Below are 113,947 nucleotides of genomic sequence, written 5' to 3' on the forward strand. Positions count from 1 at the left end.
AGATCGCCGGTGCCGGTGGCGGACTCGTTGAACGAATCCTGGGCGCAGCGGTAGGGCCGGCCGCAGATCGGTCCGGTGCCGTTCTGGATCACCCCCGTCTGGGTGCGGGAGAACCGCGCCACCGAGCTGACGCCGCCATCGCCGTCCGGATCGAGGGTCATCGCGGACGCCGTGCCCTGCATGTGGGCATGGTTGATGGCCAGGGCGAGGCTGACGTCGATGCTGTCGGTGAGGCCGTAGGCGGCGCTGAGATAGAACATGTCGAAGGTGAAGCGCATGTCGAGCTGGGTGCGGATGACGTCGTCGCTGAAGATCGCCTGGTCGCCGGCCGGCAGCGTCGCCAGGGTCGCCTTGCTGACCGCGGGCTGCACGGTGACGAGGTTGTCGAGCGAGTCGCCGGCGAGGGTGCTGAACTCGACGTGCTGGTACGACAGCCCGACGTTGAAGCGGCCCCGACCGAGCGTCTGGGCGCGCTCGCCGAAGCCGGCGCCGAGGCTCTGCTCGAAGCGGACGAAGGTGTCGAGGTCGGAATCCCAGGCGAAGCTGAAGGCGCCGCTGGAGGAGGGCAACGGCACCTGCGAGCGCGCCGCCGCCATCTGCGCCGACAGGTTGGTGAAGCCCTGGACGATGCTCGGCTTGCCGAGGTCGCTCGAGGTCTGGTTGATGGTGGTGCTGAGCGAGCCGCCGAAGAGGTTCGGGATCACCTTCTCCAGCGGCGTCGCCTGGGCGGCGAGCGGCACGGCCAGCGACAGCGACGCCAGCACGCGGGCGCACCTCCGCCAGGCGCGGAGACGCGCCGGCGACGGCTGGGCTGGTGAGCCCGCCGCACCGCCGGCGGCGCGGGCTCGGGCAGGATCCCGTGCGACTATTGTCCGCTCCCGATCTTCCAGGAGGACTGCTCCCGAACCAAAACCTTAGTCAAACGCACTTCCAGACGCACGGGCCGCCCGCTGCTCGCGTCGGTGAAGCGATCGCGGCGCACGAACGAGACCAGGTAGCCGCCCTCCTGCGGCGTGATGCTGATGTCGTCGATCTCCACCGCGAGGTCGGTGGCGGTGTCGAGGTAGGTGCGCAGCGCCGTCCGTTGGCGCTCGGAGAAGCTGGCATAGGCGCCGGCGACCTCGTCGAGGTTCTTGCTCTCGACGGCGCGGCGATAGCGCTCGAGCAGGGCGCGCACGCTCTCGTCGACCGCGGCCGGCACGTCCGCGCCATAGGCGGGCGTCCACAGCAGGCTGGCCACCGCGTCGCGCGTGCGCTCCAGCGCCGAGCGGCGCTGGCGCTTCGGCTGCGTGCGCTCGACGCGCGGCGAGGGCTCGACGATGCCCTCGGCCTCGAGCAGCAGGCGGTAGGCATCGACGTCGGTGTTGGTCTGCTTCTCGATCGACTGGCCCTCCTCGGGCGAGAGCTGGACCCGCAGGCGGCGCAGCATGCTCAGTACCAGCCGCTTCTGCAGATCGAAGAACTGGTCGAGCTCGCCCTCGACCGAGTCGGAGGCCTCGTTGACGCCGCTGCGCGCGTCGACGATGCGGGCGTCGATGCGCAGCGTCCGGTCGCTCACGTAGTAGGCGCCGGCGAGCAGGCGGCCGATGCCGAGCTCGCGCGCGGTGACCAGCGGATCGGTGCCGCGGGCCCGCGTCGTGCGGTCGATCAGCTCCGGCGAGTAGACGCGCAGCGCCTTCACCTTGCTGAGCTCGGTGTTGAAGGCGAGTCGCAGCGCCTGGCTGATCCAGTTGTAGGACGGATCCTGGCGCAGGTTCTGGAAGTCGAGCACGCCGATGACGTTGTCCTCCTGGGGCTCGTTGTCGCGCGGCTCGGCCGGCGGCAGCACCGGCGCCGGCCGCGGCGTCACCGGGCCGACGTTGAGCAGGGCCAGGTCGGTGCCCTCCATCTTGTTGTACGGATGCTGGCCGCCGCCGGTGAGCTGGGGGACGCGCCGCGCCACGTAGCCGAACAGCTCCGACACCGAGAGCACGCCGTCGCCGTCGGCGTCGGCCTGGCCCTGGATGCCCTCGAGGAGGGCGTAGGTGAAGGCGCCGTGGTTCAGCCCCGGGCGCTCCTTCGACTGCTCGCCCGGCTTGGAGGCGGCGAGGAGGAAGAAGCCCTCGCCGGCGGTCATCTGCCGCGCCATCTCGTCCGGCGACACCGCCGCCGCCGCCGGAATGCCGAGCGCGCCGGAGTGGCAGGTGTCGAGCATGACGATCACCGCCCGCACGTTGCGCCGCACGATGCGCAGCGACTCGTCGAAGTCGGACATGCGCAGCCCGTCGGCGAGCAGCGAGTCGGCGGTGGCCGGGTAGGGGAGGAAGTAGTAGCTGCCGCTGGCCAGGTCGCGCACCCCGTGCCCGGCGACGAAGAGGACGGCGACGTCGTCGGGTCCGGCCTGGCCGAGGAAGCGCGACAGGCCGGAGAGCATGCTCTCCCGGGTCACCTGGGCGTCGGTCAGCACCATGGCGCGCACCTCGCGATAGGGGCCCCGGCGCGCCGCGGTCTGCAGCTCCGCGCCGATCGCTCGGGCATCGGCGTCGGCGAATTGGAGGTTGAGGTCGGCGGCGGCGTACTGGCTCACCCCGACCGCCAGCACCCACAGCACGGGGCCGTCGACCGGCCCGCTGGCGGTCGCGGCGGCGGTCGGCAGCGCCTGCGGGTAGGCCCGGTCGAGCACCGACGCCTGCCAGAGGCCGATGGCCACGAGCATCCCCATGGCCAGGCTGACGCCCGCCACCACGTAACGCCAACCCGCCGTCATGCGAATACCGCGCACCAGTACGCCGGGCCCAGTGGCCGCGCAATCCACGCCGCACCCCCGCCACAGGGATGAGGGATAGCCGCAACATGTTGCATGCAAAAGGGAAATCCTATGATTTGGGGGCACTGCGGGTATTACAAGCGAGAGTTGGTCATCTGACGGACGACATCGCATGCCGACTGATCCTGCCATGGAGACACCGCTGCGCGCCGTCCCGGCGCATGCCGCAGCAAAACGCCGCGATGCCGCATCTCCAGCCCCAGAGGGTCATGGAAACACGATACGGTGTACGGGCATGCGTCCGCGCCGGAGGGCAGGTTGGATTCGCTAGACGAGGCGCAGGAGGCTCGGCAACTGATCGGGCGTTGCCTCGCTGGAGAGGTCGAGGCAGCGACCGAATTCCAGGGGCGCTACGGCGAGTTGATCTACGGCTATCCGATGCGGGTCTACCGGGTGCCGCCGGACGAGGCGGGGGACTTCTACGTCTTCGCCTTCGAGCGCGGGCGGATCTTCCGGCGGGTGCGGACGTACGAGGGGCGGGCGCCGTTCCGCGCCTATCTGCTCGGCTTCGTGCTCGACGATCTCGTGCTCGAATGGAAGCGCGGCGTGCGCGAGATCGAAACCGTATCGATCGAGACGCTTGGCGAATTGCCCGATCCGGGGGCTGCCGACCGCGCCACAACCAGTGAAGGCGACAGGCAGATGGACAGCACGACGTTTCGGCAGATGTTGGGGGATCTCTCCCCGTCGAAGTCGGTGGTGATGAAGCTGCTCTACGTCGAGGACTACGAGTTCCAGCCGTCGGAGGTGCGCTATCTGGCGCAGGTGTCCGGCTGCGATGTCCCCGAGGTGCTCGAGCGCATCGACCGGCTCCGCGCCACGGTGCGCGAGCGCGAAGCGGGCCTGAAGCGCATGGAGGACGCGCTGGACGCGGTGCAGGCGTGGATCCAGCTCTACGAGCGCCGGGTGCAGCGGATCAGCGACGACCTGTCGGCGCTGCCGCCGACCAGCATGGCGGCCGAGCGGCTGCGCGAGGAGCGCCTGCAGCTCGAGCGCAAGATCCAGCGCCGCCGGCAGCAGCGCGCCAAGCTGCTCGCCCAGGCGCAGCGGCGCAAGGTGACGGCGCCCTACAAGGACATCGCGGCGATGCTCAACACCAGCATCGGCAACATCGGCTCGCAGATCGCGCGCCTGCGGCGCGAGCTGCTGACCAAGGTCGGAACGGTCGGCTCGAACATCGAGATGCCCGCGCACCTGGACCAGGCGGCGCGGTCCTGAGCCGACGAGCGCATGCGAAGCCGCGGCCGCGTGCCGCGGCGGAAAGTGAACCATCATGACTGACCTCAGGGAAACCGCATCGGGCGGCGGCGCGCCGTGTCCCGATTTCGAGGTGCTGTCCTGCTTCGCGGATGGCGAGCTGAGTGGCCCCACCGCCGCAGAGGTCACCGCCCACCTCGGCGCGTGTCCGCGCTGCGAGGCGGTGACCAGCCGGTTGCGCGAAGGGTTCGGCGCCGGTGAGGCGGGCTTCGGCGGCGGCCTCGGCGGATCCGGGTGCGCCAGCGAGGAGCAGTTGGTGCTCTACGTCAGCGGCGCGCTGGGCGGCAGCGACCGCGCCCCCATTGCCGCCCATGTCGGCGGCTGCGACCCCTGCGTCGCGTCGCTGGCGCAGCTCCACCGTCGCCTGAGCGTGCTGGGAGACGTCGCCGCCCCCATCCCGGCCGACGTCGTCCGGCGCGCTCAGGCGGTGCTCCCGGCCGCGCTGGCGGAGCTGGCGCCGGCAGCGGTGCCGACGGCGGCGGGAGCGCGTCCGCACCCGGCCCTGGCGCGGGAGGCGGGTCCGTCGCTTCTCGAGCGTCTGCGCGCCTGGCTGCGGGTGCCGGTGCTGGCGCCGCTGGCGGTGGCCGCCACGGCGTTGTTCATGGTCGCGGTCGGCTCGCTGCCATCGACGGGGCCGGACGGCGGCGAACGCAGCCGCGCCCTGCCGCCATCGACGGTGCGCCTGCGGGTCACCGCCGACAGCACCACCATGTACAGCCGGCCGAGCGGCAAGTCGGATCCGCTCGGCACCGTCGGGCGCGGTGCCACGGTCGCGGTTGCCGGCGAGGAGCGCGGTTGGTACGAGGTGCGCCTCGACGATGGGCGGTCCGGTTGGATCCTGCGGGAGGCCTTCGAGTAACCGGTGGCCAACGATGCACAGCGCCGGCGCCGCGGGCGTCGACGCGTGAGCACCATGCGCCTGGCGGCGCTGGCGCTGGCCGGACTGCTCCTCGCGGCCCCGGCCGGTGCGCAGGAGTCGCTCGTCTGCGGCGTGCCGGTGTCGCGCGCGCTCGCCGCGGGTGCCACGCATCACTACACCCTGGCCCCACGGGTGGGGTCGGCGGTGGTGATCCAGGCGGCCGACGTCGGCACGACGCTCGGGCTGCTCCGCATCCGGGTGTCCGGGCCCGGCGGCACGCTCGCCGACACCTGCCAGGGGGTGGCCCAGTTCACCGCCGTGCCGGGCCCGCTCGACCTGCAGATCTCGCAGTGCGGCGGCAGCAACGACGGCCAGTACACGGTCTCGCTGAACGTCGTGTCGGACGATGGTGGCAACTGCGGCCGGCCGCTGCTCTGCGGCGCGACGCCCGACGGCATCGGCTTCGCGGTGCCCGGTGAAGCGGACTCGTTTCTCCTCTCGCTGCACGCCGGCGAGCGGGTGACGCTGCGCCTCAACTACACCGACGGGCTCGGCGCGCCGTTGCTGCGCCTCTTCGGACCGGACGGCGTCGAGCTCGCCCTCCAGGGCCCGTGCGCCGGCCAGGTGAGCATCGATCCCGACCGTGGCGACGGCCTCTACACCGCCCTGATCAGCGCCTGCGACCAGCCGGTCCGGCGCCCATACCGCATCGAATTCTCGGACGACGCCTGCCCGGAGGGTCCGGTCATCACCACCTTCCTGGTCGCCAACGCCGCCAACGATCCGCTCAAGCCGAGCGGCTTCGATGGCGCCGGCCGGCCGATCTTCAAACACCCGTACGGCCAGGGCTTCTCGCTGGTCCTGGAGGCGCGCGCCGGGGCCAATCGGCACAATCCCGGCGTCTATCCGGCGCCCTATTTTGCCGGCGGAACGCTGATGGACCCCGACATGCAGATGATCCAGTCGCGCCCGCTCGGCGACGGCAGCGCGGTGGTCTGCGACACCGCCCCGCCGCTCCTCGGCGGCGTGCCGGCGACCGTGCCGTTCCGCTTCGACGACTCCCCTATGGCGCGCGACACCATCCACGACATGGGCTGCCGCTTCGTCGACGGCGCCGGCCAGTTGGTCGCCCGGCAGAACTCGATCGAAGCCTGCACGCGCTCGGACCAGGCCTTCGGCTTCGGCTTCGTCGATCGCGGCTCGCGCATCCAGTTCTGCGGCCTCATCGCCACCGCCTGGAGCTTTCCCCCCGGCGACACCATCGTCGCGGCCCGCGTCAAGGACGGCGACGAGGGGGAATTCGGCCAGCCGCGCGAGATCGTCGTGCGCATCGGCGAGACGACGACCCCGAGCGTGACCGCGAGGCCGACCGCCACCGCGACCCCGACCCGCGCGACGCCGCCGACGGCCACCGCGACGCGGACGCCGCCGGCCACCGCGACCCGTACCGCGACGCCCAGCAGCCCGGGCTCGACGGCGACGCCCACCCCGACCGGCACGGGGTCGACGCCCACCGCCACCCGGACCCTGCCGCCCATGGCCTGCGCCGGCGACTGCAACGGCGATCGACGGGTCTCGATCGCCGACCTCACCCAGGTGCTGACGATCCTGATCCAGAGCGCGCCGCTCGCCGGTTGTCCCGCCGCCGACGCCGACGGCAACGGCGTGCTCACCATCAACGACGTCATCGCCGCCGTGAATGCCGCGCTCTATGGCTGCCCCTGACATTCGCGCCGCCGCGTAGTAACCGAAGAGGCGCATGGGCGCGCCTCCGTCCGCTCCGCCGGCGGTCGATTCGATCTGCCCGCACGCCCCCGCGTGCGCCGGCTGCGCCCTGATCGGCACCGCGTACACCCGCCAGTTGGCGCTCAAGCGCGCGCGGGTCGTCGCCGCGCTGGCGACCCATCCCCGGCTCGCCGCCGTCGCCGTCGGCGACATCGTCGGTTCGCCGCGCGTCTTCGGCTATCGCAACCAGGCGAAACTGGTGGCCCGCGCCGCCCGCCGCGGCCTGCTGCTCGGCGTCTACCGGCCCGGCACCCACCAGGTGGTCGACATCAGCCGCTGCCCGGTGCACGACCCGCGCATCACCCAGGTGCTGGCCGGCGTCCGCCAGGCGGTGGCGGCGACCGACCCGCCAATCTACGACGAGCGCAGCGGCAGCGGCTGGCTGCGCTACGTCGTCGTGCGCGCCTCGGCGTGGAAACACAGCGCGCAGGTGATCCTGGTGGTGCGCGACCGCAACTGGTCCGGCGAGGCGGCCCTGCTCGGCCGCCTGCGCCGCCTGCCGAGCGTGCGCAGCGTCGCGCTCAACCTCAACCGCTCGCAGGGCAACGTCATCTTCGGCGAGCGCTTCATCGCCGTCACCCGCGAGCAGTCGCTGCTCGAGCGGGTCGGTGGTCTCACCCTCAGCAGCCGCGCCGGCGCCTTCCTGCAGGCCAACATCGGCGTCGCCCGCAAGGTCTACGAGCGCGTCCTGACGCTCGCCGATCCGCAGCCCGACACCATCGCCGTCGACCTCTACTGCGGCGTCGGCGCGATCAGTTTCTGTCTCGCCACCCGCGCCCGCCAGGTGTTCGGCGTCGAGGAGTCCGCCAACGCCATCCTCGATGCCAAGCTCAACATCCGCCTCAACGGCTTCCACAACGTCCGCTTCTTCGCCGAGCCGGCGGCGGCCGGCATGACCCGTCTCACGGAGGCGCTGCCGGCGGTCGACCTGGTGACCCTCAACCCGCCGCGCAAGGGCGCTGACGAGCCCACCCGCGCCGCCATCGCCCGCGCCGCGCCGCCGCGCATCGTCTACGTCTCCTGCGATCCGAACACCCTGGCGCGCGATCTCGACTGGTTCGCGGGCCGCGGCTGGAGGACCGACCGCGTCGATCCCTTCGACATGCTGCCGCAGACCGACCACGTCGAATGCGTCGCGCTGCTGACGCGAACCGCGGCGTGACCGGCGACGCCAGAGGCCGGCGACCACTGAGCGATCACCTGGGCACGTCGCGCGTCAGGTCGGTGGCAGCACCACCGCGTCGTAGCGCTGGAACTCCATCGTCGTGCGCCGGCTGGTGATGCGCCAGCCCTCCGCCTGGCGCGCCAACTCGTCGAGGTAGCGGACGCCGACGATGAAGTCCTCGGCGTCGTCCTCGGTCTCCAGGCGGTGGTAGACGAGCGCGTAGGTCTCGCAGGAGGCGCGATCGCCCCGCACCTCGATCAGCGGATTGGTGAGGAAGTGCATGGTGGTGCGGTAGCGCGGCATGCGCTCGCGCAGCGCCGCCAGCACGACGTCGATGCCGCCGCTGCCGAGCGAGCCCTCGTACGCCGCGTCGGCGGCGAAGCACGACGCCACCTGCGCGAGATCGCGCCGATCGACGCCGCGCGCATAGCGCATGATCAGATCGTGGATCGCCGCCCGATCGATGAGCGCCCGCACCGCCTCCATGCCGTCGCTCTGCCAGCCGGGCAGGCGCTGCGTCAACTCTCCGCGCGGGCGGTGGCCGCGGCCGGCCGCGCGTCGTCTCCTCCGCGTTCTCCGTGGCCGTGGCGTTGCCGACGCCGTGGTCACCGCCGGCTCGTCGAGTGGCCGCCCCCGCTTGACTAGGTGGCCGCGCGCACGGAAGCTCACCGCCATGCGCTGTCGGGCCTGCGGCACGACGCTGCTTCCGGGGAAGTCCTTCTGCCACGCCTGCGGGGCGCGCGCGACGCAGGCGTGCGCCAACTGCGGCGCCGAGGTCGAGGCCGGCTTCCGGTTCTGTCCCGACTGCGGCCAACCGCTCGCCGCCGAGGGGCCGGCGGCGTCGGCGCCGGAACCGCCGGAGCCGCCGAGCAGCGTGCCCGAGTCGCTGGCGCAGAAGATCCGCGACGCGCAGGGCATTCCCGGCGAGCGCAAGCAGGTGACGGTGCTGTTCTGCGACCTCGCCGGCTCGACCGCCGTCGCCAGTGGCCTCGATCCCGAGGTCTACCGCGAGGTGCTCGAACAGTACGTCGCCCTCGCCATGCACGAGATCTACCGTCTCGAGGGCATCGTCACGCAGCTCTCGGGCGACGGCTTCATGGCCCTCTTCGGCGCCCCGGTGGCGCACGAGGACGCCCCTCAGCGCGCGGTCCTGGCGGCCCTCGCGATCCGCGACGCGCTGGCCCACTTCAACGAGCAGTTGCAGCGCGAGCGCGGCGTCGCGCTGCCGGCGCGCATCGGTCTGAACACCGGTCCGGTGGTCGTCGGCACGGTCGGCAACGACCTCAAGATGGACTACACGGCGATCGGCGATACCACCAATCTCGCCGCCCGTCTCGAGCAGTTGGCGCGCCCGGGCACCATCCTCATCAGCGAGGCGACGGCGCGCCTGGTGCGCGGCTTCGCGCGCCTGCGCCCGGTGGGGCGCCTCGAGGTGAAGGGCAAGCGCGAGCCGGTCCCCGCCTTCGAGGTGCTGGAGGCGCGCGAGCTGGCGAGCCCGATGTCGGTCGCCGCCGAGCGCGGCCTGACGCCCCTGGTCGGACGCGACGAGGAGCTGGCCCAGGTCGCGAGCTGCTTCCGCCGCCTCGGCGGGCACTACACCCAACTCGTCAGCTTGGTGGGCGCCGCCGGCAGCGGCAAGTCGCGCCTGATCTACGAGCTCAAGCAGCGGCTGCTCGAGGAGGACGAGGCGGTCACCTTCCTCGAGGCGCGCTGCGCGGCGCTGAGCCAGTCGATCCCGCTGGCGCCGTTCGTCGCCATGCTGCGCCAGTACTTCGACCTCTCGCCGAGCGACGACGAGGCGACCGCGTGCGGCAAGGTGGAGCGCCGGCTCGGCAAGGCGATGGCGCAGATCGACGACGCCTACCCGCTGCTCTGTCGCGTCCTCTCCGTGCCGGCGCCGGTGCCGGCCGAGCTGCCGCTCGAGCGGCTGAAGCGCGAGACCTTCGAGGCGATCGCCCGGTTGGTGCAGAGCGAGAGCCGGCGCGGGCCGGTGATCCTGATCCTCGAGGACCTGCACTGGATCGACGAGCCGTCGCAGGAGCTGCTGGAGATGGCGATCACCCGTCTCAGCCGCTCGCAGGCGATGATCCTGGTCAGCCATCGCCCCGAGTACCGGCCGCAGTGGCGCACCGAGGCGGCGCTCACCCAGATCTCCCTGCGGCCGCTGCTCGACGGCGACGTGCGGCGGATCACCCGCGCGTTGGCCGGCGGGGCGCTGCCCGACGAGCTCGAGGCGCGCATCCTGGCCAAGGCGGAAGGCAGCCCGTTCTTCGCCGAGGAGATCACCCGGTCGCTGTCGGAAGAGGGGTTCCTGGAGCGCGCGGGCGGCGCCGTGCGCCTCACCCGGCCGGTGGACGAGATCCTGATCCCGGGCAGCGTGCGCGAGGTGATCGCCGCGCGGCTCGATCGCCTGCCGGCCGCGGCCAAGCGCGTCGCCCAGATCGCCGCCGTGCTCGGCCGCCAGTTTCAGCGCCAGCAGCTCGCGCACCTGCTCGCCGACGAGCAGGTCGACGTCGAGGGAGCGCTCGAGGAGCTGCTGCGCCGCGGCGTCATGCACCGCAAGAGCCTGTTCTCCGATGACGAGTACCGCTTCGGCGAGAGCCTGACCCAGGAGGTGGCCTACGACTCGCTGCTGCACCGGCAACGCCGCCAGCTCCACGGCCGGGTGGCGACGCTGCTCGAGTCGGGCGCCGGCGACGCGGCGCTGGCGCGGCCAGCCCTGCTGGCGCACCACTTCGCGCGCAGCGACGACCGCGCCCGCGCCGTCGAGACCCTGCTGCGCGCCGCCGCCGAGGCCGAGCAGCTCCCGAGCTACCGCACCGCCAGCGATCTCTTCCGCCAGGCCTGGGAGATCGGCGAGGCGCTGCTCGCCGATGCCCCGGCCGACGGGCGCGTCCAGCGCTGGGTGATGGAGGCGACGGTCGGCTTCACCCGGGTCACGGTGTTGTACGGCAGCTCCGCCGATCCGCAGGCCGAACGGGCGGCGCTGCGCGGTCGCGAGCTGGCGCAGGCGCTCGGCGCCAAGGAGGCCGCCAGCCTGCTGCGCACCATGCACGGCATGCTGCTGACCGTCGACCCCGAGCGCTTCGCCGAGGGCGTGGCGATCACCGAGGCGGCGGTCGCCGAGGCGCGGCAGTCCGACGACATCATCCAGGCGCTCAGCGCCTCGCGCGCCGTCGCCTGGCACTACCTGCTCGACGGCCGCTTCGACGCCGCCCGCACGACCATCGAATGGGTGGAGCGCGGCCTGCAGGAACGCGCCGAGCTCCCCGGAGCCCCCGACATGTACCTGGCGGCGCGCCTGATGCACGACGGCATCCTGCAGGCGAGCGACGAGCTCGAGCTCGCCTTTCACCGCGCCGGCGAGACCCTCGCCATGGCCGACCGCGCCGGCAGCCACACCGTGCGCGCCGGCAGCAGCGTGCTGCTTGCGCAACTGCATCTGCAGCGCGCCGAGCACGAGGAGGCCCGCCGCTGGGCGGCGCGCGGTCTCGAAACCGCCGAGCAGATCGGCAACTTCGCCGGTCTGCAGCGCGCCCGCGCCCTGCTGCTCGCGGCGCGCGTCGCGCTCGGCGAGGCGGTCACCGTCGGCGCCGTCGGCGACCTGCTCGAAGAGGGGATCGAGCGCGGCGGCAACGCCATCGTGTCCATCCAGCCGATCGTCGATGCCTTCCTGGCGCTGGGCGAGATCGGTCGCGCCGAGCGCGTCGCCCGCCTGGCCCTGGAGCGCGCCGCCGGCCGCTATCGTCAGATCCTCGCCGGCGCCGCGCTCGCCGACGTGCTGGTTCGCCTCGGCCCCTCCGCCTGGGCCGAGGCCGAGCGCCTGGTCGAGCGCACCATGGGCGTTGCCGAGGCCGTCGGCGCCCGTGGCATCCAGGCGCAACTCTCGGTCGCCGCCGCCCGCCTGGCGCTCGACCGCGACCTGGCGCGCGACGCCCAGCAGGCCCTCGAGCGAGCGCGGTCACTCTGCGCCGCGATCGGTCTCTCGCGCTTCGCCGGCGCCATCCCGATGCTGCAGGCGCAGGCCGCATCGGGGAGTCGCGCCACCGCCTGAGCGGCGAAGAGCAGGGGGGCGGGCCGCGCTCCTGCGCGCGGTCCTGCACTGTGCGCGCCCGTTGCCGGGTCAGGAGGCCGCAGCGGCGCGCACGGCCGAGACGACCTCCTCGATCTGCGCCTCGCCGAGGAACGGCGACATCGGCAGCGAGAGCACCTCGGCGGCGGCGCGCTCGGCGGCGGGGAAGGAGCCGGCCGGGTGGCCGAGCCGCCGGTAGCCCTCCTGGAGGTGCAGGGGACGGGGGTAGTGGATGCCGGTGCCGACTCCCCGGGCGGTGAGCGCCTGCTGGAGCGCATCGCGATCGCGGCTGCGGATGGCGTACTGGTGGTAGACGTGCTCGACGCCGGGGCGCTCGCCCGGGAGGACGATGGGCAGGCCGGCGAGCCCGGACGCGTAGCGGGCGGCGACGCCGCGGCGGGCGCGGTTCCAGTCGTCGAGGTGGCGCAGCTTGACGCGCAGCACGGCGGCCTGGATGGCGTCGAGGCGCGAGTTGCGGCCATCGGGGATGGCGTGCACGTACTTGCTGCTCTCGCCGTGGGTGGCGATCAGGCGGACGCGCTCGGCGAGATCGGCGCGCATCGTGGTGACGGCGCCGGCGTCGCCCATCGCCCCCAGGTTCTTGGTCGGATAGAAGCTGAAGCAGCCGACGTCGCCGATGGTGCCGACGCGGCGGCGGGCGCCGGCGACCGTGCACCAGGCCCCGTGCGCCTGGGCGGCGTCCTCGATCAGCGCCGCGCCGTGACGGCGCGCGAGGGGCAGCAGGCGTTCCATGTCGGCCGGCTGACCGTAGAGGTGGACGGCGATGATCGCCTTCACCGGGCGTTGCGCGAGTTGCGACGCGGCGGCGTCAACGTCCAGGGTGTAGTCGTCGCCGATGTCGACGAAGAGCGGGGTCGCGCCGCAGCGGACGATCGCCTCGACCGTGGCCGCGAAGGTGAACGGCACCGTCAGCACGGCGTCGCCGCGGCCGACGCCGAGCGCCTGCAGCGCCAGCTCCAGCGCGTCGGAGCCGTTGGCGACGCCGACGCAGTGCGCGGCGCCGAGATAGGCGGCGAGCTCGGCCTCGAAGCCGCGCACCTCGTCGCCGCCGACGAAGGCGGTGCGGTCGATGACCCGCGCCAGCGCGGCGTCGATGGCGGGGCGGAGGCTGCGGTACTCGGCGGCGAGATCGAGCAGGGGGACGGGCACGGGACGGCGTGCGCCGGTCAGCCCATGGGCCGGAGCGTCAGTGGCGCCCCTGGCGCCGCGGCGCGCGGGCTGACCGGCTCACTTCCTCACTTCTTGACCGCCGGGTGGTACAGCACCAGCATCGTGTAGGTGAGCGCTGGGCGGTCGTCCTGTCCGACCACGTGCACGGCGATCTCCTGCGTCACCTGCGTGCCCTTGGGCTTGGCCTCGACGGCGACCAGGCGGGCACGGGCGTGGATCTTGGACCCGGCGGGCACCGGGCTGACGAAGCGCAGCTTGTCGGAGCCGTAATTGGTGGCGTTGCCGTAGCCGACGATGCGGTGGTCGGACGCCGCGCGCAGCGTCGGCAGCAGGCTGAGGGTCAGAAAGCCGTGCGCGATCGTGGTCTTGAACGGGCTTTCCTTCTTGCAGCGCTCGACGTCGACGTGAATCCACTGATGGTCGCCGGTGAGGTCGGCGAACTTGTTGATCATGTCCTGGGTGACCTCGACCTCGTTGCCCCAGGGTCCGAAGGTGTCGCTGACCTTGGCGCGCAGCGCGTCGATGTCGTCGAAGCGGATGTCCTGCATGAGTCCTCCTGGATCGGGCGTGATGGGGGAACCCTGGCCGTGTAGTACGCGCGCCGCGGGCGTTTCAACACGGGCGCCGGCGGTCCGGTCAACGGCGCGGGGCGTGGGTCGCCGCGAAGGCCGGCGAGTATTCCCGCAGCGCGTCGTAGAGCGGGGCGAGCGCGATCTGGCCCGGGGCGGTGGGGGCGCCGGCGAAGCTGTAGGTGAGCAGCGAGTCGAGCAGGGGGAAGAAGACGCGGCTGGCGGCGCCCTCGGCGCCCATGCCGATGACGATGCGCGGCGGCCCCGGGGCGCGCAGCAGGTCGACCAGGCGGGCGAGATCGCGCGGGCCGCCGACCGCGGCGGCGATCTTGACCACGTCGCCGCGGCCGGCGCCGGCGGCGAGCAGCTCGCGGAGCACGGCGTCCGGCGGCGCCGCGTCGAAGCAGTGGGCGGAGACGATGGCGAGCCGCTGGTGGCGCCGCGCCAGGGCGACGATCTCGTCGCACAGCGGCGCGCGCAACTCGATGTCGAGTCCGTCGGCGCGGCCGACCAGCGCCTCGTAGAGGGCGCGGCGCTGCGCGTCGGTCAGCGCGCTGCCGCCGCCCTCGGCGCGCCAGCGCACGGTGGCCAGCAGCGGCTTGCCGAGCCGGCGCAGCGCGTCGCAGGTGTCGCGCGCGGCGGCGACGTCGAGGGCGTGGCACTGGTCGACGCGCAGCTCGATCGCGTCGGCGAGCGCCGCCCAGCCGGTGTCGGCGAGGTCGCGGTCGGTGACCGCCGCGATGATGCGCGGCATGGTGCCGAGCTCGAGATCGCCGAGGCGCAGCATGGCGGTAGGGAAGCACGCGCCGGCGGGGCGCGCCAGCCGATCAGCGCCACTCGACGCGGCCGGCGAGGGTTCGTCGCACGCCGACCTCGCGCAGCCGGGCCGGTGGCACGGTCGCCGGATCCTCGCTCAGGATCACGGCGTCGGCGCGGGCGCCGGGGCGGAGGACGCCGATCTCGCCGCCCATGCCGAGGGTCGCGGCGCCGCCACGGGTGTACAGGCGCAGCGCCTCGGCGGCGGTGATGGCCTGCTCGCGGCCGAGCGTGGCGCCGTCGGCGGTGCAGCGGCGGACGGCGGTGTCGATGGCGGCGATGACGTCGAAGGTGAAGACCGGGGCGTCCGAGCTGGCGGCCAGGGTGAGGCCGGCGTCCAGCATGCGGCGGTGCGCCTGGTAGGCGAGGGCGGGGGGGATGCCGGTCTGCCGCAGCAGCGGACCGGTGTCGTAGAGCTGCACCGGCTGCACGACGACGTGGACGCCGAGGTCGACGGCGCGCCGCAGCGCCTCCTCCTCGAGGAAGAAGAAATGGTCGATGCGCGGCGGCAGGGCGGCACCGCGATAGACGGCGGCCAGGGCGGCGAGCGCCTGGCGGATGGCGACGTTGCCGCCGGCGTGGATGCCGACCGAGAAGCCGCGCGCGCAGGCCGCGCGGATGACCGCCTCCAGCGCCTCGTCCTCGTAGTACAGCAGGCCGGTGTGCAGGCGGCGGTCGGTTCCCCAGCGCGCCGGCTGTTGCAGCGCCAGCCGCCACGGCGCCAGGGAGCGGTGGCGGAGCGTCCGCAGCAGCATGGCGGCGAACTGGCGGATGGCGTCGTGCAGGGTGATGCACAGCGCGCACTTGGTGCCGCCGTCGGTGAACAGTTTGAGCGGCCCGAGCGCGAGCCGGCCGTCGGCCCAGCCGGTGGCGGCGCCGTCGAGGCGGTCCGCCGGCACCGCGAACATGTTCTCGCCCAGCGGCATCATGGTCACCCCGACGTGCAGCTCGCCGCGCCGCTGCCACTCGCGGTAGAGCGCCTCCATCGACGCCGGCACCGCGGCGTCGCAGACGTGGGTGATGCCGGCGGCGAGGACGCGCTCCTGGTAGGCGTTCTCGATCGCGAACCAGCCCTCGCGGCTGGCGGCGAGCCGGCCGTGGCGCGCCACCGCCTCGGCGGCGCCGAAGCAGCGCTCGTAGACCCGGCCGTCAGGGGCGCCGCCCGCGGCGCGGCCGAGCATCCCGCCGGGCGGATCGTCGCGCAGCGCGTCGAGCCCGGCGGCGCGCAGCCCGAGCGAGTTGAGGACGCCCTCGTGGTAGGTGAAGTGGATGAGCAGCACCGGGTGGCTGGGCGCGACGCGGTCGAGGTCGTGGCGATCCGGCGTCCGCCGCTCTGCCAGGTTGTGCTCGTTGAAGCCGACCAGGACGATCCACTCGCCCTCCGGCGTCTGCGCCGCCGCCTGCGCCACCAGTGCCAGCACGTCCGCCAGCGTGCGGCAGGGCGGGCAGCGGATCTCCGGGAAGGCGGCGTAGGTGGCGGCGAAGCAGAAGTGGTGGTGGGCGTCGATGAAGCCCGGGTAGACGACGGCGCCGGCCAAGTCGCGCTCCTCGGCGTTCGGCGTCGCGCCGCGCACCGCGTCCAGGGTTCCCACCGCGGTCACCCGCCCGCCGGCGAAGCCGACCGCCGGGGCGACCGCGGCGGCGTCGTCCATGGTGTGGATCGCCGCGTTGTGCAGGATCAGGCGGTCGAATGCGTGGAGCGCCATCGCGCGCCGAATAGCAGAGACGCGCCTCCACGGAGAATCGGCTCGTGGCAGCGACGCGGCGCCCGAGCGCGCTCCGCCGCTTCGTTCTCGGTCGAGGATCGTGTGGGGCTGGAGCCCGCGCGGCGTTCCCGATAGGCTCCGCGCCCGTGACGCCGAGGGTGCGGTTCTGGGTGGGGTTGCTGGCGCTGGCCGCCGGCGCGGCGGCGATTCGCATCGTCGGCCTGCGCGACCTGCCGCCCGGACTGTTCTGCGACGAGGCGGGGCTGGGGTTCAACGCCTGGTCGCTGCTGCACACCGGCAGGGACGAGACCGGGGCCGCGTGGCCGCTCTACGTCTGGTCGTTCGGCGTCAGCTACAAGAACCCCGTCTTCATCTATTCGGCGATGCTGCCGGTGGGGCTGTTCGGGCTGAGCGAATTCAGCATCCGCCTCACCTCGGCGCTGTTCGGGGTGGCGACCGTGATCGGCGTCGGCCTGCTCGGGCGCATCGTCTTCGGCGCGCTGGGCGGGCTGCTCGCCGCCCTGCTGCTCGCCGTGGTGCCGTGGCACGTCCACTTCAGCCGCATCGCCTTCGAGCTCATCACCTTCCCGGCGATCTTCGTCTTCGCCTTCGCGGCGCTCGCCGCCGGGGTGCGCGGCCGGCCGCGCTGGTTGCTGCTGGCCGGACCGCTGTTCGCGCTCTGCTTCTACACCTACGGGCCGGCGAAGCTGTTCGTGCCGATGTTCCTGCTCGGCGCGCTGCTGCTCTATGCGCGCCGCCTCTGGGCAGTGCGCGGCACCGTCATCATGGCGGCGGTGCTGACGCTGCTGACCGCCATGCCCGTGCTGGTGTTCGACCTGTCGCACCGCGACCGCTCGGGACAGTACTTCAGCCGCACCACGACGCTGAATCCGAGCCAGACGGTGGAGCAGAACGCGCGGCGGGTCCTCGACCAGTACGAGCGCTTCTTCTCGCGCGGCTTCCTGTTCGAGAGCGGCGATCCGCTGACCCGGCATGCGGTGCCGGGCTTCGGCGAGCTCTACTGGACGTTCCTGCCGCTGCTCGGGCTCGGCATCCTCTGGTGCCTGTGGCCGGGCCGGCCGGAGGGCAAGCTCTTCCTGTGGTGGCTGGCCCTCTACGCGGTGGCGCCGGCGCTGATGAACGAGGCGCCGAGCGCGTCGCGCGGATTCATCGGCGTCGGCGCCTTCGTGATGATCGCGGCGGCCGGCGCGACGCTGGTGCTCGACGCGCTGCGCCGGATCCCCTGGCGCGCGGCGGCGGGCGCCGCCCAGGCCGCGGCGCTGCTGGCGCTGGTCGCCGGCCTGGCGGTCGAGGGCCGACGCTACTGGACCGCCTACACCACCAGCTATCCGGCGCAGGCGGCCGACGACTTCCAGTACGGCTACCGCGAAGCGATCGACTTCATGGAGGCGCGGCGCGATCAGTACGACACGCTGCTGCTCACCGCCGTGCGCGTGAACATGCCGCAGATCTTCGCCGCCTTCTACAACACCGAGCGGCCGGGCGGCCCGGCGACGGCGCGCGACTACGGCTACCTGATCCTCGATCCGGCGGAGTACGATCGCTACGACCTGCGGAAGCCGATCCTGGCGGCGCTGCGCGAGGACGACCTCCGCCTGTTCGACGACTACAGCGAGCTGCACCGGGTGCGGCAGCCGAACGGCCGCACCGAGTACGTGATCGCCGAGGTGCGCGGGCGCAAGCGCTTCATCCGCGACTGGCTGCTGCTCGGTCCGTTCGACAACCGCGGCGACGCCGGCGTGCAGCGTCCCTACATCACGCCCGCCGACGTGCAGCCGCGCGCCGTCGAGGGCGCCTGGGGACCGGTGTACTGGCGGCGGGTGCTGCCGCAGTTCGTGCGCGTCGACCTCAACGCCGGCTTCCGCCGCGCCGCCGACGTCGCCGGCAAGCCGCTCGAGTGGATGTGCGGCTACGCGACCACCCAGGTGCAGGTGCCGAGCGCCCGCCACGCGGTGCTCGAGATCGGCGCCGCCAATCAGCCGGTGCAGGCGTGGCTGAACGGCAACCCCATCACCGAGCGCATGGTGCCGGTGCCGCCGGCGCCGCAGCGCTGGCCGATCCAGTTGCACGAAGGGGCCAACCAACTGCTGCTCAAGGTGTGCAAGCAGAACGGCGACTGGTTCTTCACCGCTCGCATCACCGACAACCAGGGGCGCGACCTGCCCGACGTGACGGTCGTCGCGGCGATGCCGGAGCCGGCGGCCGCCGGCGCGCCCGAGGTGCCGACCCAGCAGGTCGACGGCTTCGCCGCCGCGGTGCGGGCGAGCCGCTTCTCGGAGCTCTACAGCGACTACCGCGGCAACGCGCCCGCCTGGTGGGAGGCGCTGGAGGACGGCGGCGGCGAGGTGGTGTGGACCACCGACCCGGTGCCGGCCAAAGCGCCCACCGTGTTCGATTTCACCGCCGCGCTGAGCGAGCAGCCCGGCACCGCCGAGCTGTGGGTGAACGGCCACTATGCGCTCAGCTTCCCCACCCAGCGCTTCCCGACCCCGCAGCGCTGGACGCGCGGCCCGTACGTGCTCGAGTTCCTGCCCAAGGAGCAGGGCAACTACCTCTCCGGCGCCTGGCGGCTGCTGGTGCCGGCGGCGGATGTCGCCGCCGGGCAACCGGTGGAGCTGCGCGTCGCCCATCGCGACGGCGCGCCGTTCGCCTTCTTCCAGATCAAGGGGCGCGACGACACGGCGCAGACCGAGCAGCTCACGCTGGAGAGCGCCGCCGCGCTCGCTGCGCCCGCCGCGCCGCCGGCCGCCGCGCCGCCCGCCGCCGCGGCGCCGGCGCCCGGCGCCTGACGCTATGCGCGACGCCCTGGCGATGTGGCGCAACACGCGCCTCGTCGTCCTGACGGCGATGAGCGCCTCGCTCTACGCGGCGTTGCTGATCCCGTTCAAGGTGCTGCCGCTGATCCCCGGCGTCACCGAGCTGCGGCCGGCGAACGCGATGCCGGTGGTGTGCTCGCTGCTCTTCGGCCCCGCCGGCGCCTGGGGCGCGGCGCTGGGCAACCTGATCGGCGATTTCTTCGGCGGCATCGGGCCGGGCGATCTGTTCGGCTTCGCCGGCAACTTTCTCTACGGGCTGATTCCGTACCATGCCTGGCGGGCGCTGAGCGACGGCGACCCGGTGCCGCGGACGCTGCCGCAGTGGCTCGCCTTCACCGCCGTCGTGGCGCTGGCGGCCGGCGCCTGCGCCCTGGTCATCGGCTGGGGCCTCAACCTGCTCGGCTTCGTGCCCTTCGCGATCCTCGGCAACGTCATCTTCGTCAACAACTTCGCCATGGCGGCCGTGCTGGCGCCGCTGCTGCTGCGCGCCATCTATCCCCGGGTGCGCGCCGCCGGGCTGCGGGCCGACGACCTGACGCCGCCGGCGCCGCGGTCGCGCCGCGTCCGGCGGCTCGGCCTGGCGCTGCTGGCGCTCGGCGTCGTCGGCGGCTTCGTCGTCGGCAACGCGATCTCGGCCGGCCGCTGGGAGATCGCGGCGCTGGCGACCGATCCGCCGGGAACCCGCGCGGCGCAGGTCGGGGTCGGGGTCGCGCCGTGCATCGCCCTGGTGCTGATCGGGCTGGTGCTGCTGTGAGCGCGGCGACGGGCGGGGCGCGGCGATGAGCGACACCGTCGTCGCGCTGCAGGACGTCGGCTTCACCTACCGCGGCGCGGTCGAGCCGGGCGTGCGCGACGTCGCGCTGTCGATCCGGCGCGGCGAGCTGGTGGTGGTGATGGGGGCGACCGGCGCCGGCAAGACGACGCTCGCCCGGTGCATCAACCGCAGCGTGCCGCAGTTCCACCCCGGCGCCCTCAGGGGACGGATCGAGGTGCTGGGGCGCGACGTCTCCACGGCCACGGTCTCCGATCTCGCCGGCACGGTCGGGTTGGTATCGCAGGACTTCGAGGCGCAGCTCTTCTCCACCACCGTGCGCCACGAGGTCGCCTTCGGCATGGAGCAGCTCGGCGTGCCGCGCCCGGACATGGCGCGGCGGCTGGCGGAGGCGTTGCGCGTCGTCGGGCTCGACGGTTTCGACGCCCGCGATCCGATCACGCTCTCCGGGGGGGAGAAGCAGCGCCTGGCGATCGCGGCCCTGCTGGCGCTCGAACCGGCGGTGCTGGTCCTCGACGAGCCGACCACCGACCTCGACCCGCTCGGCAAGGCGGACGTGTTCGCCGCCCTGGCGGCACTGCGGCGGCGCGGCGCCACGATTCTGCTGATCGAGCACGAGACGGCGGCGGCCGAGGGCGCCGATCGCCTGGTGCTGATGGCCGGCGGGCGCATCGTCGCCGACGGGCCGCCGGCGCCGTTGCTGGCGGACATCGAGCGGCTGGAGGCGCTGGGCGTGCGGCCGCTCGATCTCGACCGCGCGACGCGCGCGTTCGGGTGGGCGACGCGACCGGCGGACGTCGCCGGCGCCGCGGCGCGCCTGCGCGCGACCGCGCGGGCGGCCCCGTCTCCGCCCGCCCGCGGGGCGCCGCTGCTGGAAGCGGAGGGGATCGTCCACACCTATGCCACGGGGCGCCCGGCGTTGGCGGGCGTGTCGATCGCGATCGCCGCCGGCGAGTTCGTGGCGCTGATCGGTCAGAACGGATCGGGCAAGACCACCCTGGCGAAGTGTCTCAACGGACTGATCACGCCGCAGCAGGGGCAGGTGCGGGTGCGCGGCGTCGAGCTGGGCGCGCTGCCGGTGGCGCAGGTGGCGGCGGCGGTGGGCTACGTGTTCCAGAATCCGGACCAGCAGATCTTCGCCGCCAGCGTCGCCGAGGAGGTCGGCTTCGCGTTGGCCAATGTCGGCGTGCCGGCGGCCGACGCCGCGCGTCGGGTGCGCGACGTTCTCGCGGCCGTCGGGCTCGCCGGTTGCGAGGCGCGCGATCCGTTCCTGCTCGGCAAGGGGCAGCGGCAGCGCCTGGCCGTGGCATCGCTGCTGGTGCTGGAGCCCGCGGTGCTCATTCTCGACGAGCCCACCACCGGGCTCGACTACCCGGAGCAGCGCCGTCTGATGGCGCTGCTCGCCGACCTGCGCCGGCGCGGGGTGACGATCGTGGTCATCACCCACAGCCCGTGGGTGGTCGCGGAATACGCCGAGCGCGGCGTCGTCCTGCGCGACGGCCGCGTCGCCTTCGACGGACCCCTGCGCGCGCTCTTCGCCGACGAGGCGCTGCTCGCCGCGAGCCACTTCCGGGTTCCCGACGCGACGCGGATCGGCCGCCGCCTCGGCTTCACCCCGCTGTCGGTCGAGGAGCTGGTGCGCGGCGTGGAGCGCGCCGGCGGCGCGCCGCCCGTGGCGGCAGGACGCTGACGCGTCGCGAGGCGCATGTCCCTCTTCCTCGACCGCGACACCTGGGTGCACCGCCTCCATCCGTCGGTGCGCCTGCTCGCCATGATCACGGTGTTCATCGCCGCCTTCGTGGTCGAGCGCGCGCTCTGGCAACTGCCGCTGCTGCTGCCGCTGCTGGGGTTGCTGTGGTGGACGGAGGCCTGGCGCAACGTCTGGCGGCTGCGCGTCCTCTTCGTCCTGGTCTTCGTCATGACCCTGGCCATCTGGACGGTGTTCTACGGGCCCGACGGCCGGCCGCCGCTGCTCGCCTGGGGGCCGTTGCACGTGAGCCAGACCGCGCCGTGGTTCGGGCTCGGGATGGCGGTGAAGCTCGAGCTCTTCCTCGGCGCCGGCATCCTCTTCCTCTCGACGACGCGGATCGAGGACTTCGCCTACGCGCTCACCCGGCTCGGCATGCCGTACACGGTCGGCTTCACCATGACGATGGCCTTCCGCCTGGTGCCGGTGTTCGTCGATGCGGCCACCACGGTGGTGCAGGCGCAGCGCGGGCGCGGCCTCGACTTCGCGCGCGGCGGGCTCTGGCAGCGCGTTCGCCGCTACGTGCCGGTGATCGTGCCGGTCTTCATGGGGGCGCTGCGGCGCGCCGACCAGATGGCGATGGCGCTCGACGGCCGCGGCTTCCAGCGCGCCGCGACGCGCACCGCGCTCGACCAGCACCCGGTGCGCCCGGGTGACGTGATCGCTGGGCTGCTGCTGGTCACCCTGGCGGCGGCCTACGTCGGGCTCGCCGCCGCCGGCTACCTGCGCCTGACCTGACGGCTCAGGAGGGGCGCTCGACGAGCTGATCGACGAGCGCCAGCAGGTAGTCGCGATGCGGCGAGTCGGGCAGGACGAGCAATGCCTCGCGCGCCGCGGCGGCGTGGCTGGCGGCGATCGCGTAGCCGCGGCCGATCGCGTCGGAGCGGCGCAGGCGGCCGAGCACCGCGCTCACCTCGCCCTCCGAGAGGTCGGCACGGGCGAAGAGTCGACGCAGCTCGTCGTCCTGTTCCAGCGCCAGGACTATGGGCAGCGAGGGATTGCCCTCGCGCACGTCGAGGCCGACCGGTTTGCCGAGCATCGCCTCCTGGGCGGTGACGTCGAGCAGATCGTCCACCATCTGGAACGTGAGGCCGACGTGGCGGCCACAGCGCGCCATCGCGTCGACCACCGCGGCGCCGCCGCCGGCCAGGCGGGCCGCGGTCCGGGCGCCGACCTCGAACAGCGAGGCGGTCTTGCGGCTGATGATCTCCAGATAGTCGTCGTACCGCACCGCCGGGTTGCGGCGGAAGCGGCCCTGCATGATCTCGCCCTCGGTCAGCGCGACGCAGGCCTCGGCGGCCCAGGTGATGAGCTCGGCGTCGAAGCGGCCGCAGATCTGGAAGGCGCGGCTGAAGAGGAAGTCGCCGGTGACCAGGGTCTCGGCGGTGCCGAACTTGCGGCGCGCCGAGTCGCGGCCGCGGCGCGTCTGGTTGCCGTCGATGATGTCGTCGTGCAGCAGGCTGGCGGAGTGGATGAGCTCGAGCGCGACCGCGACGTCCACCGCATCGGCGATCGTGCGGCCGCCGCAGGCGCGGAAGACGAGCAGCGTGACCGAGGGCCGCACGCGCTTGCCGCCGCTGCCGATGAGATAGGTGGCGATCTCGGTGAGCAGCGGCTCGCGCGCCCCGAGGAGCGCGCTCAGGCGCGTCTCGACCAGCCGCAGCTCGTCGCCGACGAGCGCCGCCACGGTGGGCAGCGCGGCAGCCGTGGCCGGCCCGGGCGTCACGCGGACACTCCGCGCTGCAGGCGCTGCGTCATACGCCCGCGGATCATGTCAGGTTGCGATGGGGTGTCAAGGTAAGGGCAGGCGACGGACGGGCCGCCGCGCGGCGCGCCGCCGCGGCGCGGCCCGCGTTGCGTTGCCATGGGGCAGTCGATAGGGTCGGCGAGTGGCTGACGCGCTGACGCCGACCGAGATCCGACGCCTCGGCACGCACGCGGTACGCGTCGTGTGGGCCGACGGCCACGTGAGCGAGCTGCGCAACGATCATCTGCGCGCGCACTGTCCGTGCGCCGGCTGCCGCAATCAGCCGCGGCGCAGCCTGCCGGTGCTGAACGCCGGGGGCGAGGCGATCTATCCGCTGCAGATCGGGCTCGTCGGCCGCTACGCGATCAGCGTCGAGTGGAGCGACGGCCACGACACCGGCATCTACAGCTACCAGACGCTGCGCGCGCTGTGCGCCTGCGACGCCTGCGCGGCAGCGGCGCGGGCCGCCTCATGACCACCCTCGACGACGTGCGCGAGCGGCTGGCGGAGATCCGGCCGCACGGCCTGCCGCGCGACATCGTCTCCGGCGGCCTGGTGCGCGAAGTGACGCTGCGCGACGGCCACGTCGTCGTGCAGATGCAGCCCGGCCCCCTGCCGGCGCCGATCCTCGACGCGACGGTCGCCGACATTCGCCGCGCCGTCGGCGCGCTGCCGGGGGTGCGCGACGTCGACGTGCAGCTCCTGCGCCCGGCGGAGCAGGCGATGGCGGCGATCCCGGGCGTCGCCGACATCATCGCGGTGAGCAGCACCAAGGGCGGCGTCGGCAAGTCGACGGTGGCGATCAATCTCGCCTGCGCCCTGGAGCGCCGCGGGCAACGGGTCGGCGTGCTCGACGCCGACGTCTACGGGCCCAGCCTGCCGACCATGCTCGGCATCGCCGAGCGCCCGCAGGTGATCGGCCAGAGCACCGTCGTGCCGCTGGAGCGGTTCGGCCTGCGGGTGATGTCGATGGGCTTCTTTCTCGACGACACCTCGCCGGTGATCTGGCGCGGCCCGTTGGTGACCGGCCTCATCCGCCAGTTCCTGAAGGACGTGCGCTGGGGCGAGCTCGATGTGCTGGTCGTGGACATGCCGCCCGGCACCGGCGACGTGGCGCTGACCCTGGCGCAGCAGGTGCCGCTCGCCGGCGCGGTGGTGGTGACGACGCCGCAGCCGGTGTCGTTGATCGACGTCGAGCGCGGCATCGCGATGTTCCACCAGGTGAACACGCCGGTTCTCGGCCTGGTCGAGAACATGAGCGGGTATCGCTGCCCGCGATGCGGCACCGAGGACGATCTCTTCGGCGCCGGCGGGGCGGCCGAGCTGGCGCAGCACTTCGGCATCCCGATCCTCGGCCGCATTCCGATCGAACCGGCGGTGCGGGTGGCGGGTGACGCCGGCACGCCGATCGTCGTCGCCCAACCCGAGCACCCGATCAGCCAGCAGTACCTGGCGATCGCCGACCGGGTTCGGGACGGCATCGACGCCGAGCGCGCGCCGGCGCCGCGGATCGTCGGCTAGCAGCCCCTTGAAAGACAGGTCGGCCACTGCGGGCGGGTCTTGTGCGCCAGCTCTTCGTTGCCGAGTCCTCGACGCAACCGACCGGTGTGCCTCCGGTTCGACGCCTCGATCCGGCGCCCAATCCCTCGCCCTCGCTACGCCGCCTGCCTTTCGACGGACTGCTGGCCAGCGATGGATGCGTATTTCCACCCCCAACCCCCGCGATGCGCACGGATCCCCGCCCCTTGCGAGGGCGCTCGCGCCGGGACGGGGAGGGGCGCCGGGTTCGTCGCGGCGGCTGGGGGTGGGGGCCGCGGGCAACGACGACGCCGCTCGCGGCGCGCCGCATCGACTGAATTGCCCGCTCCGAGCGCCTTCGTTATAGAGCGCCGGATTCACTCGCCATGTCGCGCGCGCTCTTCGCTCTCCTCAACCTCGTGCTGATCTTCGGCGCGGCGTTCACCGGCATGCACTTCTACTGGAAGGCCCATCCCGACAGCTCGGCGGTGCGCGGCTCGCCGCTGCTCAGCAGCCGCGTGCGGGCGTGGTACTTCAGCAACCTCGATCCGATCGAAGCCTGGTTCGTGCGGGCCGGGGTCTCGCCGATGGCGATCACCTACGCGCAGGTCGTCGTCAGCCTGGCGGTGGCGGTCGCCTACGCCGTGGGGCTCATCTTCAGCGCCGGCTTCCTGGTGCTGTTCGCGGGGACGCTCGACATCCTCGACGGCAAGGTGGCGCGGCGCAGCAACGACGCCAGCCCGCGCGGCGCGTTCCTCGATTCGGTGATGGACCGCTACGCCGAGTTCCTCGGCTACGCCGGCCTGATGGTCTTCTTCGCCGGCGGCTGGCGGGTGTGGATGGTGCTGCTGGCGATCCTCGGCGGCATGATGGTCAGCTACGCGCGGGCGCGCGCCGAAGGCCTCGGCGTGCGCTGCGAGGTCGGCATGCTGCAGCGCCCGGAGCGCTTCGTGCTGCTCGGCTTCGGCTCGATCTTCAGCTCGCTGGCCGGGCACCTGCTCGGCGGCCCGCATCTGCTGCTGACGGCGACGATCGTCGTGCTCGCGGTGCTGTCCAACGTGACCGCGGTGCAGCGCGTCGTCCACGTCAGCCGGCAGTTGGGGGCGCAGGGTGGCTGAGCTGCGCGGAAAGGGGTGGCGGGTGCTCGGGTACTTCATCTGGATGCTCGGCGCCGGCGTCGTCCTCGACAGCGACGCCGTGCGGGCGGGCGGCCTGCTCCTGGCGGTGGGGGCCTCGCTCTTCGCCCTCGGCGCCGCGCAGTCGCTGCGCGGCGGGAGCGCGCCGTGAACGGTCGCTGGCTGCGCATCGCGATCAGCGTCGGCCTGTCGGCGCTCTTCCTCTGGCTGGCCGTGCGCGGCGTGCACTGGGGCGAGGCGGCGGCGGCGCTGCGCGGCGCCAACTACTTCTGGGTGGTGCTGATGCTGCCGGTGACGGTGTGGACGCTGGTGATCCGCGCCCAGCGCTGGCGGGTGTTCCTGCACGCCGTCGGCGTGCCGCCGCTGCGGCCATTGGTCTCGGCCACCAACATCGGCTTCATGGCCAACATGATCCTGCCGCTGCGCATCGGCGAGGTCGTCCGCCCGGTGCTGCTGTCGCGCCGCGCCCAGCTTCCGCTCAGCGGCGTGCTGGCGAGCGTGCTGCTCGAGCGCATCTTCGACATGTTCACGATCCTCTTCCTGTTCGGCGTCTCCGTGAGCCTGGTCACGGTGTCCGAACAGGTGCGGCAGTGGGGCTGGATGCTGACCGTGCTGGCGGTCGCGGTGGCGGCGGTGATCGTCCTCATCCGCCTGCAGGAGCGGCTGGCGCTGCGCATCGCCCGCCGGCTCGCCGATCTGCTGCCGGTCAACGTCGGCGGGCCGGCGTACGGCTTCGCCCAGGGCTTCGTGCGCGCCCTGGAGATGCTCGACAGTCCGCTCGCCTACGTGCGCGCCTTCGCCTGGTCGCTCTACCTGTGGATCGCCATCTCGCTGGTCTACGTGTTCGGGTTCTGGGCCTTCCACATGGACGTCCCCGAGCTGCGCGGCGCCCTGGTGCTGACCACCCTGGTGGCGATCGCCGTGTCGGTGCCGTCGGCGCCGGGCTTCATCGGCTCGTTCCAGCTCGGCTGCGTGCTGGCGCTGCGCATCTTCGGCATCGACGACAGCTCGGCGCTGGCCTTCTCCCTGATCGTCCACCTGAGTCAGTTTGTCGGCGTGATCGGGGCCGGGCTATATTCGCTCTGGGTCGAGAACATCAGCCTGCGCGAGGTCGAGGCGGTGCAGCCGGAGTCATGAACGGACGCATGCAGGGCAGACGCGTCGTCGTCGGGCTGAGCGGCGGCATCGCGTGCTACAAGGTCCCCGAGCTGGTGCGCCTGCTGCGCGCCGCCGGGGCGCGGGTGCGGGTGGTGATGACCCGCTCCGCCTGCCAGTTCATCACCCCGCTGACCCTGCAGACCGTGGCCGGGGAGCCGGTCGCCACCGACCTCTTCGATCTCACCCAGGAGTCGGAGATCGGCCACATCCGCCTCGCCGACGATGCCGACGCCATCGTGGTCGCGCCGGCGACCGCCAACCTCATCGGCCGGGCGGCGGCCGGACTGGGCGATGATCTCCTGACCACGGTGCTGCTCGCCACGCGCGCCCCGGTGCTGTTGGCGCCGGCGATGAACGTGCACATGTGGGAGAACGCGCTGGTGCAGGAGAACCTGGCGCGCCTGCAGCGCCACGGCTGGCGGGTGATCGCGCCCGGGGTCGGGTCGCTCGCCTGCGGCTACGAGGGCGCCGGCCGGCTGGCCGAGCCGCCGGTGATTGCCGCCGAGGTGGCGCGCGCGCTCAGCCCGCAGGATCTCGCCGGACAGCGGGTGCTGGTGACCGCGGGACCGAACCGCGAGCCGATCGATCCGGTCCGCTTCCTCTCCAACCGCTCGACCGGGCGCATGGGCTACGCGCTCGCCAGCGCCGCCTGGCGGCGCGGCGCCGAGGTGGTCCTGGTGAGCGGACCGACGGCGCTGGCGGACCCGCACGGCGTGCGCTGCGTGCGCGTCCAGACGGCGGCGGAGATGCACGACGCGGTGCAGCGCGAGCTCGCGCCGGCGACCGTGCTGGTGATGGCGGCGGCGGTCGCCGACTACCGGCCGGCGGTGGTGCGGAGCCAGAAGCTGAAGAAGACCGATGGCCCGCTGCAGCTCGAGCTGACGCGCACCATCGACATCCTGGGCGCCCTGCGCGGCCGCGCCGGCCGGCGGCTGGTGGTGGGCTTCGCCGCCGAGACCGAGGACGTCGAGGCGAACGCCGAGCGCAAGCTGGCGGCGAAGGGACTCGACCTGATCGTCGCCAACGACGTCTCGGCGCCGAACGTCGGCTTCGAGGTCGACACCAACGCGGTCACCCTGATCGACGCCGGCGGGCGGCGCGCGGTGCCGCTGGCCAGCAAGGACGAGGTCGCGGATCGGATCCTCGACCGGGTGGCGGAGCTGCTCGCCGGGCGAGCGCAGTCGCCGAAGGCGGCGGCCCGCCGGTCGCGGGCGGCGCGGCGGCGCTAGACGTCGGACCGTCGCCGCGGGCGCGACGCGGCGCCGCCATTTGCTGGGGCCTCGGGGCGATGTTACCGAGACCACAGCGATGCCGGACACCGATCCACAGGCCGAGTTGCTCGCCGCGCTGGCGGACCTGCGCGCGCAGCTCGAGTGGCAGCGCGATTGCGGCCTGCCGTGGCTGCCGGTCGGTCTCGCTGGCGAACGGGCGAGGCCCGCGGCGGCGGCGGCGATGATGCCGTCCCGCGCGCCAGCGCCGCCGGCCGCGCCCGCGACGATGGACCCCGGCCTCGCCGCCGCGGGGTCGCTCGAGGCGCTGCGCGGCCACATCGGCGACTGCCGTCGCTGCAAGCTCGCCGGCGGCCGCATCAACCTGGTGTTCGGGGTCGGGGCCGCGAACGCGGACCTGATGTTCGTCGGCGAGGGGCCGGGCCAGGACGAGGACGTGCGCGGCGAGCCGTTCGTCGGACGCGCCGGCCAGCTCCTGACCGAGATCATCACCAAGGGGATGAAGCTGCGCCGCGAGGACGTCTACATCGCCAACGTGGTGAAGTGCCGGCCGCCGAACAACCGCAATCCGGAGGCGGACGAGATCGCGAGCTGCATGCCGTTCCTGCAACGCCAGGTCGAGCTGGTGGCGCCGCGCGTCATCGTCGCCCTCGGCACCTTCGCGGCGCAGACCCTGCTCGGCGTGAAGACGCCGATCACCCGCATGCGCGGCGTGTGGCACGACTACCGGGGCATCCGGGTGATGCCGACGTTCCATCCCGCGTACCTGCTGCGCACGCCCGGTGACAAGCGACTGGTGTGGGCCGACATCAAGCTGGTGATGGCCGAGCTGGGGCTGCCGATCTGATGGCGCGCCGCATCTGGATGGCGCTGCTGCTGGCGCCGCTGCTGGCGGCGGCGACTCCGGTCCCGACGCCGCCGGGGCCGACGCCGGCGCGGCTCGCGGGGCCGGTGGTGCAGCTCACCATCGACGGCACGATCAACCCGGCCACCGTCACCTACGTGCGCGAGGGCCTGCAGAAGGCGCAGGAACGGGGCGCGGCGGCGCTGCTGATCCAGCTCGACACGCCGGGCGGCCTACTCGAGTCGACGCGCGTGATCGTCAAGGACATCCTCGGCGCTCCGCTGCCGGTGATCGTCTACATCGCGCCGAGCGGCGGCGGCGCCACGTCGGCGGGGGTCTTCATCACGTTGGCCGCGCACGTCGCGGCGATGGCCCCCGGCACCAACATCGGCGCCGCCCACCCGGTGGGCAGCCAGGGCGAGACGATCGACGGCACGATGGGCGAGAAGGTGGAGAACTTCGCCGCCTCGCTGTCGCGCACGATCGCCGAGCAGCGCGGGCGCAACGTCGAATGGGCGGAGCGGGCGGTGCGCAAGAGCGTGTCCGCCACCGAGCGCGAGGCGGTGAAGCTGCGGGTGGTCGACTTCGTCGCCCGCGACGTCGCCGAGGTGCTGGCCAAGGCGAGCGGCCGCATCGTCGACGTGGCGGGCAGGCCGGTCGAGCTGGCGCTGGCCGACGCCCCGGTCGAGCCGCTGGCGATGCGCCTCGGGCAGAAGCTGTTCGACTTCCTCGCCAATCCGAATCTCGCCTACGTCCTCTTCATGGCGGGGCTGCTCGGCCTGTACGTCGAGTTCACCAACCCGGGTCTCCTCTTTCCCGGCGTGGCGGGCGCGATCTGCCTGGTGATCGGACTGGCGGCGCTGCAGATGCTGCCGGTCAACTACGCCGGGCTGGCGCTGCTGGTGCTCGGGGTCGGGATGTTGATCGCCGAGGCCTTCCTGCCCAGCTTCGGCGTCGTCGGCATCGGCGGCATCGTCGCCTTCGTCATCGGCTCGCTGCTGCTGTTCGATACGCCGGAGGAGTCCCTGCACGTCGACCGCGGCCTGATCGCCGGCGCCGCCGTCTCCCTCGGCGTGGTCATGTTCGGTCTCGGTTGGCTGGTGGTGCGGGCGCAGCGCCGGCAGCCGGTGAGCGGCGCCGAGGGCATGGTGGGCGAGGTCGGGCACGTGCGCCGCGTCGATGGCGACGGGCGTCTGAAGGTGTTCGTGCACGGCGAATACTGGGAGGCGGACGCGGACGAGGCGCTGGCGGTCGGCGACGCGGTGGAGGTCACCGCCGTCGAAGGGCTGCGGGTGCGCGTGCGGCGGCACGCCGGAAAGTGAGGGCGCGATGCTGATCTTCCCACCGTTGTTGCCGGTGATTCTCATCGGGTTGGCGCTGCTGATCAGCGGCCTCAAGGTGCTGAAGGAGTTCGAGCGCGGGGTGGTGTTCCGGCTCGGGCGGTTGGTGGGGGCGCGCGGCCCGGGGGTGATCTACGTCGTGCCGTTGATCGAGCGCATCGAGCGCGTCGACCTGCGCACCGTGACCATGGACGTGCCGCCGCAGGACGTCATCACCAAGGACAACGTCTCGGTCAAGGTGAACGCGGTGCTGTACTTCCGCGTCGTCGATCCGCAGCGGGCGATCGTCGAAGTGGCGGACTTCCTGTTCGCCACCTCGCAACTGGCGCAGACGACGCTGCGCAGCGTCTGCGGGCAGCGCGAGCTCGACGAGTTGCTCGCCGATCGCGACGAGATCAACCAGCACGTCCAGCAGATCCTCGATACGCAGACCGACCCGTGGGGGATCAAGGTGGTGACGGTGGAGATCAAGCACATCGACCTGCCGCAGGAGATGCAGCGCGCCATGGCCCGCCAGGCCGAGGCGGAGCGCGAGCGGCGAGCCAAGGTGATCAACGCCGAGGGCGAGTTCCAGGCGGCGCAACGTCTGGCCGAGGCGTCGGCGATCATCGCCGCGCATCCGGTGGCGCTGCAGCTCCGCTTCCTGCAGACCCTCGGCGAGGTGGCGACCGAGCACCATTCGACGACCTTGTTCCCGCTGCCGATGGAGCTGTTGCGGCCGTTCCTCAAGGCGGAGGACAAGCCCGACGAGTGAGCGCGGGTGGCATCGAGCGCGCGCCGAGGTACTGTCCTGATGTCGATACGACAAAAACCCTTCACCACGGAGGCACGGAGACACGGAGGGCTCGGTGCCATAGCGAAGGCGCGGGGCCTCTTCTCACTCCATTTCTGATGAACTTTGGGATGAACGCTGAGCGGGCTTCGAAATCAGTACTCTCCGTGTCTCCGTGCCTCCGTGGTGAAAGTCCTTCGTCACATCAGGGCTAAGGCTCAGATTAGGACACTACCCGCGGCGAGGCGCGCGTTGACTCCCCGCACCCGCTGTGGTCAGGCTCGCGGATGTCGCCGGCGGTCTGGCGGCTGTCAGTCATGCCCGACCCGATGCTCACCGAACCGGCGGCGCCGCCGGCGCCGTCGACCGCGGCCTTCGACTTCGAGCTGCCGCCGGAGCTGATCGCGCAGGTCCCTGCCGCGCGGCGGGACGGCGCGCGCCTGCTGGTGCTGGGGCGGCGCGCGGGCGGCCTCGACCACCGCGCGGTCAGCGACCTGCCGGGGTTGCTCCGCCCGGGGGACCTGCTGGTCTTCAACGATGCGCGGGTGCGTCCGGCGCGGCTGTTCGGGCGCATCGACAGCGGCGGGGCGGTCGAGTTGCTGGTGGTGCGGGCGCGCGCGGGCGGCGTCTGGGAGTGTCTGGGGCGGCCGTCGCGTCGCCTGCGGCCGGGGATGGCCGTCGCGTTGCCCGACGGGTCGCGGGCGACGGTGCGCGAGCGCCTGGCGCCGGGTCGGTACGCGCTGGCCTTCAGCGCCGGCGACGTCGAGGGGCTGCTGGAGCGCCATGGTGAGCTGCCGTTGCCGCCCTACATCCGCCGCCCGGACGGGCCGCTGCCGTCGGACGCGGAGCGGTATCAGACCGTGTTCGCGCGCCGGCCGGGTGCCGTGGCGGCGCCGACGGCGGGTCTGCACTTCACCCCGGCGCTGCTGGCGGCGCTGGCGGGACGCGGCATCGATCGCGCGTTCGTGACCCTGGACGTCGGCCCGGCGACCTTCCTGCCGCTGCGGCAGGCCGCCGACGGGCTCGACGGGGAATGGGCGGAGGTCCCGGCGGCCACGGTCGACGCCATCGCGCGCACCCGCGCCGCCGGCGGGCGGATCGTCGCCGTCGGCACCACCACGACGCGCGCCCTGGAATCGGCGGCGCGACGGCCTGGCGGCCTGCAGCCCGGGGGGTTCTGGGCCGACGCCTTCATCCGCCCCGGCTTCCGCTTCGCCGTGGCCGACGCGCTGCTCACCAACTTCCACCTGCCGCGGTCGACCTTGCTGATGCTGGTGGCCGCGTTCGCTGGCCAGGCGCCGGTGCTGGCGGCCTACGCCGAGGCCGTGCGCGCGCGCTACCGCTTCTACAGCTACGGCGACGCGATGCTGATCGCATGAGCGCGGTGGCACAGCAGTCGGATGGGTTGGTCGCCGCGGCGCCGCGGCCGTCGCCGTTGACGATCCACCACCGCGACGCGCAGTCGGCCGCCCGCGCCGGGGTGTTGCAGACGGCGCACGGCGCCATCGAGACACCCACCTTCATGCCGGTGGCGACGCAGGGGACGGTGAAGGGGATCACCGCGCGCCAGTTGCGCGACGCCGGAGCGCGGCTCATCCTCTCGAACACCTACCACCTGTCGCTGCGGCCGGGGGTGGACACCATCGAGGCGATGGGCGGGTTGCACCGCTTCATGGGCTGGGACGGGGCGATCCTCACCGACAGCGGCGGCTTCCAGGTCATGAGCCTGGCGACCCTGCGCAAGGTCACCGACGAGGGAGTGCGGTTCCAGTCGCACCTCGACGGCGCCACGCTGTGCTTCACCCCCGAGGACGTGGTCGGTCGCCAGCACCGGTTCGGGGTCGACGTCCTGATGCCGCTCGACGAGCTGGTGCCGGCCGGGGCGCCGGCGGCGACGGTCGTGTCCGCCATGCGCCGCACCACCGACTGGGCCTGGCGGTCGAGCCGGGTGCCGATCCGGCCGGATCGCCACCTGTTCGCGATCGTCCAGGGCGGCTTCGACGCGGCGCTGCGCCGCGACCACGCGGCGCAGCTTGCCGCTGGAGAGTTTCCAGGGTATGCGGTCGGGGGTTTGAGTGTTGGGGAGGAGCGAGGGCTGACCCGGGAGGTGGCGGCGGTCACGGCAGCGGCGCTGCCGGTCGAGCGACCCCGCTACCTGATGGGAGTCGGGCTGCCGCAGGACCTCCTGCGACTGATTGGCATGGGATACGACCTCTTCGATTGCGTGCTGCCCACCCGCAATGGGCGCAACGCCACCTGTTTCACCGCCGCCGGGCGCGTGAACATGCGGCTCGCCCGGCACGCCCGGGACGACCAGCCGATCGATCCGACCTGCGCCTGCGAGGTCTGCCGCAGCGTGTCACGCGCCTACGTGCGCCACCTCTGCGTCGCCGGCGAGATGCTGGGCGCGCAACTCGCCAGTCTGCACAACGTGTGCTTCTATCTCGACCTGATGCGCCAGGCGCGCGCCCACGTCGTGGCGGGCGACTACGCCGCCTGGGCGACGGTGCGCGCCGAGGCGATGGACCACGCGGAGGACTCATGATCGACGCCGCCTGGGCCCAGGGCGCCGCCGGCGCCGGCGGGCCGCCGATCTGGATTCAGCTCCTGCCCTTCGCCGGGCTGTTCGCGGTATTCTACTTCCTCATCATCCGGCCGCAGCAGCAGAAGCAGAGCCAGCACGCGGCGATGCTGGCCAATCTGAAGAAGAACGACGAGATCATCACCAATGGCGGTCTGTACGGGCGGGTGCTGCAGATCAACGACGACGTGCTCACGGTCGAGATCGCGCCCAACGTGAAGGTCCGCATCAGCCGGCCGCAGATCGCCAGCGTCCTGACCGCCGCGAAGGCGGCAGGCGGGCAGGCGACCACCGACAAAGAAAAGGAAAAGGCGAAGTGAGTAGCTCGAGCCTGTTGTTCCGCACGATCCTGGTCGTCGGCCTGACGTTGCTGGCGATCCTTCTGCTCCTGCCGACGGTCATGCAGCCGCTGCCTGGCTGGCTGAGCTTCCTCAAGGGCAGCAAGGTGGGTCTCGGCCTGGATCTGCAGGGCGGCACGCACCTGATCATGCAGGTCGACACCGACCAGGCGGTGGTGAACTACCTGGAGATCAACGCCGACGAGATGCGGCGGGCGCTGCGCAAGGAGAACGTCAAGTCGCCGAAGGTCGAGCGCAAGGGCGATGGTCTGACGGTGACGGTGCCGGCCGACCAGCGGGAAAAGACGCTGGACGTGGTCGGGCGCCTGTTCCCGAACTTCAAGACCGGCGACACGGAGACCGTCGACGGCAACCTGGTGCTGCCGCTGACCATGGCGCCGGCGGAAGTGGCGCAGATCAAGGAGTCGGCCGTCGAACAGTCGCTGGAGACGATCCGCAACCGCGTCGACCAGTTCGGCGTCAGCGAACCGGTCATCCAGCGTCAGGGCGAGCGCGACATCCTGATCCAGCTCCCGGGCATCCAGGATCCGCAGCGCGCCAAGAGCCTGATCGGGAAGACCGCGGTGCTGGCGTTCAAGCTGGTGCGCGACGTCAACGCGGAGCCGATCGCGAGCGGCAGCCAGCCGATGCCGGCGGGCACCCAGGTCCTCTACGAGGTGGACAAGCTGCCCACCGGCGAACGCAAGAAGGGGCAGGCGCTGGTCGTCGAGACGCAGACGTTGATGACCGGCGACGTCGTCACCGACGCGCGCGTCCGCCCCGGCGACCTGCCGAATTCGCGCATCGTGTCGATCGACTTCAACGCCCGCGGCGCCCGCCTGTTCGGCGAGATCACCGCCGCCAACGTCAACCGCCGCCTGGCGATCGTGCTCGACGACACGATCTACTCGGCGCCGGTGATCAAGGAAGCCATTCCGGGCGGCAAGGCGGTGATCAGCGGCAGTTTCACGCCCGACGAGGCCAAGGATCTGGCGATCGTGCTGCGCAGCGGCGCGCTGCCGGCCCCGGTGACCGTCGCCGAGGAACGGACGGTCGGCCCGTCGCTGGGCGCCGACTCGATCGAGAAGGGCATCCGCTCCTTCGTCGTCGGCGGCCTGCTGGTGATCGTCTTCATGATAATCTACTACCGCTTCGCCGGCCTGCTCGCCGACCTGGCGATGATCTGGAACGTGCTCTTCCTGCTCGCCGGCCTGGCGGCCTTCGGCGCGACGCTGACGCTGCCGGGCATCGCCGGCATCGTGCTCACGCTCGGCATGGCGGTGGACGCCAACGTGCTGATCAACGAGCGCATCCGCGAGGAGCTGCGGCTGGGCAAGACGGCGCGGGCGGCGATCGACGCCGGCTACGATCGCGCGCTGCCGTCGATCATCGACACCCACATCACGACGATCCTGTCCGGCATCATCCTGTTCCAGTTCGGTTCCGGCCCGATCAAGGGATTCGCCGTCACGCTGTGCATCGGCCTGGCGAGCAGCCTCTTCACCGCCACCGTCGGCACGCGCCTGGTGTGGGACTACCTGCTCCAGCGCTGGCGCATCCAGACCGTGAGTATCTGATCATGATGCAGCTCATTCCCTCCAACACGCGCTTCGACTTCGTCGGCTCGCGCAAGACGGCGCTGACGATCTCGCTGATCCTCACCCTCATCAGCATCGGGCTGATGGTCTTCCGCGGGCCGAAGATGGGCATCGACTTCGCCGGCGGTTCGCTGGTGCAGGTGCGCTTCAAGACGCCGACCGAGGTCGAAACCCTGCGGCAGTCGCTGCGCGCCGCGGGCTTCGAGGCGGTCGACATCCAGGACATGGGGCGGGACCGGACGGACTTCCTGATCCGGGTGCCGATGGCGGCGGACGACACCGAGTCGCGCACCAAGAAGGTGACCGGCGCGTTGCAGGACGCCTTCGGCGTCGATCAGGTGGAGGTGTTGCGCGTCGAGTCGGTGGGGCCGCGGGTCGGCGAGACGCTGCGCAGCAAGGCGATCTGGGCGGTGCTCTTCTCGACGCTGATGATGGGCGTCTACATCTGGGCGCGCTTCGAGTGGCGCTACGGCGTCGGCGCGGTGATCGCGCTGTTGCACGACACCATCATGACCATCGGCTTCCTGATCGCGTTCGGCTACGAGTTCGACCTGACCATCGTCGCCGCCCTGCTGACCGTGGTCGGCTTCTCGGTGAACGACACCGTCATCGTGTCCGACCGGATACGCGAGAACCGGCGCAAGGACCGGCGCACCTCGCTCGCCGAGCTCATCAACCTGAGCGTCAACGAGACCCTGAGTCGGACCATTCTCACGTCCGGCACGGCGATCCTGGTCACGCTGTCGCTGTTTCTGCTCGGCGGCCCGGTGATCCACGGCTTCGCCTTCGCGCTGCTCGTCGGCTTCACGGTCGGCACCTATTCGTCGATCTTCATCGCCGCGCCGGTGGTGCTGTACTTCGAGCGCGCGCCATCGGCCGCGCCGGAAGCGCGCGGACGGCAATCGGCGCCGGCGGCGCGGCGCACCTGAGGCCGGCGATGCGGCGGCGGGGGAGGCGGGACGCGGGGCGGCGGCGCGCGAGATGAGCCGCCTGCGCCGCTGGCGCCTGACGCCGCAGCATGACGGCGGCGCGGCCCTGGCCGCCGCCCTCGGCGTCTCGCCGCTGCTCGGCCAACTGCTGGTCAATCGCGGCATCGCCGAGCCGGCGCAGGCCGGCGATTTTCTCGACGCCCGCCTCGACCAGCACCTGCGCTCGCCGATGCTCTTCCGCGACATGCCGCGGGCGAGCGAGCGGCTGGTGGATGCGCTCGGGCGCGGCGAGCGCATCGGCATCTACGGCGACTACGACGTCGACGGGGTCAGTGGCAGCGCCCTCCTGCTGCGCTTCCTGCGTTCGGTCGGCGCCAGCCCGGAGCCGATCGTCCACATTCCGCATCGCCTGCGCGAGGGCTACGGGCTCGGCGCCACCGGCATCGAGCGGCTGGCGGCGGCGGGGGCGCGGGTGATGATCACGGTCGACTGCGGTGCGGTCAGCCATGGCGAGATCGCGCTCGCCAACGCCCGCGGCATGGACGTCATCGTCTGCGATCACCATCAGGTCGCCGAGACCCGGCCGCCGGCGCTGGCGGTGATCAATCCGATCGAGCGGGACGCCGGCTTTCCGTTCTCCGGGCTGTGCGGCGCCGGCGTCGCCTTCTACCTGGCGCTGGGAGTGCGCATGCGCCTGCGCGAGCGGGGCGGTCCGGTGCCGGACGTGCGCCGCCTCCTCGACCTGGTGGCGTTGGGAACGCTCGCCGACCTGGTGCCGGTGGTGGAGGAGAACCGGGTGCTGGTGAAGTACGGCCTGCGCGAGCTGGCGACCAGCGATCACCCCGGGATCACGGCGCTCAAACGCGTCGCCGGCGTGTCGCAGCTCAACAGCAGCGCGGTCGGCTTCCGCCTGGCGCCCCGTCTCAATGCCGGCGGGCGCCTGGACGACGCCACGCGCTCGCTCGCCCTGCTGACCACCGCGGACGGTGCGGAGGCCGACCGTCTGGCGACGGCGCTCGACGAGGAGAATCGCGCCCGTCAGGCGATCGAGCGCGAGATGGTGGACGAGGCGGTGGCGCAGATCGAAGCCGCCGGCGGCCTCGGCGAGCGGCGCAGCGTGGTGCTGGCGTCGCCGGTCTTCCACCCCGGGGTGGTCGGCATCGTCGCCTCGCGCATCGTCGAGCGCCATTACCGGCCGACGGTGCTGATCGCCGCCGAGGACGGTGGCATCGGGCGCGGCTCGGGGCGCAGCATCGCCGGGGTCGACCTCTACGGCGCGCTGGCCAGTTGCCGCGACCTCCTGGAGCGATTCGGCGGCCACCGCATGGCCGCCGGCCTCAGCATCCGCCTGGAGCGCGTGCCGGCGCTGGCCGAGCGGTTCGAGGCCGCGATCGCGGCGCGGACGACGGCGGAGGACTTCGTGCCCCGGGTACGGGTCGATTGCGAGCTGCCGCTGCGCGCCGTCGACGCCGGCTGCCTCGCCGATCTGGCCCGCCTCGAGCCCTTCGGAACCAGCAATCCGGAACCCCTGTTTCTCACCCGCAACGTGCGGGTGCGCGACCGACGGATCGTCGGCGAGCAGCATCTGAAACTGGTGCTGGAACAGGACGGGCGGACGGTCCGCGCCATCGGCTTCGGCATGGGTGATCTCTCCGTCGCCGCCGGGGATCAACTCGACGTCGTCTATGGCATCATGGCGAACGAGTGGAACGGTAATACATCCGCGGAGTTACGGCTCCGCGACCTGCGCCCGGCCGGCGCCGGCCGACCTGCAACCCTACCTTGACTGCGATAACACAACGGTGTTATCGACCTGCCCTCTCCGCTACATCCTGACCGAGGTAGGACAGCACGCATGGAACGCGACGACGCGATGCTCAACAGCAAGGAGGTCGCGCACCTCCTCGACCTCAGTCCGGACACCGTCAACGAGTACGCTCGCAAGAGCATCCTCCCCGCCGTCAAGAAGGGCCGGCAGTGGCGATTCCGTCGCCGTGACATCGCGTCGTTCAAGCGGCAGCTTCGCGGCTTGACCGCCGCGTAGGCATCGACCGGATCCGACGGCTGTTCGCCGCAAGGAGTGCCCATGCCTTCCCTCGAGAGCACTACGCACGCCCACGAGAGCAAGCTCTACTACGAGTTCTCGCACCTCTACGACCTGGTTTTCGCCCGCTACTTCTACCCACGCATCGCGGCGACGATCCGGGCGCTCGACATTCCGCCGGGAGCGAAGGTGCTGGAGGTCGGCGTGGGCACGGGGATGGCGCTGTCGGTGTACCCGCGCCACTGCCAGGTGACCGGCGTCGATCTGGCGCCCGAGATGCTCGAGCACGCGCAGGAGCGCATCGACCGCAACGGCTGGCGGCACGTGCAGGTCATGGAAGGCGATGCGATGGACCTGACGCTGCCCGACGATACCTTCGACTACGTCACCGCGTTCCACGTCGTCAGCGTGGTGCCCGACGCGCGGCGCATGATGGCCGAGGTGCAACGGGTGTGTAAGCCGAACGGCACCATCGTCGTCATCAACCACTTCCGCAGCGACAAGCCGGCCCTGGCCGCCATGGACCGCCGGCTGGAACCGATCACCCGTCGGTGGGGATGGCACACGCTCGGCCGCGACGAGGTGTTCAATGGCCTGCCCATCGCCCTCGAGCGGGTCTACAAGACCTCCCGCTATTCGCTGTTCACCGTCGTGGTGGCGCGCAACCTGAAGGATGCGCCGGCCGCCGCGGTCAGTGCCGCGACCTGACGTCCGGCGCGTAGGGCACGATGCCGCGGCGCAGGAGCCATTGGGCATCCTGGGCACCGCGGGTGCGCAGCCAGCGGGTGTAGACCCGCACCGTCTGCACGTCGCCGCGGAACATCTCCTCGAAGCTGAGCTCGGAGAGCACGCGCACGAAGTCGGGGAAGCGTGCGGCGATCTCGCCGAAGATGTCGCCGCGGGGGGCGCGATCGCCCGGCGCCATCGCTGCCAGTTGGTGATAGGCGAGGCGGCCGAGCCGCATGTAATAATCGGTCGACACCGCGCGCCGCTCGAGGCTCTCCATGAACACGCCGGAGAGGAAGAGGGCGGTGTCGCCGACGTGGCGTAGTGCCGCCACCCGCTGCGGCCGCGGATGCTGGAAGGACTCCAGGTAGGCGAGGGCGAGTGGGCGGTCGTCCCAGTCGGGGCCCGGCTTGGCGAAGCGTTCCAGCAGGCTGACCAGGTAGTGCTCGGTGGGCTCGCTCGACTCCACCTCGTGGGTCCGCATCGCGCCGCGCAGCACCTCGCGGAAGAACTCGGTCAGGGTGTGGCGGATCAGGGTGGACTGGGTCATCCGGCACCCTGGCGTACCGGGACCGTCCCGACGCGTGTTGCAACCCCACCCGCCCCAGGAGGTGGTCCTTCGCGACCCATCCTCACGATGAGAATCTTCTGTGACGCCGGCGTCCTAAAGCAAGGCCTTTCTGCTTCCCGGAAGGCGCGGATCACGCGCCCGCGGGCTCGTGGCCGTCCACCGCCGTCGCCCACGCGCCCGATATCGAATTGGCGCAATCGATCGCCTACGTTATAGTGCACAGAACCGGAGGCACTCCCCACGTGAGACAACGTGCAGGCATTTCGCTCTTTCTCCTGGTCGTCTGCGGCACGCTGCTGATCAGCAGTTGGCTGGCGCGCCAGGTGTCCGCGGTCAGCCGCGACGCGTACCAGAACATCGAATCGTTCGCGAACGTGCTGACCATGGTGCAGAAGAACTACGTCGACGAGGTCGGCACCGACAAGCTGATCGACGGCGCGATCAACGGCATGCTCGCTTCGCTCGATCCCCACAGCGCCTATCTCAGCCCCGACCTCTACAAGGAGCTGCAGGTCGACACCCGCGGCAGCTTCGGTGGCCTCGGCATCGAGATCACCCAGCGCAACGGGGTGCTGACGGTGGTCTCGCCGATCGAGGACACGCCCGCGTTCCGGGCCGGCGTGCGCTCCGGCGATCAGATCATCAAGATCGACAAGGACTTCACCAAGGACATGACGCTCATGGAGGCGGTGAAGCTGATGCGCGGTCCGGAAGGCACGCCGATCAAGCTCACGCTGCGCCGCGAGCACGCGCCCGACTGGATCACCCTGACGCTCAAACGCGAGATCATCCAGATCAAGAGCGTGAAGGCGCGGGTGCTCGAGCCACACTACGGCTACCTGCGCATCACCCAGTTCCAGGAGCGCACCGAGCACGACGCCAAGGCGGCGTTGCAGCAGCTCGAAAAGGAGTCCGGCGGCCTGCAGGGGCTGGTGCTCGACCTGCGCAACAACCCCGGCGGCCTGCTGTCGCAGGCGGTGAAGGTCTCCGACCTGTTTCTCGACTCCGGGCTGGTCGTCTACACCGAGGGCCGCCTCGAGAACCAGGAACAGAAGTTCTACGCCCACAAGGGGCCCATCGCGGAGGATTTCCCGATGATCGTGCTGGTCAACGGCGGCAGCGCCAGCGCCTCGGAGATCGTCGCCGGCGCGCTGCAGGATCACAAGCGGGCGCTGGTGCTCGGCACCCAGACCTTCGGCAAGGGTTCGGTGCAGACCATCCTGCCGCTGGCCGACGGCGACGCCGCGATCCGCCTGACCACGGCGCGCTACTACACCCCCAACGGGCGCTCGATCCAGGCGACCGGCATCACGCCGGACATCGTCATGGAGCTGCAACCGGCGGCGGCGCAGCAGAACGCGGCGCCGGAGGGGCTGGAACCGATCCGCGAGCGCAACCTCCCGGGACATCTCGAGCATCCGTCGCTGGAGGGGCAGGAGGAGCCGGCGCCGGAGCAGGGCGGCGGCGCGGCGAACGATGCCATGCCGGGTCCCGATGCCGCCGATCCGCAGCTCGATCGCGCCCTCGAGCTGCTGAAGAGCTGGAACGTCTTCAAGACGGTCGTCGCGCAGACACAGCCGTAAGCGCCGGTCGCGCGCGACGGAACGCCGGCCGCGAGGCGATCGACATGGCCCTGCGCGGCGACCGTCCGCCGATCGGCATCGCCTGGATCGTCACCTGGCCGCTCAGCGCCGTGCTGGCGGCCGCGGTGTTCCTGAGCGCGTCCGAGCTCCAGCACTCGTTCCGCAGCACGGAAGCGGCGGCGCCGCGCGAGACCAGCGGCGAATGGAACGCGCGCCTGCCGGCGCGCATTGCCGCGGTCGACGCCGCCCTGCGCAAGAGCCCGCTCCGCCTGGCGGCGCCGATCGAGGACGAGCGCGGCGCTGGGCCGCTGCGCTTCAAGCATCGCACCTACGAGATCCAACTGACGCGCGCCGAACAGGCGCGCGCCGAGGCGGCGATCGACGCGGTGCGCGCCGCCGATCCCGGTCTGGTGCTGCGCACGGTGCAGAACGCCGACGACACCGAGGTGCGGATCGGCATCGACGGCCTCGAGATCTCGGCGGTCCGCTTTCTGTGGCGGGAGAACCCGCGGGCGCGACCCCGGGTGGCGGTCCTGATCGGGCCATTCGGCGACGACCTCCGCCTGGCGCGGCAGGTCATCGAGATGATCGACGCGCCGATCGTGCTCGGCATCGACCCGCGGCGGCCGTTCGCGGCCCAGGTCGCCGAGCTGGGCGGCATGTTCGAGCGCGAATCGGTACTCGAGTTCCGCGCTCCGCCGCCGCCGCTGCCGACGCCGACCGCGGGCGAGGACCCCTTCGTGACCCCGCCGCCGCGGCCGCGACCGCCGCCACCGCCCGACCTCGCGGCCGGGCTGAACGCGGTGCCGAAGGCGGTGGCCGCGGCCTGGATCGGCGATGGTCCCTCGGTGCCCCGAGCCGACCGCGGCCTGCTCACGGCGGCGGAACAGCGCGAGTTGCCCTTCCTCGGTGACCGCGGCGACAAGCGGCCGTCGGCGTTGCCGGTGCCGATCGCGCTGGTCGAGGATCCGAAGCGGCCGGAGGCGCTCACCGAACAGCTCCAGAAGGTGGCCGACGCCGCCCGCAAGTACGGACGCGCGGTGGCGATCGCGGCGCCCACCGACGCGACGATCGACGCCCTGCAGGCGACCCTGCCGCAATGGCGACAGAGCGATCTCGAGGTGGTGCCGATGTCGGCGCTCGTGGTCGCCGTGGCGGCGACGCCGGTCGCCGAGCCGACGGCGGAGGCGGCGGCGGCCGGTGGCGGCCGCAGGCAGGCGGCCGCGCCGGCCACGGGGCCGATCGAGGATTCGGAGGCGCACTGAGCGGAGGACGGCGCGCGTCGATCGCCACGCCGCTGCCGGCAAGCGGCGGCGCGGCCCGCGCCGGGGCCGGTGGCACGGCGAGCGGTGCTCTGGTAGGAAGCCCGCGATGCGGGACTCGGTCGCCACCGGGACGCGCGTCCCGGTACTGCGCGTCTCCGAGCTCAACCGGCTGCTGCGCACCTGCCTGGAGGCCGACGTTCCCGAGGTATGGGTGGCGGGCGAGATCTCCAACCTGAAGGTGCACACCTCGGGGCACTGCTACTTCCGGCTGAAGGATGCCGACGGGCAGATCGCGGCGGTGATGTTCCGCTCCGCCGCGCGCCTGCTGCGGTTCAAGCCGCAGGACGGGCTCGCCGTGCTCGCCCACGGACGGGTCAGCATCTACGAGGTGCGCGGGGATCTGCAGCTCTACGTCGACGCCATCGAGCCGCGCGGCGTCGGCGGCGCCCAACTCGCCCTCGAGCAGCTGAAGCGGCGCCTGGCCGAGGAGGGGCTCTTCGCCAGCGAGCGCAAGCGCCCGCTGCCGTACTGGCCGCGGCGCGTCGGGGTGGTGACGGCGCTCAGCGGCGCCGCCGTCCACGACATCGTCACCACCCTGCGCGGCCGCCTGCCGGGCGTGCGCGTCGTGCTGCGGCCGGTGCGCGTGCAGGGCGACCTCGCCGGCGCCGACATCGTGGCGGCCCTGGACGACCTGGGGCGCGAGGCGGAGGTGGACGTCATCATCGTCGGACGCGGCGGCGGGTCGATCGAGGATCTCTGGGCGTTCAACGAGGAGCGGGTCGCGCGCGCCATCGCCGCCGCGCCGGTGCCGGTCGTCTCGGCGGTCGGCCACGAGATCGACGTCACCCTGGCCGACCTCGCCGCCGACTGCCGCGCCGCCACGCCGACGGCGGCGGCTGCGATGGTCGTGCCCGAGGCGCGTCAGCTCGCCGCGCTGCTGTCGCGGCGCGCCGATGCCATGGCGGCGGCGCTGTTGTCGTCGCTGCGCCGCGGCCGCGAGCGGGTGACGGCGCTGGCGCGCCACGTGCGCGATCCGCGGCAGACGCTGGTTCGCCAGCGCCTGCGCATCGACGAGCTCGCCGACCGCGGCGCCCGGGGCATCGCCGGCACCCTGCGCGCCGCCCGGGCACGGCTGGCGGCCGCCGCCGAGCGGCTGCAGGCGCTCAGCCCGCTCGCCGTGCTCGAACGCGGCTACGCCATCGCCCATCGCGGCGACGACGGGCAGGTGGTGCGCAGCGCGGCGGAGATCGCGCCCGGCGACGAGCTGGACGTGCGCTTCCGCCGCGGCGCCGCCCGGGTGCGCGTCGAGCGGGTCGAACAGGAAGGCGGAATCGGGACCGCGACCGGCAGAGGAGGATGACATGACGACCGACGACGACGAACCGCTGCGCTTCGAGGATGGGATGGCGCAACTGGAGACGCTGGTGGCGCGGCTCGAGGCCGGCGACCTGGCGCTCGAGGAGGCGCTGCAGGCATTCGAATCCGGCGTCGGGCTGGTCCGGGTGCTCAACGACCAGCTCACGCAGGCCGAGCAGCGGGTCGAGATCCTGACCCGCGGCGCCGACGGCCAATCGCGCCGGCGCCTGGCGGACGACGACGAGCTGTGAGCGCGCTCGAGTCCTATCTCGCGCCGCGCCGCCAGCGCATCGAAGCGGCGTTGGAAGCGCTGTTCCCGGTGCATCCGCCGCACCCGCATCGGCTCATCGAGGCGGTCCGCTACAGCCTGCTCGGCGGCGGCAAGCGGCTGCGCCCGATTCTCGCGCTGGCGTCGTGCGAGGCGGTGGGCGGCGATGTCGATGCGGCGCTGCCGTTCGCCTGCGCGCTGGAGATGATCCACAGCTACTCGTTGGTCCACGATGACCTACCGAGCATGGACGACGACGCCCTGCGGCGCGGCCGGCCGACGGTCCACATCGCCTTCGGCGAGGGGCTGGCGGTGCTCGCGGGCGACGCGCTCCTCACCGAGGCGTTCGCCGAGCTGCTGCGCGCCGCCGAGCGGGCGACCGCGCCGCTGCGAGCCCTGCGGGCGGCGCGCGAGATCGCCGAGGCGGCTGGCCTGCGCGGCATGGTCGGCGGTCAGGCGGCGGACCTGGCAGCGGAGGGGGCTGACGCGGACCTGGCGCTGGTCGAGTTCATCCACATCCGCAAGACCGGGGCGCTGCTGCTGGCCGCCGTGCGGGCCGGGGCGCTGGTTGGCGGCGCCGACGAGTCGCAACTGCGGGCGCTGACCCGCTACGGCGAGTGTCTCGGGCTCGCCTTCCAGGTCGCCGACGACATCCTCGACGTCGAGGCGCCGACGATGCGGACCGGCAAGAAGGTCGGTCGTGACGGCGAGCGCCGGAAGGCGACCTTTCCCGCCGTGCTCGGTCTGCCGGCCGCCAAGGCGCGCGCGCGCGAGCTGCGGGGCCAAGCGCTGGCCGCGATCGACGGCTTCTCGAGCGCGGCCGATCCGCTGCGGGCCCTTGTGCGCTTCGTCGTCGATCGGGCGGCAGGCGAGTGAGTCGCGAGCGCCTCGACAAGCTGCTGGTCGATCGCGGCCACGCCGGCAGCCGCGAGCGCGCCCGGGCGTTGATCATGGCCGGCGCGGTGCGGGTCGCCGATCGGATCGTCGACAAGGCCGGGACGCTGGTCGCGGACGACGCGGAGGTGAGCGTCGCCGGCAGCGACCTGCCGTACGTCAGCCGCGGCGGGGTGAAGCTCGCCGGCGCGCTCGACGCCCTGGGGATCGATGTCGGCGGCCGCCTGGTGCTCGACGTCGGCGCCTCCACCGGTGGCTTCACCGATTGCGTCCTGCAGCGCGGCGCCCGCGGCGTCATCGCCGTCGACGTCGGCTACGGCCAACTCGCCTGGTCGCTGCGCCAGGACCCGCGCGTCACCCTCCTCGAGCGCTGCAACGTCCGCCACCTCGAGGCGCGGCGGCTGCCGGCATCCCCGGACTTCGCCGTCGTCGACGCCTCCTTCATCTCCCTGACCCTGATCCTGCCGCGCATCGCGGAGTTGCTCGCCCCCGGCAGCGTCATCGTCGCGCTCGTCAAACCCCAGTTCGAGGTCGGCAAGGGACAGGTGGGGAAGGGCGGGGTCGTGCGCGATCCGGCCCTGCACGCGGCGGCGGTGGCGCGGATACGCGCCGCGGCGCAATCGCTCGGCCTCACGGTGCTGGGGGAGTGCGTCTCCCCGATCATGGGCCCCAAGGGCAACCGGGAATTCTTTCTCGCCCTGCGCACCCCCTAGCCAGGGCGAGGAGCTCCGGAGCTCCGCTCCCTGGAGGGCGCCACCAAGCGCGCCGGGGTTTGCCTGCGGCCGCTTTTCCGCTACGTTCGGTCGCTGGAAAGGAACCGCCGCATGGCTCGCATCACGGTTGAAGATTGTCTGGAGAAGGTGCCGAATCGCTTCGAGTTGGTGCTCGTCGGTGCCCGCCGCGCCAAGCAGCTCCTGAAGGGGGCCCGGCCGCTGGTCGAGAGCGACAACAAGGAAGTGGTGACGGCGCTGCGGGAGATCGCCGCTGGCGAAGTCGAGTTCGAATACCCCGAACGGGAGTGAGCGCGCTCCCGGCCGGGTGGGGCGGCGATGACGGAGAAGGATCTCTACGCCGTCCTCGGCGTGTCGCGCACCGCGTCGGCTGACGAGATCAGGAAGGCGTACCGGAAGCTGGCGCGCGCCCACCACCCGGACGTCAACCCGGGTAACACGCAGGCGGAGGAGCGCTTCAAGGCGCTCTCGGAGGCCTACGACGTGTTGGGCGATGCGGAGCGGCGGAAGCTCTACGACGAGTTCGGCATGGCCGGCGTGCAATCCGGCTTCGACCCGCAGCAGGCGCGCGCGCATCGCGAGCAGGCAGCGGAGTGGCAACGCCGGGCTTCTGCCGGCGGGCGGTCCGGCGGATTCGCCGGCGAGAGCGACTTCGGCGGCTACGGCTCCTTCGAGGATATCTTCGGCGACATCTTCGGTGGCAGCGGCGGCGGCGCGGCCCCGGAGATGCGGGGCGGCGACGCCGAATCGGAGCTGACGATCGGGCTGCTGGACGCGGTGCGCGGTCTGTCGACCGAGCTCACGATCCAACGCCGGGAGCCGTGCCCGGCGTGTGACGGCAGCGGCGCTGATCCGGCGAGCGCCACGACCTGCCCCGACTGCCAGGGGCGCGGCACCATCCGCGTGGGCAAGGGGCCGATGTCGCTCACCCGCGCCTGCCCGCGCTGCGGCGGGGCCGGCAAGGTGTCGAGCCGTGCCTGCCCGACCTGCAATGGCAGCGGGCACCGCATCGCCAGCGAGCGACTGGCCGTCAAGATCCCGCCCGGCGTCGACACCGGCTCGCGGGTGCGCATCGCCGGCAAGGGCTCGCCGGGGAGCGGCGGCGCGCCGGCCGGCGACCTCTACATCCGCGTCACCGTACGGCCGCATCCGCTGCTCGAGCGGCGCGGCGACGATCTCTACATGGACCTGCCGGTGACGGTCAGTGAGGCGATGCTCGGCGCGTCGATCGAGGTGCCGACGCCGGACGGCCCGGTGCGGGTCAAGGTGCCGGCGCTGAGTCAGAGCGGCCGGCAACTGCGGGTGAAGGGGAAGGGCGTGCCGCAGCTCCGCGGGGGAGCGCGCGGCGATCTCTACCTCCGCCTGCGTATCCACGTGCCCGACCGCGAGTCGCCGGAGGCGACCGCGGCGGCGCGCACCCTGGACGCCGCGTACGCGACGAGCCCGCGCGACGGCTGGAGGCTGTGAGCGATGAGCGTCCGCTACCTCCGGCTGTCGGACGTGTGTGAGCGCTTCGCGATCGACGACGAGCTGCTGCGCGTCGTCGAGGCGGAGAAGCTGGTCGAGATCGAGCACCCGACGGATGCCGATGCGGTCGTGACGCCCGAGCAGGCCGAGCGCCTGCGCCTGATCGCGGTGCTGATGCGCGAGCTCGAGGTGAACGTCGCCGGCGTCGAGGTGATTCTGCACATGCACGCCGACCTCTGCGCGATGCAGCGCGATTTCCATGAGGTCCTGCAGGCGGTGGTGGTGGAAATGCGCCGCCGTCTCGCCGGCTGACGATGGCGCCGCGTCGCCCGCCCACCAAGCGTCCCGCCCGCCGGCAGCGTCGTCCGCCGGCGGCGGCTCCCGCCGCCGACGCGAGCGACGCGGTCGCGAAGGTGGACGAGACCGAGGAGGGCGAGGGCGACGACGCGGCGGCGATCTCGGCGGACGAGATCGCGGTCGCGGCCGACGTCGAGGGCGACGAGGCCGGCGGCGGCGGCGAGGACGAGATCGTCGAGCCGGAGGTCGAGGCGCCCGAACCCGAGGCGCGGGGGCGGGCGCTGGCGCCCTTCGACCCCCTGCAGCGCTATCTGACCGAGATCCGCCGCTACCCGCTGCTCAGCCGCGAGGAGGAGAAGGAGCTCGGCATTCGCTACCGCGAACACCAGGACCTCGACGCGGCGTACAAGCTGGTGACCGGCAACCTCCGCCTGGTGGTGATGATCGCGCGCGAGTACCAGCGCGCCACCCGCAACCTGCTCGACCTGATCCAGGAGGGCAACATCGGCCTCATGGAAGCGGTCAGGAAGTTCGATCCCTACCGCGGCATCCGCTTCCCGTCGTACGCCGTCTGGTGGGTGCGCGCCTATATCATCCGCTACCTGATCAACAACTGGCGGGTGGTGAAGCTCGGGACGACGCAGGCGCAGCGCAAGCTGTTCTTCAACCTGCACAAGGAGAAGGAGCGGCTGGAGCGCGAGGGCATCGCGCCGGCGCCGAAGCTGATCGCGCAACGCCTCGACGTGAAGGAGTCCGAGGTCGTCGAAATGCAGCAGCGACTGTCGTCGCGCGACCTGTCGGTGGACCAGCCGAGCAACGACGAGAGCGGCGGCACGCTGCTCGACATCCTGCCGGGCACCATCCAGGGCCCGGATCAACAGGTGGCCGACGCCGAGTTCCGGCACGAGATCAGCGAGAAGATCCGCGCCTTCGGCGCGACGTTGAAGGACAAGGAGGCCGTCATCTTCTCCGAACGTCTGCTGGCCGAACAGCCGCTCACCCTGCAGGAGATCGGCGACAAGTACGGCATCAGCCGCGAGCGCGTCCGCCAGCTCGAGGAGCGCCTGAAGCGCAAGCTGCGCGCCTACCTGGAGAACGAGATCAGGGACCTGCGCGACGGTCAGATCGACCTCGACTGACCGGGCGCGCCAGCGGCCGGACAGGCCGCGCCGCCGGGCTCGCGGCGCTGCCTTGCCCCTGCGCGGAAGGCGATTGTATATTGCCGCGCTGACTGACTCGGGGAGCGACTGCATGGCAATGGTACACGGGGGCCGTTTGGTGGCGCGGGCACTGCGCGCCGAGCAGGTGCCTTTCATCTTCACCCTCTGCGGCGGCCACGTGATGCCGATCTACGACGGCTGTCTCGACGAGGGAATCCGCACCATCGACGTTCGGCACGAGCAGACGGCGGCGCACGCGGCCGACGGCTGGGCGCGCGTCACCGGGCGGCCCGGCGTGGCCGTGGTGACCGCGGGGCCGGGCCTCACCGACGCGGTCACCGGCGTGGCCAGCGCCCATCGCGCCAACGTGCCGATGATCATCATCGGCGGCCAGGGGCCGCGTCCGTTCGCCGACATGGGCTCGCTGCAGGACATGAACCACGTCGAGCTCATGCGCCCGATCACCAAGTGGGCGGTGTCGGTTCCCGAGGGACGGCGCATCCCCGAGTATCTCAGCATGGCCTTCCGCACCGCGACCACGGGGTTGCCCGGGCCGGTGTTCCTCGAGATGCCGATCGACCAGCTCTTCGATTCCTACGAGATGGAGAAGGTCTGGTTCCCGACCGAGTATCGCACCGAGGCCGGAGTGGCCGGCGACCCGCGCTACATCGAGAAGGCGCTGGCGGCGATCAAGGGGGCCGAGAAGCCGGTGGCCCTGGTCGGCACCCAGCTCCGCTGGTCGGTGCGGCGCGAGGCCTATCCGGAGTTCGCGCGCACCTTCGGCATGCCGATCTACGTCAACGGGCTCGGCCGCGGCTCGCTGCGCCCGGAGGATCCGCACTTCTTCTCACGCACCCGCAAGCAGGCGCTGAAGCAGGCCGACGTGGTGCTGATCTTCGGCACGCCGCTCGACTTCCGCATCGGCTACGGGCGGGACTCGCACATCAATCCGAACGCGACCCTGATCCAGGTCGACCTCGACCCGCGCGAGCTCGGCCGCAACCGCCCCTGCCACGTCGGCATCGTCGGCGACACCGGCCTGGTGATGGAGCAGTTGGTGCAGGCCGCGCGGACCGAAGGCTACTCCGCGGCCATGGTGAAACCCTGGCTCGACGAGATGCGGCAGCGCGAGGAGGCGGAGCTCGAGAAGGTGAAGCCGCAGCTCAGCAACGCCGACGTTCCCATCAACCCGCTGCGCGCGTGCAAGGAGATCGCCGATTCGGTGGGCGAGAACGCGATCTTCGTCGGCGACGGCGGCGACTTCGTGGCCACGGCGGCGTCGGTCGTGCGCGTCTACCAGTCCGGGCACTGGCTCGATCCGGGTCCGCTCGGCACCCTGGGCGTCGGCCCCGGCTACGCGATCGCGGCGAAGCTCGCCAAGCCCGAGTCGCCGGTGATCATCGTCTACGGCGACGGTTCCTTCGGCCTGCACGCGATGGAGTTCGAAGCCTGCGTGCGGCAGAAGATCAACATCGTCGGGGTGATCGGCAACGACGCCGGGTGGACGCAGATCCGGCGCGGCCAGGTGCAACTCTACGGCGAGGAACGGTCGGTGGCGACGGCCCTGTCGTTCACCCACTACGAGAAGGTGGTCGAGGCGCTCGGCGGCCACGGCGAGTACGTCGAGCGGCCCGAGGACATCCGGCCGGCGATGGCGCGCGCCCTCGCCGCCGGCAAGCCGGCGCTGGTGAACATCAAGATCGGCAGCAGCGATTTCCGAAAGGATGCGATTTCGATCTGAGGTCGCGCATGGCACGCGATACCACGGCTGCGCTGGTCGTCGTCGGGAATGAGATCCTCTCCGGCAAAGTCGCCGACAGCAACTCGACGTTTCTCGCCCGGGAGCTGCGCGAGCTCGGGGTATCGCTGCGCCGCATCGTCGTCGTGCCCGACGAGGTGGACGTGATCGCGCAGACGGTGCGCGAGCTGGCGCCCACCGTGGACGTGCTGTTCACCTCCGGCGGCGTCGGGCCGACGCACGACGACGTCACCATTGCCGGCGTGGCGCGCGCCCTCGACCGCGCCGTCGTCCGCCATCCGGCGATCGAGGGCATGCTGCAGCAGTACGTGCGCGGACCGCTCAACGACGCCCACCGGAAGATGGCGGAGGTCGTCGAGGGAACCGAGCTGGAGTGCGAGCAGCTCCGCTTTCCCACCTTCCGGGTGGAGAACATCTACGTGCTGCCGGGGATCCCGGAGATCTTCCGCGAGAAGGTGCTGGCCCTGCGCGAGCGCTTCGCGGGAGCGCCGTTCCACCTCCGCACCCTGTACCTGCGCGAGATGGAGAGCGCGATCGCGGCCCACCTGAATCGCGTTCTCGATGAGTTCCCCGACTTGCTGCTCGGTTCGTATCCGACGCTCGATACGCCGGACTACCGGGTGCGCGTGACCCTGGAATCGAAGGACGCAGCCTATGTCGAGCGCGCGCTGGCGGCGCTGCTCGCCTTGTTGCCACCCGATGCGGTGGTGCGGACGGAGTGACGGGAGGAGCACGATGGGACGGCGAATGATGGCGACGCGCGTAGCGGTGCTGGTGCTGGTGCTGGCGGGCCCGGCGCTGGCGTCCTCCGACGGCTTCGGCAATCCGAACCGGCCGGGCACGGCCGGCAAGCTCGGGTGGGGCCTGGCCTCGGTGGGCACCAACCTTTTCTACATGCCCGCGAAGATGCTCTACGCGCTGGGCGGCGGCCTGGTTGGGCTGCTCGGCTGGGGATTCACCGGCGGCGACGACAACGTGCTGTACGGTATTCTCGATCCGGCCTTCGGCGGCACCTGGGCGGTGACGCCCGAGAACTTCTGGGACAGCGACAACCACCCGATCATGTTCAGCGGGCCGTCGTTCGACCCGAAGAATTGATCACAGACGCTGCCCGGCGCACGCGGGCGCGACAGGAGAAGCGCCATGAAGGCGGCCAAGATCATCGGAGCGCTGGTCGTGTTGGTGGTGGTGGGCGGCGTCGCCCTCTACTGGATCCAACTGCAGCGGCAGGCAGCGCAGTGGAAGAACGCCAAGGAGATCGTCGAGGAGAGCTTCAACAAGGACGGCGGCGTGGCGACGATCCGCTACGTCGGCATCATCGACGGGCCGGTCGACAAGGTGCAGGACGCCGTGTGGGCGGTCGAGAAGAGCTCGCAGATGGTGGCCAACATCAAGAAGTCCGAGCTCCTCACCGCCGAGGGCAACCAGAAGACGGTGCTGATGCAACTGCAGGCGCTGAACCTGCCATTGCAGCAGTACACGATGCAGTTCACCCTCGATCAGCCGGCGCACCGGGTGACCTTCAAGACGCTGCAGGCGCAGGCGGCCGATCTCGAAGGCGCCTACGTGCTCGAGCCGTCGCCGGACGGCGCGCGCACCAAGCTCACCTACGAGGCCAAGTCGACCGACAAGATCGCCGTGCCGTTCCCGGCGGCGGTGATCGAGAGCGCCAACCGCGAGACCTTCGTCAACACCATCCGCGGCATCAACAAGATGGTCGGGGGCGCGCCGCCGCCGCCGACCGCGGGCTGACGTGCCGTCTGGCCGCCGCGGGGCAGGACAGGCGGTCTTCGTCGCCGGCGCCGCGACGTTGGACCGGCTGCCGCCGCCGCGGCAGCCGGAAGTCGCCTTCGCCGGGCGCTCGAACGTAGGCAAGTCGTCGCTGCTCAACCGGCTCGTCGGCCGGCGTGCCCTGGCCCGCGTCAGCAAGACGCCGGGTCGCACGCAGCAGATCAACTTCTTCGCCGTCGACGAGCGGCTGATGCTCGTCGACCTGCCGGGCTACGGGTTCGCCCGGGTGCCGCTGGCGGTCAAGGCGGAGTGGCGGCAGCTCGTCGAGGGCTACCTGCGCGGTGCGCGGCCGCTGCGCGGCGTGCTGGTGCTGGTCGACGTGCGGCGCGGCCTGCAGGCCGACGATCAGCAGTTGCTCGACTTCCTGGCCGCGATCGGGCTGCGGTCGGCGGTGATCGCGACCAAGGTCGACAAACTGGGTCGCGGCGCCCGCGCCGCCGCGCTGGCGAAGCTCGACCGCCCGGGCGGTGGCCCGCCAATCGCGTTCTCGGCACTGAACGGCGAGGGCACTGACGCCGTGTGGGGCGTCATCGAGGAGTGGGCGTAGCCGCGGCCACCGGGGCCGCGGCCACGCGGAGGCGGGCGTCGACCCGCGCGGCACTCATTTTCCGAAGCGCGACAGCGAGTTCATGTCGAAGAACGCCGGATCGAACGGATGGTGCGTGTCGAGCGCCGCCTTCGGATCCGACTTCAGACCCGCGACCGTGGCGCGGTTGGCCTTGATGTTCTCGGCGACGTTGTACGACATGTTCGAGCCCTGGATGTAGTCGATCTGCCCGTCCGGCCTGGTCATCGGCTTCAGATTGTACGCCATCGTCTGGAGTGTGTTCAGCAGCTCGCCCTGCCAACTGAACTTGCGGTTCCAGGCGCCCTGATAGGTCTCCTTGTCGAGCATCAGTTGGATCTTGCCGTAGAGGTAGTACTTGTCCTTGGGCACGCCCTCGATGACCCAGAAGCGGCGCTTGGCGAGGGCGGCGCTGCGCGGCGCCCAGGCGATGCCCTTCCAGTCCGGATCCTGGAAGCCGACGATCTTCAGCGCCGGGTCCCAGTTGGCCCGCCAGCCGCCGCCGGGGATCCAGATCGAATTCGACTTGCCCTCGAGGTTGAGCGGGTCGACCAGGCGGAGCTGGTCCTTCTCCTCGACCAGCGTCCAGGAGAAGTCCTCCGGCTTGCCGTCGAAGAACGGGCCATCGTCCTGGCTCATGTCGGAGCCGAGGAAGCCGTCCGAGCGGTTCGCCGGGCTGACGGCGCGAACGCGCCGCAGGGCCGGCACGAAGGCCCACGCCGAGTCGCGCTTCTCGGGATCGCGATAGCGCCAGCTCAACGCCGCGGTGCCGGCGAGATCGGCTGGGGTCTTGGCGACCACGAGCTGCTGAGTGGAGAAGTTCTGCGGGTTCGGCGGCCGCTCGTGGTCGCTGACCCCGTCGTAGTACATGAAGTTGACGTCCTGGTCGGTGCGTCGCTCGACCGACCGCGGGCCGACCCAGTTGACCTGCGACTCGGCGTGCAGGTTGCCGTAGTACCAGGTCAGGTAGAAGAAGTTCCACAGGATCTTCGACGCGGCCTGCGGGTCGTCCTTGTCGATGACCGGGAACGGATAGCCCATGATGTACGGGGGCTGCTCGCCGGTCGAGTTGAGCACCACCGATCCGGTCTCGCTCAGCTTGTACTGTCCGGCGTTCTTCTCCGTCGACGCCTTGAAGTTGGGGGGCCAGTTGAACGTGCCGAGAGGCCAGTCGACGATCGCGTTGGCATAGCCGCCCTCTTGGTAGTGCTTGAGGATTTCCGGCGGCAGCAGGCCCTCGGCCAACTGCCAGTTCGATTGATCGAGCACCATGCCCGGCTTCAGGCCGTCTGCGGAATCGGCGGCGAATGCCGCTGCGCCGACCGAGACGGCGACCACCACCGCCGCCAGGCTCTTCCTGACACTGAGCATCACGATCCTCCGCGGTCTTCGACATGCGCCGTCGGATTCGGCGGACCCACCCCCAATGCGTTCCGCCGGCAGCGCGATTCGCACAGTACGGTTTCGTCGCCGCGATGGTCAAATGACGCTCGTCGACGCGGTGCGTTGTGGCCGCGCAGCGGCTGTGGCAATCTCCGCCGTCGCCGGACGATGATGCCGCTCGCCCTCACCTCTCTCCATCACAGCGTGCGGCGCGCCCGCGGCGCGACGGCCGCCCGCGCGATGCGTCGACCTGGAGCCCGCGCGTGAGCCCCGGCGGACGCCGGCCGGCACGGCGCCGGCCGACTGCGCGCGAGCGGGCGATCGGCATCTTCGATTCCGGGATCGGCGGCCTGACGGTGGTGCGCGCCCTGAGCAGGCTGTTGCCCAACGAGTCGTTGATCTATCTCGGCGACACCGGCCGCTATCCCTACGGGACGAAGTCGGCCGACGTCGTCCGCCGCTATTCGCTCGAGAACACCGCCTTCCTGATCGACAAAGAGATCAAGATGTTGGTGGTCGCCTGCAACACCTCGACGGCGGTCGCGCTCGATGCGGTGCGGGCGTTGGTCGACGTGCCGGTGGTCGGGGTGATCGAGCCCGGGGCGCGCGCCGCGGCGCGCGCCAGCCGCAACCGCAAGATCGGCGTCATCGGCACCGAGGGGACGATCCGCAGCGGCGAGTACAGCCGCGCCCTGCGCTGCCTGCGTTCCGACGTCGAGATCTACGCCCGCGCCTGCCCGCTGTTTGTGCCGCTGGCCGAGGAGGGCTGGGTGGACAACGAGGTCGCCAGCCGTGCCGCCCGGCTCTATCTCACCAGCCTGGCGCGCAGCGGGATCGACACCCTGATCCTCGGTTGCACCCATTTCCCGCTGCTGACGACGGTGATCGGGGCGGTCATGGGCCGGACGGTCCGCCTGATCGACTCCGGCGTCGCGACCGCGGCGGCGGTGCGCGAGGTTCTCGAGCGCGAGGACCTGCTGCGCCGGCGCGGCGGCGGCGAGGTCTCCTTCTTCGTCACCGACGCGCCGGAGCGCTTCGTCAAGGTCGGGGCCCGCTTCCTCGGGGCGCAGGTCGACTCCGCCGTCCAGCTCGACCGCTGAGCGGCACGCTCCCTTGATCTTTCGACCCCCGAGACGCACGATGGGACGTTCATGGTGGACGGCGGACCGCAATGAGTAAGCGCATGCTCCTGGGGGCCCTGGGCGGCCTCCTGCTCGGCGCCATCGTCGGTGGCTCGATCGGGCTGGTGCTCGGCGGGCCCGACGCGGTATCGCGGGCGCTGCTGCTCGGCGGCATCGGCATGGCGATCGGGCTGATCGCCGGCGCCGTCGCCGCCGATCCCAAGAAGGTGTTCGGCAGCAGCAACGACCGCCAGATCAAGCGGCTGCGGCCGCTGGTCGAACAGGTGAACCAGCACGAGGAGGCGCTGCGCGCCCTCGATGACGAGGGGTTGCGCGCCAAGACCGCCGGCTTCCGCGCTCGCATTCGCGACGGTTCGGCGAGGGAGCGCGGCGAGGTCGAGCGGCTGCGGGCCGCGCTGCGCGCGCCGCACGGCGACGAGGCGCCCTCGAGCGAGAGCCTGCGCGAGCAGATCAAGGCCGCCGAGGACGCGCTCTACAAGGCCGAGCAGGCGGTGCTCGACGAGATCCTGCCGGAGGCGTTCGCCTGCGTCCGCGAGGCCTCGCGGCGCACCACCGGCCTACGGCACTACGACGTCCAGATCCTGGGCGGCGTCGTGCTGCACAAGGGCATCATCGCCGAGATGAAGACCGGCGAGGGGAAGACGCTGGTCGCGACGCTGCCCATCTATCTCAATGCCCTCACCGGTCGCGGCGTCCACCTGGTGACGGTCAACGACTATCTGGCCCGCCGTGACGTGCAGTGGATGGGGCCGATCTACCATGCCCTCGGCGTCAGTTGCGCCTCGATCGTGCACGACACCAGCTTCGCCTTCGATCCGAGCTACGTGGTGAAGGACTACCGCATGCTCAACCTGCGCCCGGTGGAGCGCAAGGAGGCGTATGCGGCCGACATCACGTACGGCACCAATCACGAGTTCGGCTTCGACTACCTGCGCGACAACATGAAGTTCTCGCTCGACGACTATGTGCAGCGCGAGCTCACGTACGCGATCGTCGACGAGGTCGACAACATCCTCATCGACGAGGCGCGCACGCCGCTGATCATCTCCGGGCCGGCCGAGGAGTCGACGGACAAGTACTTCCAGATCGATCGCATCGTCCCGCGCCTGCGCCGCGGCGCCACCACGGTTGGCGACGTTCGCGCCGAGGACCGCGCCGCGATCGAAGCGCAGGGCGACTACACGGTCGACGAAAAGGCGCGCAGCGTCCATCTCACCGAGAGCGGCGTGGCCAAGGTCGAGCGGATGCTGAACATCCAGAACCTCTACGATCCGCGCCACATCGACATCCTGCACCACGTCAACCAGGCGCTCCGCGCCCACACCAATTACAAGCGCGACGTCCACTACATCGTGAAGGACGGCCAGGTGATCATCGTCGACGAGTTCACCGGCCGCCTGATGCCCGGCCGCCGCTGGTCGGACGGCCTGCACCAGGCGGTCGAGGCCAAGGAAGGGGTGCGGATCGAGCGCGAGAACCAGACCCTGGCGACGATCACCATCCAGAACTACTTCCGCATGTACCGCAAGCTCGCCGGCATGACCGGCACGGCGGACACCGAGGCGGCGGAGTTCGAGAAGACGTACAAGCTCAAGGTGGTGGTGATTCCGCCCAACAAGGGGCAGGCCCGCATCGACCATCCCGATGTCGTCTACAAGAGCGAGCGCGAGAAGTTCGACGCCGTCGTCGAGCAGATCGCCGAGTGCTACGAGCGCCACCAGCCGGTGCTCGTCGGCACCATCTCGGTCGAGAAGTCCGAGCACCTCTCGCGCATGCTCAAGCGTCGCAACGTGAAGCACAACGTGCTGAACGCGGTGAACCATGAGGCGGAGGCCAACATCATCGCCCAGGCCGGGCGCAAGGCCGCCGTCACCATCGCCACCAACATGGCGGGCCGCGGCACCGACATCCTGCTCGGCGGCAACCCGGAGTTCCTCGCCCGCGCCGAGATGGAGAACGAGTGGATGCGGCGCACCTCCAACCTGCCCGACAGCGGCCTGCGCTACGAGGACGTGCTGGCTCGGCTGCGCGAACGCTTCGACCAGGCGGTGGAGAGCGCCGGTGCCACGCACGAGCCGAAGTGGGCGCCGCTGGCCGAGACGCAGGCGAATGCCCTCGAGGAGCTGACGGCGGCGCATCGGGCGTATCTGGACGCCGAATTCTGGGAAGCCCGCGCCGCGTACGAGGCCGCCGCGGCGCAGGTGGGCGGCGCCGACACGGCGGCCTACGAGGCCTGCGCCGCGGCCGCCGAACGCTACAGCGAAGCCCTGCAGGAGGTGGACCGCGTCACCGGCCCGCACTTCGGCGAAGAGGGGGTGCAGCGCTTCCAGCGGGCGCTGGCGGAATGGTGCCGATCGCTGCGCGAGTCGACGAACGACGGCCCCTCGGCGGCGCTGGGCGGGACGCGGACGGCGTTCGATCGCGCCCGACAGGAGTACGAGCGCGCGCTGCAACGGGTGCTCGGCGAGCCGGCGTCGCAGGCCGCCGCCGAGGCTGGGGCGACCTACGAGGCGGCGCTGGCGGCGTATCAGCAGGCGGAGGCCAACTACGCCGCCGCCCGCAGCCCGTACGAGGCGGCCGTCGCGGCGGCGCGCGAGGCCTACGAGAGCGAGCGGAAGAAGTACTCCAAGGTGATCGACGACGTGCGCGAGCAGATGGAGGCCGCGCCGGAGGAATTGCGAGGCAAGTACGGCGACGTGCTGCAGCGATACCGCGAGCTGTGCGCGGTCGAGCGACAGGAGGTCGTCGACGCGGGCGGCCTGTTCATCCTCGGTACCGAACGGCACGAGAGTCGGCGCATCGACAACCAGTTGCGCGGGCGTGCCGGCCGCCAGGGCGATCCCGGCGCTTCGCGGTTCTACCTGTCGCTCGAGGACGATCTGCTGCGCATCTTCGGCGCCGAGCGCATCCAGGGCCTGATGACGCGACTCGGCATGGAGGAGGGCGAGCCGATCGAGCACCGCCTGATCACCCGGGCCATCGCCAACGCGCAGAAGAAGGTCGAGGCGCACAACTTCGACGTCCGCAAACACCTCCTCGAGTACGACGACGTCATGAACACCCAGCGCGAGGTGATCTACAACCAGCGCCGGGAGGTGCTCGGCGGGGAAACCCTCACCGAGCAGGTGATGGAGATGACGGACGGCGTCATCGCGACCCTCGTCGATCAGCACGCGCCGGCCGACAGCCGAGCCCACGAATGGGACTGGGGCGCGCTCGACGAGGCGATCCTCACCCAGTTCAACATCCGCCTGCAGGTGCCGGAAGAGGCGCGCGAGCGGATGACGCGCGAGGATCTGGAAGAGGCGCTGCGCCAGGCGACGCGTGCCGCGCACGCCCAGCGAGAGGCCGGCTTCACGCCGACGGTGATGCGCCAACTGGAGAAGTTCGTCCTCCTGCAGACGATCGACCAGTTGTGGAAGGAGCATCTCCTCAACATGGACCATCTCAAGGAGGGCATCGGCCTGCGCGGCTACGCCCAGAAGAATCCCTTGCAGGAATACCAGAAGGAGGGGTTCGAGATGTTCGAGGAGATGATCGACCGCGTCCACGCCGATGCGGTGCAGAAAGTCTTCACGGTGCAGGCGGTGCGGCAGGAGGAGTTGGCGCGGCTCGAGGAGCGGCGTCAGCCGCAGCCGGCGCAGATGCGGATGAGCGGTGGCGGCGACGCCGCCGCTCGGCCCGCGAGCGCGTCGCGCCCGGCGCCACGCGCCGCGGAGGCCCCGAAGGTGGGGCGCAACGATCCGTGCCCGTGCGGCAGCGGCAAGAAGTACAAGAAGTGCCACGGCGCGTGAGGCGTCCGGCGCCAGCGGCATTCGTGGTCGATCGGACGATGCGGGGGGCGGCGTGAAGCTCGCGGTGCAGCGGCCGGCGATCCGCGTGCCGGGGTTCCGCTTCGCCGGCGTCGCCTGTGGCATCAAGGAGAGCGGCCGGCCGGACGTGGCGCTGATCGTCTCCGATCGCCCGGCGACGGCGGCCGCGGCCTTCACCACCAACCGGGTCAAGGCGGCGCCGGTCCTGCTGGGACAGCAGCGCCTGCGCGGTGGTCGGGTGCAGGCGGTGCTGGTGAACAGCGGCAATGCCAACGCCTACACCGGCGCCGATGGCCTCGCGACGGCGCGCGAGATGACCGGGCTGCTGGCGGGGCGGCTGGGGATCGACGAGCGCCTGGTGGTGCCGTCGTCGACCGGTCGCATCGGCGTGCGGCTGCCGCGCGCCAAGTTGCGGCGCGGCGTCACCGAGGCGGTGCGGCGGTTGTCCGCGGACGGCTTCCACGAGGCGCTCGACGGCATCATGACCACCGATGCCTTTCCCAAGTTCGCGGTGCGGCACCTGCGCCTCGATGGGCGGCGCGTCACGCTGGCGATCCTCGCCAAGGGCGCCGGCATGATCGCGCCCAACATGGCGACGCTGCTGGTGTACGTCCTCACCGACGCCAACGTGTCGCGGCCGGCGTTGCGGCGGATGCTGAGCGCGGGCCTGCCGCGTTCCTTCAATGCCATCGTCGTCGACGGCGACATGAGCACGAATGACACGGTGCTGCTGCTCGCCAATGGCGCCGCCGGCAATCGACCGCTGACGGTGCAGGGGCGCGAATTCGCCCCCTTTGCCGCCGCCGTCGCCGAGGTGATGCGCGAGGTGGCGCGCATGGTGGTGATCGACGGCGAGGGGGCGACGCGGGTCGTCGATGTCGTCGTGCGCGGCGCCCGCACGGCGGCCGAGGCCGCCCGGGTCGCCGACGCCATCGCCCGCTCGCCGCTCTGCAAGACCGCCTTCTACGGGGGCGATCCGTACGCCGGCCGCATCGTCTGCGCCGCCGGATACAGCGGCGCGCGCTTCGCTCCGGAACGGCTCGACGTGTATCTCGACGCGGTGCAGATCGTGCGCCGTGGCGTCGAGGTGGTGCGCGCGGTCGAGCGCCGCGCCAGCCGTGTGGCGGCCAAGCCCGCCTTCACCCTCACGCTCGACCTGCACGCCGGCCGAGCGCGCGCCGAACGCATGGTGAGCGACCTCACCGTCGACTACGTCCGCTTCAATTCGGACTATCGGACCTAGGCGGCGCCGCGCGCCGACCTCCGCGCACCGACCCCCTCCCGTCGCTCTCGATGAACGCGGGTCCGCCCAAGCCTCGGGACGAGGCCAGCGGGTCTATGTTCGGCGACGCGGAGCCGTGGTCATTCGTGGTCCCGGCATCGGCGGCGGAGATGGAGACGATCCATGCCGTCGGATGGGGGGCAGCGCCTCTGTGGCGTGCGCGTCGTCACATGACGGCGAGCGTGGCGGGGGCCTCGCGGAGGCAATTCGCGCTGCAGCCGTCGCCGTCGGCGGCGTTGCCGTCGTCGCACTCCTCGCCGCTCTCGCGGATGCGGTTACCACAGACTGGCGGCGGGCAGGTCACTCCGCCCTGCGCGTAGGCATTGCCGGCGAGGCAGTCGGCGCGGTCGGCCGCGGCGGCGAGCAGGGCGGTGGGGGTGCGGGCGTAGATGGCGGTGAAGCGGTCTTCGGGGCAGGCCGCGGTGAGGCTGGCCGCCAGGCGGATCGCCTGGCCGTCGATCTGGCGGGTGGAGGCGGCGATCCGGGTCGCCTTCTGGCGCGCCGGGATGGGGCTCGTCGCGATGCGGTCGAGCACCTGCTGGCGGGAGCGAAAGGCGACCCCGAAGAGCTTGGTCGCCGCCGTAGCGGCGGGGATGCCGCAGGCGGCGGCGTCCTCGGGGCTGGCGGTGGCGAGCGGGTCGAGAAGCAGCGAAGTGGCGGCCGCGTCGAGCTCGCGGCAGAAGCGGATGACGTCGGCCTGCGCCTCGCGGACGTCGAGGAACTGCAGGTTGGCTACCTGCATCGCGGTACAGGCCCCGGAGACGTCGTCGAGCGCGGCGAGGCGGGCGTGCTCCATGGCGGCGTTCGTCGCCGCGACGTCGCAGACGGCGCCACGGAGCGGAGCGAGGACGCAGTCGCGTCGGGCGCGCCAGACGCGCAGGCCGCAGACCGCGGCGGCCCGGCCGATCACCCGTTGGCAGCGCGCAATCGGTCTCGGGAAGCGGCCCCAGACGGCGATGTCGATGGGCGTGCCGTGGGCGAGGGAGCCGCTCGGGAGCGCGAGCAGCGCGAGGAGAAGGACGGCGCGCGGCGCGCGTCCGAGGCGAGGGCGGGAGGGCGCGCGCCCCCTCCCGCCCCGTGGCGCGGATACGCTCACTTGGCGACGAAGAAGGACCCCATGAAGAGGAACATCTCGTCCTCGGTGGTGACACCGCCGAGCAGCGGGCAGGCGTCGCAGAGCCCATCGCCGGCCCCCGGGGTGCTGTCGCAGGAGGCGTTCATCTGCGGCGCCGTAGCGCCGCTGCACGGCGCGCCGATCTGGCCGGCGGTGCAGGCGGTGGGCTTGGTGCACGGACCGCCGAGCACGCCGGGGATGCCGAGGGGAGTCGGCGGCGAGGTGGACTTGCGCTTCACGGTGTCCGGATTGACGTAGCCGTTGTCGTACAGCGCGCAGTAGGTGAGCGAGCGCTCCGCCGGTACGGAATGGGTGCCGCCGAGGGCGCGCGGCGGCGCGAATTGCAGCACGATCGGGTCGTTGTAGATGAAGCTGGTGTAGAGCAGGCTGGCGTCAGGGTCGCGATCGCCGGCCTCGCCCGCCGACTTCACCGCTTTCACGATCTCCTCGATGGTGATCGCGCCGTCCTCGTTGACGTCGGCGCGCGGACACTCGCCGACGGCGTTGGCGCCGAGGGCGATGCTGACGCCTTTCACCAATTCGTCGATGGTGACCACGAGATCGGCGTTGCAGTCGCCGCCCTCCGGCGGCTTCACCGATCGGCAGGGGGCGCCGGCGCAGATATCGGGCGTCTCGTACGTCGCGTCCGGCCCGTACGGCGCGCAGGGCAGGCCGCTGTTGGCGCCGCCGTCGCACCGCCAGGCGCCGTCGAAGGTGCGCCAGCGCTTGCCGCGCTGGTGCATGTGCGAGCTCAGCTCGAAGAGCTTCGCGTTCGGCGGCAACTCGTGGACGTTGCAGATTTCCTGCGCCCGGAAGGCGGGGACGTTCATCGTGAAGATCTTGCTGGTGTCGAAGATGCCGCGCAGCGGGAAGCGCTGCTCCTCGGGCGGCGCGAAGTAGAAGTTGAGCCAGCCCTCGAGCTTGCCGTCGGTGTCGGTGGTGTTGAAGGCGTGCGAGTTCCAGATAATCATCCCCTTGAGCGGAACCTCGTTGTAGACGCCCGGGGCGAGGGTGATGGTGGTGGCCGTCTCCTGCGTGCCGGTGAAGCCGGAGGCGTTGATCCCGAGCCCGGAGTCGGACGGCAGGTTGGTAGTGTCGGCTGATTGGTGGAAAAGCGAAAAGGCGTCATCATCCGGCGAGTTGTAACCCACAGCTCGCGCCCGCTGGCCAGAGCGGGTGCCGGAGGATGACGCCATGGGAAGCGATAGCAAGGGGACGAGACCGGGAGAAGCGTTCGGCCGCGATTCGATCGAGCAGGTGATGCGGGAGCGGATTCGGGAGACGATCGAGGTGTTGGTCGAGGAGGAGCTGGAAGCGGCGCTGGGCGCGGCGAAATCGGCGCGAGTGGGCGGCGAGCGAGTGGGCTATCGCCACGGCCGGCGGCCGCGGACGTTGAGCACCAGCTTGGGACCGACGACGTTCGCGCTGCCGCGTGCCCGGCTGCACGACGCCGCCGGCGAGGAGCGCGAGTGGCGCAGCGCGATGTTCGAGCGCTACGCGCGGCGCACGGCGCGGGTCGACGAGGGGCTGTTGGGGATCTACCTGAGCGGCACCAACACGCGGCGGCTGCGCGGGGCGCTGGCGCCGTTGCTGCGCGGCGCGCCGCTGGGCAAGGACGCGATCTCGCGCCTGGTCGGGCGGTTGCGCGAAGACTTCACCACGTGGAGCCAGCGGGACCTGGCGGCCGAGCAGATCCGCTACCTGTTTCTCGACGGCTGGTATCCGCGGGTCCGCATCGGCAAGAAGCGGGTACGGGTCCCGGTGCTGGTGACGCTGGGGACGTGCGCGGACGGGCGGCGGGTGCTGCTCGATCTGCGCGTGGCGGGCGAGGAGAGCACGGCCGCCTGGCAGGAGGTGTTGGAGGCGCTGCAGAAGCGCCAGCTGGGACGCCCGGTGTTGGCGGTGATCGACGGCAACCCCGGCCTGGAGGCGGCCCTGCAGGCGACCTGGCCGCAGCTCGACGTGCAGCGCTGCACCAATCACAAGCTCTGGAACCTGCTCGCCAAGGCCCCGGCGCACCTGCGCGAGGAGCTCGCGGAGGACTACCGCCGGATGATCTACGCCGCGACGGCGGCCGACGTGGAGAAGGCGCGCGTGGCGTTCAGCCGCAAGTGGAAGCTGCGCTGCAAGGCGGCGTGGAGCAGCTTCGAGGAGGCGGGGGATCGCCTCTTCACCTTCCTGCGCTATCCCGTGGCGCAGTGGAAGGCGCTGCGCACCACCAACGCGCTGGAGCGCATCAACGAGGAGTTCCGCCGCCGCACCAAGACCCAGGCGAGCCTGCCGAGCGAGGATGCCGTCCTGCTGCTGCTCTTCGGCCTGATCCGCAGCGGGCAGATCACCTTGCGGCGCATGGTCGGCTGGCAGGAGATGCCGGCGGTTACCCAACGGAGCAACGCGGCCTGACCGCATAGAGTCCATTACTGGTTACGCTGCCGGATGCGAGGCGCGACTCTTTTCCACCACTTGACCGACACCACCGGCAGGTTCGGCTGCGCGAAGCAGGCGACGCTCTTGAGCGCGTCGTTGGCGCATTCGCCGTCGCCGCAGAAGCCGATGGAGAGCGGATCGCAGACCTGGTCCGCCTTCGCGCCGCCACGGCACTTGAATGTGCCCCACACCGGGTCCTGCGGCGCCGCCTTTCCGTTGTAGAGGTTGACGATGAGGTGGTGGCTGAGCGGATCCTGCCGAATCTGCTCGCGATTGTAGCGGAAGGTGCCGTTGGGGCCGCGGAACTCCTCCGGCACTTGGTCGGTGAGATCGTAGTAACTGGCGTAGCAGACCTCCGACTCGCTCTTCGCCTTCACCGTCCAGACCGGCATATGCAACTGCACGCCCTCGCCCGGGGCGGGCGGCGGCAGCGGCTCGATTTCGATCGGCTTCGCCGGCGGTAGGCAGGCGTCGAGGAGGTCGGCGGTGCCGGCGACGGTGGCGTTGCGCGGCGCGCCGGCTTCGATCCAGCGACGCATGGCCTCGATCTCGTTGGTGGACAGGGCGGGCAGGGCGCCGAGCGGCATGGCGCGCAGCGGGGCGGTGAAGCTGTCTGGAGTCGTCTTGGCGGCGACGTTGATGAACAGCAGGCTGCGGTCCTTCTCGCCCTCGCGGACCCGTTCCCAGCCGGGGATGGTCTCCGCCGGTCTGCCGACCAGGTTGTCGTAGGCGACGTCGGGCAGCAGGTTGAGACCGCCGGAGGCGCTGGCATCGTGGCAGGCGGCGCTGGTGCAGCCGCGCCCCTCGAATATCACCTTCTGGATGGCGGCGAAGGTGCTGGGGAAATCGTTGCTGCACTCGGCGGCGATGGCCGACCCCTGTGTCGTCACCAGCGTCGCCAGAGCGGTCACGGTCGTCCGGACGAAGATCCTCGCTCCCCGCATGCCCACACTCCTTTTCACCTCGGTTCTGAAACCCCTCCCACCTGCCTATAGGGGCGCTGGTCGAGCTACAAGGCTGCGGGGCCAAGCGGTCGATTTTGCTGCCTCATCCGTTGCTCCCGCTGGCCGCGGGGGAGGGCGTTCGGGCGGCCCGCAGCATCGGCTCGACGAGGGCCCGGACACCGTCGAGGGTTCGGTCCTGGAGCAGCCGTCCGTTCACGAACACGGTCGGCGTGCCGCGGACGCCGGCGCGGCGGGCCAGGCGGCGGTCCGCCTCGACCTGTTCCTTGGCGGCGTCCGACTGCATGTCGGCGTTGAAGCGCTGCATGTCGAGTCCGAGCTGGCGAGCGTAGCCGTCGATCTGCTCCGGCGACAGGTTGCGTTGGTTGGCGAAGAGGAGGTCGTGCATCTCCCAGAACTTGCCCTGTTTCTGCGCCGCCACGGCAGCGAGCGCCGCGGGCAGCGCCTGGGGGTGGTTGGCGGTGAGCGGGAAGTGTTTGTAGACGAACCGCACCTGGGTCGGATACGCCTGCAGCACCTGGGCGATGAGGCCTTCGGAGCGGGCGCAGAACGGGCATTGGTAGTCCGAGAACTCGACGATGGTGATCGGCGCATCGGCGGGTCCCTTCACTGGCGACCCTTCGACTGGGAGGTTGTAGGCGCGCGCCGGCTCCGGTCCGAGCGGTCGCGGCGCGCCAGCGGGTCGCGAGGCCAGGCGGTCGATCTTCTGCTCGAGATCGGCGAGGCGCGAGAGAATCTGCCGATGCTCGGCCCGCAGCTCGTCCGTGTTCTGGGCGTCGCGGTGACAACCGGGCAGGAGCAGTGAGACGCCGGTCGCCAGCGCTGCGAAGATGGCCACGGAATGGGGCGGGTTCTTCTGCATCTGCGGCGCTCCTCGTCCGAATGGGCTGCTGCAGACAGCCGGGCACGGCCGTCTCTTACCGGCCGAGCCGTCGAGGCTCAACCTCGCGCCGCGCGGCCCGATTCCCGCCGGCCACTTGCCCGCGGCGCGAGAATCGGTCAGCCGATGGGCATGCGGGTCATCGCTGGCAGCGCCAGGGGGCGCCGGCTGGAAGCGCCGCGCGGGCGGGCGGTGCGCCCGACGGCGGATCGGGTGAAGGAGGCGCTCTTCAGCATTCTCGGCAGCCGTGTGGATCTGGAGGACGCCGTGCTGCTCGACCTGTTCGCTGGCAGCGGCGCGCTGGGGATCGAGGCGCTCAGCCGCGGCGCGGCGCGGGTGACCTTCGTCGAACAGGATGGGACGGCGCGGCGGGCGCTGGGCGCCAATCTGGCGCGCTGCGGCATGCTCGATCGGGGTCGGGTCGTCGGGCAGTCGGCGCAGGCGGCGTTGGCGAGACTCACCGGCGAAGGGGCCGCGTTCGACGGCGTCCTGATGGATCCGCCGTACGGCCATCAACTGGTCGACCGCGTGCTGACACTGTTGGCGAGCGGACGGTTGCTGCGGGCGGGCGGCTGGGTGGCGACCGAGCATCACGTCGAGGACCGACTCGGCGAGCGCTACGGAACCCTGCGGTTGACCACGACAAAACGCTATGGGAATACGGTCCTGTCGTTGTACCGGGACGAACGTCCGGGCGACGTGGCGGAGACGTGAAGCGGAAGGCCGTGTATGCGGGGTCGTTCGACCCCATCACCAAAGGGCACCTCGACATCGTCCGGCGTGCCCTCGGGGTGTTCGACCAGATCGTCGTCGCCGTCGCCCACAATCCGGCCAAGGAAACCGGCCTGTTCACCGCCGCCGAGCGCGTGGCGATGATTCGCGACGCCCTGGCCGATGTTGCCGAGCGGGTCGAGGCCGATGCCTTCGACGGCCTGCTGGTCGACTACTGCGACCGCATCGGGGCGCACGCCATCATCCGCGGCCTGCGCGCGGTGTCGGACTTCGAATACGAGTTTCAGATGGCGATGATGAACCGCCATCTCAACAACCGGGTGGAGACCTACTTCATGACCGCCAGCGAGGCGTATTTCTACACCGCGTCGCGCCTGGTGAAAGAGGTCGCCAGCCTGGGCGGTAACGTGTCCGGACTCGTCCCGGCGGCCGTCAATCGCGCGCTGGTCGACAAGTTGGCGCGGCAGCGGGACTGAGCGCGGCATCGTGCCGATCGTCGGACAGCAGTCCGCTGGGATCGACGGGCAGCCGTCGGCCGGCGGCGGGCGCGCGACGATGCGCGGCCACGTGCTGGTGCGGCCGGGGCACGTCGAGCTGCGCGAGCTGCCGCGCCCGTCGGCCGGCGAGGACGGCATCGTGGTGCGGGTGCGCGCGGCGCTGACCTGCGGTACGGACGTGAAGACCTTCGTCCGCGGCCATCCGATCTTCCCGACGCCGACGCTCTTCGGGCACGAGTTCGCCGGCGACGTCGTGGAGGTGGGGACGCGGATCCGCGGCGTCGAGGAGGGCGACGCGGTGATGGCCGCGCCCACCGCGCCGTGCGGGAGCTGCTACGTCTGCCGGCGCGAACAGGAGAACCTCTGCGCGCAGGTGACCGAGCAGTTCGTCGTCGGCGCGTTCGCCGAGTACGTGCGGCTGCCGGCGGCGGTCGTGCAGACCAATCTCTTCCGCAAGCCGGCGACGCTGTCGTACGCCGAGGCGGCGCTGCTGGAACCCCTGGCCTGCGTGCTGCATGGGTTGGCGCAGGTCCAGCTGCGCGAGGACGACACCGTGCTGTTGGTCGGCGCCGGGCCGATCGCGCTGCTGCATCTCCTGGCGCTCCGCTACCGCGGCGTGTCGCGCGTGGTGGTCCTGGCGCGCAATCCGGGCCGCGCCGCGCAGGCGCGAGCGCTCGGCGGCGAGGTCGTTGCCGCCGCCGCCGAAGCGGCGCGGGCGCCCATTCTGGCGCTGACCGATGGCCGTGGCGCCGACGTGGTGATCGAGTGCACCGGGGAGCCGACGGTCTGGGAGGCGGCGCCGGCGCTGGCGCGGCGCGGCGGCCAGGTGGAGCTGTTCGGCGGCTGTCGGGTCGGCACCATGGTGCGTTTCGACACCGCGCGTCTGCACTACGACCAGGTCGCGATCAGCAGCCCCTTCCACTTCACGCCGCGCGACGTGCGCGCCGCCTACGAGTTGCTGGCGAGCGGTGGCTTCGGCGGTGAGCGCCTGATCAGCGACGTGCTGCCGTTGGAACGGCTGGAGGAGGCGCTGGCGCGCCATCGCAGCGGCGAGGGCGCGAAGTTCGCGATCCGCCCGGCCGGGGCATGAAGGTCGCGCGCCTCTACGACTTCCTCGACGTCCGCATCGAGGAGCAGCCGGTGCCGGCGATCGGTCCCGGCGAGGCGCTGGTGCGGGCGCGCGCCTGCGGCATCTGCTCGGGCGATGTCGTTCCCTGGTACATCCGCAAGAAGGCGCCGTTGGTGTTCGGGCACGAGCCGGTGGGCGAGATCGCGGAGGTGGGGGCGGGCGTCACCGCGTTTCGCCCCGGGGACAGGGTCTTCGTCCATCATCACGCGCCCTGCTTCCGCTGTCGCGCCTGCGCGCGCGGCGAGTTCGTCCAGTGTCCGACCTGGAAGCAGTCGCACCTCGACCCCGGGGGCATGGCGGAGTTCTTCCGCGTGCCCGCAGGCAATCTGGCGGGCGACACCCTGTGCCTCCCCGACCACGTGAGCGACGCCGACGGCGCCCTGGTCGAGCCGCTCGCCTGCGTCGTCAAGTCGCTGGCCCGCGCCGGCGATGTCGCGGGCGCTTCGGTGCTGATCATCGGCCTCGGCGTGATGGGGCAGATGCACGTGCTCCTGGCCCGCCACCTCGGGGCGCGGCGGATCATCGGCGCGGACCTGGTGGCGGGTCGCTGCGCGGTGGCCACGCAGCTCGGTGCCGACGTGGTGCTCGACGCCAGCGCGGCGCCGCTCGCCGAGCAGGTGCGCGATGCGACCGACGGAGAAGGGGCCGAGATCGTCATCGTCGGCCCGGCTACCGTGCCGGCGCTCGAGACCGGCATCGCCTGCGCGGCACGCGGCGGCACGGTCGTCCAGTTCATGGGGACCGAACCGGGCGAGGCCCTGGCGCTGTCCACCTTCGACTTCTACTTCCGCGAGCTGCGACTCATTCCCAGCTATTCGTGCGGGCCGGTGGAGACGCGCCGAGCCCTCGACCTGATCAGCGAGGGCGTGATCGCCGCCCGCCACGTCGTCACCCACCGCTTTCGGCTCGACGACGCTGCCGAGGCCTACCGCGTCGCCGCCCTCGACAAGGCGGCGATCAAGGCCATGGTCATGTTCGCCGGCGCCAGCGGGTAGGGGACGATAGCGGGGCGAAAAAAAAGGGCGCCCCATGCGGGGCGCCCCCTTTTGCAGTGGTTCAGCGGCTTACTTGTTCCAGCCGCGACTGCCCAGCTTGTCCGCGACGGCCTGGGCCTTCTGAGCCGACGCGGCAGCCTTGCTGGCGGAAGCGTCCGCTTGGTTGGCGGCCGCTTCGGCCTTGTTGGCAGCCGCCTCGATCCGCGCCTGCAGGTCGGGCGGAAACGGCTTCTTCGGGCAGCCGGTGAGGGTCGCCAGGAGACCCACGCCCAGCACTCCAATCAACATCCGATGTCTACGCGTCATCAGCGCGCTCCTTCTACCGACAGTTCACAGTGCCCGGGGATACGGGTCACTTGCGGTACGACTTGCCGGCAACGGCCTCGCACTTCTGGGCTGCGGCATCAGCCGAAGCAGCCGCCTGCGACGCGCTCTGCGCAGCGGCGCTGGCCTTGTTGGCCGCCGCCTCGGCGCGGCTCACCAGGGCCTCGGCCTTCTGCATGTCGGCCGGATCGATCTTCGCCGTGCAGCCGGCCAGGGCGGTGAGGGCCAAGGCCACCAGAATTCCCTTCTTCGTCTTCATTTGCCTCCTCCTTCTTCCTTCTCAGGTGAGAGTGGTCTACGCAGCACCGCTGCAGCCTATTTTCACAAAATCCCTCCCGGAGCAAGCGTCAAGATGAAAAACGACCGCTACTCTCTACGCACGCCACCATGACCCACGCGCTGCTCCGCTGAGCAAATCAACGATAGCTGTCACGACGCCCATCGCCAGCCGCCGGCGAAAGAATTCGCCGCGGGCGGCGCCGCGGCGCATGCATAGGACGCGAGCGAGCCGCGAAGGGGGGGCGACGCATTTTCTGCTTGCGCCGGCGGGCGCTCCGGCGCGACAATCCGGGCCCGCCGAAGAGCCAGCGAAGGGAGGTCCGTCATGCCGTGTCCGGAATGCAGTGCGCAGACCGCGGTGGACCACCGGTACTGCGCGTATTGCGGGTTCCCGTTGCGACCCGAGACGCTGGCCACCGACCACCACGGGACGCCACCTGAGGCGGCCTGTGCGCGCTGGCAGCGGGTGGTCAGCCGCTATCCGGAGCGGCCGGAGGCGCACTACAACCTCGGCCTGGCCCAGTACCACCTCGGACGGATCGACGACGCCATCGCCGCCCTGGAACGCGCCGTCGCGCTCGAGGACGCATTGCCACACGCCCACTTCCAGCTTGCGGTCGCCTACTATCGCCGCGGCCGGCTGGAGGCGTGCGCGGCGGCCTGCCGGCGCGCCCTGCAGTATCAACCGACATCGGTGCCGGCGCGCTATCGCCTGGCGCTATCGCTCTACCACCTCGGCGAGCTCGACGAGGCGCTCGACAACTTCCGTGCCGTCGTCGATTCCGACCCGGGGTATGTGATTGCCCACTACCATATCGGCGTGCTCTACGAGCGATTGGGCATGAGCGACGATGCCATCGACGCCTTCAGCCGCGTCGCCGATGGCAATCCCGACGACGCCGCGGCGCATTATCACCTCGGCGTGAACTACAAGCGCAAGGGCCTCGACGATCTGGCGATCGGCGAATTCGCCCACGCGCTGCAACTCGATCCGAGCGACCGCGACGCCGCGGCCGAGCTCCAATCGCTCGAGCGGTAGCACATTCGGAGGTGGGAACACCGGGCGCCGACACCGTGCCGGTGTGGCGCCCCGGTCGCTGACCCGGTCAGGTCTTCTTCTCAACAGATTTCGTGGCCGGATCGTAGACGACGTGGCCGAGCGCCGGCTCGGTGAAGGCGAGGGCGCCGTCGATGTAGAGCGAGAAGCCCTCGGGATAGCCGTCGTAGCGTACGTCGCCGTCGGGGCGGTCCCAGATGATCGTCAGGTCGTGGCCGCGGTAGCGCAGGCCGTCGAGGGCGAAGAAGGGCCACTCGCGCGCCATCGGCTCGAGCTCGATGCGGTCGTCGTCGCGCGGCGTCAGGCCGACGACCCCCTCGACGACCAGCGACAGGTACATCGAGTGGAAGTCGTGCGAGATGTCCGACGGCTTCGGCTGCGGCGACTGGGCGTGCGGCTCCCACTTCGAATAGTACTCGTGCGCGTTCGGCCGCCAGTAGGGATCGTTGGGATGGACGCCGGGGTAGAGCAGGTCGTTGTAGCGCCGCATCAGCTCCATGAAATCCGCCGCCGTCACCGGATGTCCGTGGTAGTGCTTGATCGCCTGCAGCGCGGTGCGCGCGCCCATGCTGATCGGATGCGGGGCGATGTTGCGCGTCAGCCCGTCCATGTCCCAGGTCCACGTCTTGTAGTGCTTCAGGCTGGTGATGACCGGCGGATAGCGGGCCCAGAAGTCGTCCGGATCGACCAGCGCCGCCAGCGCCGGCGTGTAGCGCGGCTGGTCGGGGGCGAGCAGGGTGGTGAAGGGAAAGAAGCCGTGGATCTCGCGGATCGGCGCGCGGGCGTGGTCGCTGGCGCGTTGCGGGTAGAAGAAGTGGGTGTCGTCGTCCCACATCTGCGCCAGGGTGGCCGCGCGGATCTTTTCGGCGATGCCGCGGAATTCCTCGGCGAGCGCCGTGTCTCCGGCGGCGGTGGCGAGCTCGGCGACCCCGATGGCGTTGGCGAACACGAAGCTGGCGAAATCGACCCGCTCCAGGGCCGGCGGCTCGCTGGTGAGCTCGAGGCGGGTGCCGTCGAAGTACCAGTAGGAGAGGATGTCGAGGTCGTAGCCCGTGACGCGCGGCCGATCGCGCTCGGGCAGCCCGTCGCCATCGCTGTCGTAGGCGGTGAGCCAGGCGCGGACGTCGGCGGCCATCGCCGGCAGCAGACGGCGCAGGGTATCGGGCGGGAGTGGATGGACGCGCTGCAGCTCGGCGGCGGCGGAGGCGATCCAGTGCGAGTAGGTCTCGTTCCAGTACGGGCTGCCCGGCGGATCGACGACGGCGCCGTTCGGCGCCCGGTTGCGATAGCTGTTCTCGAGCTGTTCGACCGCGTAGCGCGGATCGCGCAGGTAGGTCAGCTCCTTGATCTGCAGCGGCACGGCGAAGCCGATGACGTTGTCGAAGCCGAGCTTCCCCTCGTAGAACGCGGCGCCGTGCAGGTCGGGGGTCGCCATGTCCACCATCGAGAAGCGGACCACCCACCAGCGGTAGTACCACATGCGCTTGAAGCCGGGGTCGGCGGCGTCGAAGTAGGGGACGTTCTCGGCGAACCAGCGGTTGTAGACGCGCGACTGCGCGTGGTGATCCGGCAACGGATCGGCCGGCGCGGCCCGCCGCTGGTCGTCGAAGCGCACCGCCAGGCCGCTCTCCGGCGTGCTGCCGCTGGCCGGCACCTGCAGTTCGCGGCGCAGGTGCGTGGTCGCCGCGTCGAGTCGCGTGAACCCCGGGGCGTCGAGGTAGACGAAGAGCGGCATGCCCTGAAAGCTGCCGGCGGCGAGGAGGGGGAACGCCGGCGGGGCGTCCTCGGCGTTGGGGATCGGGATGGGGTGGGCGATCGCTTCGATCGTTAGCGTGTGCGCGGCCCCGTCGCGGCTGGTCGCGGAGTACGTCGCCGCGATGCGGTCGTCCCAGGTGATGTACTTGTACTCGTCGACGGTGACGCCGGGCAGCTCGTAGTGGATGGCGGTGTGGCTCGGGTAGCGTTCGATCCAGTACTGATTGTCGTAGATCACCGCCGGTTGGCCATCGATCGCGAACGACACGTCGACCAAGCGACGCAGGCAGTAGCTGGAGTGCGCGTAGCAGATCTCGCCGGCGAGGCCCGGCTGGAAGGCGATCTCGCGGGTCCACAGGCGGCGGCCGCTCGACAGCAGCAGCTTGTCGTCGTCGAGCATTAGCTGGCGGCCGATCTGCGGCGGCACGCCGCGCGGCAGGGAGCGGAACACCTGGTGGCCGAGCATGGCGTCGAGGTAGCCGTCGCCGGCCGGGCCGTGCTGGCGCGCGCCGGGTGGCTCGAACCGCAGCCAGCGCGCGAAGGCCGGCGGCCCGGCCTCCGGGGCCGCCGCGGTGACCGGCGGCGCCTCGTCGATCGCCGTCGGTGCCCACGGACGCCACCACGCCAGCGCGCCGCCGGCGAGCAGCAACGGCAGCAGCCACAACGGGAGACGGGAGCGTGGGCGGGAGAGGGGGGGCATCGCGACGCCGCTCCGCTCGCGACAGCGGAGCCGGTGGGGGACGTATATCGGAGGCGGCGGTTTGTCGCGAATCGCCCGCCTTGCGCCCGCCGGCGGCGAGCGATAGCGGCCGTGCGGGGGCCGGGTGCAGAGGATCTTCTACGGGTGGTGGATCGTCGGCGTCGCGTTCATCACGCACTGCCTCACCACCGGGATCGTCTTCTACAGCTTCGGGGTCTTCCTGCCGGCGCTCACCGAGGCGTTCGGCTGGACCCGCGCCCAGGCGTCATTCGGGTTCTCGCTCGCATCGCTGTGCGGAGCCTTCTACTCGCCGGCGGTCGGGCGGGTCGTCGATCGCCGCGGGTCGCGCCCCTCGCAGTTGGTCGGCGCCGTGGCGATGGCGGTCGGCTTCTGGCTGTTGCGCGGCGTGTCGTCGCTGAGCGAGTTCTATCTCGTCATGGGCGGGGTGGTCTCACTGGGCGCCACGGCGCTCGGCGGGCTGCCGAGCAATGCGGCCGTGACCCGGTGGTTCGTGCGCCGCCGCGGCCAGGCGCTCGGCGTCGCCACCGCCGGCATTTCGATGGGCGGGGTGATCTTCGTGCCGCTCACCGAGTGGCTGATCGCGCACGGCGGCTGGCGCGGGGCGTTCGGATGGCTGGGCGTCATCGTGCTGGTGGCGGCGGTACCGCCGGTGGCGCTCTTCATGCGACGCGCCCCGGAGGCGATGGGGCTGCGCCCGGACGGCGACGCCCGCGGCGCCGCCCCCGATGCCGCCGCGGCCCTCGAGCTCGAGCGTTCGTGGACGGCAGCGCAGGCGCTGCGCAGCCGCAATTTCTGGCTGATCACCGCCGCCTTCTCGCTCACCGGGGCGGGATTGTCGGCGACCCTCCTGCACCAGATCGCCTTTCTGCGCGACCGCGGTCTGAGCGGGCCGGCGGCGGCCTGGGTGCTGGGGGCCACCGCCGGGATGGGAGTGGTCGGCAAGCTCGGCTTCGGCGCGCTGCTCGACCGCTTCGGCGATCGCGCCATCATCCTGCTCTGCTTCGGATTGCAGGCGCTGGGCGTGGGCTTGCTGGTCGCCCCTACCTCGACCCCGATGCTGACGGTGTTCGTCGTCGTCTACGGCTTCGCCATGGGCGGCAACGCGACGCTGTGGGCGACCGTGGTCGCGGCCTGCTTCGGCCGCCTCCACTACGGCGCGATCGCCGGCTGGATGACACCCGTCATCGTCTTCAACCAGGCGTTGGCGATCCCGCTCACCGGCGCCGTGCGCGACGCCGGCGGGCGCTACGAGCCCGCGTTCGCGATCATCATCGTTCTGACCGTCGGCGCCATGCTGTGCATCGCCGGATTGGACGGGCGGGCTCGGCCGCCGCGCGCCGCACGGCCGACGCTGTCTTGACAACCGGCCGAGGCGACCCTTAAGCAGCCCCGCAGTTTTTTTCTGGCTGGGCGTGGCCCCGCATGCCGCGGCGTATGGTAGGCGGTGGAGACACACACGGGAGGAACGACATGGAGAATCTCTTCGTCGAATCGATCATCCGCTGGATCCACATCGTTGCCGGCGTCATGTGGATCGGTCACCTGTACTTCTTCAACTTCGTCAATTCGCAGTTCGCGCCGACGATGGACGGCGAGACGAAGAAGAAGGTGGTGCCCGAGCTGATGCCGCGCGCGCTCTACTTCTTCCGCTGGGGCGCCGCCTACACCTGGGTCACCGGCGTGCTGCTGCTGCTGCTGGTCTTCTACCACGGCCCGTTCATGTTCGATGCCGGCGGACACTGGGGCGCGGCCTCGATCCTCGCCGTCATCCTCGTGTTCGTGGCGCCGCTGATCTACGACCAGCTCTACAAGACCGTGCTCACCGATCCCAAGGCCGGGTTCGTGGGCGGCGTGATCCTCGCCACGGCGATGCTCTGCTACATGGCCTGGATCGCCCACTTCGGCTATCGCGCCTACGCGATCCACCTCGGGGCGATGTTCGGCACCATCATGGCGTTCAACGTCTGGTTCCGCATCTGGCCGTCGCAGCAGCAGATCATCCGCGCCACCAAGGAGGGCACGCCGCCGGACGCCGCCCTCGTCGGGCTCGCCGGTCTGCGTTCGAAGCACAACACCTACATGTCCGTGCCGCTCATCTTCACCATGATGAACGCGCACGCGCCGTGGGCGGCCAACCCGTTGCTGATCGGCATCGTCGTGCTCGTCGGCTGGGGCGCGACCTACTGGCTCTACAACAAGTCCAAGGCCGTCAAGGGATTCTGACCAACGATCGCGTCGCGGGTCGGAGCGACGGAGGACGCGATGCCTCCGTTGCTCCGTCGCCGCGCGCGTACCTGCTTCACGGGGGATCGTCGCGGCGCCGGGGCCGGTCGTTGGCGTACTGCTCGCGGTAGATGCGGGCGAAGGCCACGAGAATAGCGATGATCGCCGGGCCGAGGAACATGCCGAGGAATCCGTAGGCCTGGAGGCCGCCCAGGATCCCGAAGAAGAGGAACACGGTCGGAATCTGCGTCCGCCCGCCGATGACCAGCGGCCGGATGAAGTTGTCCACGCTGCCGATCACCAGCACTCCCCAGCCGATCATGATGCCGGCGCGGACGTAGTCGCCGCCGATCGCCAGGTAGCCGGCGACCCCGATCCAGACCAGCGGGCCGGCGTAGGGAATCAGGGAGAGGAGCGCGGTGGCGCCGGCGAGCAGGACGCTGAACGGCACCCCGAGCCCCCAGTAGGCGACGCCGCCGAGGAGACCCTGCGCCGCCGCGGTGAGCACCGAGCCGAGGACGACCGCGGAGAGGGTCTCACCGAACCGGAGCATGACCGCTTCCTTGTCCTCCGGCTCCATCGGGATGAGGTCGGCCAGCGCCGCGACCATGCGCGGCCCGTCGCGGAAAAAGAAGAACAGCGCGAAGACGGTGAAGAAGAAGTTGATGACGAAGCGGAAGACGTTGGCGGCTGCCGCCGGCGCCTGGGCGACCAGGAAGCCGCTCACGGTCTGGCTGGCGCTGACGACCATGGCGGGGAGGTCGACCTTGCTGCGCAGCCCGACGTCGTGCACCAACTGACCGAGCCGCGAGGCCCGCATGTGGTCGAGCATCTCCTGCAGGCGGCCCGAGGTGACGAAGTCGCGCAGGTTCTCGTAGAGCGAGACCGATTCCGTGGTGACGACGCTGAAGAAGTAGAAGCCCGGCGCGACCACCAGCAGCAGGGTGGCGGCCGTCATCAGCCCGGCGGCGGCGCCGTCGCGGGCGCGCAGAAGGACCTTCAGCCGCTCGCAGAGTGGCTGGAGGATGAAGGCCAGCAGGGCGGCGTAGCTGAGCGGGCCGATGAACTCCGAGAGGATGAGGTAGAATTGGTAGAGGAGAAAGCAGAACGCGACGAAGAAGAACGCGGCGAAGAGCTGCTCCCGGCGCATGGCTGCGCGGCGTAGCAAGGGCGGGGTGCACCGGCAAGTCGACGCGGGCGACGCGGGCGGCATCGACTCCTCTGTGGTGCCATCGCCGTGGCGGGGTATAGTGGCGGCGGATGGCTACGGACGCCGCGGAGCCCGACGTGGGGGCGCCGAGCAGAAGCCTCGAGGACAAGCTGGAGGCGCTACCGGCGCGGCCCGGCGTCTACCTGCTGAAGGATCGCCACGGCAAGGTGATGTACGTCGGCAAGGCGCGCAGCCTGCGGGCCCGCGTGCGCACCTACTTCCGCGGCGGCGACGAGCGCTCGCAGGTCGCGTTCCTGATGCAGCGGGTGGGCGATTTCGAAAGCCTGCTCACCGCCACCGAAAAAGAGGCGCTGATCCTCGAGAACAACCTGATCAAACAGTACAAGCCGCGCTACAACATCCGCCTCAAGGACGACAAATCGTACGTCAGCGTGAAGGTGACGGTGCAGGAGCCGTGGCCGCGGGTCATCGTCACCCGCAAGATCCTCAAGGACGGCAGCAGGTACTTCGGCCCGTACCATTCGGCGATCAGCGTCCGCGAGACCATCGACACGCTGCGCAAGACGATCCCCCTCCGCACCTGTTCCGACGCGGTGTTCCGCAACCGCTCGCGCCCGTGTCTGGAATACCAGATCCGCCGCTGCCTCGGGCCGTGCTGCCTGCCGGTCGACCGCGCCGAATACGAGGCGCACCTGCGCGAGGCGATGCTGCTGCTGGGCGGCAGGCGCGTCGAGCTGGTCGGAGCGCTGCGCCGCGAGATGGTCGCGGCGGCCGAGGCCGAGCGGTTCGAGGAAGCGGCGCGGCTGCGCGATCGCCTGCGGGCCATCGAGAAGACGCAGGAGCGCCAACAGGCGGTGGCGCACGGCGGCGGCGATCAGGACATTTTCGGTTTCTACCGCGAGGGCGGCTTCATCGAAGCGCAGGTGCTGTTCGTCCGCCAGGGCAAGCTCACCGGCAACCAGGCCTACCACCTCGAGGACTTCGAGCTGCCGGACGAGGAGGTGGTGCGCGCGCTGGTGACCCAGTTCTACCAGGGGGAGCGCTACGTGCCGGACGAGATCCTGCTGCCGATCGAGCTCGAGGATGAAGCGGTGCGCGCCGAGTATCTGAGCGACCGCAAGGGGCGCCGGGTCGAGATCCTCCGACCGCAGCGCGGCGATCGCGTCCGCTTGCTCGAGATGGCCCGCGACAATGCCGCCCAGAGCTTCCGCGAGCGCCAGGACGGCGAGCGCCAGTACGAGCGCATCAGCGAGGAGCTGCGGTGCAAGCTGCACCTGCGCAACGCCCCGAAGCGCATCGAGTGCGTCGACATCTCCACCTTCCAGGGGGGGATGGCCGTCGGCTCGGTGGTCGCCTTCGACGAGGGCCAGCCGGACACGAGCGGCTACCGCCGGTTCCGCATCAAGACAGTCAGCGGCCAGGACGACTTCGCGATGATGTTCGAGGTCCTGCGCCGCCGTTTGACGCGCGCCAGGCGGGAGGGCGTGTTCCCCGACCTGCTCGTCGTCGACGGCGGCAAGGGCCAGCTCAACGTCGCGATCGAGGTGCTGCGCGAGCTCGAGATCGAGCAGGTCGACGTCGCCGGTCTGGCGAAGATGCGCGTCGTCCGCGCCGCGCGCGAGACCGAGGTCGAGCGCAGCGACGAGCGGGTCTTCCTCCCCGGCCGCGTCAATCCGGTGGTGCTGCGCCGCAATTCGAACGCGCTCTTCCTGCTGCAACGCCTGCGCGACGAGGCGCACCGCTTCGCCATCACCTACCACCGGGCGCTGCGCGGCAAGGAGCGCCTGCGGTCGGTGCTCGACGCCATCCCCGGGGTCGGCGCCGAGCGCCGCCGCCGCCTGCTGCGCGCCTTCGGCAGCGTCAAGCGAATGCGCGAGGCCACCGTGGACGAGTTGGCGGCGGTGCCGGGCATATCGCCGGCGTTGGCGCGCGCGGTGCGGGAGGCGCTGGACCGCCTGCCGCCGCGGCGCGACGTGTTGAAGCTCAGTGATTTTGTCCGCCTAACTGCTCAGTGAAAATGTCCGCCCCTCCGCGGCAAAGAAGGAGGGATGGAGAGGATGAGCAAGCGGCAATGGAAGCGGCTGGACGCCGTGGAGCGGATCGAGCGAGGGGCGCTGACGGTGGGAGAAGCGGCGGAGGTGCTGGGACTGTCGAAGCGGCAGGTGCGACGGCTGCGGCGGGCGGTGGGGCGGCGTGGGGCGAAAGGAGTGCAGCACGGGAACACGGGGCGGGCGCCGAAGCACCGCTTGGGGGAAGCGGTGCGGGAGCAGATCCTGGAGCTGCGGCGCAAGAAGTACGACGGGTTCAACGACCAGCACTTCACCGAGAAGCTGGGGGACGTGGAAGGGGTCAAGGTCTCTCGGGCCAGCGTGCAGCGGCTGCTGCGCGCGGCGGGCATCGGGCCGCCGCGCCGGCGGCGCGCCCCGAAACACCGCCGGCGCAGAGACCGCAAACCGCAGGCGGGGTTGATGATCCTCTGGGACGGCAGCCGACACGAGTGGCTCGAGGGGCGCGGGCCGATGCTGTGCCTGATGGGAGCGATCGATGACGCGACCGGCGAGCTGCTGCCTGGGGCGTCGTTCGTGGAGCAGGAGTGCGCGGCAGGGTACCTGCGGGTGCTGCGAGCGATCGCGGAGGCGAAAGGACTTCCGTACAGCGCCTACATGGATCGGCACGGGAGCCTGAAGCGCAACGACGCGCACTGGACGCTGGAAGAGGAGTTACGCGGGGTCCAAGACCCGACGCAGGTGGGCCGGGCGCTCGCGGCCTTGGAGATTGAGGTGATCTACGCGCTGTCGCCGCAGGCGAAGGGCCGAGTGGAGCGGCTGTGGGGCACGCTGCAGGATCGGTTGGTCTCCGAGCTCCGGTTGGTGGGGGCCACGACCGTGGAGGAGGCCAATGCCGTGCTGGAGGCCTTTCGGGCGGAGCACAACCAGCGGTTTGCCATTCCCCCGGCCGAGGCCACCCCGGCGTGGCGGCCGGTGCGACGGGGGACCGATCTGAGCCGGATCTGCAGCTTCCAGTACGAGGCGACCGTGCTGAACGACAACACCGTGCGGATCGGCGGCCTGGTCCTCGACATCCCGCCCGGCCCGCGCAAGCGCAGCTATGCGGGGACGCGCGTCGAGGTGCGCCAGCTCCTCGACGGCAGCTGGCGCGTCTACGGCGGCGACACGGTGATCGCCACGGCCGCCGCCACCTCGCCCGGCGCCCTCCGCACGCTCAAGCGCCGGCGGCGGCGGCCGCCGAGCGCCGCCTCGGTGGGGAAAACTCCAGTCGCCCTGCGGGCTCCTTCCGTTTCCCCCACCGACATGATCCCGTCACCACCACGATGAACCCCGGGGGGACGGAATCACTGAGCAGTTGAGGGCGGACAGAATCACTGAGCAGCGACACCGCCGCGGCGCGACGTTGACACGCGGCGGGGGAGGCTGGTAGCCGTGCCCTTGGAGGGCGTGGCGGTGGCGGACGAGGAGCCGCAACAACGGGCAGGCGATGCGGCGGGCGCCGACAGCGGCGTTGACTCATCGGAACCCGGGGACTATGCGTGACCAGAGCGGGGCGACGGCCAGCCCCGCTTTTTGTTTTGGGACCGACGATGCACCCCACCTTCAAGGAGATGATGAACGAGGTGGTGGAGTACGGGAGCTGCTGCGAATGCGGCTCCTGCGTTCTGGTCTGCCCGCACAACGTCATCGACTACATCGCCGGTAAGCCAAAGCAGGTCGCCAAGGCCAGCGCCGCCTTCGACTACTGCGGCATGAGCGAGGGCATCGGCTGCGACGTCTGCGCGCAGGTCTGTCCGCGCCTCGGCCGCCGCGAGCATCACCTCGGCGAGCAGGTGCTGGGCGACCTCGACCAGCTCTATCGTGGCGCGTTCGGCGCCTACCGCCGCGTCGTCGCGGCACGCAGCATCGATGCGCGCATCCGCGCGCGCGGTGAGGACGGCGGCGTGGTCACCGGCTTGCTCGCCTGGCTGCGACGCAGCGACGAGATCGACGGCGCCGTGGTGTCGACGATCGATCCGGCCGGTCCGCCCTGCGCGCCGGTGCCGCGGGCGGTGACGACGGTCGAGGAGATCGTCGCCAGCGCGGGCTCCTGGTACACCTACTGCCCGAACAACCTGGCGCTCGAGGAGGCGGAGAAGCTCGGTCTGCAGCGCGTCGCCTTCGTTGGCGTCCCGTGCCAGATCACGCCCGTGCGCAAGATGCAGACCGTCGACACCGCCTTCCTGGACAACGGGCGGAAGAAGGAAAAGCACATCGAGCGCCAGACCAGGTTCCTGCGCGGCTTCGGCGAGCGCGTTGCCCTGACCATCGGCCTGCTGTGCAGCGAGGTCTTCACCTTCGACGGCCTCATGCGCGACGTCATCGAGGGCCAGCTCGGCATCAGCCTGTCCGACGTGACCAAGTTCAACGTGAAGGGGAAGGTGCTGGTCGACACCCGCGACGGACGCCGGGTCGAGATTCCGCTCAAGCAGGCGCAGGAATATGCGCGGCCGGAGTGCCATCACTGCGGCGACTTCTCCGCCGAGCTGGCGGACATCTCGTGCGGCGGGGTCGCCGCGACCGACTGGACGATCGTCGTCCTGCGCACCGCGCGCGGCGAGGCGCTGTTCGATCGCGCCGCCGCGGACGGCATCTTCGAGGTCCGCTCGATGAGCGAATTCGAGACCTCGATGCGCGTGTTGCTCCGCCTGGCGCGCAAGCAGCGCCAGCGCGTGCCCACGCCTCCGGGGCGCATGGAGACCTTCGTGCGACCCGCCGGGTTCACCAACCCGCACTGAGCCATGCCTCCGCAGCGTGCGACAGTGACCGAATCACGTCTCGTTCGTCTGCCCAGCTCGTCGTTCGAGCGCCTGGTCGAGAGCTCGCCCGACATCGTCGTCGCCGTCGACCGCAACGGCACGGTCATCTACTACAACGACGGTGCCGAGAAGGGCCTCGGCTACACGGCCGCCGAGATTCTCGGCGACAACGTCGGCCGCCTCTATCCGTCGATGCAGGAAGCGCACCGGGTGATGGTCGCGATGCGCAACGACGATTCGGGCGGCCCCGGCAAGGTGAAGAACTTCGAGACCACCTTCGTCACTCGCTCCGGCGAGCAGTTGCCGGTCGCCATCTCGGGCTCGATCCTCTACGACGACAACGGCCTCGAGATCGGCTCGATCGGGTTCGCCAAGGACATCCGCGAGATCCGCCAGCGCGACCGCCTGGCGACGCTCGGCGAGGTGGCGGTGGCGCTCTGCCACGAGATCAACAGCCCGCTCGAGGTGATCCTCAACGACACCGAATTGCTGAGCGCCTTCGTCCGCCGCAAGGCGACCGACGAGGAGGCGGTGATCGAGGAGGAACGCGTCGACGCCGTGCGCCGCGAGGTGCTGAAGATCCAGGAGATCGTCAACCGCCTGGTGGAGATGGCGCGCGAGGGCCAGTACGGGACGCGCGACTATCTGGTCGGGCAGCAGATGACCGACGTGTCGCGCCCGGCGCCCAAGCCCGGGCCGCGGCGCAGCCACGGCGGCCTGGAGGGGCTACGCGTGATGGTGGTCGACGACGACCTCGGCGTCTGCCGCTCCCTGCGCGACGTCCTGCTCGCCGAAGGCTGCGAGGTGCTGGTGGCCAGCGACGGGCTGCGGGCGCTCGAGATTCTCAATCGCACCTCGGTCGACATCATCGTGAGCGACGTCGTCATGCCCGACCTCGACGGCTACGACCTGTTCATGGAGGTCAAGCGCCGGGGCACGACCCCGGTGATCCTGATGACCGGCTACTACTACGACCGCGACCACGTCATTAAGCGCAGCCGCCTCGAGGGCCTCGAGAGCGTGATCTTCAAGAAGCCGATCGATCCGGCTCGCCTGAAGGCGATGATTCGGACGCTGACGGGACGCGCGTCGGCGGCGGCGCCGCGGTAGGCGTCGTGACCTCCGCGGTGGCCGTCACGGTCGGCGCGGCAGCGACCTGCAGGACGAACGGCCCCTGGTCGCCGGCGATGGTGACACGGTCCTGCTCGATCGCCGTCAATTGGCCGAGCCCTTTCAGGATCTGCCCCGTGCGCACCAGCTCGCTGTGCCCGTTGGGGGCGACGATGACGGCGTACGCGACGTCACCCACCACGGTGCCGGCGAGCCGGTACCCGGCGGCGGCACGCGGCAGCGCGCCGGTCGGCGTCGGCGTCGCCTCGGGCGTGACGGTGACGCTGGGCGTCGCGGTCGCTGGCGGTTCCGGGGGCGGCGCATGATGGGCGCGCCACAGCAGCCAGGTGCCGAGCGCCAGCACGACACCGATGCAGACCGACAGAATCAATCCGATGGCGCGGTCGGCGTTCATCGCCGCGGCGCCTCCGGGTTGGTGCTCGCCTGGGCGCCGGTGCTCGGCTGGATCGCGGTCATCGCCTCGTTGTCGGGGGAGCGGTTCTCGGACGCCCAGACCGCGGCGTGGTTGGCCGGGGCGCCATTCGTGGCCAGCCTGGGCGTACCGCCCACACTCATCGACACCGCGAACCTGATCCTACGGAAGAGCACGCATTTCGTCGAGTACGCGATCCTCGCGGCCCTGACCTGTCGCGCGCTCGGCATGGGCGCGATGGTCCGTTCGCGGCGCGGGCGCGTGCTCGGCGCGGTGCTGTTGGCGGTCGCCGTCGCGGCCGCCGACGAAGTGCACCAGACCTTCACGCTCACCCGCACCGGGCGGGCGCACGATGTCCTGCTCGACGCCGCCGGGGCGCTGGGCGGCGCGCTCCTCGCCGCGCGGATGCGGCGGCGCGGTCACTCGCGCGCGGCCGGCGCGCCCAGTGGACGTCCGGCGCGCGCGCAACCTTGACAGCGGCGCCTGGCCCGGCCATGTCGGCGCTGGAGGCAGGGACGTGGGGCTGGCTCATCGGCAGGCGGCGCGGCGGCGGGTGTTGTTGCGCCACGAGCGGGCGCTGTGGACGCAGGGCCTGCAGCGCGTTGCCGGAGTCGACGAGGTGGGTGTCGGTCCGCTCGCCGGGCCGCTGGTCGCGGCCGCCGTCATCCTGCCGCGGGAGTGCGAGATCCGCGGCATCGACGATTCGAAGAAGCTGAGCCCGGCGCGCCGCGAGGCGCTCGGGGCGGAGATCGAAGCAGCCGCGATCGCGATCGGCATCGGCGTGGTCGAGGTGCGCGATGTCGAGCGCCTCAACACCTACTGGGCGTCGATCGAAGCCATGCGCCGCGCCGTCGCCGCACTCTCGGTGGCGCCCGAGCAACTCCTGCTGGATGCCCGCCGCATCCCGGGTCTGGCGGTGCCGCAGGTGGCGCTGGTGAAGGGCGATGCGCGCAGCTACTCGATCGCGGCGGCGTCGATCGTCGCCAAGGTGGCGCGCGACGCGATGATGACCGAGCTCGATCAGCGCTACCCAGTCTACGGGTTCGCCCGCCACATGGGCTACGGCACCGCCGAGCACCTCGCCGCCCTGGAGCGCCACGGCCCGTGCCCGGCCCACCGGCGATCGTTCCTGCCGGTGGCCCAGGCGCGGCTGCCGGGATTCTGAAGGGCGGGCCGTTACGCTGCCAGGCTGTTGGCGGTTCGGGGCAGAGACTCCGGACCCCGACGGCGAACAGCCTGGCAGCGTGACAGGCTGACCAGCGGCTGCCTTCTCGCCCGCGCCGTCCTATACTGCGGCCATGTCGATCGACGTCCGCATGCCGAAGCTGAGCGACACCATGGAGTCCGGTGTCATCATCCGCTGGATGAAGGCGCCCGGCGATCCGGTGGCCAAGGGCGATCCTTTGGCCGAGGTGGAGACCGACAAAGCCGATGTCGAGCTGGAGGCGTCGGAGAGCGGCGTGCTGCGCGAGATCAAGATTCCCGAGGGGCAGAGCGCGACCGTCGGGGCGGTGATCGCGGTGCTCGCGTCCGGCGACGAGGGTGTCGGCGATGGCGCCGCCTCGCGGCCGGCGCCGGGCGCGCCCGCGGCCCGCCGCGAGGCGCCACCGGTGGCCGCGGCGCCGGCGCCGCGGCCGCCGCGTGAAAAGCCCGGCGGCGCCGGCCGCGCCGCGGCCGAGTGCGGCGCCGTCACCCGTCGCGCCGGCGTCGGCGGTGCGCGCCTCGCCGCTGGCATGGCGGATGGCGGATGCGGCCGGGGTCGATCTCGGCAACGTGCGCGGCTCGGGGCCGGGCGGGCGCATTCTCAAGCGCGACGTCGAAACGGCCGCGCGCGCCGCGGCGCCGCCGCCGGCGGCGCGCGAGCCCGCGGAATCGCAGCGCGAAGAGGCGCCGGCCGCGCTGCCAGCCGGCAGTCGGCGCGAGGAGATCTCGCGCATGCGGGCGACGGTGGCGCGGCGGATGACCGAGGCCAAGCGCGAGATCCCGCATTTCTACGTCACCGCCGAGATCGACATGACCGAGGCGATGGCCCTGCGCGAGTCGATCCGCCGCCGCGAGACGATGCCGGGCCTCACCGTCACCCATCTGCTGGTGCGGGCGTTGTCGATCGGCCTGGTGCGCCATCCGCACGTCAACGCCTCGTGGCAGGAGGGCGGCATCATCGTCCATGACGACGTCAACATCGGCATCGCGGTCGCGGTCGACGACGGCCTGGTGGTGCCGGTCCTGCACCGGGTGCAGACGCTCAGCCTGGGCGAGATCGCCGCCGCCGCCGGCGAGCTCACCGAGAAGGCCCGCCACGGCCGCTTCGGTGGCGAGGATCTCACCGGCGCGACGTTCAGCCTGTCCAATGTCGGCATGCTCGACGTCGAGGAGCTGACGGCGGTGATCAATCCGCCCAACGCGGCGATCCTCGCCACCGGCGCGGTGAAGGAGCGGCCGATCGCGCGCGACGGCCAACTGGCGATCGCCAAGACGCTGCGCGCCACGCTGTCGTGCGATCACCGGGTCCTGAACGGCCTCGAGGGCGGCCGGTTCCTCGTCGAGCTGAAGAGCATCCTCGAGAACCCGGTCAGCCTGTTGCTGGAGTAGTGGGCATGGGTGCGATCGCCGCTGCGACCGGCGCCGTGGCGGCGCCGCCGCTGCAGGTACGGCGCCTCGGGCGCCGCCCGTACGAGGAGGTGCTGGCGTTGCAGGAGGATCTGCTGGCGCGCGTTGCCGCCGGCGGGCCGGAGACGGTCCTGCTGCTCGAACATCCGCCGGTGTACACCCTCGGCCGCGGCGCCGACGCTGCCGATCTGCGTGGCGCGCCGGAGCGCCTGGGCGTGCCGTGGGTGCGCGTCGGTCGCGGCGGCGGCGCCACCTTCCACGGGCCCGGGCAGCTCGTCGCCTATCCGATCGTGCGCCTGCGCGCCGCCGGCCGCGACGTGTCGGGCTACGTCTGCGCGCTCGAGCGGGCGCTGATCGACACCTGCGCCGCGTTCGGCGTGGCGGCGCGCGCGCCCAGCGGTCAGATCGGCGTGTGGGCGGGAGGGCGCAAGATCGCCTCCGTCGGCATCGGCGTGCGGCGCGGCGTCGCCTATCACGGGATCGCGCTCAACGTCGCCACCGACCTGGCCTACTTCGACGCCATCACGGTCTGCCGCAGTGACGGGCTGCGACTAATCAACCTGGGCGCGCTGTGCACGCCGCCGCCGGCGCTGGATGCAGTGGGCGACGCCTTCGCTCGCGCCCTGGCCGCGCGGCTGGATCGCGCCATCGCCGAGGTGCCATGATGGCCGTGACCCGGCGCCATCCCGAGTGGCTCAAGGTGCGTGCCCCCGGGGGCGACGCGTACGCGTCGACCAAGCAGGTGGTGCAGTCGCTGGATCTCCACACCGTCTGCGAGGAGGCGCGCTGCCCGAACCTGGGCGAGTGCTGGGGGCAGCGCACGGCGACGTTCATGTTGCTCGGCGACGTCTGCACTCGCAACTGCGGCTACTGCGCCGTCGCCCATGGACGGCCGGCGGCGGTCGATCCGCACGAGCCGGAGCGCGTCGCCGCCGGCGTCGAGCGACTCGGCCTGCGCCACGTCGTCGTCACGTCGGTGGATCGCGACGACCTGCCGGACGGCGGCGCCGGCCACTTCGCCGCCACCGCGCGGGCGATCAAGCGCCGCCAGCCCGGCTGCACGGTCGAGGTGCTGACCCCGGACTTCAAGGGCAACCTCGAGGCGCTGGCCGAGGTGGTCGAGGCGCCGATCGACGTCTTCAACCACAACACCGAAACCGTGCCGCGGCTCTACAAGCTGGCGCGGCCGGGTGGCCGCTACGACCGCTGCCTGGCGATGCTCGACGCCGCCAAGCGCCGGCGGCCGAGCCTGCTCACCAAGACCGGTCTGATGCTCGGCCTCGGCGAGGAGCCGGCGGAGGTGCTGGCGGTGCTCGCCGACCTGCGCGGCGTCGCCTGCGACATCCTCACGCTCGGCCAGTACCTGCAACCGACCCGCCAGCATCTGCCGATCGCCCGCTACCTGACGCCGGCCGAGTTCGACGAGCTCGGCAACCGCGCCCGCGCCCTGGGATTCCGCCACGTCGAATGCGGCCCACTCGTCCGCAGCTCCTACCATGCGTGGCAGCACGTGGCGTAGTCGCCCGCCCCTGGCGCTCCCGCTCGGGGCGGATGGTGATCAGCTCCGCCGCGCCAGCACCTCGACGTGGCCGATCGAGAAGAAGGCGTCGGGCAACTGGCCCCAGCGGCGCAGACCGTCGGCGATCCACTGCAACTCGGCGCGGTCGGCGATTCCGTACGCGACTGCCTTGGCGGCCAGGTTCGAGTGCAGCGTGCGCTCGGCCCACGATTCGGCCCAGAGCCGGGGCGACTCGTAGCCCGGGAAGGTCCAGGTGGTGCCGCTGACCTGCGGATCGGTGAACCCGGCCTGCTTCACCCAGCCGTACAGGTGACGACCGGCATCCGGCTCGCCGCCGTTGCGCCGGGCGACGGCGCGATAGACCTCGAGCCAACGGGTGAGCTCGTCCGCCGCGGGGTTCCAGGTGCAGATGCCATAGTCGCTGTCGCGCAGGGCGACGATGCCGCCGGAGGCGAGCAGGCGACGCATGGCGCCCAGGACCGCCAGCGGATCGGCCACGTGCTGCAGGACCTGGTGCGCATAGACGACATCGAAGCCGCCCGGCCGGTCGAGGCTCAACACGTCGGCCTGCTCGACGCGCAGGTTGGCCGCTCCCTCGGTCGCGGCGCGCTCGCGGGCCTGGGCGACGACGTCGGCCCCCAGATCGATGGCCAGCACCGGCCCCGGCGCCACCGCCGCCGCCAGTCCGACGCTGATCGATCCCGGCCCGCAGCCGACGTCGAGCAGTCGCATCCCGGGACGCAGGTGCGGGAGGAGGAAGCGCGCTGCCTCCGCCGCCGTGCGTTTGCGATGCTGGCTGACCACCGACTCGTGATGACCATGCGTGTAGGTTTCGAGCGCGTCCGCCATGTGCGGTCTCTTGCCACGACTGAGCCATCACCGTCGAAGCCGTTCCATGATGGGCGAAACGCGCCGGCATCCCGCGAAATGTGACAGTCCTAGCAAGACTTTTGCCTCCGAGTTGTGTTTACACCGCCTCCCGATTTTGCGATGGTGCGCGATGCAACAGAATCGGTGAACACCATTGGGAGGCGGTGAATGATGAAGCTGTATGACTACCCTGACTGCCCGTTCGCTCAGAAGGTCCGGGTGGTGCTGGCAGAGAAGGAGCTCGAGTACGAGACCATCTTCGTCGATCTGCGGACCGGCGAACACCGCCAGAACGCTGAGTTTTTGAAGCTGAACCCGTACGGCAAGGTGCCGGTTCTGATCGACGATGAAGTCGTCGTGTACGACTCCACCATCATCAACGAGTACCTCGAGGACGAGTATCCTCACCCGCATCTCATGCCGGAGGACTCCGCCGCCCGGGCGCGCGTGCGGACCCTCGAGGACTATTGCGACAACTCGTTCCTGCCGTCCGCTGGCTTCGTCCAGGCCGAGCTCAGCAAGCCGGTGGAGGAGCAGGACGCCGAGCGCCTGGCCCGCTATCGCAACGAGCTGCAGCGCGGGCTGAAGCGGCTCGAGGCCTTCCTCGCCGGCAAGGAATACCTGGTGGGCGATTTCTCGCTTGCCGACGTCGCCTTCATCCCGGCGCTGCTGATCCTGCCCCGGCTCGGGGTCGAGGTCGACCCGGCCCTGCGCGGCGTCACCGCTTGGATCAACCGCCTCAAGCAGCGTCCGAGCGTCCAGATCCTGGAGCGGTGAGGGCGTAGCGCGAGGAGCGGCGCGTGAGCCACCAAGACGACGCCCTCGAGCGTTCGATCCTCGATTCGTACAGGGTCGTCTGCATCTGCAACAAGATTCGCAAGGGCGTCATCGAGAAGGCGATCCGCGGCGGGGCACGCACGCTCGACGACGTCCGCCGTCGCACGCGTGCGTGCACCGGCCCGTGCACCCCGAATCGCTGCGGCCCGGTGATCCGGCAGATGCTGGCGGACGCCGAGCGCGAGCGCGTTGACAGGGGCTCTGGGGGCGTCTAAGCAACTTATTCGGAATCATTCCTGTTTAGGCTCCACAGCGAAGGAGGAGAGCGATGAAGCCCCTGAAAGGCACCAAGACCCACGACAACCTCAAGGCCGCGTTCGCCGGCGAGTCGCAGGCAAATCGGCGCTATCTGTATTTCGCCCGCCGGGCGGACATCGAGGGATACCCCGAGGTTGGCGGACTGTTCCGCGACACCTCGGAGGCGGAGACCGGGCACGCCTTCGGTCACATGGATTTCCTGGCCCAGGTGGGCGATCCCTGCACCGGCGTCCCCATCGGCGACACGGAGAAGAACCTCAAGTCGGCCGTCGAGGGCGAGACCTACGAGTACACGCAGATGTACCCTGGCTTCGCCAAGACGGCGCGTGACGAAGGCTTCGACGAGATCGCGGAGTGGTTCGAGACCCTGGCCCGGGCCGAGAAGTCGCATGCCGGCCGCTTCTCGAGCGGGCTCGGCAATCTGAAGCTGTAGGCGAGCTGTCAGCTTTCGGCCGTCAGCCGTCAGCGGGACGCTTCCTGGCTGGCGGCTGATGGCTGACGGCTGAGAAGCCCGACCACCGATGCACCCCTCCATTCGTCCGGTCACGCTCGACGACGTCGTCGGGTTGGAGCGCTACGAAGCGATCCGCGACGAGGTGCGGCGGCGGGTGATCGCGCTCAAGAAGGCCCGCCGCGTCGCGGTCGGCCCCGAGCTCACCTTCGTCTTCGAGAACCACGACACCGTCTATTTCCAGATCCAGGAGATGCTGCGCGCCGAGCGGATCACCGATCTCGACGCCGTGCGCGCCGAGCTGGCGGTGTACAATGCGCTGCTCCCGGCCCCCGGGGAGCTGAGCGCGACGCTGCTGATCGAGATCACCGACCAGCAAGACGTCGCCGCGCGCCTGCTGCAATTTCTCGGCATCGACGAATGCGTGGCGCTGATGATCGGCGACCGTCGGGTGCCCGGCGAGTTCGAGGCGGGGCGCAGCCGCGAGGACAAGCTGAGCGCCGTCCAGTACGTGCGCTTCGCGCTGCCACCGGCGGCGCGGGCGGCGTTCGCCGATCCGTCGGAGCCGGTGCGCCTGGTCGTCGACCATCCGCGCTACCGGTACGAGGCGGCGATTGCCGGCGCGGTGCGCGCCTCGCTCGCCGCCGACCTGCAGGGCGCCGCATGACGCAGCGAGCGACGCGACAGTTGGCGGCGATCTACGGCGTGCTGGTCGCGTCGCGCGATCACCCGACCGCCGAGCAGGTGTTCCGCCGCGTGCGCGACACGCTGCCGCGGGTCAGTCTCGGGACCGTCTACCGCAACCTGGACAAGCTGCGCGAGCAGGGACGCCTGCGCGTGGTGCGGCTGGCGAGCGGCGAGGCGCACTACGACGCCATCGTCTCCGCGCACGACCACTTCGTATGCGAGCGCTGCCACACGGTGCTCGATCTCGATGGCGCGACCATGCCGCCGACGGTGGGGCGACTGCGCGACGACGGCTGCGTCGTGCACTGGCACACCACGGCGCTGTACGGGTTGTGCGGCGCCTGCGCGGCAGCGACGCGACGACCCGGCGCGGGGGCGGCGGCATGACCGAGCTGCCGCGGCACATTCCGCTCTTCCCGCTCCCCAACGCGGTGCTCTTCCCCGGCGTGCCGCTGCCGCTGCACATCTTCGAGCCGCGCTATCGCGAGATGGTGCGCGACGTCGAGCGGGGCGAGGACAAGCTGATCGGCATGGTCCTGCTGCGCGGCGAGTGGCGCGCGGCGTACTATGCCCGGCCGGAGGTCTATCCCGTCGGCTGCGCCGGCCGCCTGGTCAGCGTCGAGCCGCTGGCGGACGGCCGCTACAACATCCTGCTGCAGGGCGTCCGCGAATTCGCGCTGCTCGACGAGCTGCCGGGCGGCAGCTATCGGCGGGCCGAGATCGCCTGGCGCGCCCCCGAGGCGGCGGGCGTGCCGAGCGGACTGCGAACCCGCCTGCATGCCCTGGTGCAGCGCTACCTGGAGGAGCGGGAGCTGACGCTGGCGTCGCGCCTGCTCTCCGACCCGACGCTGTCCGATGAGCTGCTGATCAACTTCCTCTGCTACGCGCTCGACTTCTCCCCGATGGAAAAGCAGGCCCTGCTCGAGGCCCCAGGCCTCGCCGATCGCGGCCGGCGCCTGTGCGATGTCGTGCACTTCGCGCTCGAGGCGCGGGTGCCCGGCGGCGAGCCCGACAAGTGGTATCACTGACCCGACGCCGCGCGCGGCCCTGCTTGATTCGCCGCGAGGGCGCACGCTAGGTCACGACGAGAAAGGCATCCCGCCAGCATGAAACGACGCGAAGCGTTGACCGTCTGGGAACGCACCTATCTGCCGCAGATCTTCGGCGGCCTGATGGTGACGTTCTACCGCTTCTTCAAGAACCTCGGGCTGCACGGACTGCACGCGGTCGGGCTCGCCACCGAGACGCGGGCGGCGGTCACCACCCAGTGGCCCGACGAGATCAAGCTCTACCCCGACAACTTCCGCGGCAGCCATCGTCTGACCCTGAAGGAGGACAACTCGGTGCGCTGCACCGCGTGCTTCCTCTGCGCGACGGCGTGTCCCGCCAACTGCATCTTCATCGAGGCGGGCGAGCATCCCGACCCGCACGTGGAGAAATTCCCCCTCCGCTACGAGATCGACACCCTGCGCTGCATCTACTGCGGCCTCTGCGTCGAGGCCTGTCCGTGCGACGCAATCCGCATGGACACCTACGTGCACCCCCGCATCTGGGGCTATTCGCGCAAGGACTTCATTGAGACCAAGGACATCTTCATCCATCGGTCCAAGGTCCTCGCCGAGCGCGGTCGCCACGGACTGATCGAGGAGATGGTCGAGGACTACCGCAGGCTCGACAACGAGGCGATCACGGTCGCGCGCTGAGCGCCCGCCGGGTCCGCACGAGGTCCACATGAGCAAGACGTACCGCGACATCATGGCCGAAGCCCGCCAGGCGGTTCCCGAATGGACGCCCGACGAGGTGCGCCAGCGGATGTCCAATGGCGGCGGCTACACGCTGCTCGACGTCCGCGAGAAGGAGGAGTACCGCGAGGGGCATCTGCCCGGCGCGGTCTCGGTGCCGCGCGGATTCCTCGACATGCGGATCGAGGAGGCCGTGCCCGACAAGAACGCGCCCATCATCCTGTACTGCGCCGGCGGCACGCGCTCGCTGCTCGCCGGACGGACGCTGCGCGAGCTCGGGTACACCAACCTGGTGTCGATGTCGGGCGGCTTCAGCGCCTGGAAGAACGGTGGGCACCCGTGGCAGGCGGACCGCCAGTTCACGGCCGATCAGCTCAATCGCTACAGCCGCCACTTCCTGCTGCCGGAAGTCGGCGAGGCGGGACAGGCCAAGTTGCTCGACGCCAAGGTGCTGTGCATCGGCGCCGGTGGGCTGGGCTCGCCGACGGCATTCTATCTCGCCGCGGCGGGCGTCGGAACGATCGGCATCGTCGACATGGACGTGGTCGACGTCAGCAATCTGCAGCGGCAGATCCTCCACACCAACGACCGCGTCGGCATGCCCAAGGTCGAGTCGGCGCAGAAGACGCTCAACGCGCTCAACCCCGACATCAAGGTGATCGGCTACCAGGAGCGGGTGAGCTCCGAGAACATCATGGAGCTCATCCGCGACTACGACGTCATCGTCGACGGCTGCGACAACTTCCCCACCCGCTATCTGGTGAACGACGCCTGCTACATCGCCAAGAAGCCGAACGTGCACGGCAGCATCTTCCAGTTCGAGGGCCAGGCGACGGTCTTCTATCCCGACCAGGGACCCTGCTACCGCTGCCTGTTCCCGGAGCCGCCGCCGCCGGGCGCGGCGCCGAGCTGCCAGGAGGCGGGCGTCCTCGGCGTGCTGCCTGGCCTGGTCGGCTGCGTGCAGGCGCTCGAGACGATGAAGCTCATCCTCGGCGCCGGCCGGCCGCTGATCGGGCGGATGATCTACTTCGACACGCTGAGCATGGAGCTGCGCATCCACAAGCTGCGCAGGGATCCGGCCTGCCCGCTGTGCGGCGAGCGGCCGACGGTCACCGAGCTCATCGACTACGAGGAGTTCTGCGGCCTCCGCAACAGCGGCGCGCCGGCACACCCCTGACATCCCCGAGCCGCGCGTCGTCCCCGGCGACGGGGCTGTTGGCGCTCGGCGGCGATTTTCGATACCTGACGGCACGGCACCATGGAGCGGAAGACGGCATGACGCGCGCGCCCGAGCGCATCGCGAGAGGGCGCTGATGCGCGTGCAGGTGAAGCTGTTCGCGACGCTGCGCAAGTACATGCCCGCGGGCAAGGCCGGCGACACCGTGACGGTGGACGTGCCGGAGGACGCGACGGTCGGCGACCTGGTCGCCCGCCTGGGCATTCCCGCCGAGCACGCGCGGATGGCGGTCGCCGCCGGCGAGCAGCTCGATCTCGCGGCGCGCCTGCCGCCCGGCGTCGAGATCAATCTCTTTCCGCCCCTGGCTGGAGGGGCGTGATGGGCAACACCCGTCCAGGGGTGGGGGTGGACACATGGAGCAGGCCGTGACGACGTCGCCGGGACGCAGCACCGCCGCCGACCGCATCGACCAGTTGCGGGCGCGCGCGGCGCGCTTGCGCGAGCATTCGCTGCGCGCGACCTCGGAGGCCGGCAGCGGCCATCCCAGCTCCTGCCTGTCGGCCGCCGACCTGGTGGCGGCGCTGTTCTTCGACGTCCTGCGCTACGACCCGAGCGATCCGGGCAACCCCGAGTGCGATCGCTTCGTGCTGTCCAAAGGGCACGCCGCGCCCCTGCTCTACGCCGCCTGGGCGGAAGCGGGCGCCATTCCGCACGAGCAACTGCTCACCCTGCGCCGCATCGACAGCCCGCTCGAGGGGCACCCGACGCCGCACTTTCCCGGTACCGTCGCCGCCACCGGCTCGTTGGGCCAGGGGCTCTCGGTCGGGGTCGGCCTGGCGTGGAACGCGAAGCAGCTCAGCCACGCCGATCAGCGCATCTACGTGCTGTGTGGCGATGGCGAGGTGGCCGAGGGCTCGGTGTGGGAGGCGATCGCGCTCGCCGCGCACCAGCAGCTCGACAACCTGATCGCGATCGTCGACGTCAACGGCCTTGGCCAGAGCCAGCGCACCATGTACGGGTTCGACGTCGCCGGCTACGCGGCGCGCTTCGCGTCGTTCGGCTGGCACGCGATTCCCATCGACGGCCACGACATGGAGGCCATCGTCGCCGCCTTCGAGGAGGCGAGCGCGGTGCGCGGCCAGCCGGTGGCGATCATCGCCCGCACCAAGAAGGGGCAGGGCGTCTCGGCGCTGGTCGACAAGGACAACTGGCACGGCAAGGCGGTGCCCAAGGGCGCCGATCTCGATGCCGCGCTCGCGGAGGTGCGCACCGCCGCCCCGCCGGTCGCGCTGTCGCCGGTCGCCAGGCGCGGCAACGCGCGCCGCCCGGCGGCGGCGGCGCGGACGCCGATGGCGGCGCCCGACTACCCGCCCGACGCCCAGGTGGCGACCCGCGAGGCCTACGGCACCGCGCTGGCGAAGCTCGGCGCGGTCGACCCCGCGGTGGCGGTGATCGATGCCGACACCAAGAACTCCACCTTCGCCGAACGCTTCCTCGCCGCGCATCCGCAGCGCTACCTCGAGGCGTACATCGCCGAGCAGAACATGGTCGGTGTCGCCGTCGGCCTGTCGGCGGCCGGCCGGACGCCGTTCGTGTCCAGCTTCGCCTGCTTCCTCACCCGCGCCTTCGATCACATCCGCATGGCGGCGATCTCGCGCGCCAACCTGAAGCTCGCCGGCTCGCACTGCGGCGTCTCGATCGGCGAGGACGGCCCGTCGCAGATGGGCCTCGAGGATCTGGCGATGATGCGCGCCGTGCCGCACGCGGTGGTGCTCTATCCGGCGGACGCCGTGAGCACCGAGCGCCTGGTCGAGGCGATGGCGGCGACGCGTGGCATCCACTACCTGCGCCTGACGCGGCCGAAGGCGCCGGTGCTGTACGGCCCGAGCGAGCAGTTCCCGATCGGTGGCTCGAAGGTGCTGCGGCAGAGCGACGCGGACCGGCTGACCATCGTTGCCGCCGGCGTCACGCTGGTCGAGGCGCTGGGCGCCCACGAGCGGCTCGCCAGGGAGGGGATCGCGGTGCGGGTCGTCGACGCCTACTCGGTGAAGCCGATCGATGTCGCCGGCCTGCGCGCCGCGGCGCGCGCCAGTGGCGGCCGCGTGCTGGTGGTCGAGGATCACTATGCCGACGGCGGCCTCGGCGACGCGGTGTTGAACGCCCTCAGCGGCGAGCCGGTGCAGGTGACCAAGCAGGCGGTCAACGACGTCCCGCGCTCGGGCAAGCCGGCGGAGCTGCTGGCGAGGTTCGGCCTCGACGCCGCGTCGATCGCGCAGCGCGTCCGCGAGCTGCTGGCGTAGCAGGGCAGCGCGCGGCCGATCCGCGGCCGGCTCCGGGGTTCATCGCGAGCCGCGGCGCCGATACGCCGCCCGGTACAGCACGCCGCCGCGGCGCAGCGCCTTGCGGGCGAAATCGGTGTCGTGCCGGTCGACGCGCCCGACGCTGACGCGCTCCAGGGCCGGCACGGCGTCCAGCTCGCTCAGGCCGAGCTGGAAGGTCTCCTCGACGTCGGTGAGGAGCTCGATCTCGGCGCCCGGCGCGAGGACGTGCGCGATCGCCGTCGCGAGCTGCGGCGACCAGATGCGGCGCTTGAAGTGGCGGCGCTTCCACCAGGGATCGGGGAACTGCACGTACACCGCCGCCGCCGATCCGCCGGGAAGCAGCGGCAGCAGGCAGGTGGCGTCGGCCCACACGACGCGGGCGTTCGCCAGCCCGTCGGCGGCAAGCGCGGCGGCGATGCGGGCGGCGCGAGTGGCCGAGCGCTCGATGGCGTAGAAGTTCCACTCCGGCCGCGCGCGGGCGACGGCGCGCAGAAACTCGCCGCGACCGGGGCCGACCTCGATGGCCACCGGCCGCGGGTTGCCGAACAGGCGCGGCCAGCAGTCGCGCGGCAGCGCGCCCTCAACCTCAGGCAAAGCGCCGTCCTCCGTCCACCGGCAGCACGACGCCGGTGACGTAGTCCGCGCCCGCCAGGTAGCGAACGGCCTCGGCGATGTCGGCGGCCGACCCCTGGCGGCGCAGCAGGGTGCGCCCGATCTCGCGTTGGCGCGCGGCGGGCGGGAAGTCGGGCGGGAACAGCACTGGTCCCGGCGCGATGACGTTCACCCGCACGGCCGGCGCCAGGGCGCGCGCCAGCCATGCGGCGTGCGCCACGACGGCGCGCTTGGCGACGGAGTAGGGCAGGTAGTCCGCCCACGGATGCAGAGCGGCCACGTCGCCCATGGCGACGATGCAGCCGCCGCCCTGGCGCACCATCAGCGGGCCGAGGCGGCGCGCCGGGACCAGGAAGGTCTGGAAATTGAGCCGCATCATGTCGTTCCAGTCGGCCGGGGTGGCGGTGGCGAGCGGCGTGCGGCGAAAGACGCCGGCATTGGCGATCCAGACGTCGACGCGGCCGAAGGCGCGGCGCACGCGGGCGATCACGGCCGCCATCTGGCGCTCGTCGGCGGCATCGGCGCGCAGCGCCAGGACGCGCACGCCGCGTTGCTCGAGGGCGCGGCAGGTGGCGCGCGCCGCGTCGGCCGACGACCAGTAGGTGAAGGCGACGTTGGCGCCGTGCTCGGCGAGGCCGAGGCCGATGGCGCGACCGAGGCGGTGGGCGCCGCCGGTGATCAGCGCCGTGGCGCCGCGCAGCTCCACGGGGAGACTCCCGTCGCGCCCGGCGCGACGGTCACGCCTCGGGGACGTGCAGTGGCTCGAGCACGATCTCGGCGGGGCAGGCGCCCGGGGGCGCGGCGAGCACCTGCAGGACGGCGGCGGCGATGTCCGCCGGCCGCAGGGCGCGGGCGCGCTGCGGCGGCGGCAGCGGCTCGGGGCTGACCGGGCCGGGGACGATGGCGGTCACCTTGATTCCGTGCTCGCGCACTTCGTCGAACAGCGACTGGGTGAAGCCCAGCAGGCCGAACTTGGCGGCGGCATACGACGCCTCGCCGGCGCGGCCGCGCTGGCCGGCGATCGCGGCGATGTTGACGATCGTGCCGCGGCCGTGGGCCAGCATGTCGGGCAGCACCAGCCGCGTCAGCACCATCGGCGCCCGCAGGCAGGTGGCCAGCGTGCGGTCCCAATCGGCCAGCGACGTCTTCACGACCGGGCTGTGCGGCGGCGCGAAGGCGGCGTTGTTGATCAGGACGGTGATGCGGCCGAGGCGTTCGATGATCACCCGTACCGCGTGCTCGAGATCGCCGTCGCGAGTGACGTCGGTGGGCAGCGCCAGCACCGGCGCCGCGGCCGCATCGGCGGCGGCTTCGGCGGCCGTCTGCGCCAGGTCGCTCTCGGTGCGGGCGAGCGCCGCGACGGGACAGCCGGATCGGGCCAACTGCACGGCGACGGCGCGGCCGATGCCGCGCCCGGCACCGGTGACCAGCGCCACGTTGGCGCGCGGCAAGGATGTCACGCGCGTATGCATAGCGGATCGCGGGCGCGTTTCAACGCGGGTTCGCGGGCCGCGGGAGCGGCGCCGTCTCTTCGTTTCCGGCCGGACCCTCGTGCTCGGGCGGCGCGTCCGCGGCCGGCTCGTCGACGTCGTCCGCGCCGGCGCCGGCCAGCCACTCCGGTTCGAGCGCGGGCGCGGGATCCGCCACTGCCGGGGCCTGGGCGGCGGCGACCGCGGCGTCGCTGCCGTGCTCGCGCAGCTCGCGCAGGTGGGCCTGCAGCGGCGCCAGCTCGCGCAGAGGCTGCGAGATGCGCGAGCCGAGCGGCTGCGTGATGTCGTGTTTCACCGCGCCAGCGGAATGCTGCGTCATGGAACCGCCGTCGGGCAGGGTGCGCGGCTGGGTCATGGGGCCGCTCGAGATCGAGGAGACCGGCCCGCTGCGCATGCTGCGCGTGCCGCGGTCGCGCACGGGGCCGCCGGTGCGGCGATCGTCGGGGTGGCGGCCGCTGCTCTCGCCGATCGTGATCCCCTCGTACATCGACCGGCTGCCCGCGCCGACCGGCCCGCTGTCGGCGCCGATCGGTCCCGAGTGCTCGCTGACGGCGCTGGCTCCGGGGGTGCGGATCTGCGCGGTCGCGGGGAGCGCGCAGAGGAGGATCGCGAGCGGCAGCCAACGCGGCATGGGGGCACTATGCCTGGTGCGGGACGGCAATTGTAGCCGCGCGGGCGGTGTCCGCGGCCACCCGGCGCCGGGCGCGATCAGCGGCAGACGCCGGTGCGGCGGGCGGCGTCGGCGACGGCTTTGCCGACGCGCAGCGCCACCTGCTTGTCGAGCGCCTCGGGGATGATGCGCTCCGGCGTCGGTTCGATCACGTAGGCGGCGAGCGCCTCGGCGGCGGCGATCTTCATGTCCTCGTTCACCACCGTGGCGCAGGCGTCGAGGGCGCCGCGGAAGACGCCGGGGAAGGCGAGGACGTTGTTGATCTGGTTCGGGAAGTCGCTGCGGCCGGTGCCGATCACCGCCGCGCCGGCGTCGCGCGCCGCGTCGGGCATGATCTCCGGGATCGGGTTGGCCATCGCCAGGATGATCGGATGCCTGTTCATGCTGCGCACCATGTCCTGGCTGACCAGGTTGCCCTGCGACAGGCCGATGAAGATGTCGGCGCCCCGCATCGCGTCGGCCAGCGTGCCGGACAGGTTGCGCCTGTTGGTGCGGGCCGCGATCTCCCGCTTGAAGGCGTTCAGATCGGTGCGATCGCGGTGCACGATGCCCTTGGTGTCGCACATGATGACGTCGCCCGGCTTGGGCGCCTTGCCGAGCTCGCCGTAGCTGAGGATCAGCCGGCAGCAGGCGATGGCCGAGGCGCCGCTGCCGTTGAAGACGATCGTGCACTCGTCGAGCTTCTTGCCGGCGACCTTGAGCGCATTGATCAGCGCCGCCAGCACGACGATGGCGGTGCCGTGCTGGTCGTCGTGGAACACCGGAATGCCGAGGTCCTGGAGCCGCGCCTCGACCTCGAAGCAGCGCGGCGCGGCGATGTCCTCGAGGTTGATGCCGCCGAACACCGGCGCGATCAGACGCACCGTCTGGACGATCTCGTCGACGTCCTGGGTGGCGAGGCAGATCGGGAAGGCGTCGACGTTGGCGAACTCCTTGAAGAGGACCGCCTTGCCTTCCATGACCGGGATGGCCGCCTCCGGGCCGAGGTTGCCGATGCCGAGGATTGCCGATCCGTCGGAGACGACGGCGACCGTATTGTGCTTCAGGGTGAGCTCGAAGACGCGCGCCGGCGCCTTGGCGATCTCCTGGCAGACCTGCGCCACGCCGGGGGTGTAGGCGAGGCTGAGATCCCTGCGGTCGTTGAGGCCGACCTTGCTCTTCACCTCCAGCTTCCCGTGCAACTGGGAGTGGAGGGCAACGGATTCCTTGTCGAGATCAGTCATGTGGGGTCGACCTTATGACGCCCGTCGGGGCGAGCGGGATCTGGGATGGGGCTTGGCGGGCCAGAACGACCGCGGCGGCGGACGGTGTGAACCGCCGCCGCCGCGGGATCGGGTCAGTTGCCGACGACGAAGCAGACGCTGGTGGTGCCGCTGCCGCCGATGTTCAGCGTCGCGACGCGCCGGGCGCCATCGACCTGGTAGTCGCCGCAGGTGCCGGTCACCTGCCGGAAGGCGTCGAGCACCTGGCGCGTGCCGGTCGCGCCCACCGGATGGCCGGCGCCGATCAGGCCGCCGCTCGGGTTGATCGGCAGCTTGCCGCCCATCTCGATGGTGCCGTCCTCGATCGCCTTCCACGCCTCGCCCGGCTTGGTGAGGCCGAAGTGATCGATCGCCATGTACTCGGACGTGGTGAAGCAGTCGTGGGTCTCGATCGCCTGCACGCCCCAGCAGTCCTTCACGCCGGCGCGGCGGAACGCGTCGACGATCGCCTGGCGCGTGTGCGGCAGGACGTACGGGTTGTCCTTGCTCTCGGCGACCTTGGTGTCGAATTCGATCGGCGCCGTGCGATGCCCCCAGCCCATCAGCTTGGGGATCGACGCGAGCGCGATGCCGCGCTTCTTGGCGTAGGCCGCCGCCGCCTTCTCCGAGGCGAGGAAGAGGGCGACGCAGCCGTCGGTCACCTGCGAGCAATCGGAGATCTTGATGCGGCCGCCGATGAGACTGTTGAACTTGTCGTTGGCGTTGGCGTGCTCCTCGGTCATGTACCAGTTGCGCGTCTGCGCCAGCGGGTTGCGCTTGGCGTTGGAGTAGTTGACCGCGGAGATGTGGGCCAGGTGTTCGCTCTTGAGGCCGAAGCGCTTGTCGTACTCGTCACCCAGGCGACCGAAGAGCTTGGGGAACGGAAACTCGACGCCCTTGGCCTCGCGATCGTACCAGGCGGCGGTGCCCAGGAAGTCGGCGCCGCGCTTCGGGTCGACGGTCTTCATCTGTTCGACGCCGACGACCATCGCCAGGTCGTAACGGCCAGCCTCGATCTCCGCCGAGGCGGCGAGGATGGCGATCGAGCCGGACGCGCAGGCGGCCTCGTGGCGCGCGGTCGGCAGCCCCGAGAACCCGGGGTCCACGTCGAGCAGGAAGGCGCCGAGGTGGCCCTGCATCGCGTAGAGCTCGGCGGCGAAGTTGCCGACGTGGCCGACTTCGATGTCCTTCGGATCGAGGCCGGTGGCCTCGAGGCCACCCAACACCCCTTCGCGGATCATCGCGACGATGTGCTTGTTCTCCTTGGTCCAGTTACGCGCGAAGTCGGTCTGGTAACCGCCGAGGACATAGATTGGCGCTGCCATCGTGTCTCCCTCTGTGCGGGGGTCTGCCCACCCGTGCGTCGCAACCTAAACCGGTTCGATGGGGGTGCGCAAGGTAACTGAACGGTGCTTCAGGCGGCGAAGAAGCGGCCGACGTTGACCCCCGGAACGTTGAACAGGCGCTGATCCGGCTTGGCCTGCGCCAGCACCTTCGGAACCGGCAGGCCGGCCTTCTCGATCGCGGCGATGGTCGGCTTGACCCCCATGACGTCGACCAGCACCGTCGGCGGCGCCCAGTTGAAGCCGAAGCCCATGATCTTGTCGATGTCGCTGGCGTCGCGCACCACCTCGTCGTCGCCGACGCGGTTCAGGGCGTAGCTGACGTATCCCAGCACCACCTTGCGGGCGAGATCGGCCTCGCCGCCCCTGGCCTCGAGGAAGACCTTGAAGGCTTCGCCGTAACGTCCGACCTGGTGGAGCTGTCGCATCGTCTCGACGAAGGGCAGGGGGGAGACCTTCTGGTCGGCGGGGGCCTTGTAGGCGCCGGATCGGGGATCGAGCACCAGGTTCAGCGTCTTGCCGTCCTCCTTGGTGCGACGATAGAAGCCGCCGCGCTCCGGGGTCTTGTTGCCGAGATGCCCCTCCTCGATCAGCTCGGCGACGTAGGTCGGGAGCTGGAAGGCCTGGTGCGCCTCGTCCTTGGTGTTGGCGTGGACGTTGTCGACGATGGCGCGGTGCACGTCCCAGCCGACCAGGTCGACGGTGGCCAGCGGCGGCATGGCGCGGCCGGTGTACGGGCCGATCAGGTAGTCGACGAAGGCGACGCCGTGCTCGGCGGCGAGCTGGGCGCACTCGTTGAGGACCTTGAAGCCGACCCGGTTGCCCGCGAACGCCGGCATGTCACGGCACAGGGTGACGACGCGGCCGAAGCGGCGCTCGAGCATCTCGACGATCGCCGGCACCAACCTGGGGTCGGTGTCGGCGTGCGGAATGACCTCGGTGCCGACGATCACGCTCGGCGGATTGAAGAGGTGGACGCCGAGGAAGTTCCTGCGGAAACTCTCGGACCGGCCCTCGGCCATGCCGGTGATCGACAGGCCGGAGGAGACGGTGGCGACGATCGAATCGGGGCGGCGCACCGCGTCGACGCGGTCGAAGAATGCCTTCTTGATCTCCATGTCCTCGGCGAGGGCCTCGAAGATCAGGTCCGCCTTGCCGACCGCCTCGTTGAAGTCGCCGTCGTACGTGCCCACCGACATGCGGTTGCCGATGGTGATCGACTTGGCCATGTTCTGCGCCCCGACCAGCCCCTCGCGGGCCTTCTCGGTCGACCGCGCCAGCAGCACCACGTCGCAGCCGCCGGCGGCGAACACCTCGGCGCTCCCGGCGCCCATGGTGCCGTTGGCACCGAGAACAACGACTCGCTCGATGTTGACCATACCCGCGATTGCTCCTTTGGAAGGGGAGGATTCGAAATGGCGAAAACTTTGGGTGAGTGACACAAGCGTCGGGGCAAGACAAGCTCCCCCGGCGCGGGTACACGCGCAGCGCCCTGCTCGCCACGCCAACACGGATGAACAGGGATTCCCCCAGCCCCACCCCGATGAACATCGAGATCCTCCGGGGGGCGGAAGAGGCGCGGGGTGCGTGTCTATCGGGGGGTGGGGTGCGGGGGCTCGGTGTTCATCCGTGTTGCGCCGAGGCCCGCGGGGGCGGGAACGTTCGCGCCGCCGCCGAGCCAGCGCGGTGCCCACCAGTTCCAGTCGCCGAACAGGCGCATGGCGGCGGGAACGATCAGGCAGCGCACCAGGGTGGCGTCGAGGGCGATGGCGAGCGAGAGGGTGACGCCGATCGCTTTGACGACGACGACGCTGGCGAAGCCGAAGGCGGCGAAGACCACGACCATGATGGCGGCGGCGCTGGTCACCAGGCGGCCGGTGCGCTCGAGGCCCTCGGCGACCGCCCAGGTGTTGTCGCCGGTGCGCAGGTACTCCTCGCGCATGCGCGACAGCATCAGCACCTGGTAATCCATGGACAGGCCGAAGACGCAGCAGAACAGCAGGGTCGGGACGGTGGGATCGATCGGCGCCGCCTCGAAGTGGAGCAGCGAGGCGAGGTGCCCGTCCTCGAAAATCCACACCAGGGCGCCGAACGAGGCGGTGATCGAGAGCAGGTTCATGATCACCGCCTTCAGCGGCAGGATCACCGAGCGCAGCAGGATGAACAGCGCGGCGCCGGTGACGACGATGATGAAGGCGATGGCATAGGGCGCCCGCGCCAGCGTGAACTCGCTGATGTCGAGATCGTGGGCGGTCGGGCCGGTGACGAGAATCGTGCCGTCGCCGACGCGCGGGTCGCGGCGGATGGCGCGGACGATGTCGCGCGCCTGGCGGCTGGCCGGTTCGGCGTCGGTGAGGAGGGTGAGCAGGGCGACGCCGTCCGCCGCGACCATCGAGCGCATCTTCAGCGCGTCGGGCGGCAGCCAGTCGTCGGGCATCTCGGCGTCGGCGGTGAAGTAGTCGCGAGTGAGACGGTCGTCGTTGTCGACCACGCCCTCGAACTTGACCACGCCCGGCAGTTGCCGATAGCGCTGGGCGAGGTCGTAGATCGCGCCGATGCGCTGTGGGGTGTAGGCGGCGCCATCCGCGTACTGCACGACGACCTGGATGCGCGTCCGCGCCTGGTCGGGAAACGCCTGACGCAGTTGCTCGTAGACGTCGCGCGCCGGCACGCCGCGGGGCAGCGTGCGCACGTCGGCGGCGGCCATGGTCAGGCGCACGAAGGGCAGCCCGAGCGCGATCAGGACGGTCAGCGTCGGCAGCAGCACGAGCACCGGCCGTTGCATCACCCAGCTTGCGAGGCGATGCCAGATGCCCTGGGTGTCGATCAGGCGCGGCAGCGGCAGGTGTCCCTTGTCGATGCGCGGTCCGAGCCACACCAGCACCGCCGGCAGGAAGGTGAGCGCGGCGAGGACCGACAGCGCGACCACGATGCCGGCCGCCAGCCCGAGCCCGGCCAGGAACGAGCCGTGGAAGAAGAGCAGGCTGCCCAGACCGATGGCGACGGCGATGCCCGAGAAGACGACCGCGCGACCGCTGGTGTCCATGGCGGTCTCGAGCGCCTGCGCCAGCGGCGCGCCGGCCGCCAGCTCGTCGCGGTAGCGGCTGACGATGAAGAGTGAATAGTCGATGGCGACGCCCAGGCCGATCAGCGAGGCGACGTTGACGGCGTACACGGCGAGGTCCATGACGTGCGACAGCGCGGTGACGATGGCGATGCCGGTGGTCACCGCCAGCGCGCCGATGCCGACCGAGAGCGCCGCCGCGGTGGCGGAGCGGAAGACGACGAGCAGGACCAGCACCGCCAGCGGCAGGCTGAGCAACTCGGCGAACAGCAGGTCGTGGCCGTTGGCGACGTTCAGGTCGTAGCGGAAGGCCAGGTTGCCGGTGAAGCCGATGTCGAGCGCCGGCGAGCGCACCAGGGCCTTCAATTCCGGATACTGCTCGGCGGCGGTGGAGAAGTCGTCGCGCAGCGAGACCACGGCCAGCGCGCTGCGGCTCGTCGCCGACTGCAGTCGCTCGCCGACCAGCGGTGGCGCGTCGTCGGGGGCCAGCACCGCCCGCACCCGCGGGTCCGCCCGCAGCGGCGCCAAGGCAGCGCGGACCGCTTCGGTGAAGCGTGGATCGCCGGGCGCCAGCTCGCGGCCACGCAGCAGGATGATGAAAGAGGAGTCGCCCGGGTAGGCGAGCTTCTGCTCGATGATGCGCTGCGCGATGTCGGACTCGATGCCCTCGGTGGTGCCGGCGCTCAGGCGGCCGCCGCGCATCAGCACCAACCCGGCGAGCACGAGGACCGCCGCGCAGCTCACGAGGATCGCGCCGTGGCGGCGCAGCGCGACGCGGGCCAGAATCCGAAAGGGGCCGCCGTGAGCGGAGGAGGCGTGCATGCAGTGGCCCCGTCCTACCCGGCACGCGGCGGCAAGTCACCTCGCCGGCGGATCGACGTGGTGCAGCGGCCGCGCCCCGGGTCGCCCCCCTTGCGCGGCGCCAGCGATCGGCGAGCGGTGGCCTGTCGTAGGGCCCGCCAGCGCCGCGGGGCCGCCAGCAGGGATGGCGGGGGAGGGGCCGCGCAGTGGTCACGGTTGGGGTGAGCGGCGATTCGCGATACGCTCGCGCCGTGACCGTCTCCGACAGGGACCGGGAATACATGCGGCGGATCGGCGCCTACAAGGAGCTCTCCCACCGCGAGGCGCAGGCCGAGCATCTGGCCGCCTCTCTGGACGAGCGCCTCCGGCGCAGTTGGCGCCTCTCGCAGCGCTATCGGCGTCGCGGTCGGCGCGATGATGCCGCGGACGATCCCACTCCCTTCTACGCGCGGGCCCGAGAGCTGGGCCTCTACGAGCCCTGACGTTCAGTGGACGATCCGCTGGCATACGTGGCGCGTCTGCTCGCCTCCCTGGGCAGCGACTACGCGATCATCGGGGCGCACGCGGTCAACTGTTGGCTCGAGCCGCGGGTGACCGCGGACATCGACGTCACCGTCGCCGCCGATCGCGCGCGCCTCGACGCCTTGCGGGCGCGCTTCGCGCGCGAGGGATTCCGCGTCGCCCGGGAACACGGCGCCGACGCGCCCTCCGGGCCGGATTTCGTTCGCTTCGTGTCCGCGGACGGCGAGATCGTCATTGAGTTGCAAGCGGCGAAGACGGCGTTTCAGCGCGAGGTCGTTCGCCGCGCCGTACCCACACCGCTGGGCCTGCGCGTGGCCACGGTCGAGGACCTCATCGTCCTCAAGCTGATCGCTGACCGAACGAAGGATCAGTCGGATCTCGAAGGCCTGCTCGGGCTCGGCGCCTTGGACTGGGCCCACGTCGAGAAATGGGCCGCGGCCTGGGGAGTGTTCGACCGGCTTCAGCGCAAGCGCAGGGGGCCATGATCCTGCCTCGCGGCGTGGCGCGTCTCGTCCGCTGACAGCCCCGGCGCGAGCGCGCCACTCGCCCGGTCCGACCCGCGGTGCGCCGTCGTCGCCGACGTGTGGCGCGCCAGCGCCGCACCCATGGTTGCCGGCGCGCAAACCGACCCGCTATGGTCCGCGCATGGCGCAGCGCGAACAGCCCTGGTTGATGCGGACCTACGCGGGTCATTCCAACCCGCACGCGGCCAACAGGCTCTACCGGACGAACCTCGCCAAGGGGCAGACCGGCCTCAGCGTCGCCTTCGATCTGCCGACGCAGACCGGCTACGACTCGGACGATCCGATGGCCGCCGGCGAGGTGGGCAAGGTCGGCGTGCCGATCAGCCACATCGCCGACATGGAGGCCCTCTTCGACCAGATTCCGCTGGCGAAGATGAACACCTCGATGACCATCAACGCCACCGCGGCCTGGCTGCTGGCGCTGTACGTCGCCGCCGCCGAGCGCCAGGGGGCGTCGCCGCGCGAGCTGCGCGGCACGACGCAGAACGACATCATCAAGGAGTTCCTGTCGCGCGGCACGTACGTCTTCCCGCCCGAGCCGTCGCTGCGTCTGACCGCCGACGTCATCGAGCACACGGTGCGCGAGATCCCGTCGTGGAACCCGATGAACCTCTGCAGCTACCATCTGCAGGAGGCGGGGGCGACGCCGGTGCAGGAGATCGCCTTCACGCTCGCCAACGCCTGCGCGATCCTCGACCGGGTCCGGCAGCGGCCCGGCGTGTCGCTCCCCGACGTCGTCGGCCAGCTCTCCTTCTTCGTCAACGCCGGCATTCGCTTCATCGAGGAGATCTGCAAGCTCAAGGCGTTCGCGCGCCTGTGGGACCGCCTCACCGCCGAGCGCTACGGCGTCACCGACGCCCGCAAGCGGCGCTTCCGCTACGGCGTGCAGGTCAACTCGCTCGGCCTCACCGCCCAGCAGCCGGAGAACAACGTCCAACGCATCGTGCTCGAGGCGCTGGCGGTGACCTTGTCGAAGGAGGCCCGGGCCCGCTCGATCCAGCTCCCGGCATGGAACGAGGCACTCGGCCTGCCGCGGCCGTGGGACCAGCAGTGGTCGCTGCGCATCCAGCAGGTGATGGCGTTCGAGACCGACATCCTCGAGTACGACCGCGACATCTTCGACGGCTCGGTGGTGATCGAGGAGAAGGTCGCGGCGCTGATGGCCGGGGCCGAGGCGGAGTTGGCGCGGATCGACGGGCTCGGCGGCGCCGCGCAGGCCCTGGAGCTGATGAAACAGGCGCTGGTCGCGTCGCACGCCGAGCGGCAGCGGCGCATCGAGGCGAAGGACCTGATCGTCGTCGGCGTGAACAGCTACACCGAGCACGAGCCGTCGCCGCTCACCGCCGGCGGCCTGGACGCCATCCTGACCGTCGACCCGGCCAACGAGCGCGAGCAGATCGAGCGCCTGCGCGCCTTCCGCGCCCAGCGTAGCGCGACGGAAGTGGCGGCGGCGTTGCGCGCGATCGAGGACGCGGCGCGCGGCGGCGCCAACCTGATGCCGGTGTCGATCCGTGCCGCGCAGGTCGGCGTCACCACCGGCGAATGGGCGGGCGCGCTGCGCACGGTGTTCGGCGAGTTCCGCGCCCCGACCGGGCTGCAGGGCGTGGGCGCGGCGCCGGCGACCGAGAACCTGCGGGCGCTGCGCGCCCGCACCGCCGAGGTGGCGGCGCAGGTCGGCCATCCGCTGCGCCTGCTGGTCGGCAAGCCCGGCCTCGACGGTCACTCGAACGGCGCCGAGCAGGTGGCGGTGCGCGCCAAGGACGCCGGCTTCGAGGTGATCTACCAGGGCATCCGGTTGTCGCCGGAGCAGATCGTCACCTCGGCGCTCGAGGAGGACGTGGACGCCATCGGCCTGTCGATCCATTCCGGCTCGCACATGACCCTGGTGCCGCGCATCCTGGAGCTGCTGCGCGAGCGCGGCGGCGATGTGCCGGTGGTGCTGGGCGGTATCATCCCGGACGCCGACCGCGGCACGCTCCAGGCGCTGGGGGTCAGCCGCGTCTGGACCCCGGGCGAGGCCACCCTCACCGACATCATCGCCGATCTCGTCGAGGTCATCGCCGCGGCGCGCACGCGCGCCGCCTGACGCGTCAGGGAGGCGTGCCGCACAGGGTGCCGTTGATGTCGCACTGCGGCGTCTCGCCGAGCTCGCGCTGGGCGGCGTCGAGGGCGAAGATCGCGTGCTCCGTGGCCTCGTTCGCGTCGCAGCCGCAGAGCTGGCTGCCGCAGCAACTGCAGCCGGCGGCGCTCTCGGCCTTGAAGATTTCGCTCAGGTCGCAGTTCTGCAGGCCGAGGCAGGCGTCGAACACGAGGGCGTTGTTGCTCGAGGTGCAGAGCGTCGCGTCGCAGGTGTAGCCGAGCTGCACCTCGCCCTTGCGGCAGGAATCGTACTCGCGGCACACCTCCTGGCAGTCGACGCCCGCGCTCGGCGGGATGCCGGTGCCGGTGCCGTAGAGCGGACAGCCGCACTGGTCTGGCGGCGCATCGGGGACGCAGCCGCCGGGGACCATCTCGCACGGGGTGGGCGGCGTCGCGTTTGGCGCGTAGGCCGCCGACCAGACCATCGGCGCGTCATCGCAGGAGAGGCCGGACTTCCCGATCTGGTACGGGCCATCGTAGATCGGGCAGTCGCAATGGATGGTGACCGTGCCGTCGCCGTTCGACATCGTCGGGCCGGCGCACGGGGCGGTCATGCACCCGGCGTAGGGTCCCGGCATGTCGACGCAGCTCATGTTGCCGATCGGCTCGACGTTGGCGCGGTAGAAGCTGAAGGTCGAGACCCGGCTGGCGTTGGGATAGAACTGGCCGCGGTTGATGTCGGCGCACACCGGCGCGCCGTTCGGAACCTGGCAGGACGCGGGATCCTGGGTGCACTGCGCGACCGTCGCCTGGTAGGAGTCGGCGTTCAGAATGGCGTTGATCAGCACGAAGCTGGGACCGAACCACTCGTAACACGGGCAGTTGCTGACCGTGCCGTCCGCCGAGACGGTGCAGTTCGCATAGTAACAGAGCGCGTAGGGCCCGAAGCAGGGCAGGAAGTCGCCCGGTCCGAGGTTCACGTCCGCCCAGGCGGGTCCGTAGTCAGTGGTCATCTCCGTATTGAGCGGGAACTCGCCGCCGCAGAAGGGCTGTGGCAGCGGGCATGCGTTGGGCGTCGGGGTCGCGGTCGGTGCCGCGGTGGCCGTCGCCGTTGCCGTGCGCGTGCCGTGATCGTCGTCGTCACCACAGCCGACGAGCATCAGCAGGGCCGCCGCCACTAGCGCTGCAATGGTTCGCATTCCTCTCTCCCTCCGCCTCATGCTGGGGCGCATGCTATCCCGACGACCGGGGGGCGCAATGCCGGAATCGCGCCCTCCGCCGCGCGCCGCCAGCGAATGACGGCGTGGGATGACGGTGTGTATCGTGCTTGACAGCACATCGGCAACGCTGGTCTGAGAGCGCACAGCGAGGAGGGAGCGATGCGCGACGGGAGCATTCGACGCCGGGTGGGAAGCGCCGCGGGGTGGATCCTCGTGGCGGCGCTGTTGGCGGCGGTCTCGCTGCCGGCGGATGCACGCGCCATGTGCTGTCTCTGCCGCGACTGCAGCGGCGCCGCCTTCTGCGTCGACGGGCTCGCCAACTCGCTCGCCTGCTCGAGCTTCTGCTTCACCAACGGCTGCCCGTCGACGGTGTTCGACAGCACCGACACCTGCGCCGGCGGGTGCGACGGGGCGCCCGACGCCCCCACCGCCACCGCCAGCGCGACGGCGACGCCGACCCCGACGGCGACGGCGTCGGCGACGCTGACCGGCAGCGCGACCTCCACGCCGCCGCCGACCGCCACCAGCACCAGCACCGCGACCGCGACGGAGACGGCGGCCGCCAGCGCCACCGCGACGCTGACTCCCGGCACGCCCGCACCGCTCGCCGGACACATCCGCTACTACGTGGGCGACCGCCCGGTCCCGGACGTCGACGTGATGCAGATCGGCGATACGCCCGGCAGCGTCATGACCAATGCCGAGGGCGATTACGCGTTCTCGTCCGCCGGTCCCGGAGAGGTCACGATCCGACCGCAGAAGGACGGCGACTTCAACGTCGCGATCACCTCGCTCGACGCGGTGACCGTGCTGCAGGCGGTCGCCGGCGAGGTGACGCTCTCGCCGGACCAGGAGCTGGCGGCCGACGTCACCGGCAATGGGACCTTCAGCACCCTCGACGCCGTGCGCATCCTCCAGTTCCAAGCGTCGATCATCGATCGTCTCCCCGCCGCCGAGCTCTGTGAATCGGACTGGCTGTTCGTTCCCGAGCCGTCGCCGACGCCGAACCAGACCCTCGTCGAGCCGGTGGTCGCCGGAGGCACCTGCCAACGCGGCGCGATCGCGCTCGATCCGTTCACGCCGCCGCTGGCCGGGCGCGACTTCCGCGCCATCCTGCTCGGCGACGTGACGGGAAACTGGACGCCGTAGCGCCGTCTCGGCCCCACGGCTCAGGAGGCGCCGCTGGCGCGGCGCCTCCTCTGGCACGCTTCGCTGCCGCACGCTGATGGCGGGTGTCGAGCGCGAGGCGCTGCCTCTCGGGCGTGCCGTCGCGCGCCCTCCATGCTGATTCCGCTGTAAGCAACTCTAATGGGTTGAGTTGCCTGGCGAAAAGTGCGACTCACGCTAGACAGTTGGTGCGCGCAGTCCGAGGTCGATGGCAGCGGCGGCCGAGCGCGTGTCCAGACATGGGGGCCGTCGCTGTGTGAGGTGTTCGCATGCGTAGTCCCCGTGACTTCTTCAAGCCATTGGCGTTGGGCGCCCCGGAACCGCTGCGCGAGGTGCCGCTCAAGCCGTCGCGCTGCATCCACTTCTTCGACGCCAGCAATCCGAAGATGGCGGCCAAGGTGCCGGACATGGCGCGCCAGGCCGACATCCTGCTCGGCAACCTCGAGGACGCGATTCCGGCCGACAAGAAGGTCGCGGCGCGCCAGGGGCTGATCCAGGTCGGGCGCGAGGCCGATCTCGGCGAGACGCCCCTGTGGACGCGCGTCAACTCGCTCGACAGTCCGTGGTTCCTCGACGACGTCACGCAGCTCGTCGAGGCGATCGGCGACAAGCTCGAGGTGATGATGATTCCCAAGGTCGAAGGACCGTGGGACATCCACTTCGTCGACCGCCTGCTGGCGCAGCTCGAGGCGCGCGCCGGGCTGCAGCGGCCGATCCTGGTGCACGCCATCCTCGAGACGGCGCTCGGCGTCACCAACGTCGAGGAGATCTGCGCCGCCAGCCCGCGCATTCAGGGTATCAGCTTCGGGCCCGCCGACCTGGCCGCGTCACGGCGCATGAAGACCACCCGCGTCGGCGGCGGCCACCCCGCGTACCTCGTCCGCAACGATCCCAACCCGGCGCAACCCGAGGCGGCGCGACCGACGGCGCAGCAGGATCCCTGGCACTATTCGATCGCCCGCATGGTCGACGCCTGCGCCGCCACCGGCGCGCTGCCGTTCTACGGGCCGTTCGGCGATATCTCCGATCCGCTCGGCTGCGAGGACCAGTTCCGCGCCGCCTTCCTGCTCGGCTGCGTCGGCGCCTGGTCGCTGCACCCGAGCCAGATCACCATCGCCAAGAAGGTGTTCAGTCCGCCGGTCGAGGAGGTGCAGTTCGCCAAGCGCGTCCTCGAGGCGATGCCCGACGGCCGCGGCGTGCTGATGCTCGACGGCAAGATGCAGGACGACGCCACCTGGAAGCAGTGCAAGGTGATGGTCAACCTGGCCAAGCTGCTGGCGGCGAAGGACAAGGACCTCGCCGCCGCCTACGGGCTCTGAGCCATGGCGGTGCGCTTGGCGAACGCGGACGGACGCGCCGTCCTGGTGATCGGCGATCACATCGCCGACGTCGAGCAGGCGTCCGGCGGGCGCTTCGGCGCCGATCCGATGACCGCGCTCGCGCAGTGGGACCGCTTCGCGTCATGGGCGTCGGGCGTCGGCGCCGGTGCCGCCACCGGCGCGCTCGACGAGACGCGCCTCGGCCCGCCGGTGCCGCGGCCGGCGAAGGTCTTCGCCATCGGGCTGAACTACAAGAGCCACGCCGAAGAGGGCGGGCTGCCGCTGCCGGCGAAGCCGATGGTGTTCACGAAGTTTCCCAATTGCCTGGTCGGCCCGCGTGCCGACGTGGCGCTGTCGTCGGACTACGTCGACTGGGAAGTCGAGCTGGTGGTGGTGATCGGACGCCGCTGCAAGGCGGTGGCCGAGGCGCGGGCGCTCGAGGTCGTCGCCGGCTACACCGTCGGCCAGGACATCTCCGACCGCAAGCTGCAGTTCAGCGACCAGCCGCCGCAGTTCAGCATGGGCAAGTCGGTCGATACGTTCGGGCCGATCGGCCCGGCGGTGGTGTCGCTCGACGCGGTCGGCGATCCGAACGACCTGCAGCTCACGTGCGACGTCGCCGGCGAACGCATGCAGTCGGCGCGCAGCAGCGACATGGTGTTCGGCGTGCAGCCGCTGGTCGCCTACCTCTCGCTCCTCTGCACGTTGGAGCCCGGCGACATCATTTTCACCGGCACCCCGGCCGGCGTCGGCTCGGTGCGCCAGCCGCGCCGCTACCTGAAGGCGGGCGAGGAGATCGTCAGCGCGATCGAACATCTCGGCACGCTGCGCAATCGCTGCGTGTGATCACAGCGGACCGCCGCGGCCTTTCGATACGAAGGTGGATGGAGACATGACGAAGCCAGTCGAGCAGTGGGTCAACGAGGTCGCCGCGCACACGACGCCGGATCGCGTCGTCTGGTGCGACGGCTCAGAGGTCGAGAACCAGCGCCTGATCGACGAGATGCTGGCCCGCGGCACGCTGAAGGCCCTGAACCACGACAAGTTTCCCGGCTCGTACCTGCACCGCAGCGATCCGAGCGACGTCGCCCGCACCGAGCACCTGACCTTCGTCTGCAGCGCGGAGCAGGAGCAAGCCGGTCCGAACAACAACTGGATGGCGCCGGCGGAGGCGAAGGCCAAGGTGGGTGCGTTGTTCAAGGGCGCGATGACGGGTCGGACGATGTACGTCGTGCCCTACATCATGGGCCCGGTCGCCTCGCCCTACAGCCAGATCGGCGTCGAGATCACCGACAGCCCGTACGTCGTCGCCAACATGCGCATCATGACGCGCATGGGACAGGTCGCGCTCGACCGCCTGGGCAACTCCGACGACTACGTGAAGGGCCTGCACTCGCTCGGCGACCTGAGTCCGGATCGCCGCTTCATCCTCCACTTCCCCGAGGAGAAGCTGATCTGGTCGATCGGCTCCGGCTACGGCGGCAACGCCTTGCTCGGCAAGAAGTGCTTCGCGCTGCGCATCGCCAGCTTCATGGGCGCGCAGCAGGGCTGGATGGCCGAGCACATGCTGATCGTCGGCATCGAGGACCCGCAGGGGCGCGTGACCTACGTCGCCGGGGCGTTTCCCAGCGCCTGCGGCAAGACCAACCTGGCGATGCTGGTTCCGCCGGCGAGCCAGAAGGGCTGGAGGATCTGGACCGTCGGCGACGATATCTGCTGGATGCGCCCGGGGCCGGACGGCCGTTTGTGGGCGATCAATCCCGAGGCCGGCTTCTTCGGCGTCGCGCCGGGCACGTCCTCGAAGACCAATCCCAACGCGATGGCCAGCCTCGGCCGCAACAGCATCTTCACCAACGTCGCCGTCACCGACGACAACTGCCCCTGGTGGGAGGGCATCGACGGTCCGGTGCCGGAGCATCTCGTCGACTGGCGCGGCAAC

107 protein-coding genes (2 of these 107 cut by a window edge) are annotated in these 113,947 nt (G+C 71.2%); 77 read left to right on the forward strand and 30 right to left on the reverse strand.

What is annotated here, in order from left to right; translation table 11 throughout:
* A protein-coding gene (locus KF840_24520; protein ID MBX3028064.1) for a hypothetical protein crosses the window boundary here: on the reverse strand, positions 1-764 show its 5' portion. The gene continues 457 nt to the left of window position 1, outside the view; the window shows 764 of its 1,221 coding nt (coding positions 1-764); the start codon lies at positions 762-764; its stop codon lies off the left edge, out of view.
* 101 nt (positions 765-865) lie between these two features.
* Complete coding sequence (locus KF840_24525; protein MBX3028065.1) at positions 866-2,746, reverse strand: caspase family protein; 1,881 nt, start codon at positions 2,744-2,746, stop codon at positions 866-868.
* Positions 2,747-3,064: 318 nt separating this feature from the next.
* Between KF840_24525 and KF840_24530 the strand changes: the two genes are divergently transcribed.
* Genes KF840_24530 through rlmD form a run of 4 tightly spaced genes read left to right on the forward strand, consistent with a single transcriptional unit; the run spans position 3,065 to position 7,869 of the window.
* Complete coding sequence (locus KF840_24530; GenBank protein MBX3028066.1) at positions 3,065-4,024, forward strand: hypothetical protein; 960 nt, start codon at positions 3,065-3,067, stop codon at positions 4,022-4,024.
* 55 nt (positions 4,025-4,079) lie between these two features.
* Positions 4,080-4,922, forward strand: a complete 843-nt coding sequence (locus KF840_24535; protein ID MBX3028067.1) for a zf-HC2 domain-containing protein — start codon at positions 4,080-4,082, stop codon at positions 4,920-4,922.
* Positions 4,923-4,967: 45 nt separating this feature from the next.
* Entirely contained in the window at positions 4,968-6,647 is a 1,680-nt protein-coding gene (locus tag KF840_24540) for a dockerin type I repeat-containing protein (protein ID MBX3028068.1), read from the forward strand.
* A 34-nt stretch (positions 6,648-6,681) separates the two neighbouring features.
* On the forward strand, positions 6,682-7,869 hold the full coding sequence (gene rlmD / locus KF840_24545; GenBank protein MBX3028069.1) for a 23S rRNA (uracil(1939)-C(5))-methyltransferase RlmD: 1,188 nt from the start codon (positions 6,682-6,684) through the stop codon (positions 7,867-7,869).
* A gap of 54 nt (positions 7,870-7,923) precedes the next feature.
* Here the strand turns inward: rlmD and KF840_24550 are convergent, their stop codons facing one another.
* Positions 7,924-8,394: a nuclear transport factor 2 family protein gene (locus KF840_24550; GenBank protein ID MBX3028070.1), complete on the reverse strand. Its 471-nt coding sequence runs from the start codon at positions 8,392-8,394 to the stop codon at positions 7,924-7,926.
* A gap of 151 nt (positions 8,395-8,545) precedes the next feature.
* Between KF840_24550 and KF840_24555 the strand changes: the two genes are divergently transcribed.
* On the forward strand, positions 8,546-11,926 hold the full coding sequence (locus tag KF840_24555) for an AAA family ATPase (GenBank protein MBX3028071.1): 3,381 nt from the start codon (positions 8,546-8,548) through the stop codon (positions 11,924-11,926).
* Positions 11,927-11,995: 69 nt separating this feature from the next.
* On the opposite strand, the gene KF840_24560 is transcribed toward KF840_24555, so the two are convergent.
* The 4 genes from KF840_24560 to KF840_24575 form a co-directional block, all read right to left on the reverse strand.
* Entirely contained in the window at positions 11,996-13,114 is a 1,119-nt protein-coding gene (locus tag KF840_24560; GenBank protein MBX3028072.1) for a DegT/DnrJ/EryC1/StrS family aminotransferase, read from the reverse strand.
* An 86-nt stretch (positions 13,115-13,200) separates the two neighbouring features.
* Entirely contained in the window at positions 13,201-13,683 is a 483-nt protein-coding gene (locus KF840_24565) for a MaoC family dehydratase (protein MBX3028073.1), read from the reverse strand.
* A gap of 88 nt (positions 13,684-13,771) precedes the next feature.
* Positions 13,772-14,491 (reverse strand): type I 3-dehydroquinate dehydratase, encoded by a 720-nt coding sequence (locus tag KF840_24570; GenBank protein MBX3028074.1) that lies wholly within the window; start codon positions 14,489-14,491, stop codon positions 13,772-13,774.
* A 40-nt stretch (positions 14,492-14,531) separates the two neighbouring features.
* A complete protein-coding gene (locus tag KF840_24575) occupies positions 14,532-16,226 on the reverse strand; it encodes an amidohydrolase (protein ID MBX3028075.1) in 1,695 nt (564 codons plus the stop codon).
* 146 nt (positions 16,227-16,372) lie between these two features.
* Between KF840_24575 and KF840_24580 the strand changes: the two genes are divergently transcribed.
* The 4 genes from KF840_24580 to KF840_24595 are packed head-to-tail and all read left to right on the forward strand — an operon-like array spanning position 16,373 to position 22,320.
* Complete coding sequence (locus KF840_24580; GenBank protein MBX3028076.1) at positions 16,373-19,036, forward strand: glycosyltransferase family 39 protein; 2,664 nt, start codon at positions 16,373-16,375, stop codon at positions 19,034-19,036.
* A gap of 22 nt (positions 19,037-19,058) precedes the next feature.
* Positions 19,059-19,817, forward strand: coding sequence for a QueT transporter family protein (locus KF840_24585; GenBank protein ID MBX3028077.1), 759 nt, complete (start codon positions 19,059-19,061; stop codon positions 19,815-19,817).
* Between the two features lie 25 nt (positions 19,818-19,842).
* Positions 19,843-21,525, forward strand: a complete 1,683-nt coding sequence (locus KF840_24590; GenBank protein ID MBX3028078.1) for an energy-coupling factor ABC transporter ATP-binding protein — start codon at positions 19,843-19,845, stop codon at positions 21,523-21,525.
* A 15-nt stretch (positions 21,526-21,540) separates the two neighbouring features.
* On the forward strand, positions 21,541-22,320 hold the full coding sequence (locus KF840_24595) for an energy-coupling factor transporter transmembrane protein EcfT (protein ID MBX3028079.1): 780 nt from the start codon (positions 21,541-21,543) through the stop codon (positions 22,318-22,320).
* A gap of 4 nt (positions 22,321-22,324) precedes the next feature.
* On the opposite strand, the gene KF840_24600 is transcribed toward KF840_24595, so the two are convergent.
* Positions 22,325-23,308, reverse strand: a complete 984-nt coding sequence (locus KF840_24600) for a polyprenyl synthetase family protein (GenBank protein ID MBX3028080.1) — start codon at positions 23,306-23,308, stop codon at positions 22,325-22,327.
* A gap of 163 nt (positions 23,309-23,471) precedes the next feature.
* Here KF840_24600 and KF840_24605 point away from each other — a divergent pair, with 163 nt between their 5' ends.
* The 17 genes from KF840_24605 to KF840_24685 all read left to right on the forward strand — a co-directional run bounded on the left by KF840_24605 (position 23,472) and on the right by KF840_24685 (position 39,524).
* Entirely contained in the window at positions 23,472-23,804 is a 333-nt protein-coding gene (locus tag KF840_24605) for a DUF971 domain-containing protein (protein ID MBX3028081.1), read from the forward strand.
* The gene (locus KF840_24610) at positions 23,801-24,850 is read left to right on the forward strand and encodes an Mrp/NBP35 family ATP-binding protein (protein MBX3028082.1); all 1,050 of its coding nucleotides are present in this window, start codon (positions 23,801-23,803) and stop codon (positions 24,848-24,850) included. The genes KF840_24605 and KF840_24610 overlap by 4 nt, the downstream gene beginning before the upstream one ends.
* Positions 24,851-25,233: 383 nt before the next feature.
* Complete coding sequence (locus KF840_24615; GenBank protein ID MBX3028083.1) at positions 25,234-25,965, forward strand: CDP-alcohol phosphatidyltransferase family protein; 732 nt, start codon at positions 25,234-25,236, stop codon at positions 25,963-25,965.
* The gene (locus KF840_24620; protein ID MBX3028084.1) at positions 25,958-26,134 is read left to right on the forward strand and encodes a hypothetical protein; all 177 of its coding nucleotides are present in this window, start codon (positions 25,958-25,960) and stop codon (positions 26,132-26,134) included. The genes KF840_24615 and KF840_24620 overlap by 8 nt, the downstream gene beginning before the upstream one ends.
* Positions 26,131-27,120, forward strand: a complete 990-nt coding sequence (locus KF840_24625) for a flippase-like domain-containing protein (GenBank protein MBX3028085.1) — start codon at positions 26,131-26,133, stop codon at positions 27,118-27,120. Before KF840_24620 ends, KF840_24625 begins: the two co-directional genes overlap by 4 nt.
* 8 nt (positions 27,121-27,128) lie before the next feature.
* Positions 27,129-28,370, forward strand: a complete 1,242-nt coding sequence (gene coaBC, locus KF840_24630) for a bifunctional phosphopantothenoylcysteine decarboxylase/phosphopantothenate--cysteine ligase CoaBC (GenBank protein MBX3028086.1) — start codon at positions 27,129-27,131, stop codon at positions 28,368-28,370.
* A 79-nt stretch (positions 28,371-28,449) separates the two neighbouring features.
* Positions 28,450-29,217 carry a uracil-DNA glycosylase gene (locus tag KF840_24635; protein MBX3028087.1) on the forward strand — a complete coding sequence of 256 codons (768 nt, stop codon included), beginning with the start codon at positions 28,450-28,452 and terminating at the stop codon, positions 29,215-29,217.
* Positions 29,217-30,536, forward strand: a complete 1,320-nt coding sequence (locus KF840_24640; protein MBX3028088.1) for a nodulation protein NfeD — start codon at positions 29,217-29,219, stop codon at positions 30,534-30,536. The genes KF840_24635 and KF840_24640 overlap by 1 nt, the downstream gene beginning before the upstream one ends.
* Positions 30,537-30,543: 7 nt before the next feature.
* On the forward strand, positions 30,544-31,308 hold the full coding sequence (locus KF840_24645) for a slipin family protein (GenBank protein MBX3028089.1): 765 nt from the start codon (positions 30,544-30,546) through the stop codon (positions 31,306-31,308).
* A 347-nt stretch (positions 31,309-31,655) separates the two neighbouring features.
* Positions 31,656-32,705: a tRNA preQ1(34) S-adenosylmethionine ribosyltransferase-isomerase QueA gene (queA, locus tag KF840_24650; protein ID MBX3028090.1), complete on the forward strand. Its 1,050-nt coding sequence runs from the start codon at positions 31,656-31,658 to the stop codon at positions 32,703-32,705.
* On the forward strand, positions 32,702-33,871 hold the full coding sequence (gene tgt, locus KF840_24655; GenBank protein MBX3028091.1) for a tRNA guanosine(34) transglycosylase Tgt: 1,170 nt from the start codon (positions 32,702-32,704) through the stop codon (positions 33,869-33,871). The genes queA and tgt overlap by 4 nt, the downstream gene beginning before the upstream one ends.
* A complete protein-coding gene (gene yajC / locus KF840_24660; protein ID MBX3028092.1) occupies positions 33,868-34,227 on the forward strand; it encodes a preprotein translocase subunit YajC in 360 nt (119 codons plus the stop codon). The genes tgt and yajC overlap by 4 nt, the downstream gene beginning before the upstream one ends.
* Before the next feature lie 80 nt (positions 34,228-34,307).
* On the forward strand, positions 34,308-35,822 hold the full coding sequence (gene secD, locus KF840_24665; protein ID MBX3028093.1) for a protein translocase subunit SecD: 1,515 nt from the start codon (positions 34,308-34,310) through the stop codon (positions 35,820-35,822).
* Positions 35,823-35,827: 5 nt separating this feature from the next.
* Positions 35,828-36,772 carry a protein translocase subunit SecF gene (gene secF, locus KF840_24670; GenBank protein ID MBX3028094.1) on the forward strand — a complete coding sequence of 315 codons (945 nt, stop codon included), beginning with the start codon at positions 35,828-35,830 and terminating at the stop codon, positions 36,770-36,772.
* 52 nt (positions 36,773-36,824) lie between these two features.
* On the forward strand, positions 36,825-38,558 hold the full coding sequence (gene recJ, locus KF840_24675) for a single-stranded-DNA-specific exonuclease RecJ (GenBank protein ID MBX3028095.1): 1,734 nt from the start codon (positions 36,825-36,827) through the stop codon (positions 38,556-38,558).
* Positions 38,559-38,627: 69 nt separating this feature from the next.
* Positions 38,628-38,816 carry a helix-turn-helix domain-containing protein gene (locus KF840_24680; GenBank protein MBX3028096.1) on the forward strand — a complete coding sequence of 63 codons (189 nt, stop codon included), beginning with the start codon at positions 38,628-38,630 and terminating at the stop codon, positions 38,814-38,816.
* Between the two features lie 42 nt (positions 38,817-38,858).
* Positions 38,859-39,524 (forward strand): class I SAM-dependent methyltransferase, encoded by a 666-nt coding sequence (locus tag KF840_24685; GenBank protein ID MBX3028097.1) that lies wholly within the window; start codon positions 38,859-38,861, stop codon positions 39,522-39,524.
* Here the strand turns inward: KF840_24685 and KF840_24690 are convergent.
* Complete coding sequence (locus tag KF840_24690) at positions 39,508-40,092, reverse strand: hypothetical protein (GenBank protein MBX3028098.1); 585 nt, start codon at positions 40,090-40,092, stop codon at positions 39,508-39,510. The genes KF840_24685 and KF840_24690 overlap by 17 nt on opposite strands.
* A gap of 263 nt (positions 40,093-40,355) precedes the next feature.
* Between KF840_24690 and KF840_24695 the strand changes: the two genes are divergently transcribed.
* The 15 genes from KF840_24695 to yihA all read left to right on the forward strand — a co-directional run bounded on the left by KF840_24695 (position 40,356) and on the right by yihA (position 53,231).
* The gene (locus KF840_24695) at positions 40,356-41,696 is read left to right on the forward strand and encodes a S41 family peptidase (protein MBX3028099.1); all 1,341 of its coding nucleotides are present in this window, start codon (positions 40,356-40,358) and stop codon (positions 41,694-41,696) included.
* Between the two features lie 44 nt (positions 41,697-41,740).
* Entirely contained in the window at positions 41,741-42,961 is a 1,221-nt protein-coding gene (locus KF840_24700; GenBank protein ID MBX3028100.1) for a divergent polysaccharide deacetylase family protein, read from the forward strand.
* A 106-nt stretch (positions 42,962-43,067) separates the two neighbouring features.
* On the forward strand, positions 43,068-44,321 hold the full coding sequence (gene xseA, locus KF840_24705; protein MBX3028101.1) for an exodeoxyribonuclease VII large subunit: 1,254 nt from the start codon (positions 43,068-43,070) through the stop codon (positions 44,319-44,321).
* Position 44,322: 1 nt separating this feature from the next.
* Positions 44,323-44,568: an exodeoxyribonuclease VII small subunit gene (locus tag KF840_24710; GenBank protein ID MBX3028102.1), complete on the forward strand. Its 246-nt coding sequence runs from the start codon at positions 44,323-44,325 to the stop codon at positions 44,566-44,568.
* The gene (locus tag KF840_24715) at positions 44,565-45,461 is read left to right on the forward strand and encodes a polyprenyl synthetase family protein (GenBank protein MBX3028103.1); all 897 of its coding nucleotides are present in this window, start codon (positions 44,565-44,567) and stop codon (positions 45,459-45,461) included. The genes KF840_24710 and KF840_24715 overlap by 4 nt, the downstream gene beginning before the upstream one ends.
* Positions 45,458-46,192 carry a TlyA family RNA methyltransferase gene (locus KF840_24720; protein ID MBX3028104.1) on the forward strand — a complete coding sequence of 245 codons (735 nt, stop codon included), beginning with the start codon at positions 45,458-45,460 and terminating at the stop codon, positions 46,190-46,192. The genes KF840_24715 and KF840_24720 overlap by 4 nt, the downstream gene beginning before the upstream one ends.
* 111 nt (positions 46,193-46,303) lie before the next feature.
* Positions 46,304-46,501, forward strand: coding sequence for a DNA-directed RNA polymerase subunit omega (gene rpoZ, locus KF840_24725; GenBank protein ID MBX3028105.1), 198 nt, complete (start codon positions 46,304-46,306; stop codon positions 46,499-46,501).
* A 27-nt stretch (positions 46,502-46,528) separates the two neighbouring features.
* Positions 46,529-47,677, forward strand: coding sequence for a molecular chaperone DnaJ (gene dnaJ / locus KF840_24730; GenBank protein ID MBX3028106.1), 1,149 nt, complete (start codon positions 46,529-46,531; stop codon positions 47,675-47,677).
* 3 nt (positions 47,678-47,680) lie between these two features.
* The gene (locus KF840_24735; protein MBX3028107.1) at positions 47,681-47,989 is read left to right on the forward strand and encodes a hypothetical protein; all 309 of its coding nucleotides are present in this window, start codon (positions 47,681-47,683) and stop codon (positions 47,987-47,989) included.
* A gap of 2 nt (positions 47,990-47,991) precedes the next feature.
* The gene (locus KF840_24740; protein MBX3028108.1) at positions 47,992-49,113 is read left to right on the forward strand and encodes an RNA polymerase factor sigma-32; all 1,122 of its coding nucleotides are present in this window, start codon (positions 47,992-47,994) and stop codon (positions 49,111-49,113) included.
* 112 nt (positions 49,114-49,225) lie between these two features.
* Positions 49,226-50,875: an acetolactate synthase gene (locus KF840_24745; protein ID MBX3028109.1), complete on the forward strand. Its 1,650-nt coding sequence runs from the start codon at positions 49,226-49,228 to the stop codon at positions 50,873-50,875.
* 8 nt (positions 50,876-50,883) lie between these two features.
* A complete protein-coding gene (locus KF840_24750; GenBank protein MBX3028110.1) occupies positions 50,884-51,615 on the forward strand; it encodes a competence/damage-inducible protein A in 732 nt (243 codons plus the stop codon).
* Between the two features lie 28 nt (positions 51,616-51,643).
* Positions 51,644-51,991, forward strand: coding sequence for a hypothetical protein (locus KF840_24755; protein MBX3028111.1), 348 nt, complete (start codon positions 51,644-51,646; stop codon positions 51,989-51,991).
* A gap of 45 nt (positions 51,992-52,036) precedes the next feature.
* Positions 52,037-52,645, forward strand: a complete 609-nt coding sequence (locus tag KF840_24760; GenBank protein MBX3028112.1) for a hypothetical protein — start codon at positions 52,037-52,039, stop codon at positions 52,643-52,645.
* A 1-nt stretch (position 52,646) separates the two neighbouring features.
* The gene (yihA, locus tag KF840_24765) at positions 52,647-53,231 is read left to right on the forward strand and encodes a ribosome biogenesis GTP-binding protein YihA/YsxC (protein ID MBX3028113.1); all 585 of its coding nucleotides are present in this window, start codon (positions 52,647-52,649) and stop codon (positions 53,229-53,231) included.
* 54 nt (positions 53,232-53,285) lie between these two features.
* Here the strand turns inward: yihA and KF840_24770 are convergent, their stop codons facing one another.
* A complete protein-coding gene (locus KF840_24770) occupies positions 53,286-54,620 on the reverse strand; it encodes a DUF1329 domain-containing protein (GenBank protein ID MBX3028114.1) in 1,335 nt (444 codons plus the stop codon).
* A gap of 275 nt (positions 54,621-54,895) precedes the next feature.
* Here KF840_24770 and KF840_24775 point away from each other — a divergent pair, with 275 nt between their 5' ends.
* The 3 genes from KF840_24775 (at position 54,896) to argJ (ending at position 60,829) form a co-directional block, all read left to right on the forward strand.
* Positions 54,896-55,732, forward strand: a complete 837-nt coding sequence (locus KF840_24775; protein ID MBX3028115.1) for a glutamate racemase — start codon at positions 54,896-54,898, stop codon at positions 55,730-55,732.
* A gap of 200 nt (positions 55,733-55,932) precedes the next feature.
* Positions 55,933-59,568 (forward strand): preprotein translocase subunit SecA, encoded by a 3,636-nt coding sequence (gene secA / locus KF840_24780; protein ID MBX3028116.1) that lies wholly within the window; start codon positions 55,933-55,935, stop codon positions 59,566-59,568.
* Between the two features lie 79 nt (positions 59,569-59,647).
* Positions 59,648-60,829 (forward strand): bifunctional glutamate N-acetyltransferase/amino-acid acetyltransferase ArgJ, encoded by a 1,182-nt coding sequence (gene argJ, locus KF840_24785; protein ID MBX3028117.1) that lies wholly within the window; start codon positions 59,648-59,650, stop codon positions 60,827-60,829.
* A gap of 205 nt (positions 60,830-61,034) precedes the next feature.
* Here argJ and KF840_24790 read toward each other — a convergent pair whose 3' ends face one another.
* Both KF840_24790 and KF840_24795 read right to left on the reverse strand, forming a co-directional pair.
* Positions 61,035-61,307 carry a DUF4215 domain-containing protein gene (locus KF840_24790; protein MBX3028118.1) on the reverse strand — a complete coding sequence of 91 codons (273 nt, stop codon included), beginning with the start codon at positions 61,305-61,307 and terminating at the stop codon, positions 61,035-61,037.
* 653 nt (positions 61,308-61,960) lie between these two features.
* Entirely contained in the window at positions 61,961-63,133 is a 1,173-nt protein-coding gene (locus tag KF840_24795) for a hypothetical protein (protein ID MBX3028119.1), read from the reverse strand.
* A 43-nt stretch (positions 63,134-63,176) separates the two neighbouring features.
* On the opposite strand from KF840_24795, the gene KF840_24800 reads away from it, so the two are divergent.
* Complete coding sequence (locus KF840_24800; protein ID MBX3028120.1) at positions 63,177-64,385, forward strand: IS256 family transposase; 1,209 nt, start codon at positions 63,177-63,179, stop codon at positions 64,383-64,385.
* Positions 64,386-64,399: 14 nt separating this feature from the next.
* Here KF840_24800 and KF840_24805 read toward each other — a convergent pair whose 3' ends face one another.
* Positions 64,400-65,353 (reverse strand): hypothetical protein, encoded by a 954-nt coding sequence (locus tag KF840_24805; GenBank protein ID MBX3028121.1) that lies wholly within the window; start codon positions 65,351-65,353, stop codon positions 64,400-64,402.
* A 103-nt stretch (positions 65,354-65,456) separates the two neighbouring features.
* Complete coding sequence (locus tag KF840_24810) at positions 65,457-66,233, reverse strand: thioredoxin domain-containing protein (GenBank protein ID MBX3028122.1); 777 nt, start codon at positions 66,231-66,233, stop codon at positions 65,457-65,459.
* Between the two features lie 150 nt (positions 66,234-66,383).
* Between KF840_24810 and rsmD the strand changes: the two genes are divergently transcribed.
* From rsmD to KF840_24830, 4 genes are read left to right on the forward strand one after another with little or no spacing between them, the layout of a single operon-like run.
* A complete protein-coding gene (rsmD, locus tag KF840_24815) occupies positions 66,384-66,965 on the forward strand; it encodes a 16S rRNA (guanine(966)-N(2))-methyltransferase RsmD (GenBank protein ID MBX3028123.1) in 582 nt (193 codons plus the stop codon).
* A complete protein-coding gene (gene coaD, locus KF840_24820; GenBank protein MBX3028124.1) occupies positions 66,962-67,459 on the forward strand; it encodes a pantetheine-phosphate adenylyltransferase in 498 nt (165 codons plus the stop codon). Before rsmD ends, coaD begins: the two co-directional genes overlap by 4 nt.
* 10 nt (positions 67,460-67,469) lie before the next feature.
* Positions 67,470-68,570 carry an alcohol dehydrogenase catalytic domain-containing protein gene (locus tag KF840_24825; protein MBX3028125.1) on the forward strand — a complete coding sequence of 367 codons (1,101 nt, stop codon included), beginning with the start codon at positions 67,470-67,472 and terminating at the stop codon, positions 68,568-68,570.
* The gene (locus KF840_24830) at positions 68,567-69,604 is read left to right on the forward strand and encodes an alcohol dehydrogenase catalytic domain-containing protein (protein MBX3028126.1); all 1,038 of its coding nucleotides are present in this window, start codon (positions 68,567-68,569) and stop codon (positions 69,602-69,604) included. The genes KF840_24825 and KF840_24830 overlap by 4 nt, the downstream gene beginning before the upstream one ends.
* 69 nt (positions 69,605-69,673) lie before the next feature.
* On the opposite strand, the gene KF840_24835 is transcribed toward KF840_24830, so the two are convergent.
* Positions 69,674-69,910: a hypothetical protein gene (locus KF840_24835; GenBank protein ID MBX3028127.1), complete on the reverse strand. Its 237-nt coding sequence runs from the start codon at positions 69,908-69,910 to the stop codon at positions 69,674-69,676.
* A gap of 46 nt (positions 69,911-69,956) precedes the next feature.
* The gene (locus KF840_24840; GenBank protein ID MBX3028128.1) at positions 69,957-70,187 is read right to left on the reverse strand and encodes a hypothetical protein; all 231 of its coding nucleotides are present in this window, start codon (positions 70,185-70,187) and stop codon (positions 69,957-69,959) included.
* 345 nt (positions 70,188-70,532) lie between these two features.
* Here KF840_24840 and KF840_24845 point away from each other — a divergent pair, with 345 nt between their 5' ends.
* Positions 70,533-71,246: a tetratricopeptide repeat protein gene (locus tag KF840_24845; protein MBX3028129.1), complete on the forward strand. Its 714-nt coding sequence runs from the start codon at positions 70,533-70,535 to the stop codon at positions 71,244-71,246.
* A 67-nt stretch (positions 71,247-71,313) separates the two neighbouring features.
* Here the strand turns inward: KF840_24845 and KF840_24850 are convergent, their stop codons facing one another.
* A complete protein-coding gene (locus KF840_24850; protein ID MBX3028130.1) occupies positions 71,314-73,683 on the reverse strand; it encodes a hypothetical protein in 2,370 nt (789 codons plus the stop codon).
* A 160-nt stretch (positions 73,684-73,843) separates the two neighbouring features.
* Between KF840_24850 and KF840_24855 the strand changes: the two genes are divergently transcribed.
* Entirely contained in the window at positions 73,844-75,100 is a 1,257-nt protein-coding gene (locus tag KF840_24855; GenBank protein ID MBX3028131.1) for an MFS transporter, read from the forward strand.
* Between the two features lie 110 nt (positions 75,101-75,210).
* On the forward strand, positions 75,211-75,963 hold the full coding sequence (locus KF840_24860; GenBank protein MBX3028132.1) for a urate hydroxylase PuuD: 753 nt from the start codon (positions 75,211-75,213) through the stop codon (positions 75,961-75,963).
* A gap of 76 nt (positions 75,964-76,039) precedes the next feature.
* Here KF840_24860 and KF840_24865 read toward each other — a convergent pair whose 3' ends face one another.
* Positions 76,040-77,113: an AI-2E family transporter gene (locus KF840_24865; protein MBX3028133.1), complete on the reverse strand. Its 1,074-nt coding sequence runs from the start codon at positions 77,111-77,113 to the stop codon at positions 76,040-76,042.
* A gap of 110 nt (positions 77,114-77,223) precedes the next feature.
* Here KF840_24865 and uvrC point away from each other — a divergent pair, with 110 nt between their 5' ends.
* From uvrC to KF840_24885, 4 genes are all read left to right on the forward strand, one after another.
* Complete coding sequence (uvrC, locus tag KF840_24870) at positions 77,224-79,149, forward strand: excinuclease ABC subunit UvrC (protein MBX3028134.1); 1,926 nt, start codon at positions 77,224-77,226, stop codon at positions 79,147-79,149.
* A gap of 42 nt (positions 79,150-79,191) precedes the next feature.
* On the forward strand, positions 79,192-80,469 hold the full coding sequence (locus KF840_24875) for an ISNCY family transposase (protein MBX3028135.1): 1,278 nt from the start codon (positions 79,192-79,194) through the stop codon (positions 80,467-80,469).
* A gap of 263 nt (positions 80,470-80,732) precedes the next feature.
* Positions 80,733-81,920: a Coenzyme F420 hydrogenase/dehydrogenase, beta subunit C-terminal domain gene (locus KF840_24880; GenBank protein MBX3028136.1), complete on the forward strand. Its 1,188-nt coding sequence runs from the start codon at positions 80,733-80,735 to the stop codon at positions 81,918-81,920.
* A 24-nt stretch (positions 81,921-81,944) separates the two neighbouring features.
* The gene (locus tag KF840_24885) at positions 81,945-83,051 is read left to right on the forward strand and encodes a response regulator (GenBank protein MBX3028137.1); all 1,107 of its coding nucleotides are present in this window, start codon (positions 81,945-81,947) and stop codon (positions 83,049-83,051) included.
* Here KF840_24885 and KF840_24890 read toward each other — a convergent pair.
* Positions 82,969-83,466 (reverse strand): hypothetical protein, encoded by a 498-nt coding sequence (locus KF840_24890; GenBank protein MBX3028138.1) that lies wholly within the window; start codon positions 83,464-83,466, stop codon positions 82,969-82,971. The two genes, KF840_24885 and KF840_24890, sit on opposite strands and share 83 nt — an antisense overlap.
* Positions 83,467-83,836: 370 nt before the next feature.
* Between KF840_24890 and KF840_24895 the strand changes: the two genes are divergently transcribed.
* Complete coding sequence (locus KF840_24895; protein ID MBX3028139.1) at positions 83,837-84,649, forward strand: ribonuclease HII; 813 nt, start codon at positions 83,837-83,839, stop codon at positions 84,647-84,649.
* Between the two features lie 120 nt (positions 84,650-84,769).
* Here KF840_24895 and KF840_24900 read toward each other — a convergent pair whose 3' ends face one another.
* The gene (locus KF840_24900) at positions 84,770-85,177 is read right to left on the reverse strand and encodes a hypothetical protein (GenBank protein MBX3028140.1); all 408 of its coding nucleotides are present in this window, start codon (positions 85,175-85,177) and stop codon (positions 84,770-84,772) included.
* 20 nt (positions 85,178-85,197) lie between these two features.
* Between KF840_24900 and KF840_24905 the strand changes: the two genes are divergently transcribed.
* From KF840_24905 to lipA, 3 genes are read left to right on the forward strand one after another with little or no spacing between them, the layout of a single operon-like run.
* Positions 85,198-86,076, forward strand: coding sequence for a 2-oxo acid dehydrogenase subunit E2 (locus tag KF840_24905; GenBank protein ID MBX3028141.1), 879 nt, complete (start codon positions 85,198-85,200; stop codon positions 86,074-86,076).
* A 5-nt stretch (positions 86,077-86,081) separates the two neighbouring features.
* Positions 86,082-86,759 (forward strand): lipoyl(octanoyl) transferase LipB, encoded by a 678-nt coding sequence (gene lipB / locus KF840_24910; protein MBX3028142.1) that lies wholly within the window; start codon positions 86,082-86,084, stop codon positions 86,757-86,759.
* The gene (gene lipA / locus KF840_24915; GenBank protein MBX3028143.1) at positions 86,756-87,613 is read left to right on the forward strand and encodes a lipoyl synthase; all 858 of its coding nucleotides are present in this window, start codon (positions 86,756-86,758) and stop codon (positions 87,611-87,613) included. The genes lipB and lipA overlap by 4 nt, the downstream gene beginning before the upstream one ends.
* 39 nt (positions 87,614-87,652) lie before the next feature.
* Here lipA and KF840_24920 read toward each other — a convergent pair whose 3' ends face one another.
* Entirely contained in the window at positions 87,653-88,462 is an 810-nt protein-coding gene (locus KF840_24920; GenBank protein MBX3028144.1) for a methyltransferase domain-containing protein, read from the reverse strand.
* Between the two features lie 189 nt (positions 88,463-88,651).
* On the opposite strand from KF840_24920, the gene KF840_24925 reads away from it, so the two are divergent.
* The 10 genes from KF840_24925 (at position 88,652) to KF840_24970 (ending at position 95,935) form a co-directional block, all read left to right on the forward strand.
* Positions 88,652-89,260: a glutathione S-transferase family protein gene (locus KF840_24925; GenBank protein MBX3028145.1), complete on the forward strand. Its 609-nt coding sequence runs from the start codon at positions 88,652-88,654 to the stop codon at positions 89,258-89,260.
* Between the two features lie 23 nt (positions 89,261-89,283).
* A complete protein-coding gene (locus tag KF840_24930) occupies positions 89,284-89,535 on the forward strand; it encodes a (2Fe-2S)-binding protein (protein MBX3028146.1) in 252 nt (83 codons plus the stop codon).
* Between the two features lie 53 nt (positions 89,536-89,588).
* Positions 89,589-90,011, forward strand: coding sequence for a rubrerythrin family protein (locus tag KF840_24935; protein MBX3028147.1), 423 nt, complete (start codon positions 89,589-89,591; stop codon positions 90,009-90,011).
* Between the two features lie 88 nt (positions 90,012-90,099).
* Positions 90,100-90,696: a DUF3501 family protein gene (locus tag KF840_24940; protein MBX3028148.1), complete on the forward strand. Its 597-nt coding sequence runs from the start codon at positions 90,100-90,102 to the stop codon at positions 90,694-90,696.
* Complete coding sequence (locus tag KF840_24945) at positions 90,693-91,103, forward strand: transcriptional repressor (GenBank protein MBX3028149.1); 411 nt, start codon at positions 90,693-90,695, stop codon at positions 91,101-91,103. The genes KF840_24940 and KF840_24945 overlap by 4 nt, the downstream gene beginning before the upstream one ends.
* A complete protein-coding gene (locus KF840_24950; protein ID MBX3028150.1) occupies positions 91,100-91,744 on the forward strand; it encodes an LON peptidase substrate-binding domain-containing protein in 645 nt (214 codons plus the stop codon). The genes KF840_24945 and KF840_24950 overlap by 4 nt, the downstream gene beginning before the upstream one ends.
* 78 nt (positions 91,745-91,822) lie before the next feature.
* Complete coding sequence (locus tag KF840_24955; protein MBX3028151.1) at positions 91,823-92,419, forward strand: NADH-quinone oxidoreductase subunit I; 597 nt, start codon at positions 91,823-91,825, stop codon at positions 92,417-92,419.
* 28 nt (positions 92,420-92,447) lie between these two features.
* Entirely contained in the window at positions 92,448-93,635 is a 1,188-nt protein-coding gene (moeB, locus tag KF840_24960; protein MBX3028152.1) for a molybdopterin-synthase adenylyltransferase MoeB, read from the forward strand.
* A 136-nt stretch (positions 93,636-93,771) separates the two neighbouring features.
* Positions 93,772-94,014, forward strand: a complete 243-nt coding sequence (locus KF840_24965) for a MoaD/ThiS family protein (protein MBX3028153.1) — start codon at positions 93,772-93,774, stop codon at positions 94,012-94,014.
* A 34-nt stretch (positions 94,015-94,048) separates the two neighbouring features.
* Entirely contained in the window at positions 94,049-95,935 is a 1,887-nt protein-coding gene (locus KF840_24970; GenBank protein MBX3028154.1) for a transketolase, read from the forward strand.
* Between the two features lie 39 nt (positions 95,936-95,974).
* Here KF840_24970 and KF840_24975 read toward each other — a convergent pair whose 3' ends face one another.
* The 8 genes from KF840_24975 to KF840_25010 form a co-directional block, all read right to left on the reverse strand.
* Positions 95,975-96,550: a hypothetical protein gene (locus KF840_24975; protein MBX3028155.1), complete on the reverse strand. Its 576-nt coding sequence runs from the start codon at positions 96,548-96,550 to the stop codon at positions 95,975-95,977.
* Positions 96,543-97,274 (reverse strand): SDR family oxidoreductase, encoded by a 732-nt coding sequence (locus tag KF840_24980; GenBank protein ID MBX3028156.1) that lies wholly within the window; start codon positions 97,272-97,274, stop codon positions 96,543-96,545. Before KF840_24980 ends, KF840_24975 begins: the two co-directional genes overlap by 8 nt.
* A 31-nt stretch (positions 97,275-97,305) precedes the next feature.
* Positions 97,306-98,028, reverse strand: coding sequence for an SDR family oxidoreductase (locus KF840_24985; GenBank protein MBX3028157.1), 723 nt, complete (start codon positions 98,026-98,028; stop codon positions 97,306-97,308).
* Between the two features lie 31 nt (positions 98,029-98,059).
* A complete protein-coding gene (locus KF840_24990) occupies positions 98,060-98,689 on the reverse strand; it encodes a hypothetical protein (GenBank protein ID MBX3028158.1) in 630 nt (209 codons plus the stop codon).
* A 77-nt stretch (positions 98,690-98,766) separates the two neighbouring features.
* Complete coding sequence (locus tag KF840_24995) at positions 98,767-99,951, reverse strand: NADP-dependent malic enzyme (GenBank protein MBX3028159.1); 1,185 nt, start codon at positions 99,949-99,951, stop codon at positions 98,767-98,769.
* Positions 99,952-100,064: 113 nt separating this feature from the next.
* Entirely contained in the window at positions 100,065-101,294 is a 1,230-nt protein-coding gene (locus tag KF840_25000; protein MBX3028160.1) for an acetyl-CoA acetyltransferase, read from the reverse strand.
* Between the two features lie 89 nt (positions 101,295-101,383).
* The gene (locus KF840_25005; GenBank protein ID MBX3028161.1) at positions 101,384-102,691 is read right to left on the reverse strand and encodes a 3-hydroxyacyl-CoA dehydrogenase family protein; all 1,308 of its coding nucleotides are present in this window, start codon (positions 102,689-102,691) and stop codon (positions 101,384-101,386) included.
* Between the two features lie 212 nt (positions 102,692-102,903).
* Positions 102,904-105,198, reverse strand: coding sequence for an MMPL family transporter (locus KF840_25010; protein MBX3028162.1), 2,295 nt, complete (start codon positions 105,196-105,198; stop codon positions 102,904-102,906).
* 230 nt (positions 105,199-105,428) lie between these two features.
* On the opposite strand from KF840_25010, the gene KF840_25015 reads away from it, so the two are divergent.
* The 3 genes from KF840_25015 (at position 105,429) to KF840_25025 (ending at position 108,309) form a co-directional block, all read left to right on the forward strand.
* Positions 105,429-105,659: a hypothetical protein gene (locus KF840_25015; protein ID MBX3028163.1), complete on the forward strand. Its 231-nt coding sequence runs from the start codon at positions 105,429-105,431 to the stop codon at positions 105,657-105,659.
* Between the two features lie 27 nt (positions 105,660-105,686).
* Positions 105,687-106,184 (forward strand): nucleotidyl transferase AbiEii/AbiGii toxin family protein, encoded by a 498-nt coding sequence (locus tag KF840_25020; protein MBX3028164.1) that lies wholly within the window; start codon positions 105,687-105,689, stop codon positions 106,182-106,184.
* Between the two features lie 160 nt (positions 106,185-106,344).
* Positions 106,345-108,309 carry a protein meaA gene (locus KF840_25025; GenBank protein ID MBX3028165.1) on the forward strand — a complete coding sequence of 655 codons (1,965 nt, stop codon included), beginning with the start codon at positions 106,345-106,347 and terminating at the stop codon, positions 108,307-108,309.
* A 4-nt stretch (positions 108,310-108,313) separates the two neighbouring features.
* Here KF840_25025 and KF840_25030 read toward each other — a convergent pair whose 3' ends face one another.
* Positions 108,314-109,501, reverse strand: a complete 1,188-nt coding sequence (locus KF840_25030; GenBank protein ID MBX3028166.1) for a hypothetical protein — start codon at positions 109,499-109,501, stop codon at positions 108,314-108,316.
* Between the two features lie 180 nt (positions 109,502-109,681).
* On the opposite strand from KF840_25030, the gene KF840_25035 reads away from it, so the two are divergent.
* The 4 genes from KF840_25035 to KF840_25050 all read left to right on the forward strand — a co-directional run.
* Positions 109,682-110,671 carry a hypothetical protein gene (locus tag KF840_25035; protein ID MBX3028167.1) on the forward strand — a complete coding sequence of 330 codons (990 nt, stop codon included), beginning with the start codon at positions 109,682-109,684 and terminating at the stop codon, positions 110,669-110,671.
* Positions 110,672-110,958: 287 nt separating this feature from the next.
* Positions 110,959-112,008 (forward strand): CoA ester lyase, encoded by a 1,050-nt coding sequence (locus tag KF840_25040; protein MBX3028168.1) that lies wholly within the window; start codon positions 110,959-110,961, stop codon positions 112,006-112,008.
* 9 nt (positions 112,009-112,017) lie between these two features.
* Positions 112,018-112,854: a fumarylacetoacetate hydrolase family protein gene (locus tag KF840_25045; GenBank protein ID MBX3028169.1), complete on the forward strand. Its 837-nt coding sequence runs from the start codon at positions 112,018-112,020 to the stop codon at positions 112,852-112,854.
* Between the two features lie 46 nt (positions 112,855-112,900).
* Positions 112,901-113,947: the 5' portion of a phosphoenolpyruvate carboxykinase (GTP) gene (locus KF840_25050; GenBank protein ID MBX3028170.1), read on the forward strand. The gene runs 702 nt beyond the window's last position; only the first 1,047 of its 1,749 coding nucleotides appear in the window; the start codon lies at positions 112,901-112,903; the stop codon falls past the right edge of the window.

The organism is bacterium (genome assembly GCA_019637795.1).
In the GTDB taxonomy this organism is placed as follows: domain Bacteria; phylum Desulfobacterota; class Binatia; order HRBIN30; family CADEER01; genus JAHBUY01.

Excerpts from the sequence above, each read along its gene's own strand:
- KF840_24635 (MBX3028087.1), top strand. The coding sequence starts at position 28,450 with ATGCCGGACACCGATCCACAGGCCGAGTTGCTCGCCGCGCTGGCGGAC.
- secF (MBX3028094.1), top strand. The coding sequence starts at position 35,828 with ATGCAGCTCATTCCCTCCAACACGCGCTTCGACTTCGTCGGCTCGCGC.
- KF840_24925 (MBX3028145.1), top strand. The coding sequence starts at position 88,652 with ATGATGAAGCTGTATGACTACCCTGACTGCCCGTTCGCTCAGAAGGTC.
- KF840_24840 (MBX3028128.1), bottom strand. The coding sequence starts at position 70,187 with ATGAAGACGAAGAAGGGAATTCTGGTGGCCTTGGCCCTCACCGCCCTG.
- KF840_25010 (MBX3028162.1), bottom strand. The coding sequence starts at position 105,198 with ATGCACGCCTCCTCCGCTCACGGCGGCCCCTTTCGGATTCTGGCCCGC.
- KF840_24615 (MBX3028083.1), top strand. The coding sequence starts at position 25,234 with ATGTCGCGCGCGCTCTTCGCTCTCCTCAACCTCGTGCTGATCTTCGGC.
- rpoZ (MBX3028105.1), top strand. The coding sequence starts at position 46,304 with ATGGCTCGCATCACGGTTGAAGATTGTCTGGAGAAGGTGCCGAATCGC.
- KF840_24740 (MBX3028108.1), top strand. The coding sequence starts at position 47,992 with ATGGCGCCGCGTCGCCCGCCCACCAAGCGTCCCGCCCGCCGGCAGCGT.
- KF840_24880 (MBX3028136.1), top strand. The coding sequence starts at position 80,733 with ATGCACCCCACCTTCAAGGAGATGATGAACGAGGTGGTGGAGTACGGG.
- lipA (MBX3028143.1), top strand. The coding sequence starts at position 86,756 with ATGATGGCCGTGACCCGGCGCCATCCCGAGTGGCTCAAGGTGCGTGCC.
- KF840_24890 (MBX3028138.1), bottom strand. The coding sequence starts at position 83,466 with ATGAACGCCGACCGCGCCATCGGATTGATTCTGTCGGTCTGCATCGGT.
- KF840_24800 (MBX3028120.1), top strand. The coding sequence starts at position 63,177 with ATGGGAAGCGATAGCAAGGGGACGAGACCGGGAGAAGCGTTCGGCCGC.
- KF840_24845 (MBX3028129.1), top strand. The coding sequence starts at position 70,533 with ATGCCGTGTCCGGAATGCAGTGCGCAGACCGCGGTGGACCACCGGTAC.
- queA (MBX3028090.1), top strand. The coding sequence starts at position 31,656 with ATGCTCACCGAACCGGCGGCGCCGCCGGCGCCGTCGACCGCGGCCTTC.
- KF840_24865 (MBX3028133.1), bottom strand. The coding sequence starts at position 77,113 with ATGCGCCGGGAGCAGCTCTTCGCCGCGTTCTTCTTCGTCGCGTTCTGC.
- rlmD (MBX3028069.1), top strand. The coding sequence starts at position 6,682 with ATGGGCGCGCCTCCGTCCGCTCCGCCGGCGGTCGATTCGATCTGCCCG.
- lipB (MBX3028142.1), top strand. The coding sequence starts at position 86,082 with ATGGGTGCGATCGCCGCTGCGACCGGCGCCGTGGCGGCGCCGCCGCTG.
- KF840_24645 (MBX3028089.1), top strand. The coding sequence starts at position 30,544 with ATGCTGATCTTCCCACCGTTGTTGCCGGTGATTCTCATCGGGTTGGCG.
- KF840_24640 (MBX3028088.1), top strand. The coding sequence starts at position 29,217 with ATGGCGCGCCGCATCTGGATGGCGCTGCTGCTGGCGCCGCTGCTGGCG.
- KF840_25000 (MBX3028160.1), bottom strand. The coding sequence starts at position 101,294 with ATGGCAGCGCCAATCTATGTCCTCGGCGGTTACCAGACCGACTTCGCG.
- KF840_24810 (MBX3028122.1), bottom strand. The coding sequence starts at position 66,233 with ATGCAGAAGAACCCGCCCCATTCCGTGGCCATCTTCGCAGCGCTGGCG.
- uvrC (MBX3028134.1), top strand. The coding sequence starts at position 77,224 with ATGGCTACGGACGCCGCGGAGCCCGACGTGGGGGCGCCGAGCAGAAGC.
- KF840_24610 (MBX3028082.1), top strand. The coding sequence starts at position 23,801 with ATGACCACCCTCGACGACGTGCGCGAGCGGCTGGCGGAGATCCGGCCG.
- coaBC (MBX3028086.1), top strand. The coding sequence starts at position 27,129 with ATGCAGGGCAGACGCGTCGTCGTCGGGCTGAGCGGCGGCATCGCGTGC.
- KF840_24590 (MBX3028078.1), top strand. The coding sequence starts at position 19,843 with ATGAGCGACACCGTCGTCGCGCTGCAGGACGTCGGCTTCACCTACCGC.
- tgt (MBX3028091.1), top strand. The coding sequence starts at position 32,702 with ATGAGCGCGGTGGCACAGCAGTCGGATGGGTTGGTCGCCGCGGCGCCG.
- KF840_25040 (MBX3028168.1), top strand. The coding sequence starts at position 110,959 with ATGCGTAGTCCCCGTGACTTCTTCAAGCCATTGGCGTTGGGCGCCCCG.
- KF840_24735 (MBX3028107.1), top strand. The coding sequence starts at position 47,681 with ATGAGCGTCCGCTACCTCCGGCTGTCGGACGTGTGTGAGCGCTTCGCG.
- KF840_24835 (MBX3028127.1), bottom strand. The coding sequence starts at position 69,910 with ATGACGCGTAGACATCGGATGTTGATTGGAGTGCTGGGCGTGGGTCTC.
- KF840_25025 (MBX3028165.1), top strand. The coding sequence starts at position 106,345 with ATGGCGCAGCGCGAACAGCCCTGGTTGATGCGGACCTACGCGGGTCAT.
- KF840_24690 (MBX3028098.1), bottom strand. The coding sequence starts at position 40,092 with ATGACCCAGTCCACCCTGATCCGCCACACCCTGACCGAGTTCTTCCGC.
- KF840_24680 (MBX3028096.1), top strand. The coding sequence starts at position 38,628 with ATGGAACGCGACGACGCGATGCTCAACAGCAAGGAGGTCGCGCACCTC.
- xseA (MBX3028101.1), top strand. The coding sequence starts at position 43,068 with ATGCGGGACTCGGTCGCCACCGGGACGCGCGTCCCGGTACTGCGCGTC.
- KF840_24750 (MBX3028110.1), top strand. The coding sequence starts at position 50,884 with ATGGCACGCGATACCACGGCTGCGCTGGTCGTCGTCGGGAATGAGATC.
- KF840_24990 (MBX3028158.1), bottom strand. The coding sequence starts at position 98,689 with ATGCCGCGTTGGCTGCCGCTCGCGATCCTCCTCTGCGCGCTCCCCGCG.
- KF840_24565 (MBX3028073.1), bottom strand. The coding sequence starts at position 13,683 with ATGCAGGACATCCGCTTCGACGACATCGACGCGCTGCGCGCCAAGGTC.
- KF840_24770 (MBX3028114.1), bottom strand. The coding sequence starts at position 54,620 with ATGCTCAGTGTCAGGAAGAGCCTGGCGGCGGTGGTGGTCGCCGTCTCG.
- KF840_24875 (MBX3028135.1), top strand. The coding sequence starts at position 79,192 with ATGAGCAAGCGGCAATGGAAGCGGCTGGACGCCGTGGAGCGGATCGAG.
- KF840_24555 (MBX3028071.1), top strand. The coding sequence starts at position 8,546 with ATGCGCTGTCGGGCCTGCGGCACGACGCTGCTTCCGGGGAAGTCCTTC.
- KF840_24830 (MBX3028126.1), top strand. The coding sequence starts at position 68,567 with ATGAAGGTCGCGCGCCTCTACGACTTCCTCGACGTCCGCATCGAGGAG.
- KF840_24995 (MBX3028159.1), bottom strand. The coding sequence starts at position 99,951 with ATGACTGATCTCGACAAGGAATCCGTTGCCCTCCACTCCCAGTTGCAC.
- KF840_24860 (MBX3028132.1), top strand. The coding sequence starts at position 75,211 with ATGGAGAATCTCTTCGTCGAATCGATCATCCGCTGGATCCACATCGTT.
- KF840_24745 (MBX3028109.1), top strand. The coding sequence starts at position 49,226 with ATGGCAATGGTACACGGGGGCCGTTTGGTGGCGCGGGCACTGCGCGCC.
- KF840_24950 (MBX3028150.1), top strand. The coding sequence starts at position 91,100 with ATGACCGAGCTGCCGCGGCACATTCCGCTCTTCCCGCTCCCCAACGCG.
- KF840_24940 (MBX3028148.1), top strand. The coding sequence starts at position 90,100 with ATGCACCCCTCCATTCGTCCGGTCACGCTCGACGACGTCGTCGGGTTG.
- KF840_24955 (MBX3028151.1), top strand. The coding sequence starts at position 91,823 with ATGAAACGACGCGAAGCGTTGACCGTCTGGGAACGCACCTATCTGCCG.
- KF840_24935 (MBX3028147.1), top strand. The coding sequence starts at position 89,589 with ATGAAGCCCCTGAAAGGCACCAAGACCCACGACAACCTCAAGGCCGCG.
- rsmD (MBX3028123.1), top strand. The coding sequence starts at position 66,384 with ATGCGGGTCATCGCTGGCAGCGCCAGGGGGCGCCGGCTGGAAGCGCCG.
- moeB (MBX3028152.1), top strand. The coding sequence starts at position 92,448 with ATGAGCAAGACGTACCGCGACATCATGGCCGAAGCCCGCCAGGCGGTT.
- KF840_24805 (MBX3028121.1), bottom strand. The coding sequence starts at position 65,353 with ATGCGGGGAGCGAGGATCTTCGTCCGGACGACCGTGACCGCTCTGGCG.
- KF840_24535 (MBX3028067.1), top strand. The coding sequence starts at position 4,080 with ATGACTGACCTCAGGGAAACCGCATCGGGCGGCGGCGCGCCGTGTCCC.
- dnaJ (MBX3028106.1), top strand. The coding sequence starts at position 46,529 with ATGACGGAGAAGGATCTCTACGCCGTCCTCGGCGTGTCGCGCACCGCG.
- yajC (MBX3028092.1), top strand. The coding sequence starts at position 33,868 with ATGATCGACGCCGCCTGGGCCCAGGGCGCCGCCGGCGCCGGCGGGCCG.
- KF840_24920 (MBX3028144.1), bottom strand. The coding sequence starts at position 88,462 with ATGGCGGACGCGCTCGAAACCTACACGCATGGTCATCACGAGTCGGTG.
- KF840_24700 (MBX3028100.1), top strand. The coding sequence starts at position 41,741 with ATGGCCCTGCGCGGCGACCGTCCGCCGATCGGCATCGCCTGGATCGTC.
- KF840_24970 (MBX3028154.1), top strand. The coding sequence starts at position 94,049 with ATGGAGCAGGCCGTGACGACGTCGCCGGGACGCAGCACCGCCGCCGAC.
- KF840_25005 (MBX3028161.1), bottom strand. The coding sequence starts at position 102,691 with ATGGTCAACATCGAGCGAGTCGTTGTTCTCGGTGCCAACGGCACCATG.
- recJ (MBX3028095.1), top strand. The coding sequence starts at position 36,825 with ATGAGCCGCCTGCGCCGCTGGCGCCTGACGCCGCAGCATGACGGCGGC.
- KF840_24685 (MBX3028097.1), top strand. The coding sequence starts at position 38,859 with ATGCCTTCCCTCGAGAGCACTACGCACGCCCACGAGAGCAAGCTCTAC.
- KF840_24710 (MBX3028102.1), top strand. The coding sequence starts at position 44,323 with ATGACGACCGACGACGACGAACCGCTGCGCTTCGAGGATGGGATGGCG.
- KF840_24755 (MBX3028111.1), top strand. The coding sequence starts at position 51,644 with ATGGCGACGCGCGTAGCGGTGCTGGTGCTGGTGCTGGCGGGCCCGGCG.
- KF840_24965 (MBX3028153.1), top strand. The coding sequence starts at position 93,772 with ATGCGCGTGCAGGTGAAGCTGTTCGCGACGCTGCGCAAGTACATGCCC.
- KF840_24570 (MBX3028074.1), bottom strand. The coding sequence starts at position 14,491 with ATGCTGCGCCTCGGCGATCTCGAGCTCGGCACCATGCCGCGCATCATC.
- KF840_24595 (MBX3028079.1), top strand. The coding sequence starts at position 21,541 with ATGTCCCTCTTCCTCGACCGCGACACCTGGGTGCACCGCCTCCATCCG.
- secA (MBX3028116.1), top strand. The coding sequence starts at position 55,933 with ATGGCGATCGGGCTGATCGCCGGCGCCGTCGCCGCCGATCCCAAGAAG.
- secD (MBX3028093.1), top strand. The coding sequence starts at position 34,308 with ATGCAGCCGCTGCCTGGCTGGCTGAGCTTCCTCAAGGGCAGCAAGGTG.
- KF840_24945 (MBX3028149.1), top strand. The coding sequence starts at position 90,693 with ATGACGCAGCGAGCGACGCGACAGTTGGCGGCGATCTACGGCGTGCTG.
- KF840_24575 (MBX3028075.1), bottom strand. The coding sequence starts at position 16,226 with ATGGCGCTCCACGCATTCGACCGCCTGATCCTGCACAACGCGGCGATC.
- KF840_24760 (MBX3028112.1), top strand. The coding sequence starts at position 52,037 with ATGAAGGCGGCCAAGATCATCGGAGCGCTGGTCGTGTTGGTGGTGGTG.
- KF840_24585 (MBX3028077.1), top strand. The coding sequence starts at position 19,059 with ATGTGGCGCAACACGCGCCTCGTCGTCCTGACGGCGATGAGCGCCTCG.
- KF840_24895 (MBX3028139.1), top strand. The coding sequence starts at position 83,837 with ATGTCCTGCTCGACGCCGCCGGGGCGCTGGGCGGCGCGCTCCTCGCCG.
- KF840_24525 (MBX3028065.1), bottom strand. The coding sequence starts at position 2,746 with ATGACGGCGGGTTGGCGTTACGTGGTGGCGGGCGTCAGCCTGGCCATG.
- KF840_25035 (MBX3028167.1), top strand. The coding sequence starts at position 109,682 with ATGCGCGACGGGAGCATTCGACGCCGGGTGGGAAGCGCCGCGGGGTGG.
- KF840_25030 (MBX3028166.1), bottom strand. The coding sequence starts at position 109,501 with ATGCGAACCATTGCAGCGCTAGTGGCGGCGGCCCTGCTGATGCTCGTC.